Origin of the sequence: Polaromonas sp. YR568 (genome assembly GCF_943369415.1) — a bacterium.
Taxonomy (GTDB): domain Bacteria; phylum Pseudomonadota; class Gammaproteobacteria; order Burkholderiales; family Burkholderiaceae_C; genus Polaromonas.
On sequence record NZ_CALRNF020000005.1, the window covers coordinates 1 to 115,343 of the forward strand.

The 115,343-nt window shown below is 63.9% G+C and carries 85 protein-coding genes and 2 tRNA genes (1 of these 87 running past the window's edge); 56 read left to right on the forward strand and 31 right to left on the reverse strand.

Annotated features, from left to right (window positions below; all coding sequences use genetic code 11):
* Positions 1–668: 668 nt before the first annotated feature.
* Both ACLV74_RS04885 and ACLV74_RS04890 read right to left on the reverse strand, forming a co-directional pair.
* Complete coding sequence (locus tag ACLV74_RS04885) at positions 669–1,688, reverse strand: DUF58 domain-containing protein (RefSeq protein WP_411878257.1); 1,020 nt, start codon at positions 1,686–1,688, stop codon at positions 669–671.
* 33 nt (positions 1,689–1,721) lie between these two features.
* A complete protein-coding gene (locus ACLV74_RS04890; RefSeq protein WP_411878258.1) occupies positions 1,722–2,642 on the reverse strand; it encodes an AAA family ATPase in 921 nt (306 codons plus the stop codon).
* Positions 2,643–2,682: 40 nt separating this feature from the next.
* On the opposite strand from ACLV74_RS04890, the gene ACLV74_RS04895 reads away from it, so the two are divergent.
* The 7 genes from ACLV74_RS04895 (at position 2,683) to ACLV74_RS04925 (ending at position 11,093) form a co-directional block, all read left to right on the forward strand.
* On the forward strand, positions 2,683–3,636 hold the full coding sequence (locus ACLV74_RS04895; protein ID WP_411878259.1) for a histone deacetylase family protein: 954 nt from the start codon (positions 2,683–2,685) through the stop codon (positions 3,634–3,636).
* 88 nt (positions 3,637–3,724) lie between these two features.
* Positions 3,725–5,056 (forward strand): mechanosensitive ion channel family protein, encoded by a 1,332-nt coding sequence (locus ACLV74_RS04900; protein ID WP_411878260.1) that lies wholly within the window; start codon positions 3,725–3,727, stop codon positions 5,054–5,056.
* A 254-nt stretch (positions 5,057–5,310) separates the two neighbouring features.
* A complete protein-coding gene (locus ACLV74_RS04905; RefSeq protein WP_411878261.1) occupies positions 5,311–6,060 on the forward strand; it encodes an electron transfer flavoprotein subunit beta/FixA family protein in 750 nt (249 codons plus the stop codon).
* Between the two features lie 11 nt (positions 6,061–6,071).
* Positions 6,072–7,004, forward strand: a complete 933-nt coding sequence (locus ACLV74_RS04910) for an electron transfer flavoprotein subunit alpha/FixB family protein (protein ID WP_411878262.1) — start codon at positions 6,072–6,074, stop codon at positions 7,002–7,004.
* 141 nt (positions 7,005–7,145) lie between these two features.
* The gene (locus ACLV74_RS04915) at positions 7,146–8,936 is read left to right on the forward strand and encodes an acyl-CoA dehydrogenase (RefSeq protein WP_411878263.1); all 1,791 of its coding nucleotides are present in this window, start codon (positions 7,146–7,148) and stop codon (positions 8,934–8,936) included.
* Positions 8,937–9,028: 92 nt separating this feature from the next.
* The gene (locus tag ACLV74_RS04920; protein ID WP_411878264.1) at positions 9,029–9,991 is read left to right on the forward strand and encodes an NAD(P)H-dependent flavin oxidoreductase; all 963 of its coding nucleotides are present in this window, start codon (positions 9,029–9,031) and stop codon (positions 9,989–9,991) included.
* 16 nt (positions 9,992–10,007) lie between these two features.
* Entirely contained in the window at positions 10,008–11,093 is a 1,086-nt protein-coding gene (locus tag ACLV74_RS04925) for an acyltransferase family protein (protein WP_411878265.1), read from the forward strand.
* An 18-nt stretch (positions 11,094–11,111) separates the two neighbouring features.
* Here ACLV74_RS04925 and ACLV74_RS04930 read toward each other — a convergent pair whose 3' ends face one another.
* Positions 11,112–11,459 (reverse strand): DOPA 4,5-dioxygenase family protein, encoded by a 348-nt coding sequence (locus tag ACLV74_RS04930; protein ID WP_411878266.1) that lies wholly within the window; start codon positions 11,457–11,459, stop codon positions 11,112–11,114.
* A gap of 37 nt (positions 11,460–11,496) precedes the next feature.
* Positions 11,497–11,763, reverse strand: coding sequence for a hypothetical protein (locus tag ACLV74_RS04935; RefSeq protein ID WP_411878267.1), 267 nt, complete (start codon positions 11,761–11,763; stop codon positions 11,497–11,499).
* Positions 11,764–12,190: 427 nt separating this feature from the next.
* Here ACLV74_RS04935 and ACLV74_RS04940 point away from each other — a divergent pair, with 427 nt between their 5' ends.
* The 8 genes from ACLV74_RS04940 to ACLV74_RS04975 all read left to right on the forward strand — a co-directional run bounded on the left by ACLV74_RS04940 (position 12,191) and on the right by ACLV74_RS04975 (position 36,632).
* Positions 12,191–14,455, forward strand: coding sequence for a peptidase domain-containing ABC transporter (locus ACLV74_RS04940; RefSeq protein WP_411878268.1), 2,265 nt, complete (start codon positions 12,191–12,193; stop codon positions 14,453–14,455).
* A complete protein-coding gene (locus ACLV74_RS04945; protein WP_411878269.1) occupies positions 14,452–15,933 on the forward strand; it encodes an HlyD family type I secretion periplasmic adaptor subunit in 1,482 nt (493 codons plus the stop codon). Before ACLV74_RS04940 ends, ACLV74_RS04945 begins: the two co-directional genes overlap by 4 nt.
* Before the next feature lie 133 nt (positions 15,934–16,066).
* Positions 16,067–16,687 (forward strand): hypothetical protein, encoded by a 621-nt coding sequence (locus ACLV74_RS04950; protein WP_411878270.1) that lies wholly within the window; start codon positions 16,067–16,069, stop codon positions 16,685–16,687.
* Positions 16,684–23,745 (forward strand): calcium-binding protein, encoded by a 7,062-nt coding sequence (locus tag ACLV74_RS04955; RefSeq protein WP_411878271.1) that lies wholly within the window; start codon positions 16,684–16,686, stop codon positions 23,743–23,745. The genes ACLV74_RS04950 and ACLV74_RS04955 overlap by 4 nt, the downstream gene beginning before the upstream one ends.
* A gap of 207 nt (positions 23,746–23,952) precedes the next feature.
* A complete protein-coding gene (locus tag ACLV74_RS04960) occupies positions 23,953–24,810 on the forward strand; it encodes a hypothetical protein (protein WP_411878272.1) in 858 nt (285 codons plus the stop codon).
* Positions 24,807–34,679 (forward strand): calcium-binding protein, encoded by a 9,873-nt coding sequence (locus ACLV74_RS04965; RefSeq protein WP_411878273.1) that lies wholly within the window; start codon positions 24,807–24,809, stop codon positions 34,677–34,679. The genes ACLV74_RS04960 and ACLV74_RS04965 overlap by 4 nt, the downstream gene beginning before the upstream one ends.
* 127 nt (positions 34,680–34,806) lie before the next feature.
* Entirely contained in the window at positions 34,807–35,895 is a 1,089-nt protein-coding gene (locus tag ACLV74_RS04970) for a PA0069 family radical SAM protein (RefSeq protein WP_411878274.1), read from the forward strand.
* Positions 35,896–36,200: 305 nt separating this feature from the next.
* The gene (locus ACLV74_RS04975) at positions 36,201–36,632 is read left to right on the forward strand and encodes a GNAT family N-acetyltransferase (protein ID WP_411878275.1); all 432 of its coding nucleotides are present in this window, start codon (positions 36,201–36,203) and stop codon (positions 36,630–36,632) included.
* Positions 36,633–36,926: 294 nt separating this feature from the next.
* Here ACLV74_RS04975 and ACLV74_RS04980 read toward each other — a convergent pair whose 3' ends face one another.
* The 6 genes from ACLV74_RS04980 to ACLV74_RS05005 all read right to left on the reverse strand — a co-directional run bounded on the left by ACLV74_RS04980 (position 36,927) and on the right by ACLV74_RS05005 (position 43,774).
* Positions 36,927–37,595, reverse strand: coding sequence for an amino acid ABC transporter permease (locus ACLV74_RS04980; RefSeq protein WP_411878276.1), 669 nt, complete (start codon positions 37,593–37,595; stop codon positions 36,927–36,929).
* Positions 37,596–37,699: 104 nt separating this feature from the next.
* Positions 37,700–38,482: a transporter substrate-binding domain-containing protein gene (locus tag ACLV74_RS04985; protein ID WP_411878414.1), complete on the reverse strand. Its 783-nt coding sequence runs from the start codon at positions 38,480–38,482 to the stop codon at positions 37,700–37,702.
* A gap of 122 nt (positions 38,483–38,604) precedes the next feature.
* Entirely contained in the window at positions 38,605–40,302 is a 1,698-nt protein-coding gene (locus ACLV74_RS04990; RefSeq protein WP_411878277.1) for a phosphoethanolamine transferase, read from the reverse strand.
* Positions 40,303–40,369: 67 nt separating this feature from the next.
* Positions 40,370–41,236 carry an S-formylglutathione hydrolase gene (gene fghA / locus ACLV74_RS04995; protein WP_411878278.1) on the reverse strand — a complete coding sequence of 289 codons (867 nt, stop codon included), beginning with the start codon at positions 41,234–41,236 and terminating at the stop codon, positions 40,370–40,372.
* 5 nt (positions 41,237–41,241) lie between these two features.
* Positions 41,242–42,348: an S-(hydroxymethyl)glutathione dehydrogenase/class III alcohol dehydrogenase gene (locus tag ACLV74_RS05000; protein WP_411878279.1), complete on the reverse strand. Its 1,107-nt coding sequence runs from the start codon at positions 42,346–42,348 to the stop codon at positions 41,242–41,244.
* 208 nt (positions 42,349–42,556) lie between these two features.
* Positions 42,557–43,774, reverse strand: a complete 1,218-nt coding sequence (locus tag ACLV74_RS05005) for a glycerophosphodiester phosphodiesterase (protein WP_411878280.1) — start codon at positions 43,772–43,774, stop codon at positions 42,557–42,559.
* 224 nt (positions 43,775–43,998) lie between these two features.
* On the opposite strand from ACLV74_RS05005, the gene ACLV74_RS05010 reads away from it, so the two are divergent.
* Both ACLV74_RS05010 and ACLV74_RS05015 read left to right on the forward strand, forming a co-directional pair.
* Complete coding sequence (locus ACLV74_RS05010) at positions 43,999–45,225, forward strand: M48 family metalloprotease (RefSeq protein WP_411878281.1); 1,227 nt, start codon at positions 43,999–44,001, stop codon at positions 45,223–45,225.
* Complete coding sequence (locus tag ACLV74_RS05015; protein ID WP_411878282.1) at positions 45,215–50,749, forward strand: AAA domain-containing protein; 5,535 nt, start codon at positions 45,215–45,217, stop codon at positions 50,747–50,749. The genes ACLV74_RS05010 and ACLV74_RS05015 overlap by 11 nt, the downstream gene beginning before the upstream one ends.
* Before the next feature lie 130 nt (positions 50,750–50,879).
* Here the strand turns inward: ACLV74_RS05015 and dnaJ are convergent, their stop codons facing one another.
* The 4 genes from dnaJ to ACLV74_RS05035 form a co-directional block, all read right to left on the reverse strand.
* Positions 50,880–52,022 carry a molecular chaperone DnaJ gene (dnaJ, locus tag ACLV74_RS05020; RefSeq protein WP_411878283.1) on the reverse strand — a complete coding sequence of 381 codons (1,143 nt, stop codon included), beginning with the start codon at positions 52,020–52,022 and terminating at the stop codon, positions 50,880–50,882.
* Between the two features lie 198 nt (positions 52,023–52,220).
* Entirely contained in the window at positions 52,221–54,167 is a 1,947-nt protein-coding gene (gene dnaK / locus ACLV74_RS05025; RefSeq protein WP_411878284.1) for a molecular chaperone DnaK, read from the reverse strand.
* A 166-nt stretch (positions 54,168–54,333) separates the two neighbouring features.
* Positions 54,334–54,894, reverse strand: a complete 561-nt coding sequence (grpE, locus tag ACLV74_RS05030; protein ID WP_411878285.1) for a nucleotide exchange factor GrpE — start codon at positions 54,892–54,894, stop codon at positions 54,334–54,336.
* A gap of 250 nt (positions 54,895–55,144) precedes the next feature.
* Positions 55,145–55,846 (reverse strand): GntR family transcriptional regulator, encoded by a 702-nt coding sequence (locus ACLV74_RS05035; protein ID WP_411878286.1) that lies wholly within the window; start codon positions 55,844–55,846, stop codon positions 55,145–55,147.
* A gap of 153 nt (positions 55,847–55,999) precedes the next feature.
* Here ACLV74_RS05035 and ACLV74_RS05040 point away from each other — a divergent pair, with 153 nt between their 5' ends.
* Positions 56,000–57,013: a Bug family tripartite tricarboxylate transporter substrate binding protein gene (locus tag ACLV74_RS05040; RefSeq protein ID WP_411878287.1), complete on the forward strand. Its 1,014-nt coding sequence runs from the start codon at positions 56,000–56,002 to the stop codon at positions 57,011–57,013.
* A gap of 65 nt (positions 57,014–57,078) precedes the next feature.
* Here the strand turns inward: ACLV74_RS05040 and ACLV74_RS05045 are convergent, their stop codons facing one another.
* The 6 genes from ACLV74_RS05045 to ACLV74_RS05070 form a co-directional block, all read right to left on the reverse strand.
* Positions 57,079–57,393: a winged helix-turn-helix transcriptional regulator gene (locus ACLV74_RS05045; RefSeq protein ID WP_411878288.1), complete on the reverse strand. Its 315-nt coding sequence runs from the start codon at positions 57,391–57,393 to the stop codon at positions 57,079–57,081.
* Between the two features lie 162 nt (positions 57,394–57,555).
* Positions 57,556–58,617, reverse strand: a complete 1,062-nt coding sequence (locus ACLV74_RS05050; RefSeq protein WP_411878289.1) for a Gfo/Idh/MocA family protein — start codon at positions 58,615–58,617, stop codon at positions 57,556–57,558.
* Between the two features lie 68 nt (positions 58,618–58,685).
* A complete protein-coding gene (locus ACLV74_RS05055) occupies positions 58,686–59,678 on the reverse strand; it encodes a Bug family tripartite tricarboxylate transporter substrate binding protein (protein ID WP_411878290.1) in 993 nt (330 codons plus the stop codon).
* Positions 59,679–59,762: 84 nt separating this feature from the next.
* A complete protein-coding gene (locus ACLV74_RS05060; protein WP_411878291.1) occupies positions 59,763–60,752 on the reverse strand; it encodes a sialic acid TRAP transporter substrate-binding protein SiaP in 990 nt (329 codons plus the stop codon).
* 176 nt (positions 60,753–60,928) lie between these two features.
* The gene (gene gudD, locus ACLV74_RS05065; protein ID WP_411878292.1) at positions 60,929–62,296 is read right to left on the reverse strand and encodes a glucarate dehydratase; all 1,368 of its coding nucleotides are present in this window, start codon (positions 62,294–62,296) and stop codon (positions 60,929–60,931) included.
* Positions 62,297–62,358: 62 nt separating this feature from the next.
* On the reverse strand, positions 62,359–63,204 hold the full coding sequence (locus tag ACLV74_RS05070; protein ID WP_411878293.1) for a FadR/GntR family transcriptional regulator: 846 nt from the start codon (positions 63,202–63,204) through the stop codon (positions 62,359–62,361).
* A gap of 154 nt (positions 63,205–63,358) precedes the next feature.
* Here ACLV74_RS05070 and ACLV74_RS05075 point away from each other — a divergent pair, with 154 nt between their 5' ends.
* The 13 genes from ACLV74_RS05075 (at position 63,359) to ACLV74_RS05135 (ending at position 76,687) form a co-directional block, all read left to right on the forward strand.
* Positions 63,359–64,168: an NAD-dependent epimerase/dehydratase family protein gene (locus ACLV74_RS05075; RefSeq protein WP_411878294.1), complete on the forward strand. Its 810-nt coding sequence runs from the start codon at positions 63,359–63,361 to the stop codon at positions 64,166–64,168.
* 15 nt (positions 64,169–64,183) lie between these two features.
* Positions 64,184–65,074: an SMP-30/gluconolactonase/LRE family protein gene (locus ACLV74_RS05080; protein ID WP_411878295.1), complete on the forward strand. Its 891-nt coding sequence runs from the start codon at positions 64,184–64,186 to the stop codon at positions 65,072–65,074.
* 88 nt (positions 65,075–65,162) lie between these two features.
* Entirely contained in the window at positions 65,163–66,134 is a 972-nt protein-coding gene (locus ACLV74_RS05085) for a TRAP transporter substrate-binding protein (RefSeq protein ID WP_411878296.1), read from the forward strand.
* A 110-nt stretch (positions 66,135–66,244) separates the two neighbouring features.
* Complete coding sequence (locus tag ACLV74_RS05090; RefSeq protein ID WP_411878297.1) at positions 66,245–66,733, forward strand: TRAP transporter small permease; 489 nt, start codon at positions 66,245–66,247, stop codon at positions 66,731–66,733.
* Positions 66,734–66,740: 7 nt separating this feature from the next.
* Positions 66,741–68,039, forward strand: a complete 1,299-nt coding sequence (locus tag ACLV74_RS05095; RefSeq protein WP_411878298.1) for a TRAP transporter large permease — start codon at positions 66,741–66,743, stop codon at positions 68,037–68,039.
* A gap of 20 nt (positions 68,040–68,059) precedes the next feature.
* Complete coding sequence (gene garD / locus ACLV74_RS05100; RefSeq protein ID WP_411878299.1) at positions 68,060–69,634, forward strand: galactarate dehydratase; 1,575 nt, start codon at positions 68,060–68,062, stop codon at positions 69,632–69,634.
* Between the two features lie 29 nt (positions 69,635–69,663).
* Positions 69,664–70,656 carry a Bug family tripartite tricarboxylate transporter substrate binding protein gene (locus tag ACLV74_RS05105; protein ID WP_411878415.1) on the forward strand — a complete coding sequence of 331 codons (993 nt, stop codon included), beginning with the start codon at positions 69,664–69,666 and terminating at the stop codon, positions 70,654–70,656.
* Positions 70,657–70,723: 67 nt separating this feature from the next.
* Entirely contained in the window at positions 70,724–71,506 is a 783-nt protein-coding gene (gene garL, locus ACLV74_RS05110) for a 2-dehydro-3-deoxyglucarate aldolase (RefSeq protein ID WP_411878300.1), read from the forward strand.
* Positions 71,507–71,565: 59 nt separating this feature from the next.
* Positions 71,566–72,459, forward strand: a complete 894-nt coding sequence (glxR, locus tag ACLV74_RS05115) for a 2-hydroxy-3-oxopropionate reductase (protein WP_411878301.1) — start codon at positions 71,566–71,568, stop codon at positions 72,457–72,459.
* Positions 72,460–72,555: 96 nt separating this feature from the next.
* Positions 72,556–73,533, forward strand: a complete 978-nt coding sequence (locus ACLV74_RS05120) for a Bug family tripartite tricarboxylate transporter substrate binding protein (protein ID WP_411878302.1) — start codon at positions 72,556–72,558, stop codon at positions 73,531–73,533.
* A gap of 151 nt (positions 73,534–73,684) precedes the next feature.
* Positions 73,685–74,653, forward strand: coding sequence for a TRAP transporter substrate-binding protein (locus ACLV74_RS05125; RefSeq protein ID WP_411878303.1), 969 nt, complete (start codon positions 73,685–73,687; stop codon positions 74,651–74,653).
* On the forward strand, positions 74,650–75,744 hold the full coding sequence (locus ACLV74_RS05130; protein ID WP_411878304.1) for an aldose epimerase family protein: 1,095 nt from the start codon (positions 74,650–74,652) through the stop codon (positions 75,742–75,744). Before ACLV74_RS05125 ends, ACLV74_RS05130 begins: the two co-directional genes overlap by 4 nt.
* Before the next feature lie 46 nt (positions 75,745–75,790).
* A complete protein-coding gene (locus tag ACLV74_RS05135) occupies positions 75,791–76,687 on the forward strand; it encodes a dienelactone hydrolase family protein (protein ID WP_411878305.1) in 897 nt (298 codons plus the stop codon).
* Between the two features lie 65 nt (positions 76,688–76,752).
* On the opposite strand, the gene rpoD is transcribed toward ACLV74_RS05135, so the two are convergent.
* The gene (rpoD, locus tag ACLV74_RS05140; protein ID WP_411878306.1) at positions 76,753–79,233 is read right to left on the reverse strand and encodes an RNA polymerase sigma factor RpoD; all 2,481 of its coding nucleotides are present in this window, start codon (positions 79,231–79,233) and stop codon (positions 76,753–76,755) included.
* A 380-nt stretch (positions 79,234–79,613) separates the two neighbouring features.
* On the reverse strand, positions 79,614–81,614 hold the full coding sequence (dnaG, locus tag ACLV74_RS05145) for a DNA primase (RefSeq protein ID WP_411878307.1): 2,001 nt from the start codon (positions 81,612–81,614) through the stop codon (positions 79,614–79,616).
* Positions 81,615–81,791: 177 nt separating this feature from the next.
* Here dnaG and ACLV74_RS05150 point away from each other — a divergent pair, with 177 nt between their 5' ends.
* Positions 81,792–82,688, forward strand: coding sequence for a YihY/virulence factor BrkB family protein (locus tag ACLV74_RS05150; protein ID WP_411878308.1), 897 nt, complete (start codon positions 81,792–81,794; stop codon positions 82,686–82,688).
* A gap of 20 nt (positions 82,689–82,708) precedes the next feature.
* Here the strand turns inward: ACLV74_RS05150 and ggt are convergent, their stop codons facing one another.
* The 3 genes from ggt to ACLV74_RS05165 form a co-directional block, all read right to left on the reverse strand.
* A complete protein-coding gene (gene ggt, locus ACLV74_RS05155) occupies positions 82,709–84,586 on the reverse strand; it encodes a gamma-glutamyltransferase (RefSeq protein WP_411878309.1) in 1,878 nt (625 codons plus the stop codon).
* A gap of 86 nt (positions 84,587–84,672) precedes the next feature.
* Positions 84,673–85,440: a 3-hydroxyacyl-CoA dehydrogenase gene (locus ACLV74_RS05160; protein WP_411878310.1), complete on the reverse strand. Its 768-nt coding sequence runs from the start codon at positions 85,438–85,440 to the stop codon at positions 84,673–84,675.
* A gap of 167 nt (positions 85,441–85,607) precedes the next feature.
* Positions 85,608–86,642 carry an extracellular solute-binding protein gene (locus ACLV74_RS05165; RefSeq protein ID WP_411878311.1) on the reverse strand — a complete coding sequence of 345 codons (1,035 nt, stop codon included), beginning with the start codon at positions 86,640–86,642 and terminating at the stop codon, positions 85,608–85,610.
* A 38-nt stretch (positions 86,643–86,680) separates the two neighbouring features.
* On the opposite strand from ACLV74_RS05165, the gene ACLV74_RS05170 reads away from it, so the two are divergent.
* Positions 86,681–87,655: a patatin-like phospholipase family protein gene (locus tag ACLV74_RS05170; RefSeq protein ID WP_411878312.1), complete on the forward strand. Its 975-nt coding sequence runs from the start codon at positions 86,681–86,683 to the stop codon at positions 87,653–87,655.
* 177 nt (positions 87,656–87,832) lie between these two features.
* Here ACLV74_RS05170 and ACLV74_RS05175 read toward each other — a convergent pair whose 3' ends face one another.
* Positions 87,833–88,378 (reverse strand): phasin family protein, encoded by a 546-nt coding sequence (locus ACLV74_RS05175; protein WP_411878416.1) that lies wholly within the window; start codon positions 88,376–88,378, stop codon positions 87,833–87,835.
* A gap of 256 nt (positions 88,379–88,634) precedes the next feature.
* On the opposite strand from ACLV74_RS05175, the gene ACLV74_RS05180 reads away from it, so the two are divergent.
* The 13 genes from ACLV74_RS05180 to ACLV74_RS05240 all read left to right on the forward strand — a co-directional run bounded on the left by ACLV74_RS05180 (position 88,635) and on the right by ACLV74_RS05240 (position 101,965).
* Complete coding sequence (locus ACLV74_RS05180) at positions 88,635–89,567, forward strand: histone deacetylase (protein WP_411878313.1); 933 nt, start codon at positions 88,635–88,637, stop codon at positions 89,565–89,567.
* An 81-nt stretch (positions 89,568–89,648) separates the two neighbouring features.
* Entirely contained in the window at positions 89,649–90,653 is a 1,005-nt protein-coding gene (locus ACLV74_RS05185; protein ID WP_411878314.1) for an NAD(P)H-binding protein, read from the forward strand.
* Positions 90,616–91,059 carry an acyl-CoA thioesterase gene (locus tag ACLV74_RS05190; protein ID WP_411878315.1) on the forward strand — a complete coding sequence of 148 codons (444 nt, stop codon included), beginning with the start codon at positions 90,616–90,618 and terminating at the stop codon, positions 91,057–91,059. The genes ACLV74_RS05185 and ACLV74_RS05190 overlap by 38 nt, the downstream gene beginning before the upstream one ends.
* Positions 91,056–91,802 (forward strand): nitroreductase, encoded by a 747-nt coding sequence (locus ACLV74_RS05195; RefSeq protein ID WP_411878316.1) that lies wholly within the window; start codon positions 91,056–91,058, stop codon positions 91,800–91,802. Before ACLV74_RS05190 ends, ACLV74_RS05195 begins: the two co-directional genes overlap by 4 nt.
* A gap of 4 nt (positions 91,803–91,806) precedes the next feature.
* On the forward strand, positions 91,807–93,690 hold the full coding sequence (locus tag ACLV74_RS05200) for an ABC transporter permease (RefSeq protein ID WP_411878317.1): 1,884 nt from the start codon (positions 91,807–91,809) through the stop codon (positions 93,688–93,690).
* Positions 93,690–94,448, forward strand: coding sequence for an ABC transporter ATP-binding protein (locus tag ACLV74_RS05205; RefSeq protein ID WP_411878318.1), 759 nt, complete (start codon positions 93,690–93,692; stop codon positions 94,446–94,448). Before ACLV74_RS05200 ends, ACLV74_RS05205 begins: the two co-directional genes overlap by 1 nt.
* The gene (locus ACLV74_RS05210; RefSeq protein WP_411878319.1) at positions 94,441–95,097 is read left to right on the forward strand and encodes an ABC transporter ATP-binding protein; all 657 of its coding nucleotides are present in this window, start codon (positions 94,441–94,443) and stop codon (positions 95,095–95,097) included. The genes ACLV74_RS05205 and ACLV74_RS05210 overlap by 8 nt, the downstream gene beginning before the upstream one ends.
* Before the next feature lie 80 nt (positions 95,098–95,177).
* On the forward strand, positions 95,178–95,534 hold the full coding sequence (locus ACLV74_RS05215) for an FKBP-type peptidyl-prolyl cis-trans isomerase (RefSeq protein ID WP_411878320.1): 357 nt from the start codon (positions 95,178–95,180) through the stop codon (positions 95,532–95,534).
* 99 nt (positions 95,535–95,633) lie between these two features.
* On the forward strand, positions 95,634–96,821 hold the full coding sequence (pncB, locus tag ACLV74_RS05220; RefSeq protein WP_411878321.1) for a nicotinate phosphoribosyltransferase: 1,188 nt from the start codon (positions 95,634–95,636) through the stop codon (positions 96,819–96,821).
* 97 nt (positions 96,822–96,918) lie between these two features.
* Positions 96,919–98,325 carry a sodium:proton antiporter gene (locus ACLV74_RS05225; protein ID WP_411878322.1) on the forward strand — a complete coding sequence of 469 codons (1,407 nt, stop codon included), beginning with the start codon at positions 96,919–96,921 and terminating at the stop codon, positions 98,323–98,325.
* 31 nt (positions 98,326–98,356) lie between these two features.
* Positions 98,357–99,343, forward strand: coding sequence for a 2-hydroxyacid dehydrogenase (locus ACLV74_RS05230; protein WP_411878323.1), 987 nt, complete (start codon positions 98,357–98,359; stop codon positions 99,341–99,343).
* 36 nt (positions 99,344–99,379) lie between these two features.
* On the forward strand, positions 99,380–100,735 hold the full coding sequence (gene rmuC, locus ACLV74_RS05235) for a DNA recombination protein RmuC (protein WP_411878417.1): 1,356 nt from the start codon (positions 99,380–99,382) through the stop codon (positions 100,733–100,735).
* Positions 100,736–100,777: 42 nt separating this feature from the next.
* Positions 100,778–101,965, forward strand: coding sequence for an MFS transporter (locus ACLV74_RS05240; protein WP_411878324.1), 1,188 nt, complete (start codon positions 100,778–100,780; stop codon positions 101,963–101,965).
* 166 nt (positions 101,966–102,131) lie between these two features.
* Here ACLV74_RS05240 and ACLV74_RS05245 read toward each other — a convergent pair whose 3' ends face one another.
* From ACLV74_RS05245 to earP, 3 genes are all read right to left on the reverse strand, one after another.
* Complete coding sequence (locus ACLV74_RS05245; protein ID WP_411878325.1) at positions 102,132–102,995, reverse strand: TIGR00730 family Rossman fold protein; 864 nt, start codon at positions 102,993–102,995, stop codon at positions 102,132–102,134.
* A 107-nt stretch (positions 102,996–103,102) separates the two neighbouring features.
* Positions 103,103–103,657 (reverse strand): elongation factor P, encoded by a 555-nt coding sequence (gene efp, locus ACLV74_RS05250; RefSeq protein ID WP_411878326.1) that lies wholly within the window; start codon positions 103,655–103,657, stop codon positions 103,103–103,105.
* A 117-nt stretch (positions 103,658–103,774) separates the two neighbouring features.
* The gene (earP, locus tag ACLV74_RS05255) at positions 103,775–104,893 is read right to left on the reverse strand and encodes an elongation factor P maturation arginine rhamnosyltransferase EarP (protein WP_411878327.1); all 1,119 of its coding nucleotides are present in this window, start codon (positions 104,891–104,893) and stop codon (positions 103,775–103,777) included.
* A 43-nt stretch (positions 104,894–104,936) separates the two neighbouring features.
* Between earP and uvrC the strand changes: the two genes are divergently transcribed.
* The 3 genes from uvrC (at position 104,937) to ACLV74_RS05270 (ending at position 108,538) form a co-directional block, all read left to right on the forward strand.
* Positions 104,937–106,931: an excinuclease ABC subunit UvrC gene (gene uvrC, locus ACLV74_RS05260; protein ID WP_411878328.1), complete on the forward strand. Its 1,995-nt coding sequence runs from the start codon at positions 104,937–104,939 to the stop codon at positions 106,929–106,931.
* A 94-nt stretch (positions 106,932–107,025) separates the two neighbouring features.
* Positions 107,026–107,592 (forward strand): CDP-diacylglycerol--glycerol-3-phosphate 3-phosphatidyltransferase, encoded by a 567-nt coding sequence (gene pgsA, locus ACLV74_RS05265; RefSeq protein ID WP_411878329.1) that lies wholly within the window; start codon positions 107,026–107,028, stop codon positions 107,590–107,592.
* 67 nt (positions 107,593–107,659) lie between these two features.
* Positions 107,660–108,538 (forward strand): DMT family transporter, encoded by an 879-nt coding sequence (locus tag ACLV74_RS05270; protein ID WP_411878330.1) that lies wholly within the window; start codon positions 107,660–107,662, stop codon positions 108,536–108,538.
* On the opposite strand, the gene ACLV74_RS05275 is transcribed toward ACLV74_RS05270, so the two are convergent.
* Positions 108,480–109,460 (reverse strand): LysR family transcriptional regulator, encoded by a 981-nt coding sequence (locus ACLV74_RS05275; RefSeq protein WP_411878331.1) that lies wholly within the window; start codon positions 109,458–109,460, stop codon positions 108,480–108,482. The two genes, ACLV74_RS05270 and ACLV74_RS05275, sit on opposite strands and share 59 nt — an antisense overlap.
* 126 nt (positions 109,461–109,586) lie before the next feature.
* On the opposite strand from ACLV74_RS05275, the gene ACLV74_RS05280 reads away from it, so the two are divergent.
* The 7 genes from ACLV74_RS05280 to ACLV74_RS05310 all read left to right on the forward strand — a co-directional run bounded on the left by ACLV74_RS05280 (position 109,587) and on the right by ACLV74_RS05310 (position 115,086).
* Positions 109,587–110,465 carry an alpha/beta fold hydrolase gene (locus tag ACLV74_RS05280; RefSeq protein ID WP_411878332.1) on the forward strand — a complete coding sequence of 293 codons (879 nt, stop codon included), beginning with the start codon at positions 109,587–109,589 and terminating at the stop codon, positions 110,463–110,465.
* 31 nt (positions 110,466–110,496) lie between these two features.
* Positions 110,497–111,603, forward strand: coding sequence for a tartrate dehydrogenase (locus ACLV74_RS05285; RefSeq protein ID WP_411878333.1), 1,107 nt, complete (start codon positions 110,497–110,499; stop codon positions 111,601–111,603).
* 267 nt (positions 111,604–111,870) lie between these two features.
* The gene (locus ACLV74_RS05290; protein ID WP_007874140.1) at positions 111,871–112,143 is read left to right on the forward strand and encodes an HU family DNA-binding protein; all 273 of its coding nucleotides are present in this window, start codon (positions 111,871–111,873) and stop codon (positions 112,141–112,143) included.
* A 17-nt stretch (positions 112,144–112,160) separates the two neighbouring features.
* Positions 112,161–112,236 (forward strand) — tRNA-Val (locus tag ACLV74_RS05295).
* Positions 112,237–112,320: 84 nt separating this feature from the next.
* Positions 112,321–114,261, forward strand: a complete 1,941-nt coding sequence (locus ACLV74_RS05300) for a SurA N-terminal domain-containing protein (RefSeq protein WP_411878334.1) — start codon at positions 112,321–112,323, stop codon at positions 114,259–114,261.
* Between the two features lie 36 nt (positions 114,262–114,297).
* Positions 114,298–114,373: transfer RNA gene (locus ACLV74_RS05305), tRNA-His, on the forward strand.
* Between the two features lie 341 nt (positions 114,374–114,714).
* Positions 114,715–115,086: a surface-adhesin E family protein gene (locus ACLV74_RS05310; RefSeq protein WP_411878335.1), complete on the forward strand. Its 372-nt coding sequence runs from the start codon at positions 114,715–114,717 to the stop codon at positions 115,084–115,086.
* 32 nt (positions 115,087–115,118) lie between these two features.
* Here the strand turns inward: ACLV74_RS05310 and ACLV74_RS05315 are convergent, their stop codons facing one another.
* On the reverse strand, positions 115,119–115,343 hold the end of the coding sequence (locus ACLV74_RS05315) for an NADPH:quinone oxidoreductase family protein (protein WP_411878336.1). The gene runs 750 nt beyond the window's last position; the window shows 225 of its 975 coding nt (coding positions 751–975); the start codon falls outside the window, past its right edge; its stop codon occupies positions 115,119–115,121.

Here is a 115,343-nt window from a genome sequence, read left to right on the forward strand (position 1 = left end):
ACTTTTCTTTGCTTCGCCAAAGAAAAGTAAGCAAAAGAAAGGCGACCCTGGTTGCTGCGTCCCCTGCGCTTCGCTCCGGGGCAACCTGCGGTGCTCGGTCCAGCCGGGGTCAAAAACAACTCGCCTGCGGCTCAAACAAGTTTTTGCCCAGATCCGTCTGGCCCTGCGCTCCTCGGCGCATCCACAAGGGGCAATCGGGATCGGGAGCGGGGACAAAAAGACAAAGAAACCAATCCAATACAAACAAGGACACGCCACGGCGTGTCCTTGTTTCTTCAGGTACTCGGTATGGGTATTCGGCTGTTTGGTATTTCTTCTCCCCGCTCCCCCCCTTGTGGATGCGCCGAGGAGCGGAGGTTCAGGCGGATAAGGGATCGCGTTGTTTGAGCGAAGCGAGTTTAGCGAGACCCCGCCTGAACCGAGCACCGCAGGTTGCCCGTAGCGAAGCGGAGGGACGCAGCAACCAGGGTCGCCTTTTCTTTTGCTTACTTTTGGTGTTTGCGTAACTTCGCTTCGCGAAGTGAGCAAACCCCGCGCGCGTAGCGCGCCTTTTGGCGAACAAAAGAAAACCCGCTTTGCGGGTTTCGCTAAAAGTGAGTTGCCGCCGGGCAATCCCCGGCCAGCAGGACCAAGCAGAACCAACCCCCGTCGGGCAGGCAAAGAAACTCTCAACATACCGCCAGCGCCTCCAGGCACAAGCGCTTATGTGCCTCCCCACTACCAGGTTTGATCTCCAAAGAAGGCAACCTCAATCCGTAATCAAGAGAAAGCTTGTCAGCCATCAGTACCCAAGCGCAGAGCCGTGAAAGCTTCTGCTCGACGCCGGCGGAACCGGCCTGCATGAAGTCCAGCCAGAGCTCGTGCCGCTGCGCCTGCTGCGTATCGCGCACCACCAGCCCGCTGCCTTGCCCGTCGTCTTTCGCCGCCTTCTTCCAGACCACCAGCTTCATCGGGTCGCCACGCCGGTAGCCGCGCACGCCGTCGAATTCGCCGCTGTTTTGCGCGCGCAGGGCGGCCGCGGCGCCGCCGGAGCGGGGCTCGCCGGGCGGCAGGGGCGGCGGATGCGCTTCGGGGGCCGGGTAGACGAGGATTTGCGCCGCGGGCCGCCAGATGGTCCAGACGCGGAAGGTGCCCAGCGGGAAACGCGTTTCGGCGGTCAGCGTCGGCAGCCTGTGCAGGCCGCGCCTTGGCGGGGTGAAGGCCACCTGCACCACGCTGCTGCCCTGGGCGGGCACGTCGGTCCAGGCCCAGTGCCGTTCGTGGCCTTTTTGCGGGTCCACGTCGTGCGGGTCGAGCACGCTCAGGCCTATGCCGTGGCGCGTGCTGCGCCGGGCGTTCATGAGTTTGACTTCAAACGCGGCGGTCGCGCCAACGTAGTGGGCATGGGGCGCGACCAGGTTCATGGCCAGGCCGCGCAGCGTTCCGTGGCAGACGTGCATGCCGACCAGCGCGCTGCCGGCCAGCAAAAACGTCAGCAAATAACCCATGCTGAGCTGGTAGTTGATGGAGGCGACCAGCAGCACCAGCAGGGTCAGGCCCATCATCCAGCCCGGGCGGGTAGGCAGGATGTAGACATTGCGCTGGGTCAGCGTCACGCTGTCGGTGAAGGGCAGCCGGCTTTGCCACCATGCGTGGAAGCGCCTGCGGACGGGGGCCAGGGGGTTGGGCAGGGAGATCAACGCGGCCATACAAAAGAAACCGTTTTGGTGCGGGGCCCGCGATCAGGGAAGCGGCACGGCATCCAGCATGGCCCACACCTGTTCGACCGAGCCCCGCCCGGCGTCGCTGACCGGAATCAGCCGGTGCGCGGCGGTCTGCGGCAGCACGGCGGCGACGTCGTCGGGCGCCACGTAGTCGCGCTTGCTCAAAAAGGCCTGGGCCCTGGCCGCCCGCATGATGGCAATGCCGGCGCGCGGGCTCAGGCCCTGCAGAAACCAGCGGCCCGAACGGGTGGCGGCGACCAGGTCCTGCAGGTAGTTGAGCAGCGGCTCGGACGCGTGGACCTGCGACACCATCTGCTGCAGCTCCAGCAGGTCGTGCGGCAGGAGCAGGGCGGGCAGTTGCTCGACCATCTCGCGCCGGTCGGCGCCGCGCAGCAGTTCGCGTTCGGCCGCGCGGTCGGGGTAGCCCAGCGAAATCCGCATGTGGAAGCGGTCCAGCTGCGATTCGGGCAGGGCGTAGGTGCCCAGCTGGTCGTGCGGGTTCTGCGTGGCGATCACAAAAAAGGGCAGGGGCAGGGGGCGGGTTTCGCCCTCGACGGTGACCTGTTTTTCTTCCATGGCTTCGAGCAGCGCGCTCTGGGTTTTGGGGCTGGCGCGGTTGATCTCGTCGGCCAGCAGCACCTGGGCGAACACCGGCCCGGGGTGGAACACAAAACTTTCCTTCTGGCGCTCGTAAATCGACACGCCCGACAGGTCGCTGGGCATCAGGTCGGCGGTGAACTGCACGCGCGAGAACTGCAGGCCGAAGGAGCGCGACAGCGCATGGGCCAGCGTGGTCTTGCCGACGCCGGGCACGTCCTCGATCAGCAGGTGGCCGCCGGCCAGCAGGCAGGCCACGCAGTCCTGCACCTGGGCCGGCTTGCCGACGATGACCGTGTTAAGCTGATTCAGCAGCGCTTGAAGTTTTTCTGTGACATTCATGGCGTCAACCATACCGTAATTTTTCGTAAAAAATTTCCCGATGAACGCGACTGGTTATTTCAGCCATCCCGACTGCCGCAAGCACGAGATGGGAGCCGGACACCCGGAGTGCCCCGAGCGCCTCGACGCCATTGACGACTGGCTGCTGGCCATAGGCGTCAAGGACGCGCTGGACCTGCGCGAGGCGCCGCAGGCGGCGCTGGGCGACATCGAACTGGCGCACGACCGCATGATGGTCGCCGCGCTGCGCGGGCTGAGCGACCGCCTGGCTGACGACATCAAGGCGGGCGGGCCGGCCTATGCCCAGATAGACCCCGACACGGCCCTCAACGTGCACACCTGGAACGCCGCCCTGCGCGCCGCCGGCGCCACGCTGGCCGCCACCGACGCCGTGCTCTCGGGCGAGCTCGAAAACGCCTTTTGCGCCGTGCGCCCGCCCGGCCACCACGCCTGCCACGACAAGGCCATGGGTTTCTGCTTTTTCAACAACATCGCCATCGCCGCGCGTTATGCGCTGGAGCGCCACGGCCTCAAGCGCGTGGCCATCGTCGACTTCGACGTGCACCACGGCAACGGCACCGAAGACATCCTGGCCGGCGACGACCGGGTGCTGATGGTGAGCTTCTTCCAGCACCCGCTCTACCCCTACAGCGGCGCGGAAAGCCACGCCGCCAACATGCTCAACCTGCCGGTGCCGGCCTATACCAAGGGCATGGACGTGCGCGAACTCATCGAGATGATGTGGATACCGCGCCTGGAAGAATTCAGGCCCGAGATGATTTTCATCAGCGCCGGCTTCGACGCCCACCGTGAAGACGACCTGGGCCAGATGGGCCTGGTCGAGCAGGACTACGCCTGGATCACCCAGCGCATCAAGGACGTCGCCAAGCGCCATTCGCAGGGCCGCATCGTCTCGTCGCTCGAAGGCGGCTACAACCTCAATGCGCTGGCACGCAGCGTGGAAGCCCACATCCGCGTGCTGGCTGACCTGTAGAAGGTTTCTTCATGCGCGCCGCATACGCTGAACTCAAGGCCGCTGCACCGCAAGGCGTGCAAGCCCCCATCGACACAAGGAACCCCCCATGGCCAGCGCCGGCGCCCTGACGACCCGTCCCCCCGCCCGTATCGACACCCTGGATGGCTGGTTCGCCGCGCTGGCCCAGCCCAGTTCCCTGACGGAACTCGCCGCGCTGATCGCCTGCGCGCTGCTGGCCTGGCTGGTGGTGCGCGTGGCGGGCCGCGCGCGCATGGCGGTCGACGACACCTCCATCCTGTTCGGGCGGCGCGTCATCGACGGCGTGCTGTTTCCTTTGCTGCTGCTGTTCCTGGCCTACGCGGCGAAAGCCTTGCTGGAGCGCATGTTCCCGATGGCGGTCTTCAAGGTGGCGATTCCCGTGCTGGTGTCGCTGGCCGTGATACGCCTGGGCGTCAAGGTGCTGCAGGTCGCCTTCAAGAATGCGCCGCTGGTGCGGGCGCTGGAGCGCACCATCTCCTGGCTGGCCTGGATCGCCATGGTGCTGTGGGTCAGCGGCCTGCTGCCCGTGGTGCTGGACGAACTCGACGGCATCAAGTGGAAGATAGGCAACAGCACGCTGTCGGTGCGCACCATGCTCGAGGGCGCGGTGACGGCCGGCGTGGTGCTGCTGATCACGCTGTGGATTTCCTCGGCCATCGAGGCGCGCCTGCTGCGCTCGGCCACCGGCAACGAACTGTCGCTGCGCAAGGCGGTCAGCAATGCCGTGCGCGCGGTCCTGATGTTCGTCGGCCTGCTGCTGGCGCTGTCCTCGGTGGGCATAGACCTCACGGCGCTTTCGGTGCTGGGCGGCGCGGTCGGCGTGGGCGTGGGTTTCGGCCTGCAGAAGCTCGCCGCCAATTACGTCAGCGGCTTCGTCATGCTGGCCGAGCGCAGCGTGCGCATAGGCGACAACGTGCGGGTGGACACCTTTGAAGGCCGCATCACCGACATCAACGCGCGCTACACCGTGGTGCGCGCGCCCTCGGGGCGGGAATCCATCGTGCCCAACGAGATGTTCATCAGCAGCCGCGTCGAAAACCTGTCGCTCAGCGACCCCCAGGTGCTGCAGTCCACCGTGGTGTCGGTCGGTTATGACAGCGACGTGGAACTGGTGATGCGCCTGCTGATTGAAGCCGCGCTCACGCAGGACCGCGTGCTGCGCGACCCGGCCCCCGGCGCCAACCTGACCAACTTCGGCGCCGACGGGCTGGAGTTCACCCTCAATTACTGGATGGCCGACCCCGAGAACGGCCAGCAAAACCTGCGCTCGCGCGTCAACCTGCGCATCCTCGAATCGCTGAGGGCCAACAACATCGACATTCCCTACCCACAGCGCGTGGTGCACACCCGCGTCACGGTGGCCGGCGACGGTGGTGATGGGGACGCCAGGCCTTCCTGAGCGCCGGACGCAAGGGCCGGTGGAGGCCCGAAAGACACCTTCAGGACAGGGGTTGGGCAGGATGCTCTAATTCCCCTTGGTTCGCCCTCTATAATGAAAAATAGAACGACCGTTCTTTTTCTGCCCGGCACCCCTGGATACCCTCCGGCCGCCGGCGCGCAGCCCGCACCCGGCATGCCGCAGCATAGAATGCAAAGCTTACGTTTACGTCAACGTCAATCAATACGTCCCATCAACAACTCTGGAGTCCTCTCATGAAGGTCTTGGTTCCCGTCAAACGCGTTGTGGACTACAACGTCAAAGTCCGCGTCAAATCCGATGGCACCGGTGTCGACATCGCCAACGTCAAGATGAGCATGAACCCGTTTGACGAGATCGCCGTCGAAGAGGCGACCCGCCTGAAGGAAAAAGGCGTGGTGACCGAGGTCATCGCCGTCAGCTGCGGCGTGCTGCAGTGCCAGGAAACCCTGCGCACCGCCATGGCGATAGGCGCAGACCGCGCCATCCTGGTCGAAACCGCCGAAGAACTGCAGCCCCTGGCCGTGGCCAAGCTGCTCAAGGCACTGGTCGACAAAGAGCAGCCCCAGCTCGTCATCCTCGGTAAGCAGGCCATCGACGACGACTGCAACCAGACCGGCCAGATGCTGGCCGCGTTGCTGGGCTGGCCCCAGGCCACCTTCGCTTCCAAGGTGGAAGTGGCGGACGGCAAGGCCAAGGTCACGCGAGAAGTCGATGGCGGCCTGGAAACCCTGTCGCTCACGCTGCCGGCCATCATCACGACCGACCTGCGCCTCAACGAGCCGCGCTACGTCACCTTGCCCAACATCATGAAGGCCAAGAAAAAGCAGCTCGACAACATCAAGCCCGAAGAGCTCGGTGTCGACGTCAAGCCGCGCATCAAGACCCTGAAGGTCAGCGAGCCGCCCAAGCGCAGCGCCGGCATCAAGGTGGCCGACGTGGCCGCCCTGGTGGACAAGCTCAAGAACGAAGCCAAAGTAATTTAAGGACTGATGACATGACCGCACTTGTTATTGCAGAACACGACAACGCCAGCATCAAGCCCGCCACCCTCAACACCGTGACGGCTGCCGCCCAGTGCGGCGGCGACGTGCACGTGCTGGTGGCCGGCAAGGGCGCCGAAGCCGCCGCCAAGGCTGCCGCCGCCATTGCCGGCGTGGCCAAAGTCATCCACGTCGAAGGCGAGCATTTCGCCCACGGCCTGGCCGAGAACATGGCCGCGCAGGTGCTGGCCATCGCCTCCGCCTATTCGCACATCCTGTTTCCCGCCACCGCCTCGGGCAAGAACATCGCCCCCCGCGTGGCCGCGACGCTGGACGTCGGCCAGATCTCCGACATCACCAAGGTCGATGCGGCCGACACCTTTGAGCGCCCCATCTATGCCGGCAACGCGATCGCCATCGTGCAAAGCCTGGACGCGACCAAAGTCATCACCGTGCGCACCACCGGCTTTGACGCGGCGGCTGCCTCCGGCGGTTCCGCCACCATCGAAACGCCTGCGGGCGTGGCCGACAGCGGCAAGTCGACCTTCCTGGGCTCCGAAATCGCCAAGAGCGACCGCCCTGAACTGACCGCCGCCAAGATCATCGTCTCCGGCGGCCGCGCGATGGGCTCCAGCGAGAAGTTCAACGAAGTGCTGACGCCGCTGGCCGACAAGCTGGGCGCGGCACTGGGCGCTTCGCGCGCCGCCGTCGATGCGGGCTACGCCCCCAACGACTGGCAGGTGGGCCAGACCGGCAAGATCGTCGCGCCCCAGCTCTACATCGCCGCCGGCATTTCCGGCGCCATCCAGCACCTGGCCGGCATGAAGGACAGCAAGGTCATCGTGGCGATCAACAAGGACCCCGAAGCGCCCATCTTCAGCGTGGCCGACTACGGCCTGGAAGCCGACCTGTTCACGGCCGTGCCCGAGCTGGTTGCTGCACTGTAAATAGTTCAACTCCCTCCCTCGCTGGGGGAGGGCAGGGGTGGGGGCCGGCTGCGCTTGAGCAAGTGCTTTTGCCACGGCCGCATGCCCCCATCCCAAGCTTCCCCCGGTGGGGGAAGGAGCCAAGAATTCCGGAGACAAACAATGAGCTACACCGCCCCCCTCAAGGACATGCTGTTTGACATCAAACACCTGGCCAACATCGAACAAATCGCAAAAATCCCGGGCTTCGAGGAAGCCGGCTTCGACACCGCGCAGGCGGTGCTTGAAGAGTGCGCCAAGTTCAACGAGGGGGTGCTGGCACCGCTGAACCGCGAGGGCGACATCAATCCTTCCAGCTGGAAGAATGGCGAAGTCACCACCACGCCCGGCTTCAAGGAAGCCTTCAAACAATACGTCGAAGGCGGCTGGCAGGGCCTGCAGCACCCGGCCGATTTCGGCGGCCAGGGCCTGCCCAAAACCATAGGCGCGGCCTGCGGCGAAATGCTCAACTCCGCCAACATGAGTTTTGCGCTGTGCCCGCTGCTCAGTGACGGCGCGATCGAAGCGCTGCTGACGGCCGGCTCCGATGAGCTCAAGGCCGTCTACCTCGAAAAACTCGTAAGCGGCCAATGGACGGGCACCATGAACCTGACCGAGCCGCAGGCCGGCTCGGACCTGGCCATGGTGCGCAGCCGTGCCGAGCCGCAGCCCGACGGCAGCTACAAGGTCTTCGGCACCAAGATCTTCATCACCTACGGTGAGCACGACATGGCCGAGAACATCGTGCACCTGGTGCTGGCCCGTGTGACAGGCGCGCCCGAAGGCGTCAAGGGCATCAGCCTCTTCGTCGTGCCCAAGTTCATGGTCGGCAAGGACGGCGCGCTGGGCGCGCGCAACGACGTGCACTGCGTGAGCATCGAACACAAGATGGGCATCAAGGCCTCGCCCACCGCCGTGCTGCAGTATGGTGATAACGGCGGCGCCGTGGGCTACATCGTCGGCGAGGAAAACCGCGGCCTCGAATACATGTTCATCATGATGAACTCGGCGCGCTACGCCGTCGGCATGCAGGGCATCGCGATTGCCGAGCGCGCCTACCAGAAGGCCGTGGCCTTTTCCAAAGACCGCGTGCAGAGCCGCCCCGTCGACGGCTCCATCAAGGCCAGCGCGCCCATCATCCACCACCCCGACGTCAAGCGCATGCTGATGACCATGCGCGCCTACACCGAAGGCTGCCGCGCCATGGCCTCGGTCGCCGCCGCGGCTTACGACGCGACGCACCACCATCCCGATGCCGAGGTGCGCAAGCAGAACCAGGCTTTTTATGAATTCATGGTGCCGCTGGTCAAGGGCTACAGCACCGAGATGAGCCTCGAAGTCACCTCGCTGGGCGTGCAGGTGCATGGCGGCATGGGCTTTATCGAGGAAACCGGCGCGGCCCAGTACTACCGCGACGCGAAAATCCTGACCATCTACGAAGGCACGACCGCCATCCAGGCCAACGACCTGATAGGCCGCAAGACCTCGCGCGACGGCGGCCAGACGGCCAAGGCGATCGCCGGCCAGATTGAAGGAACCGAAAAAGAACTCGTGAAGCAGGGCAGCGCCGACGCCCTGGCCGTGGCCAAACGCCTGAAGGCCGCGCGCCTGGCGTTTATCGACGTGGTCGACTTTGTCGCCGGCAACACCAAGGCCAGCCCCAACGCCGTGTTCGCCGGCAGCGTGCCCTACCTCATGCTCGCGGGCAATGTGGTCGCCGGCTGGCAGATGGCGCGTTCGCTGCTGGTCGCGCAGGAGCAGATCGCGCAAGGCGTGGACACGGCTTTCATGCAGGCCAAGATCATCACCGCGCGTTTTTACGCCGACCACCTGCTGACCAAAGCTCCCGGCCTGCGCGACAGCATCGTTGAAGGCGCAGACAGCGTGACCGCGCTGGCACTCGACGCGTTCTGAAGCGGCATGGCCGCTCATCCATAGCATCCATAGCTGCCCCGCGCGGGCAGCGTGGTTTTATGAACCCTGAATCCCTGAACTTCGGAGCCACCATGTCCAGACTGCCCGGCGCATTGAGCAACTTGCCGCTGCCCATCATCGGCTCGCCGCTCTTCATCATCAGCAACCCCAAGCTGGTCATCGCGCAGTGCAAGGCCGGCGTGGTGGGCGCCATGCCCGCGCTCAATGCGCGCCCCGCGTCGCAGCTTGACGAATGGCTCGCCGAAATCACCGAGGCACTCGCGGCCTACAACAAGGCCAACCCCGATAAGCCGGCCGCCCCCTTTGCCATCAACCAGATCGTGCACAAGTCCAACGACAGGCTGGAGCACGACATGGAACTGTGCGTGAAGTACAAGGTGCCCATCTACATCACCAGCCTGGGCGCGCGCGAGGACATCAACGCGGCAGCGCACAGCTACGGCGGCGTGGTGCTGCACGACATCATCAACAACAAATTTGCGCGCAAGGCGATTGAAAAAGGCGCCGACGGCCTGGTGGCGGTAGCCGCCGGCGCGGGCGGCCATGCGGGCGTCAAAAGCCCCTTCGCCCTGATCCAGGAAATCCGCCAGTGGTTTGACGGCCCGCTGGCGCTGTCGGGCGCCATCTCCACCGGCGGTGCCGTGCTGGCCGCGCAGGCCATGGGCGCCGACTTCGCCTACATAGGCTCGGCCTTCATTGCTACCGATGAAGCCCGCGCGGCCGACGACTACAAGCAGGCCATCGTCGACGGCAACTCCGACGACATCGTCTACAGCAGCCTCTTCACCGGCGTGCACGGCAACTACCTCGCGCCTTCGATACGCGCGGCCGGCATGGACCCGGAGAACCTGCCCGAGGGCGACGTCAAGACCATGAACTTCGGCGGCGGCGAGGGCAGCAAGTCCAAGGCCTGGAAAGACATCTGGGGCTGCGGCCAGGGCATAGGCGCGGTCAGCAAGGTGCAGCCCGCCGCGGAGTTTATCGAGCAGCTCAAGCGCGAATACCACGAAGCGCGCCAGCGCCTCTGCGCCTGAACGCTTTCACGGCCGTATGACGACACCCCAGCGCCTTCCGGGCATCGACGCCCTCAAAGGCCTGGCCTGCGTGCTGATCGTCTGGCACCACCTGGCGTTTTACGGGCCCATGTCGGACGTGGTGTATCCCTTCGTGCCGGGCCTGATCGACTGGCTGTACGACTACGCCCGCATGGCGGTGCAGCTCTTCCTGGTCGTGGGCGGTTTCCTCGCCGCCGCTTCACTGGCGCCACAGGGCGTGGCCGTGTTCGAGGCGCCCGGCCACCTGATCTTGCGCCGTTATGCGCGGCTCGTGAAACCCTACCTGGTGGCGCTTGCCGTCAGCGTGCTGGTGGCCGCGCTGGTCAGGCCGTGGTTCGACCATCCCTCAGTGCCCGCGGCGCCTGGTGTGCTTCAGTTGCTGGCCCACGTGTTGTTGCTGCAGGATGTGCTGGGGCAAGAGGCCTTGTCGGCCGGCGTCTGGTATGTGGCCATCGACTTCCAGCTGTATGCATTGGCCGTGCTGGTGTTTGCCGCCACGCGCCGGCAACAGCCGCGTACGATGCAAGCGGTGTCCGCAGGCGCGGCGGCTGTGCTGCTGCTCGCGCTGCTGTCCTTGCTGGTGTTCAACCGGCGCCTGTCCTTTGACACCACCGCGCTGTATTTCTTCGGCTCCTACGCGCTCGGCATGCTGGCCTTCTGGGCATCACGGGCGGTGGGTGCACGCCGCGTGTTCTGGCTGGCGGTCATGGCGTTGCTGGGCGCGCTTGCCCTGGCACTCGACTTCAGGGGCCGGATCGTGGTGGCCCTGGTCACCGCCTTCGGATTGGTCTGGCTGGCGGGCCTTGGGCAGGGCGGCCGGCCGTTGCGCTGGCTGCAGCAGCGCCGGCTTGTGCAACTGGGCCGCATGTCCTACTCGGTGTTCCTGATCCACTTCCCCGTATGCCTGCTGGTCAGTGCGGTCATCAGCCACTTCTGGCCCACGCAGCTGGCCGCGAACGCCCTGGGCATGCTGCTCGCGTTTGTGCTGTCATTGCTCGCGGGCGGAGTGCTGTACCGCCGGGTGGAGTCGGCGCCCGCGCTGTTCGCGCCCGGGCGTTTTCGCCGGCCGTCCAGTCCCTGATGCGGCCAGGGCGCAAGCTCAGCGCCTGAACATTTCCAGTTTCAGCTCCGCGGGCTCGCCCAGCCATGAGGCATGCGTCGTGTGGTCCGCCAGGTCGTCGCCCGTGAGCCCGTGCACAAACACATCCAGGCCTTTGCGTTCGCTCTCCAGCCACGGAATCAGGCGGTCGAACTCCGCGCTGTCAAACGACAGCTGGCAACTCCACTGCGGGTGCGGCCCGACTTCGCGCTCATGCACGCGTCCCACGCCGACCTTGAACAACTCGCCGGCCCTGGTTGCCAGCGCGCGCGCCTGCCCGACCGTGTCGGGCCCGAAATAAATATGGGCGTGGTAGCGAGTGTGAATATTGACGGGGCGCTGGGTCATGTCAGGTAAAAGTGTTCAGGCGTAAAACGCAGGTTCTTTAGAAGCCATCGAGGAAAGTCAACTCGGGCAGCGGCATACCGGGGTTTTCGGCGCGGGCCTTCGCGTGCGTTTCGCGCATGCGTTGCCGGCAGTGCGCCAGGTCTTTCACCTGGAACAGGAAAAACACTTCTTCGGAATTTTCAGCGTTCTGCCACAGGTGCTCAAGGTACATGCCTTGTTCCGCATGTTCTGCCGCGTCATGCTCCAGTTGCTGTTTGACTGCGGCCAGTGGTGCGCCCATGAGTTTTGCCAGTACGTGTGCCATGTTGGGTGTCTCCGTGATGACACCATTATTGCGGCTTGATGACGCCGCTGTTGTGATCAGGGTTTTCCACCAATACCTTTTTATCCATTCAGATTTGTGTTTTCAGAAGCCGATTTTCTGCAGGCTTGATTCACATCATTTTTCATCTCCACTGTTTGGAGGAGGCAGTAAGGCAAATGGTTTCATGCGAAAAAACCAGGCCTAAAAACGCCATTTCTCCAATGGGAAAAATTGCTTCGCAAAAGCAACACCTCAAAAAAAATTGACTGCTCTTTCTTGTTTTTAAATCTAAACTGATTTGAACAAAGCGAGATGTTTGTCAGGTGTTTTGACATCACGCGGGGTTGGTCAGGCAGCGTATCGACAGGGGACGATGCGCAAAGATGATTCCAGAATAAACAAACGTCCCGCAGGGGGCGAAGTCGGGATGATGGACCAAAAAGAAATTTCGGGAGATGCCTTTTTCTGGGCATTGCAGGGGGTCTGCGCGCTGCATCGCAAGCCGTTTTCAGACGCGCTGGCGCGCCAGCAATTGGCGGCGCCCTATACAACGCAGTCCTTGCTGGGCGCGATGCAGGCTTATGGCTTTGATGCGCTCCACCGCAAGGCCAAAGCCGAGAAGCTGCACAAGGAAACCTTTCCGCTGATTGCCTGGCTTGCGCCAAAAGCCGGGGCGGCCGCAACGCCAGTCGACGGGCAGGAGCAGGGCCTGGATCAGGAGCGGAATGAAGAACAACCCGCCGCGCAAACGGCGCCGGCATTGGTCCTGCAGGCCGACACCGCCAACGTCTTGCTGGTAGAAGCCGGCGACGCCACACCCCGCACGCTGCCCCTGGCGGAGTTCAGCCTGCGCTACAGCGGCCACGTCACCCGCGTCACGCCGCAGGCAGACCCGGCCGTCGATCCCGACAGCGAAGCCCAGGCGCGCGAATCGCGCAAGTTCGGCTTCAGCTGGTTTGTGCCCGAGCTGCTCAAGCACAAAAAGCTCTGGCAGGAAGTGCTGCTCGCCTCCCTGGTCATCCAGCTCATCGCGCTGGCCACGCCGCTGTTCACCCAGGCCATCATCGACAAGGTGGTGGTGCACCGTACCGAGAGCACGCTCATTGTCATCGCCATCGGCATGCTGGTCTTCATGACCTTCTCGGCGGCGCTGTCGTGGCTGCGCCAGTACCTGGTGCTGCACACCGGCAACCGCGTTGATGCGGTACTGGGCTCATCGGTGTTCGAGCGTTTGTTCAAGCTGCCGCCGCTGTACTTCCAGCACCGGCCCACCGGCGTCATTGCCGCGCGCCTGCACGGCGTGGAAACCATTCGCGAGTTCATCGCGAGCGCCGCCGTCACGCTGATCCTGGACTTCCCCTTCCTGCTGATCTTCGTCGCCATCATGTTTTATTACAGCGTCACCTTGACGCTGATCGTGCTGGCCATCCTGGCCGTCATCGTCGGCCTCAGCCTGGTGGTCGCACCCCTGTTCCAGGCGCGGCTGCAAGAGCAATTCCAGATGGGCGCGCGCAACCAGGCCTTCCTGACCGAATACGTGGTCGGCCTGGAAACCGTCAAGTCCCTGCAGCTGGAACCCCAGCTCAACAGCAAATACAGCGGCTACCTCGCCAGCTACCTGCAGGCCGGCTTCGCCACCAAGCAGCTGGCCAACACCTACAACACCGCGTCCAACCTGCTGGAGCAATTGATGAGCCTGCTCATCCTGGGCATAGGCGCTTACACCGTCATGCACAGCAAGGAGTTCACCATCGGCATGCTGGTGGCCTTCCAGATGTTCTCGGGCCGGCTGTCGCAGCCCATGCTGCGCCTGGTCGGTTTGTGGCAGCAGTTCCAGCAGGCCAGCCTCTCGGTGGATCGCCTGGGCGATTTGATGAACGCGCCGGTCGAGCCCTACTCGGTGATTCCCGCGCGCGACACCGGGCGCAAGGGCGAGATCCAGATCCATGACATCGCCTTCAAATACGCCGAGCACCTGCCGCTGGTGTACGAGAAGCTGTCGCTCAACATCAAGCCCGGCCAGATGATAGGCATCATGGGCCCCTCGGGCTGCGGCAAAAGCACGCTGGCCAAACTGCTGCAGGGCTTTTACCAGCCCAGCGCCGGCCGCATCCTGATCGACGGCATCGACATACGCTACCTGTCGGCCAACGAGCTGCGCAGCCACTTCGGCGTGGTGCCGCAGGAGACCATGCTCTTCAGCGGCACCATCTATGACAACCTGCAGATGGCCAGCCCCAACGCCACCTTTGAGCAGATCACCGCCGCCTGCAAGATGGCCGAAATCCACAGCGTCATCGAAGCCCAGCCCCAGGGCTACCAGACGGAAATCGGCGAACGCGGCGCCGGCCTCTCGGGCGGGCAGAAGCAGCGTATCGCGATTGCGCGCGCGCTGCTCAAGCGCCCCAGCATCCTGGTGTTCGACGAAGCTACCAGCGCACTCGACGGCCCTACGGCCGAACACTTCGCGCAAACCATCAACGCCCTCAAAGGCAAGGTCACCATGCTCTTCATCACCCACGGCCTGCCCAAGGGCCTGAAGATAGACGCCGTCTTCCGCCTGACCGCCACCGGCGCGCAGCTGATGTCGCCCACGCAAGGCCCGGCAGGGCCCGGCAACAAGGTCACGCCCATGAACCACGCCGGCGGCGCCGCGCTGCGCACCGTGCCCAAGGCGGAGGGCGAAGAATGAGCGCCGTGCCACCGACCATGACGCAGGAAGAAGGCGCGACAGACGCGGCAGACGGGCAAGCAGCCGGCCCGCAAATGCCACAGCCCACCGCCAAAATCATCCCGCTACGCCCGCCCACCCGCTGGCACGACCCGCTCAAGCTGATCCAGAACGAAGCGCCCAGCGAGTTCGGCCGCATCGTGCTGTGGGCCGTGGCGGTGCTGGTCTTCATCCTGCTGGCCTGGGCGGCCGTCGGCAAGCTCGACATCATCGCCACCGCCGAAGGCAAGATCGTCCCGCAGACCCTGGTCAAGATCGTGCAGCCGGCCGAGCCCGGCGTCGTCAAGGAACTGCTGGTCAACGAAGGCGATACCGTCAGGCGCGGCCAGGTACTGGCCAGGCTGGACACCACATTGGCCAGCGCCGACAAGGCCGGCATCAGCAGCGACCTGGCAACACAGCAGTTGCAGATGCGCCGCCTGGAAGCCGAACTCAACGACCAGCCCATGCTGCCCAAGGCCGGCGACGACCCGCAAGCCTATGCCCATGTGCAAAGCCAGTACATCGCGCACCGCAAGGCCTTCCTCGACAGCCTGGACCAGGAAAAATCCATGCTCACCAAGGCCGAGCATGAAAGAAAAGGCGCGGCCGAAATGCTGTCCAAGCTGCAGCAGACCCTGCCCACTTACCAGCGCACGGCCGCCGCCTACGAAAAGCTCGAGAAAGAAGGTTTTATGGGCGGCCTGGCCTCAGCCGACAAGCAGCGCGAAGCGATAGAAAAAGCCAAGGACCTCGACGCCCAGCAATCCGCCGTGCTGGCCTTCAACGCCACCATCGCCGCACAGACCAAAAAAATCAGCCAGCTGCAAAGCGCCTACAAAAGCGAACTGCAAAAAGAACTCGCCGACGTGCGCGCCAAAACCGCGCAGCTGCAACCCACGCTCGACAAAAGCATTTACAAGGAAGGCCTGATGGAGCTGCGCGCCCCGCAAGACGGCGTCATCAAGGACCTGGCCACCACCACCGTCGGCGCCGTCGTGCAGCCCGGCACCGTGGTGCTCACTTTGGTGCCCCAGGGCGAACAACTGTTCGCCGACGTCTCCATCAAGAACGACGATGTGGGGTTTGTGCAGGTAGGCCAGTCCGCCCAGGTCAAGCTCGCCGCCTACCCCTTCCAGAAGTACGGCATGTTGATGGGCAAGGTCATCCACATCAGCGCCGACGCCACGCAGAACAACCAGGGCGGCAGCGGTTCTTCATCAAGCGCCAGCGGCACCAGCAACAGCGACGCCGCGGCAGCAGCAGCCGCTGCCATGGCCACTTACAAGGTCCGCGTCAAGCTCGATGAGCAGGTGCTCAAAGACCCGCAGGGTCGGGCGCTGGTCATCACCCCGGGCATGCAGGTCGTGGCCGAGATCAACCAGGGCAAGCGGACCGTGCTGGAGTATTTGCTGTCGCCTGTGCAGAAGGCGGTGCAGGAGTCGGGGAGGGAGAGGTGATGGGGCAGAGCCCGTTGCTATCGGAAGCCACGCTTCTTGATTGGTGACATCAGCTCAGCGGATGGCGATTTGCTTCAGTGCTTCTAACCACAAATCAATGCGGATCAAACCGTCAAGGATAGAAATCTAAAGCATGAAAAAACTACTGGTCCTTGTTGTCCTGTGTATTGCGGGTTACTGTCTTTATAACGCTGATGCCCTGTACGGTCAGTATCTGTTTTCGCAGATGTGCAAAAAAGAGAGCGGAGCGCGGTTTTACAAGAAAGTGGAGAAGGCGCAGGGGTGGCGTATGGACAAAATTTATTCAGCTTACGACAAAAAACATCTCGGATTGGCTTCGAATTTACATCGAGGATTCGTCAGATTTAAGGATGAATCAGGCAATCAGCTTGATGCACGGCTGAAGGCTATGCCGCCTTATGGGACATCAAGAGATGTAATCAATAGCCCTGAATACACATTGATTGAACCAGCAAATCTTTCAGTCCCGGTGCGATACACCGAAAAATATATCAACGAAGAATTTAATCCGGACCCCCGATGGTTAAAAAAGCAGTCATTTGGCAAGAATCAAGTTCAGATAATTGATCTTGATGCGAATGAAGTCGTTGCGAGCTATACCGGTTTTGGCTATCGATGGACAACCTCAGATCGAGTTATCTTGAACGCCCCAACGGCGGTGACCTGTCCAGAGAATACCGATGATCGAAAGACCTTTGGATCGAACATTTATACACATGGGGAGAAAAAATGACTATCACTTCAGTTGCTGAATTGGCTGCACTCTCATCTACCGCAGTTGCGACTTACGGAACAATTAATAGCGCAACTGGGTTGCTATCCGACTTGCAAAATCAGAGTTTAGGCGGTGGTTTTACCCTTGATCAAGCCCAAGCTTTCGCAGATCGTTATGTTTTTCTAGATCAGCAGCCCAACGTGGCTTTCAATGGCTTTAGTGCTGCAGTTTTTCAAGACAAGGTCACGGGCCGAAAGGTCTTTGCTATGCGCGGTACAGAAGTGCCTGTATTCCCAACCCAAACATGGCTTGACCTAGTCGTAACTGACGGCCTGAGCATCGGCGGTAATGGTTTTGCGAATAATCAGGCAGTAGAGATGGTGCGTTATTACAAACGCCTAATCACTGTGGGCGGCCAAGCAGTTGCCTACACTGACAACGAAAAATGGCAGCTTTTTGCAATGGCCAACTCTCTTATCGTGCCCGCATCGTCGGTCGTGCCTTTTTTGCCGCTGGCCGTGCAAGCCGCTTTCGAAATTTTCAAAGGGCAACTAGAGACAGATACTGGCGTGGTAGTGCCAGATGCGCCAGGCACATCGGTATTAAGTATTAGCGACAAACTTGATGTGACAGGCCATAGTTTGGGCGGTCACTTAGCCATCCTATTTGCTAGATTTTTTCCGCAGGCTATCAACGAGGTGGTCACGCTCAATGCGCCTGGGCTATTTCCGCAGGGCGATGCTTTTTTGACCGGCATCGGCTTTGTGCCACCGAGCAATAACAACATTACTCGTCTTGAAGCCGACGGCGATGGTGTTTCAGAAATTGGTGGCATTTGGCCGGGTCTGCGCATTCGCACAGCACAAGAGAATGCGCCTGGGCCCATAGCCGCTATTAGCAGCAACCACTCCAGCGTCAACGGAGTAGATGGCTTAAATCTCATGACGGCAATGGCGAAGTTGGATACGAGCAAAACCAACGACGCCGTCGCGCTTTCAAATCTTGTTCGTGCGGGTAGCAATTACTTTGGAAATAGCTACGAAAACGTTCTTGATGCACTTCGAAAACAACTGCTTGGCCCTGAAACAATCGCTACGCCCATTTCGATGGGGCCTGATGATAGCAAACGAACTGATTTCTACAAAAACATAGATGATTTGGTGAAATCCGCCGTTTTCAAATCTCTGGCTGGCAAGGTCACCCTGTTGCTAGCCACAAATGTGAATATCTCCACGCAAGCAAAAACTGACTTTTCTGCCTTTCTCGCACTAAGTTTTCTGAGCCCTATCCTCATCAATACGACTGACGCGGACGCTCTCGATCAGCTCAAGCAATCCAATACCACCTTAGCCGGGCGGTGGGCAACTGATATGCAATTAACGCCTGAGCAGCGTGCCCGAGGTCTAGCAAGTTTTTCGGATGTTTACCTACTTGATCGTCAGGCCATGCTGCAAGGTCTTATTGCGCAGAATTTGGTCGACAACAGTTATGACATCCCCATCCGAGGGGCGAAGGTTAACGCCAACTACACCTATACCGATTTCAGCAGTGGTCAGGTACTCAAATTCAGCGGAACGGCCGCTAACGCCAACACCCAAGAGGCCCAGCAGGTCATGTTTGGCAACGGCCAAGACAACGGCTTGGTTGGTTCGGATGCGGTGGCGTTCGGTCTGGGTGACCGCCTGTACGGGGGGGGAGGTAATGACTATATCAATGCCAATGCCGGTGACGACTATATTGAGGGCAATGAAGGCAATGACAATTTGAATGGTGGCGAGGGCCGCGACGTTCTTTTGGGCGGAGCAGGTGACGACACCCTCATAGGCGGTGAAGGCGACGATACCCTGCTGGGCGGCCAGGACTTTGACACCTACCGCATCACCGCAGGGCAAGGCTTCGACACCCTGACCGACAAGGACGGAAAGGTCGAACTGACGATTGACGGGGTCGTCGTGACGCTGGCCGGTGGCCATGCCGTGGCCGGCTCCGCCAACACCTGGGTCGGCCACGAGGGCCGGGTTTTTTACAGCCTGATCCCCTCGGCCGGCACCACAGGCGCGATGGATCTGATCGTCACGACCACGGCTGGCGCTTTCAGGGTGCGAAATTTTGAGAGTGGTGACCTTGGCATTGCGCTGGAGGGCACAATGCCCGACACCACGGTACGCACAACGCGTGGTCCAGGGAGTTACGATCACATCGGCGCTGAAAACTTCACGCTCACCGCGCCTTACAACTCCTTCGTACTCGAGCAGCGGGGCGACCACGACAAAATCGTTGTCGACAGCAACAACGATGCATGGGTATTGCCCGATTTTGGCGGCAGTGCCACGGACGCTGGCGATACGTTGATTGGGGGCGGTGGCAACGACCTGTTGGTCACCGGCATGGAAGATTCCAGAAGCCAGTATGAGTTGGTGAGCAATCCCGGCATCGGCCTCATCTCGCCCATCTACAACCCAGCGGGTATCACAGACGATGGCCATCAGTACCGCTACCTTTTCAGCTACGCGAATGGCGTTCAAGACGTTGGCACCGACCACATTGAGGGCAATGCCGGCGCCGACGTGCTCTCCGGCGGCAACCGACACGACGAGCTGCTGGGCGGCAGTGAAGGCGACCTGCTGTTCGGCGGCAGGGGTGCGGACTACCTTGACGGTGGCACAGGCAATGACCTGCTTTTTGCCAGCCACTCCATCGAACGCCAGCGGCTTACCGAGTTTGCGGCGCTGCTCCCAGGCCAGACGGTCGTAGCCAGTTCAACGGTGGACGGGACCCCTATGTGGCGCCTGCTGAGCACCCAGGTGAACGGCGTCCTGAGCTACAGCCTGCAAGGTCTGCGGATCGTCGATACGACCAACCAGATAGACCGGCCTTTGAGCCTGGACCTGAGTTACTACGTGGATGGCAGCAGTTCTCTCTACGGCAACGGCGGCGACATGCTTTTCGGCGGAACGGGAAATGACATGTTGGTAGGATCGCATGCCACCGATTACCTCTATGGGGAGCAGGACAACGACTCGCTTTACGGCCGGGGGGGCGCGGACAGGCTTTACGGCGGCGGTGGCAACGACTTCTTGTATGGCGATGGTGTGCCAGGCGACCTGACATCGTGGGCCGCGACGCCCACCGCGCTGGACGGTGGCGATTACCTGGACGGCGGGTCGGGTGACGATGTTTTGTACGGCGGTGGAGGCGATGACGAACTGGTCGGCGGCGAAGGGTTTGACAGCCTTTATGGCGGTGGCGACAACGACACCCTGACGGTGGACGCAGGCGACTATGCCGAGGGCGGCGCGGGCGAGGACATCTATAAAGTCAATGGCAATGCCGAGCTGAGTGATGACGCCGGCAAGAACCGCTACATCATCGACGCGGCTCAGGCGACATGGGTCAAACTCACCGACGCTTCACGCGCGGCCAGCACGCTGGAGATCGTTAATGCCGGCAGCGGCGGTAATGCGCCGGTGTTGACCTTCCTCCCGAACGGCACCCAGGTTTTAAGCATTGGGGGGCTGCGTGTTCAGGGCACAGGCTGGACCGATGGTTCGCTGGCGTCCGTCAGCGTCGACGGTAGAACCTACACCGCCAGGGAATTGCTGGCGCGCAGCCCCACTTCACGCAGCGTGGACGTAGTTGCCACCAACCAGGAAATCATCACCGGACTGGGAGACGACAGCATCACGGTGCATGGGGGTGGCAATACTATTTCCTCGGGAAAAGGTAATGACCTGATCGAGTTGGAGTCAGCCGGCAACACCGTGAAAGCTGAATCCGGCGACGGCCGGGACCTTGTGAGGCTGGGCACCGGCGTCCTGGCTGCTGCCTCCGCAGTAACCATCGCCCTCGGTGAACAAGTCGACCTGGCCAGCCTCCGCATCGGCCTGGTGCAGCGCAGTTCCAAGGCTGTGGTGCTTTATCTGGACTCAACCGGCACCGACAGCATCACGCTGGAGCCCGGCTCTGACGATGTGGCGCTGTTCCTGGCCAACATCGTGGTCACGGCCGGAGGCCAGACCACAACACTCGCGGGCCTGCTGGCGGCCGGCCAGGAAATCCAGGGGGATGAAGGCAATAACTACCTTATGGCGTTCAACAGGCCTACTGTTTTGTCGGGACTGGCTGGCAACGATGTGTTGGTGGGAAGCGCGTTCAACGACACGCTCGATGGAGGCAGCGGTAACGACATGCTGGTAGGTGGCGCGGGCAATGACCTGCTCGACGGCGGCACCGGTGACGACACGCTGGTAGGCGGCGCTGGTGACGAAACCTATGTTTGGGGAAGGGGTGGCGGCAACGACACGGTGACCGAAGAAGGTGGATTCGACACCTTGCTGCTGGGTAATTTGCTGGCCGCCGATATCCGGGTTCGCGGCGACGGCGGCGTGGGCTTTGTCATCGAGGTGATTGACACCGGTGAGCGGCTTCGGCTCACCAGCAGCTCCTTTGATTCACCCCAGCAGAGCGTGATCGAAAAGCTGGTCTTTGCGGATGGGGGGCAGTGGGACCTGACGGCCCTCAAGCTCAAATCAATGGAAGGCACACCCGACGGCGAAATCCTCTGGGGTTTTTATACCGACGACACGCTCGACGGCGGTGGAGGCAACGACAGCCTCAACGGCGGCGGAGGCAATGACCTGCTTTTGGGCGGCGGCGGCAACGACAACCTGAAGGGCGACGCAGGTGAGGATCGTCTTGTAGGTGGCGGCGGCAACGACTTCCTGGACGGGGGAACGGGGAGCGACACGTTTGTCTGGGGGCGCGGGGATGGCAATGACACTATTTATGACTGGGGCGGCAGCAACGACGCGCTGGAGCTCCGGGGTCTGAACGTTGGCGACCTGACCATGGTCCGCCACACCGGGGGCGAAGCGGTTTTGAGAATTAATGACACCGGTGAAGCGTTAAGGATCGTGCAGAATTTTCTCTCAAGGGATGAAGAGTTCTACACCGTTGAACGGCTGCTGTTCGCGGATGGGACCGTCTGGAATATCCAGGACCAGTCGCTCAATATGGCGCTGACCGAAGGCTACGCTTTCGAGTCGATGCTGCTGGGCTGGTCGCTGTCCGACCACATCGTTGGCGGCGCTTACGAAAACTACCTGTACGGTGTGGGCGGCGACGACACCCTCGACGGCGGGGGCGGCAACGACTATCTGTATGGCGGTGCGGGCAATGACACCTATGTTTGGTATTCGGGCTCGGGCGATGACTTCATCAGCGACCAGGAATGGCAATACGGTGAACACGGCCCCGATGGTACCTACCAAGGCGGCGGGGGCTTTGACATCGTCAGGCTGACGGGAATGGACCCGGCGGACATCGTGCTGACTTACGAGCCCGGCAACCTGGACCTGATCATCCAGATCATTTCCACCGGTGAGACCCTGACGGTGAACCAGGGGCTCAATGCCGAAGCTCCGGGGTACTTTCTGGAACGCATTGTTTTCGACAACGGTGTGGTCTGGAATGCGGGCGACATACTGGCGCTGGCCGACGCCAGCCGGCTCAACCACGCCCCCGAAGCGGCGTATGCCCTTGGCGACCAGGAGGTGGAGTCACGAGGGCAAGTCCGCCTGGGTATCCCCTCGGACATCTTTTATGACGAGGACGGCAACCCGTTGACCTACAGCTTCAGCTTGGCCAACGGCGACCCCTTGCCTGGCTGGTTGAGCTTCGACACCGACTCGTTCAGGCTTGTGGGCACCGCGCCGTCGGGCTTTGCCGGGGCGCTTTCCATCGTGGTCAAGGCAAGGGATGCTTTTGGGCTGAGCGCTTCGACGAGTTTCACGCTCACGGTTGCCGCATCCGATGTGACGGTTCAAGGCACGGGAGGCAATGACACGCTCTCGGGCACCTCAGGCGCCGACGTGATTTCTGGCGGCGCCGGCAACGATGTACTCGACGGTGGCGCCGGCGACGACGTCTACCGGTTCAAGCGCGGCGATGGCATCGACATCGTCAACGAGTACGGCGATGCGCAAGGCAATGTCGACACCATCCGTTTTGGCAGCGGTGTCTCGTCGTATGACGTCTATGTCACCCGTGACTCTTCCTTGAACCTGTTCCTGAGCATAGACGGCGGCGAGGACCGCATACAGCTCAGCAACTGGTTTGACAACGACGCCCACGAGGTAGAGCGGGTTCTGTTTGCCGATGGCACGGTATGGACCGCCGATGACCTTGCCGGCATGGCGGTATTTTCCTCCACCGAAGGCAGCGACTACTTGCGTGGAACTGAAGGCGATGACTTCCTGCAGGGCATGGGCGGAAGCGACCTCGTGGCCGGGGAGGGTGGTGGCGACATCCTGTATGGCGGCAGCGGCAACGATTACCTGGAAGGCGGCGCGGACAACGACAGCCTCCGGGATGCGGACGGCGGCAACTATTACAACGGCGGGGCCGGCGATGACGAACTGCAGGGCAGCGGCGGCGCCGACTTCCTCATGGGCGGCACCGGCAACGACTCCTTCACGAGCGGCGACGGCCCGGATGTGATCGCCTTCAATGTAGGCGATGGGCAGGACACGATGCATGTGAACGGTACGTCAGAGAGCCAGGACGACACCGTCAGCCTGGGTGGCGCCGGCCTGGACTACGCCAACCTGAGCCTGCAAAAAAACGGGGACGACCTGGTGCTGCAGGTCAGTGAAAGCGACTCGCTGACCTTCAGCAACTGGTATGGCGGCGCGGCCAGCCAGACCGTGCTGAACCTGCAACTGGTGGCAGAGGCCATGGCGGCCTTCGACGCCGGCTCCAGCGACCCGCTGCTCAACAAAAAGGTGCAGACCTTTGACTTCCAGGGCCTGGTCGGCGCCTTCGACGCGGCGCGTACGGCCACGCCGGGCCTGAGCAACTGGGCGCTGAGCAACGGCCTCACCCAGTTCCACCTGGCCGGCAGCGACAGCGAAGCGCTGGGTGGGGACCTGGCTTACCACTACGGCGCGGACGGCACGCTGGCCGGCATCGGGCTGGGCAAGGCGCAGGACGTGCTGACGAATGCGCAGTTTGGCCCGCAGGCTCAGGCCATCCATTCGACGGCCAGTTTGCAGGATGGGTTGATTCGGTTGGGGTGAGGGGCATCGGAACAAGCTCTTAACAACGTTCTTTTGATCCTTGACCACTATGGATGCAGTCGAGTCGTGACTCAAATCAACCAAAACAAGCGGACCGTGCTGGAGTATTTGCCGTCGCCTGTGCAGAAGGCGGTGCAGGAGTCGGGGGGGGGGGAGAGGTGATGCTAGCCGAGATGGTTTCCATGTGGGCATGCAGGACGGAAAGACATGCGTAATTACTGGTTAACCCAAGATCTGCTGCAAGCGGTGGGCGTCGGCTTTCTATTGCTCGCCTTGATAGGAATTGGACTCGCGCTGTGGCTCCCTAAGAAATGGTGGGGCAAGCTGCTGGCGGTGTTGGCGGTGGGGTTCTTGATCGCAATTCCGTTGTACAACGCGCAGCAGGAAAACCAGCAACAACAGGTGGAAGTTGATCTTGTCAAAGAGCGTTATGCCGAAGCCAAAGCTCTGTTTGAGGAACGCTGTCGGACGGCGGGAGAGAAAATCTTTAAAACAATTGAGAACGTAGATGGGGTGCTGCTGGCTAATCTGCGTCCGCTAAAAATTGATGATGCATCGCAGTTCGATGCTGATGATCAGTATGGCTACAACGTCGGCGGCGAGGAATATATCCGTTATTACCTAATCGGCAGCAGCGATTTGACAAGCCGGTATCAGTTTGTTGAAGCGACGCAAGAAGGAACGAAATACCGCTTCACAACAGCTCTTCCCGCCGCGATAAGCCGCGAGTATTGGACCAAGGGTGGCGAAAAGGTACCCGTTGAGGCCACACCAGTGGGCGATTTCTCGGCTCCTTACACCATTGAGTGGAAAGACATTTCCACCAAGAGCGATCGTGATGCCTGGATCGCAGGGGGTGCATTGAGAATCACTGACACGAGAACAGGCGAACTTCTTGGTGTGCGTATTGGATACCTGTTCGAAGCAGGGATGGGTAGCACTGCAGGACAACGATCGCCATGGCCTTGGGCGCGGTATTACGCCCCATCGTGCCCTTCGGTAAAAGAGCACAACCGAGTATTTGTTGAAAAAGTATTGAAGCCCTCAAAGGAGACTAACAGATGAGTACTGACGTCAATGCCATTCTTAAATATGCCAACCTACAAATGGCTGCCGAGGCTTTGTTGGACACTGTTTCGCAAGTGGGGATTGCCAAAGCGCTTTCCGATGGCAACAACCGGACAAGCAGGTTCACCACTACGCAAGCCGATCAATTCATTGCAGACGGCTGGACCGTTGTAGACCACAAACCCAATACCAGCACGGGATTCAGCGGAACGCTCTTTAAGAACGCGCTGACGGGTGAGTATGTAATGAGCTTTCGCTCCACAGAATTTATTGACGATTCGGCCAGAGACAGCGTGGCCACCAACACACTGGAGATCAAAGAGAAAGGTTGGGCTTTTGGGCAGATCGCCGACATGGAGGCTTGGTATGCCAGCCTGACTCAAAGTGGAAGTCTGGACCCGGGAGTTCCACTTACCGTGACCGGCTACAGCCTGGGTGGCCATCTGGCGACGGCCTTTAATCTATTGCATAAAAATGATCTGACCGCGTTCGGCGCGCCCTTGATCAAGAGCACTTATACATTCAATGGCGCGGGCGTAGGTTCGCTTAACATGCAGGGCCACTCAGGTGTGACGTTAAGTGGGGTGATACAAGACTTTGTTGCCCATCGCGGGGTTGGTGCTAACGCGAGCCGCTTTACTACCGAAGAAGGCCGCACGCGCTATGCCAGCTTGAGTCTGCTGTTCAGTCCTGGCTCAGTCGTTGTGCCGGAGGCTGTTGTGGCGGCCGTGCAAGAGTTGAGCGCCAGGCTGGAACAACCCATTGTTTTTCAGCCGACGTGGGTTGAACTGAACGCCCTGCGCGATGCCTTGCGGCTTATGTTGCGCGTGACCAACGAAGCCGTGCGCGTCACGGGTATAAGTAATAACGGTGGCTCGCCTCCTGTAGGTGTATCCACCGATCAAATAGAGGCTGCGACACTGGACTATCAACTGGCAGTGTTAGGCGTCTCTGACATGACGCGGCCGGCTATCGGGCTGACAGGAGGCGCTTATGAGGGTGTTGTGGGCCGCAACGAAGTCAGCCCTCCCATTCCCAACTTCTATGACGTCTACGGCTCTAATTTTTCCTGGGATAACTTCTCGGCGGTCTCCAATTCGCAGTGGCATCACGGCAAAGAAACGGCCATTTTCATCGAGGATCAACCCCTGTACCGTGGAAACATCATCCCGGATGTTGCCTCGGCGTCCTGGAAAGCGGGCGAAATCAAACTGCTTGTTCCTGAATTTAGTCAAAACGACTTTGGCGATACGCACAGCCTCTCACTGCTCATAGACAGTCTGTCGGTGCAGAACGCCTTGGCTCAGCTTGATCCTGCGGCAAACCAAGACACTTTGAACGCCATCTTGCGCGCGAGTGCCAACCATCGGGCAATCAGTGCGGCAGGGACCCAAGGCGTGGTCGATGGCGACACACTGGAGAATCTGGTCAATGCTTTAGGTGCGTACCTTGGGGTGGACAAAATTGGTGATGGCTGGATCAAACTTAAGGGCAATCTGGCCGGTGGTACTTGGGCGAATATTGATGACGCAAACGGCTATACCGGCCGAGACTCTTTGCATAAAAACTTGAACCTGATCGCGCAAGATCCAGACTACCAGGATCTGATGGGCAAGGTCACCATCGAAGCGGGGACTAGCGGTTTTGCGGACCGCGCAAAGAAGGATTTCGGGATACTGATCGCGTTGCAGACGCTGAGCCCTTTTTTATTAAAGGCGAAGGACGCGGCGGGACAAACCACGCTTAACGAGTTATGGGACGACGCCTGGGGCGACGAGTATGCGTTGTGGCAGACCGACAAGGCTGCATGGGACGTGAAATCCACCCTCGGCATCCGTACGTACACGGATACCTGGCTCGCCGACCGGGCAGAAATGCTCAAGTGGAGCATTTCTCGTAATAACGCCAATATCGAAGAGATACGTAGCCCGGGCTTTTTCGAACCGCTGATTTACAGCGATGTGAACAGCTCCATGCTATTCAGTGTCGCCAACACCAATGCGAACGCGCAAAGCCTGCTGCAAGCCAAGCGGGTGCTTTTTGGCGGGGATGGCGTCGACGAACTCTCTGGCGAAGGAAAAGATGACCATCTGTATGGCGGAGAAGGTGACGATATTCTGAACGGTAAAGCTGGAGTGGATTACCTTGAAGGCGGCACAGGCGATGACACCCTCATAGGCGGCGACGGCGACGATACCCTGCTTGGGGGCAAGGATTTTGACACCTACCAATTCACAGACACCTTCGGCCAGGACACCATCCTCGATTCAGACGGATCAGGCGTCGTCAAGATAGGCGCAGCAACCCTCAACGGCGGCAAGGAAACCCCTGCTGGCTCAGGCATCTGGCTGAGCGAGGACAAGAAGTGGCGCTATGTCCTGCAGCCCGGATCCGATGGCGGCCAGAACCTGATCATCTACGCCAACGGCGTCGGCGGCAACCGCATCACCGTCAAAAACTTCCAGAGCGGGCAACTGGGCATCATCCTGGACAACGCGCCAACGCCGACAGCACCGCCCAACCCCAACCGCATCATCGTGGGCGATTTGAAGCCGGTCGATACCGATCCGGTGGCCGACGGTGTGCAGACGGGCGTCGACGATCTGGGTAATATTTTGACCCTTGTTGGCCAGGCCGACGCGGACCGGGCCGACACGCTGTATGACTCCGCCGGCAATGACTGGTTGCAAGGCAAGGGCGGTGGGGACATTCTGTATGCCACCCGCGGCGGCGACGACCGCCTTGAAGGTGGCGCCGGCAATGACTATGCCGACGGCGGCGCGGGCAAGGACACAGTCGACGGTGGCGATGGCGACGATCGCCTGGACGGCGGCACCGGTAACGACATCCTGATCGGGGGCGCGGACAAGGACATCATTCAAGGTGGCGATGACGATGACCACCTGTATGGCAACCTGGAGGTTGCTACCGACGTCGCACTGGCCCAGGGCCACACGCAGACTGGAACGCAGCAAAAAGGTGATTGGCTCAATGGCGGAAACGGCGACGATATTTTGATTGCGGGCAGCGACAACGATGTGCTGTTCGGCGGCACGGGCGAGGACGTGTTGGTAGGCGGCGCAGGCGACGACGTGTTGAACGGCGATGACGATTACACGGCGGCGAATACGGACTGGAGCACCTCGGCCGCGTCGAACGGAAATTTCTTTGACACCCTCTGGGTCGGTATATACAACAACAACCCCACGCCGTTGACAGGGGGCGCCGATGTACTTTACGGCGGCGCCGGGAACGACCGCTTGCACGGCCTTTGGGGAAACGACTTGCTGTTCGGCGACGAGGGCGACGACGTGATGTCGGGTGATGAAGGAGGCGACTTGTTGTTTGGCGGCACCGGCAACGACAAGATCACCGGTGACAGCAACAGGATGACTTACTCGGATGGCACGCCGGTCCTCCAGGGCGACGACTACCTCGATGGCGGTGACGGGGATGACGAGTTGTACGGGGAAGGCGGCGACGACACGCTGATCGGCGGTGCGGGCGACGATAAGTTGACCGGCGACAACGGCACACACCTGACCATGCAAGGGGATGACACCCTGGACGGTGGCGATGGCAATGATGAGTTGAATGGCAGCGGCGGGTCCGATCACTTGATAGGCGGCGCGGGCGACGACCACCTGTCGGGTGACTGGGACAACCTGCCGGCCGAGTTGCAGGGCGACGACCTGCTCGACGGCGGCGACGGCGACGACGTGCTTTTAGGCGCGGGCGGCGACGACACCTTGTTCGGTGGCGAAGGCAAAGACGACCTGCAAGGCGGCAGCGGTGACGATTTCCTCGACGGTGGGGCAGGCGACGACAAGCTGATGGGCGGTGCCGGTGAGGACATGCTGGTCGGTGGCGAGGGAGCCGATGTTCTCCTGGGAGACGTTGATGACGACTTCCTGGAAGGCGGCGCGGGCAACGACATCATGCAAGGCGGTACTGGCGAGGACATGCTCGTCGGCGGTGAGGGTGATGACGGTTTGCAGGGCGGCGACAACGACGACATCCTGCAGGGCGGCGCGGGCACCGACACGCTGGAAGGCGGGAGCGGCGACGACACTTATATTTTTAACCTCGGCGATGGGCACGACACCCTTCGCGATACCGCAGGCACGGACACCCTGGTCTTCGGCGGTGGCATCACGCCGGCCGATATTGTTTTTTCGCGCAGCGCGTATGACCTGGTGCTGCGCCTGCAAGGCACTGAAGACCTGCTGGTCATTCCGGGTTGGGGCAGCGATGCCGCGGCGCGTATTGAGAAATTCGAATTCGCGGACGGTACGGTGTGGGACGCCGCTTTCATCAACGCACAGGTGGCCCTGGCGGCCAATCGGGGCACATCGGGCGACGACCTGATGAGTGCCTGGATCGATGAAGACGCAACCACCATGCAGGGCGGCGACGGCAACGACTTTTACCTTGTGCACAGCCGAACGCAGCTGGCGAGGGAGCGCGCCAACCAGGGTTACGACACCGTGCAAAGCACCGTCGACTACACTCTGGGCAGCAACCTGGAGCGCTTGCTCCTGACCGGCGATGCCGTCAAGGGCACCGGCAACCAGCTCGACAATGAACTGTTCGGCAATGAGGCCGGGAATGTGCTGACCGGTGGCGGCGGCAGCGATTATCTGGCTGGCGGCGACGGCGACGATTACCTGGACGGCGGCGCCGATTACGATGCCCTGGTGGGCGGTGCAGGCGCCAACATCTACAGCCTCAAGCTGGGTTCCGGGCACGACCACATCGACGTGTTGAGCACCCTGGACAGCATTGTGTTCGGGGCCGGCATCACGCTTTCGAGCCTGGTCATCAGCAACACGCCCGGCGGCATGCTGCTGCATTACGGCACGCAGGGCGATGACGCGCTGTTTATCAGCGGCACACCGCGCGACCTTCAGTTCGCCGACGGATCCCGCATCAGCATGGCCCAGTTGCTGGCGGCGCAGGGCGGCTACGAGGTGACCGGAAACGATGAGCCTTTGGCCTCGGTTGATACGTCGTATTGGGCACGAAAATTCACCGATAGCCATGGAAACGACGTCATTCTGGGCGGCGGAACCAACACGATTTACCACTTCAACATCGGCGGCGGCGTTGACAGCCTGATGGACCTGGGCGGGCAGGACGTTCTGTCTTTTGGCGGCGGTATCAGTGTTGATGACATAAGGCTTGAGTTCGATCGCAACAGCGTGAGCCCGTCGTTCAAGGTGCACTACGGCGAGGGCGACGTGGTGTCGATCGTGCTAGGCCAATACGGCAGCATTGAGCAGTTCCTTTTTGCCGACGGGACGGTGCTGAGTTTTTCCGAGCTTGCCTTGCTGAAGGGCTTTAGCGTAGACACCAGCATTCCAGACTTTGGCTGGACGTTCGTCGTCGACGGGATGACGGACAGGCCGCCCGTGTTCGTCGATGGAACGTCCGGGGACGACACGATCCGGTCCAACAATGACGGCGACGGCATCTATGTCGGCGGCAAGGGAAACGACACAATCAGCATTGGTGAAAATGACAAGGAAGGCCGCAGCACCCTGGTGTTCAACCTGGATGACGGGCAGGACACGGTGATTGCCACGTACCACACCTCGCTGGTCTTTGGGGCCGGCATTGACCCCGGGTCATTGCGGTTCCGCCAGGTCAACCGGGTGGTCTTCCGACCCGATGCCAGCGGGCACCCAGTTGCCCACAACGTGACAGACACGGTGATCGACTATGGAGATCGCCCGAACGACAGGGTGATTCTGGACGGCTTTTACAACGGCGGCTCCATCGACAAGATCGAGAGCTTTGAATTCGCGGATGGACGCCGCTTTTCCTATCAGCAACTGCAGTCCCTGGCCCCTTGGTACGCGCCGCCCAGTGGCGGTGGAGGAGAGGCCGATCCGTCGGTGCTGCGGTTTAACCTCGGTGACGGTGTGGTGCTGATGGGTGGCGCAGGCACTCGCCCGACCGTGCAGTTCGGCCTGGGCATAGACGCCTCCATGCTGCGTTTGAGCCGAGACCCGCTGGCGATTCGGGTGGGTGACAACGGCGATCAACTGCACCTGACGGACTTCAACCCGCAGAATGTATTCGCGCCCCACGGGGTTCAAATCTTCCTGTTTGCCGACGGAAGCAGCCTGAGCTATGCGCAATTGATTGCCCTGGGTTTTGACCTGAAGGGCACGGAGTTCGACGACGTCCTGGTGGGAACCAACACCACCGATCGCATCAATGGCGGCGACGGCAACGACACCCTGAGCGGCGGTGCGGGCAACGACATGCTGGCAGGCGGGCAGGGGGGGGACGTGTACCTGTTCGGGCGCGGGGACGGCATTGACCGCATTTACGACTTTGGGCCGACCGTGGACAGGGTTGTGTTTGCCGCCTCGATACAAACCGGCGACGTGGAGGTTTCGCGCAACGGCGATGACCTTGAGCTGCATGTGGCGGGTTCCCTGGACACCTTGGTCCTGAGCAACTGGTACGTCTCGGATGCCTACAAGATTGAGCTGGTGCAGTTCGCCGACGGCACGGTGTGGGATGTGGCGCAGCTGCAGGCCCTGGTTCCGGTTCCTGCCACCGTGGGCACGGAGGGCGACGACACCTTGTACAGCCCTGGCGGCCTGGACAACCCGATCGAGGGGCAGGGCGGGAATGACCTGCTGCTTGGCAGCGGCATTGCCGACCTGATGGATGGTGGTGATGGCGAGGACGAGCTTGTCGGCGATTCGGGCGACGACCTGCTGGCCGGTGGCGCGGGTGACGATGCCCTGGACGGAGGCAGCGGCAATGACACGCTGGACGGTGGCCTGGGGGACGACACGCTGGATGGTGGTGATGGAAACGACACCCTGGAAGCCGGTGCCGGGAACGACCATCTCAAGGGTGGTGGCGGCGACGACGTGCTCAAGGGCGGCCTTGGGAATGACACCTTGAATGGTGGCGCAGGAAATGACATCCTGAATGCCGGTGACGGGGACGATTCCCTTCACGGCGAAGGTGGCAACGACGCGCTGGACGGCGGCGTTGGCAATGACATGCTGTTCGGTGGCGATGGCGGCGACACCCTGGAGGCGGGTGACGGAAATGATGCTCTTTATGGCGACGGCGGAAACGACGTGCTGCACGGTGGCCTTGGGAATGACGTGCTGAGCGGCGACGATGGTGATGACACTCTGGAAGCCGGTGACGGCACTGACACTCTAGGCGGCGGCGGCGGCAACGACACGCTGGCGGGCGGGCTGGGGGATGACTTTCTGGGTGGCGGAGAGGGCGACGACACGCTGGACGGCGGCCTGGGCGACGACACCCTGGAAGGCGGCATCGGCAATGACACTTATGTTTTTGGCCGCGGTTCGGGCCGGGATGTGATCTATGACTACGAAGAGGGAGCCGGCAATACCAACACCCTCCGGTTCGACGCCACCGTGTCGGCGGCAGATATCAAGGTTACGCGCGACGATGGAAATCTGTACCTGAGCATTGATGGAACGGAAGACCGGGTCACGGTGTACGGCTGGTTTTATGACGACGAAAACAGGATCGAGCAGGTCGAATTCGCCGATGGCACGGTATGGCAGCAGACCGACCTGCTGGACAGGATGGTATTTGTTGTCAATGGCACGGAAGGCGGCGACTACCTCGTGGGGACGGCGCTTGCAGATGAGATCCAAGGGCTGGGTGGCAATGACACACTTTATGGAAACGACGGCAACGACGTGCTCGACGGCGGTGCCGGTGACGATAGCCTGCAGGGCGGCGATGGCGATGACGCCCTCGAAGGCGGCGCTGGCGCCGATCAACTGCAGGGCAACGCCGGCAGCGATGTTTACCTCTTCGGCCGCGGGGCGGGGCGGGACAGTATCTATGACTACGATCAGGCGGGCGGCGATGTAGACATCATTCGCTTCGACGCCACGGTCGCCGCCGCAGACATCAGGGTGACCCGCGATGACGGAAACCTGTATCTGAGCATTGATGGCACGGCAGACCGCATCACCCTGGAGAACTGGCTTTACGGTGATGAAAACAAGGCCAAGCAGGTTGAGTTTTCGGACGGCACGGTATGGGATGCGGCCATGCTGGAAAGCCTGATCACCGCGGCGCCCGGTACCGAGGACTCCGATGTCCTCTACGGTTCAGAAGGCGCCGACCTGCTCAGCGGGCTGGGCGGCGACGACAACCTGTATGCCAACGGCGGCAACGACACCCTCGATGGCGGCGCCGGCAACGACTACATGGACGGCGGCGCGGGCAGCGATGTGTACCTGTTCGGCCGCGGCTCCGGGCAGGACTGGATTGACGAGTACAACCATGAGGAAGGTGATGTCGACACCATTCTTCTCGACGCCAGCGTCTCCGTGGGGGATGTCAGAGTCATCCGCGATAGCGGCAGCCTCTACATCAGTATTGACGGCACGACCGACCGCATCAGCCTGAACAACTGGTTCAACGGAGATGACTACAAGGCCAAACAGCTTGAGTTCGCCGATGGCACGGTGTGGGACGCGGCCATGCTGGAAAGCCTGGTCGCCGTGGCGCCAGCCACCGAAGAGTCCGACATCATCTACGGCACGGAGGTTTCGGAGGTGTTCAATGCGCTGGGCGGCGACGACCAGGTGTATGGCAACGGCGGCGACGACACCCTCAATGGCGGGGCAGGCAACGATTACCTGGACGGCGGTTCGGGCAACGACGTCTTCCTCTTCAGCCGGGGTGACGGAAGCGACTATGTGGTTGATTACGACGAAACTTCCGGCAATATCGACACCCTTCGTTTCGACGCCACGGTTTCGGCCGGCGACATAACGGTCACACGTGACGTTTCCAGTCTCTACCTGGCGATAAACGGAACCAGCGACCAGATCACCCTGTCCAACTGGTTTGGCGGCGATGCCTACAAGGTCGAGCGCATCGAGTTCGACGACGGCACGGTCTGGGACCCTGCGATGCTCGAAAGCCTGCTCAACGTCGAACCGGGCACCGAAGACGGTGACGTTCGTTATGGGACGGAGGGTGCCGATGCAATCAACGGCCTGGGCGGCGACGACACGCTTTATGGCGGTGGCGGCGCTGACATCCTGAGCGGCGGTGAGGGCAACGACAACCTGGACGGTGCAAATGGCTCCGACGTACTGGAAGGCGGCGCGGGCAATGACTACATCACGGATTCCGGCGGCGGCAACTACTACAACGGCGGAGCCGGCAACGACTACCTGTCGGGCAGCGGCGCAACCGACTTCCTCATGGGCGGCATCGGCAACGACGCCATCCGGAGCGGGGACGGCCCGGATGTGATCGCCTTCAACGTGGGCGACGGCCAGGATACGGTGTATGCGGACGGCATGCCGAACAGCCAGGACGACACCCTCAGCCTGGGCGGCGCCGGCCTGGACTACGCCAACCTGGTCCTGCAAAAGAACGGCAACGACCTGGTGCTCCAGGTCAGCGAAAGCGACTCGCTGACCTTCAGCAACTGGTACGGCGACGCGGCCAACCAGAGCGTGCTGAACCTGCAACTGGTGGCAGAGGCCATGGCGGCCTTCGACGCCGGCTCCAGCGACCCGCTGCTTAACAAAAAGGTGCAAACCTTCGACTTCCAGGGCCTGGTCGGCGCCTTCGATGCGGCGCGCACCGCCACGCCGGGCCTGAGCAACTGGGCACTGAGCAACGGGCTGACCCAGTTCCACCTGGCCGGCAGCGACAGCGAAGCGCTGGGCGGGGACCTGGCTTACCACTACGGTGCGGACGGCACGCTGGCCGGCATCGGGCTGGGCAAGGCGCAGGACGTGCTGGCGAATGCGCAGTTTGGTGCGCAGGCGCAGGCGATCAACTCCACGGCCAGTTTGCAGGAAGGCTTGATCCGCCTGGGTTGATTCGCCATGGGGCCCTTTCGGTAAGGGGAGGGGATGCGGGGCGGTTTGCTTAAAGCGGCATGCTTCAATATACTGTACATAAATACAGTATTTTGGCTGTACCGCTTTTATCCAGGCCGCCCCATCCATGTCCGACGCCATCATCCCCATCCACGCCATCAAGGGCCGAGGCACCGCCACGCGCATCGCGCACCGGTTCGAGAAAGACGTGCGCGCGGCCTGGGACGATGGCTGGGGCACGCTGGAAGAAAGCGTGGCGGGCGAGGCGCCTCGGCTGGAAACCACGGTGACGATGGAGGATGCGCGCAGCGCCATCGTGCGCAACGACTCGCCGGACATCTTTTTTGACTACAGCATCAATCCCTACCGGGGCTGCGAGCATGGCTGCGTGTACTGCTATGCGCGGCCCACGCACAGCTATCTCAATCTTTCGCCGGGGCTGGACTTTGAAACGAAGATCATCGCCAAGCGCAACATTGCCGAGGTCTTGCGCGCCGACCTGCGCAAGCGAAGCTATGTGCCGCAACTGCTCAATATCGGCTCGGCGACGGATTGCTACCAGCCGGCCGAGCGCGAGCTGCGGCTGACGCGCGGCGTGATCGAGGTGATGCGGGAGGTCAGCCATCCGTTTTCGCTGATCACCAAATCGAGCGGCGTGGAGCGCGACCTGGACCTGATCGCGCCGCTGGCGGCCGACAAGCTGGCCGCTGTCTACGTGACCATCACCACGCTGAACGGCGAACTGGCGCGCAAGCTGGAGCCGCGCGCGGCCGCGCCGCACCGCCGCCTGCGCACCATACGGGCCATGGCCGAGCACGGCGTGCCGGTGGGCGTGAGCGTGGCACCGCAAATTCCCTTTGTGACCGAGGACATGGAGCAGGTGCTGGAGGCGGCCTGGGAGGCGGGTGCGCGCTCGGCGTTTTACACCGTGATCCGCTTGCCCTGGGAGGTGGCGCCCATCTTCAAGGAATGGCTGGAGCTGCACTACCCGCAGCGTGCCGCGCGCATCATGGCGCGCATCCACGAGATGCGCGGCGGCAAGGACTACGACAGCGATTTCGCCTCGCGCATGAAGGGCTACGGCTTGTGGGCCGACCTCATCAAGCAGCGCTTTGAGAAAGCCTGCAACCGGCTGGGCTTTAACCGCCAGCGTGTGGAGCTGGACCTGAGCCGCTTCAGGCCGCCGGGTGCAGCGGGGCAGGGAAGTTTGTTCTGAACGTATAGTGCAAGCCGGTTGCAAGAACCTGTTTACGGTCTAAACGGGGTCGCGTTGGGGTGCAATCGGGATGAGTGGGCCGACCGGGAACGCAGCATGGGCTAATGCCCATGCAAGGGCTCGGGTGGCTCAATCGCCCGATTTCACCCCAACCCGGAGGGCAAGCCCCTTTTCGGGCGGTCTGCAGCGTTGCGGCGCTAGCCCATAGCTGCACTATGGGCGTCGCACCGCGCCTTGCATCCCATCCCGAGAAGGGGCTTGCGCGGCCCCGTTTAGACCGTTAACAGGTTCTCAAGGAGTTCAGCGTGGCATTCGACTGGAAACATTCATCGGACGGCGTGGACTGGGACGCGCTCTCGCATCTTTACCGGATTGCCCCTTTGGGCGAGAAGAAACCGGCTGACCTGCAGGTCGTGTTCTCCAACAGCCTGTTCAAAAGTTTTGTGTATGAGGGCGGTAAGCTCATTGGCGCCGGGCGCGCGCTGGCCGACGGCATGGATTGTTCCTACATCTGCGACATCGCGGTGCACCCGGACTATCAGGGTGTCGGCCTGGGCAAGGACATCGTGTCTTCGCTGGTTGGTTTGTCGAAGGGACACAAGAAGATCATTCTTTACGCGGTGGCCGGCAAGGAGCCGTTTTACCGCAAGCTGGGTTTCAGGCGCATGCTGACGGCGATGGCGATTTTTGCGAACCAGGAGCAGGCGTTGCAGAATGGGTTGATCAGCAGCGACTGAATTGGTTTTGCTCCTTCTCCCTCCGGGAGAAGGCGGGGATGAGGGCTGGCAGCGCTGGATAGTTTGCTGGCTTGCCTGTGGCCGCTGGCCCTCACCCTAACCCTCTCCCAGGGGGAGAGGGGACCAATGCGGGTTCCCGACTTTCTCCCTCTCCCTTCGGGAGAGGGCAGGGGTGAGGGCTGGCGGCGCTGGATATTCGCTGGCTTGCTTGAGGCCGCCGGCCCTCACCCTAACACTCTCCCGGGGGGAGAGGGGACTCAACGGGGGAAGATAAACGGGGTGAGCGGGGGAAGGCTAACGCAAGTAGCTACGGTTCAGCCGCACTTCGAGCTTTCTCTGCAGCTTCTCGAAAAAAGCACTCATGGCCCAATAAATCCCCGCCGCCGCGAGGTACAGCGGAAAAGGCTGGAAGGTGGTGGCGATCACTTCCTTGGTCGCCAGCATCAGCTCGCCCACGGCGATTACCGAGACCAGCGAGGTGTCCTTGATCAGGCTGATCAGGCTGTTGGACAGGCTGGGCACGGCCAGCCTGAGGGCTTGCGGGCCGATGACGTAACGCAGGGTCTGCGCCTGCGTGAGGCCCAGGCTGCGGGCCGCGTTCCACTGCCCGTGCTCCACGCCGTTGATGGCGCCGCGTATCGTCTCCGACAGGTAGGCGCCCACGTTGAGGCTCAGGCCCAGGATGCCGGCGCTGATGGGGTCAAACTGTATGCCTATGCTGGGCAGGCCGAAGTAGATGACGAAGAGCTGCACCAGCAGCGGCGTGCCGCGCATGCAGCTGACGTACAGCGCCGCGAACTGCGACAGGCCCGGCACCTTGGCCAGCCGCGTGATGGCCACCATGGTGCCGATGATGGCGCCGAAGAACACCGATGCCACCGCGAGCAGCAGCGTCCATGCCGCGCCCTTGAGCATCAGCGGCAGGGCATCGCGCAGCAACTGGGTCAAGCCAGACAAGTCCATAAGGGGTCTCCACCAATAAAAACCCCGGCCAGGAGCCGGGGTGTGCTTCAGGCGCCAGCCGGAAGGCGGCGCGCGGCTGGACGAATGTTACTTCGTTCCCTGGTTTACTTCGCCACGGGCGGCTTGCTCACGTCGCGGTCAAACCATTTGGTGGAGATTTTCGCGAAGCTGCCGTCGGCCTGCAGGTCGGCGAGTGCCTTGTCGATGGCGGCCTTGAACTTGGGGTTGTTCTTGACGAAGGGGATGCCCGATTTTTCCAGGTCGCCGACAGGCGCGCCTGGCTTGAGCGGCAGCTTGGTCTGCTTGACGATGTAGGGGATCAGCAGGCTGTCGTTGAGCGCCGCGTCGATGCGGCCCAGGGCCAGGTCCTGCAGGTACTCTTGCGCGCCGGGGTAGGTCTTGACGTCGATGCCGCCGACCTTTTTCGCGATGTCGGCGTAGTTGGTGCCCTGGCCCAGGCCGAGCTTCTTGCCTTTGAGGTCGGCCAGCGTCTTGAACTCGCGCTTTTCATCCTTGCGGATGATCAGTTGCGGCGCGGAGATGGTGTAAGGCTCGGAGAAGTCAAAGGTCTCCTTGCGCTTGTCGGTGATGCCGACCTGGTTGATCACCACGTCGTACTTGCCGGCCTGCAGGCCGGCCAGGATGGCGCTCCACTCGCTGGTCGAGAACTCGGCCTTCACGCCCAGCTTTTGCGCCAGGGCGTTGGCCAGTTCCACTTCAAAGCCGGCGAGCTGGCCGCCTTCCTTGTAGTTGAACGGCGGGTAGGTGCCTTCGAGCGCCACTTTGAGCGTGCCGCGCTGCTTGACGGTGTCCAGCAGGTCGGCGGCGCTTGCACTGAAGGCGAGCGTGAGAAGGAGTGTGGAGGCCAGAGCCTTGCGGATATTCATATTCAGCCCTTGCATAAGAGAGTTGTTATTGAGATGCAGGCTGAATATTAAATCCGTTCGCCATCGTGGTGCATGGCGCCCCAAAAAGGCCCTACAGGAAATCCGGATGCTGGAGTGCCCCGTCAGGGTTTCGCGCAGTGGGCGTAGATGTCGAGCGCCGGTTTGTAGACGCTGGTCTGCACATTCATCAGGCCCAGCACCGAATGGAAGTAGTTGTCGTGGCTCACGGGCGCATCGAGCTGCTGCTTGAGGCAGGCGGTGGTGAGCTTGCTGCGCTGCTCGAAGCCGGGCGACAGCCAGGTGATCCAGGGCACGCGTTTTTGCACGTCGGGTGCGATGCCATAGGGCATGCCGTGCAGGTAGAGGTTGTTCTCGCCGAGCGATTCGCCGTGGTCGGCCAGGTAGAGCAGGGCGGGCGCGCTGCGCGCTTCCTGCGCCTTGAGCCACTGGATGGACGACGCCAGCAACTGGTCGGTGTAGACGATGCTGTTGTCATAGGCATTGAGCAGGCCTTCGCGGGTGCAGCTTTGCAGCGCGTTGTCGGTGCACTCGGGTAAAAACTTTTTGGAGGCCTGCGGCGAGCGCTTGTAATAGGCCGGGCCGTGGCCGCCCATCTGGTGCATCACCACCACCACGCCTTTGGCACGCCGTTCGGCCGGCAGCGCGGCGATGCGTTCATCAATGCCGTGCAGCATGACCTCGTCAAAACATTCACCGCTGTCGCACAGGCCCGGCACCTTGAGCGCCACCGTGTTGACGTTGGGGACGCGGTCGCAGGCGCCCTTGCAGCCCGACTGGTTGTCTATCCAGAGCACGGCCAGGCCCGCGCGCTGCAGCACGTCCAGCATGCCTTCGTAGTTGGCGGGCCGCGAGTCGTAAGCCTCGCGCCCGAAGTTGGAGAACATGCAGGGCAGCGAGGCGGCCGTGCTGGTGCCGCACGACCAGGCGTTGCGCTGGCTGGCGACGTCTTCCTTGGCCAGCAGCGGGTTGGTGGGCCGGCCGTAGCCGTTGAGAGAGAAGTTGCCGCTGCGCGCCGTTTCGCCCAGCACCAGCAGCAGCAGCGGCGGTTTGGTCTGGGCCGTGTAGCTGGCGCCCAGTTTGGCGTCTTCACCGAGCGGCAGCACAAGGGACTCGTCGCGCTGGAAAGGCTTGGCCGCGATGGTGCCCAGCGCGTAGAAGGAATTGAGCGGGTTGATCAGGTAGCGCACATGGGTGTAGTTGCGCATGACGGAGGCAATGCTCTGGAAAAAGAGGAAGACCACCAGCACCAGCAGCACGCAGGACGCCGTCAGCGTGGCGGCATTGGCCAGCACCTGGCGCCCGGCGCCGGCGCGCCTGACTTTTTGCCGCCAGACAAGAACCAGCGGCAGCACCGCCAGCACCAGCACCGTGGCCAGCAGGTGCCAGTTGAGCAGGTCGCGCGTTTCGCGCACGTCGGTCTGCAGGGTGTTGACCATCATGGTCTTGTCGATGACCACACCGTAGGCCATCATGAAATAGGCGCCGAAAGCCGCGGAGAGCAGGAAGAGCGTGATCGCGGGCTTGAGCGTCCAGCGCCAGGCCAGCAGGCTCAGCAAGGCGGTGGTGGCCAGCGCGATCACCAGCGCCAGCGCGATGCTGATGGTGAGGGCCTGGCCGCCGCTGAGGCCGGGCAGGCGCGACAGCTCGCGCCACAGCGCCACGTTGCACGCGGTTGCGATCCAGAGACTGGCCAGCACCACCAGCCACAGCGGCCGCATGCCGGCAGGCATGCGAACAGTAGGCAAAGGAGCGGGCCGCGTGGCGGAGGATGAAGCGGGAGTGGCGGGGCGCAGCGGCATAGCGCTGGATTGTAGGTTGGCCGTCTTAGCGCGGGCTTAAGGCGGATTGAGGCCCGGCGGGCGCTTTTCAGGCGCCCAGGCCCAGCTGCCGCGCATGGTGCCTCAGGTGCTCGTCCATGAAGGTGGTGATGAAGTAATAGCCGTGGTCATAACCCGCATGACGGTGCAGCGCCAGCGGCTGGCCGGCCTTGGCGCATGCGGCCTCAAAGAGCTCGGGGTGCAGCTGTTCGGCGAGGAATTTGTCGGCCAGGCCCTGGTCTATGCGTATGCCGCCAGGGTAGGGCGCAGCGGACATCAAATTCATCAAGGCGGTGGCGTCGTGTTCGCCCCAAGCCGATTCATCGCTGCCGAGGTAGCCGGTGAACGCCTTGCGTCCCCACGGGCATTGGCTGGGCGCGCAGATGGGCGCGAAGGCCGAGACCGATTGGAAAAGATCCGGGTGCCTGAGCGCAAGCGTCAGCGCGCCGTGGCCGCCCATCGAATGGCCGAAGATGCCGATGCGGTTTGCATCCAGCGGCAGCGTGCCGGCCAGCAAGGGCAGCAGTTCCGCCGTGAGGTAGCTTTCCATGCGGTAGTGCTGTGACCATGGGGCCTGCGTGGCATCGAGGTAGAAGCCGGCGCCCACGCCGAAGTCCCAGCTGTCGGTATCACCGGGAATTTTCGCGCCGCGCGGGCTGGTGTCGGGCGCGACCAGGGCCAGGCCCAGTTCGGCGGCCAGGCGCTGTGCGCCGGCCTTGGTCATGAAAGTCTCTTCGTTGCAGGTCAGGCCCGCGAGGTAGACCAGCGCGGGCACCTTGTTGCCGGCCGCAGCCTGCGGCGGCAGGTAGACCGAAAAGCGCATGGGCAGGCCGATCTCGCGCGAATCGTGCTGGTAAAAGCGCTGCAGGCCGCCGAAGCAGGCGTGTTCGCTGAGGAGTTCGGGAGTGCTCGCCATGTCGCTCAGTACAGCACTACGCCACGAATCGACTCGCCGCTTTTCATCAAATCAAAGCCCTTGTTGATATCTTCCAGCGGCATGGTGTGGGTGATCAGGTCGTCTATGTTGATCTTGCCTTCCATGTACCAGTCGACGATTTTCGGCACGTCGGTGCGGCCGCGCGCGCCGCCGAAGGCCGAGCCTTCCCACTTGCGGCCGGTGACCAGCTGGAAGGGCCGGGTGCTGATCTCGGCGCCGGCTTCGGCCACGCCGATGATGATGCTGCGGCCCCAGCCCTTGTGGGTGCATTCCAGCGCCTGGCGCATGACCTTGGTGTTGCCTATGCATTCAAAGCTGTAGTCGGCGCCGCCGTCGGTCAGCTGCACGATGGCGTCGACCACGTTCTCGGTGTCCTTGGGGTTGATGAAGTGCGTCATGCCGAATTTGCGCGCCATTTCCTGGCGCGCCGGGTTGATGTCGACGCCGATGATCTTGTCGGCGCCCACCATCTTGGCACCCTGGATCACATTGAGGCCTATGCCGCCCAGGCCGAACACCACGACGTTGGCGCCGGCTTCGACCTTGGCGGTGAACAGCACCGCGCCTATGCCGGTGGTCACGCCGCAGCCGATGTAGCAGACCTTGTCGAAGGGCGCATCTTCACGGATCCTGGCCAGCGAGATTTCGGGCGCGACCGTGTAGTTGCTGAAGGTCGAGGTGCCCATGTAGTGGAAGATGGGCTTGCCGTCCAGGCTGAAGCGGCTGGTGGCGTCCGGCATCAGGCCCTTGCCTTGCGTGCCGCGTATCAGCTGGCACAGATTGGTCTTGCGCGAGAGGCAGAACTTGCACTGCCGGCATTCGGGCGTGTAGAGCGGAATGACGTGGTCGCCTTTTTTGAGCGTGGTCACGCCGGGGCCGACGTCGACCACGATGCCCGCACCTTCATGGCCCAGGATGGCCGGGAAGATGCCTTCCGGGTCGGCGCCCGAGAGCGTGTAGTAGTCGGTGTGGCAGATGCCTGTGGCCTTGATCTCGACGAGGACCTCGCCGAATTTCGGGCCTTGCAGGTCCACGGTTTCAATGGTCAGGGGCTGGCCTGCTTTCCAGGCGACGGCGGCTTTGGTTTTCATGATGGGGGGCTTCAGTGAGAGGGTGGGCGGAAGGCGCGTTGCGCTGCGTAAGGCACTATAAGCCAGTCCCCCGGCGCGCCCGCTGAAAGATGTTTCATTTTGAGAAAACCCCGGCGGCGCGGGCCCTCAAGGAAAAAGCCGCCTGGCCCCCTAAAGGGTGCAAGCGGCTATCAATCAGAAAGAGGAGCCGGCCAGGCCGGCGCAAGCCTTAGCGCCCGGCTTCTTTCAGGTACTGCGTGCGCGCGACAACCGCGGTGTCGGTGAAGTCGGTGAACACGCCGTCCACACCTGCGCGGTAGAAGGCCAGGTACTCGGCCTTGGCGTCGCCCTGGTAGTCGGCGGCGAGGCGGCGCGACTCATTGCGGAAGGTGAAGGGGTGGACGAAGAGGCCTGCCTTGTGCGCGTCGGCCACGAAGCTGGTGGGCGCAGTCGAGGTCGAATCGGCGTCGTTGAGCTTGCCGTCGCGGTTGATGTCGACCTGTTTGCCGTCCGCGCCTATCGTGCCGTTGGTGCTGATGATGTAGCGCTTCCAGGGGCCTATGCCGTCGGCGTAGGTCCTGATTTCGGCCAGGCCTGCGGGCGTGGCCATCACGTCAAAGAAGCGCTTGTCGCCGGCCTTGGTCCAGTCATAGGGGCGGTCGGTCGGAACGGCATAGGTCACGCGGCCGGTTTTCGGGTCAATGCCGTCGCCGTCGACGAGCTGGATCAGGCGCGTGTTCAGTCCCTTGCTTTTCATGTACTTCAGGCTGCCGGGTTCAAACGACTGCACGTAGATGGGCGCGGTCTTGCTGTTCCAGCCTTCGGCAGTGATCATCGCGATCAGCTTGTCTTCCAGCGGCAGGCCGCGTTCGCGGAAGTAGGTCGGGTTCTTGGTTTCGGGGTAGATCGCAATCGTGCGGCCGGTCTTGATGGACTGGGCTTTGGCCAGGTCAATGACTTCCTGGAAGGTCGGCACCTTGAACTGGCCGTTGAACTGCTGGGGGCGTTCGGCATCGGTCGAGATGGCGCCCAGCGTGCGGATTTCGGCGAAGGTGAAGTCGTCGCTGAACCAGCCGGTCTGCGTTTCGCCGTCGACCTGGATGGTCTTCTTGCGCGAGGCGAACTCGGGGTGTTTGGCCACGTCGGTGCTGAAGGCCAGGTTGGGGTCGTGGCGCGTCATCAGCACGCCGTCCTTGGTGGAGATCAGGTCCATCTCGATCACGTCGGCGCCGAGTTCGATGGCGCGCGCATAGGCCTCCAGCGTTTCCTCAGGCAGGTAACCGGACGCGCCGCGGTGGGCGATGACCAGCGGCGCCTTGCCGTCGAGGGTGGAGAGGCCGGATTGCGACGGCGAGCCTGAAGACGAGCAGGCGGCCAGCAGCACGCTGCTGCAAACGAGGGCGAGCAAGCCGCTTTGTTTCAAGGCCTTGCGGGTCGATACGGTCATGGGTGTTTTTCCCTGAGTTAAAAGGGCGATCGTAGGCGTGGGATGACGACAGGCCTGTGACAGTGTGTGCGGCATTGCCGGCAAAACAACATGCGCGATTTTTCGGCCGGGTGGAAGAAAAGCCGGTCCGGCGGATCCGGCCGCGATCCGCGTCCGCTGGATGCTGCCAGTGCCGCTAACCTGCCGCACAACTTCTACTGCAATAATAGCCACGGAGGTCAGGGATGCAGCAAGAGAATTCAATCAACATCTCGCCGGGAGCCGGCGCACTTCTGCCTCTTCCCTATCATGAGGCGGTGGCCGGCTACCTCAAGGAGCGCGAGCCGGAAGTCTGGGCCTGGGCTCTTTCCGCCAGGTCGCGCGACGAGCATGCCCAGGCGGTCCGCGAAGAATTGCTCAAGCAGGCCTATCGCCTCGACGCCGCCACCTACCCCGACCTGCACCAGGCCGCCATCACGGCGGCGGCCCGGCTCGGGCTCGAGGTGCCGATCACGCTCTACCAGGGCAGTGACGGCCAGATCAATGCCAGCCTCTATTTTCTGGTCGGTGAGGCGCATGTGGTGTTCTCCGGACCGCTGCTGGACCGCCTCACCGGCCCCGAGATAGCGGCGGTGCTCGGCCACGAGCTGGCGCATTACAAGCTCTGGAGCGAGGACGGCGGCATCTACCACGCGGCGGACCGCATTCTCGAGGCCACTGCCGCCCACCCCGGCGCGACGCCCGCGCAACTGCAGACCAGCCGCCTGTTCCGGCTCTTCACCGAGGCCTATGCGGACCGCGGCTCGGTGGTCGCGAGCGGTTCGGTCGAAGCGGCCGTCGCCGCGCTCGTGAAGTCGGCGACGGGCCTGAGCAATGTGAGCGGCGCGAGCTATCTCGCGCAGGCGGCCGAGGTGGTCGCCAGGGAGCCGGCCGCATCGTCGCAGGCCAGCCACCCCGAATCCTTCCTGCGCGCCCACGCACTTGGTCTTTGGGCCGGCGGGAACGCGCAGGCCGAGTCCTGGCTCGACGCCGCGCTTCGCGGCCCGCTGAGCCTGGACCAGGCCGATTGGCTCGCCCAGGCGCGGCTCGAATCGCTCACGCGCCGGGCGCTCGCCGAGATGCTGCGGCCGGCCTGGATGCGCAGCGAGGCCACCCTGGCCCATGCGCGCAGGTTCTTTCCCGACTTCGGGGCCGGCGACAACGCGGACGACTCCCTGGCGCAGGACATGGCCGCGGCCCCGCGGTGCGCGGACTACGTCAGCGCCTTGCTGGTCGACATCGCCGCCAGCGACCGCGCGATGGAAGACGTCGCGTTCGCCCGGGTGCTCGAACTGGGCGACGCCTGGAACGTCGGCGACCAGTTGCAGGCGCGCATGCTGAAAGACCTCAAGATGACGAAGCGGCAGTTCAGCAAACTCAGGCAGGGCGCGCGTGCCCTGCTGGACAAGACCGAAAAAAACCATGTCGGATGACGTTCCATTTATCCGCTTGCTCGAGGCGGGCGTCTCGCGCGGCGGGCTCCAGACCGAGGATGTGCTCGCGCTCGTGCTGCCATTGTTCCGGGAAGTGGCCGGCCTTCATGCCGACGAAAAAACCGCGGATCTGGACGGCCCGCGCAGCGTGACGGTGCATGAAAGCGGCGCGCTTGCCCTGTGCGACCCGCAAGGCCATGCCGCACGCGAGCGCCGCGATGCCGTGGAGAAACTGCAGGCGCCGGTGTCGTCCGTGCTGCAAGTGGTCGGTGAAAGCCGCGTAACGCAGGATCCGGCCGATTACACCTCCGAGGACCTCTCGGTTGCCAGTGCGCCGGCGGCCGAAGGGCTGACGCGGCCGGTGTACCTGCCGGGCTACCGCTGCTGGGAGCAGGTGGTCGGCCACCACGATGCCGTCACCGACATCTTCTGCCTCGGGCAAATGCTCGCCAGCCTTTCCTGCGACCTCGACTTCAGCGGCGAGGACGACGTGCGTTCGTTCGCGCGCCACCGGAACAACCTGTTCGAGCTTCAGCCCCGGCTGCACCCCGTGGTCGCGAGCATCATCGTCGAGATGACCGAGCTTGACCGCCGGCGGCGCGCCAAGGACCTGGCCTCGCTGATCACCCGCCTGGAAACCTACCGCGAGCAACCGCAGGACCTGGCGATCGAGCGGGTGCTGGCGGGCCAGACCGGCGAGGCGCGCCAGCAGCGCGCCATCCAGGCGCACCTGCGCGACCGGCTGTTCGACCTCTCGCGGCGCAACCGCCTGCTGCATTTCCGGGCTACGCAGTCTTCGGTGAACCTCACAGTCGCGAGCGTGCCGCTCGTGGTCGACATGAAGAACATCCGGCTCGACCAGCTCTGCGTCTGGAGCGGAAAGTTCGCCGCGGCCGTCGGCGGCGGCGACAAGGTGTTGCTGGCCAACTGGCTACGCTTTGAGGACCAGCCTTACCTGCCGGGCGCGCTCGACCGCATCATGCAGGAGGACCGCAGGGACCGCGCCGAATTCGGCCTTTCGCAGCTTTCGCTCGTGCTCGCCTTTTTTCGCTGGCATAACCTCAAGGAGGCGAAGGACGAGCGCATCGTGTCGCCGCTCCTGCTGTTGCCGGTCGAGCTGACGCGCAAGAAGGGCGTGCGCGACCAATACGTGCTGCAGGCGCAGGCGCCGAGCGCGGAGGTCAACCCGGTGCTGCGCCACCAGCTGCGCACGGTCTATGGGATGGAGTTGCCCGAGACCGTGGACCTGACCGACGAGGCACTCGCGGCGTTTCACCGTTCGCTGCAGGCCAGCATCGTGGCCAGCGAGCCGGGCGTGCGGCTCAACCTGGTCGACAAGCCGGAGATCGAGCTGATCCACCAGCGCGCGCGCCAGCGGCTCGAGCAGTTCCGCCGCCGGCGCCGCAACACGCCCGCGCGCGCCGTGCCGCCGGCCGCGCTCGACACCGACTACAGCTATGCCGAGGACGATTTCCGCCCGCTCGGGCTCAAGCTCTTCCACGAGCGCGTGCGGCCTGCCGCGCTGCCGCTGCGCGATGCGCTCGGCGTCGCGCCGGCACCGCGCCACCCGAACGTGGCGCCGGCCGCCGCCGGGGAGGACGAACGGACGACCTTCTCGCTGCGCGAGCGCACCGGCAACCCCTATGAATGGGACCTCGACCTCACCTCGGTGACGCTCGGCAACTTCAACTACCGGAAGATGTCGCTGGTGCGCGACTACAACGCGCTGGTCGAAGGCGACATCGCCAACGAGGCGTTCAAGCGCGTGTTCTCCCTCAAGCCGCGCGCGCTGGACGAGCAGCCCGCCGAGCCGATTTCCCTTGCCGACCGCTGGACGGTGGTGCCCGCCGACGCGACGCAGATGGCCGCCGTCTCCCTGGCCCGCTCGGGCGAGAGCTACATCATCCAGGGCCCGCCCGGCACCGGCAAGTCGCAGACCATCACCAACCTCATCGCCGACCAGGTGGGGCGCGGCAAGCGCGTGCTGTTCGTCTGCGAGAAGCGCGCCGCCATCGACGTGGTGTTCCACCGGCTGCGGCAGCAGCGGCTCGACGAGCTGTGCTGCATGATCCACGACTCGCAGACGGACAAAAAAGGCTTTGTACTCGACCTCAAGCAGACCTACGAGCAGTGGCTCGCGAATGCCGATGTGTCGGAGGAACTGGTGCGGCAGCGCGCGCGGGTCGCGGAACTGGTGCAGGAGGATATAGCGGCGCTCGAACGTTTCGACGCCGCGATGCGCTCGGGCGACGCGCCGGCGAGCCTCTCTGCGCATGCGCTGCTGCGGCGCCTGGTGGCGCTCGCGCCGCACGCGGCCGAACTGCCGGCCGCGGCCGCCGAGGCCTTGCCGCCGTACGCGGCGTGGCAGGCCCGCGGCGGGCTGGCGCTGCGCATCGGGCAGGTGTTGCAGGAGGTTTTTGGCGTGTCCGCGCTGGCAGACCATGTGTTCGCGCGCCTGAGCGACGAGCTGGTGCGCGCGGAGCAGCCTTTGGGCACGGTGCTGCGGCTCGTCGACACGGCCGAGCCGATGCTGGACGCGGCCGCGGATGCGCTGGCATCGCTATGGCCCGAGGCAGCAGGCCTGGAGTGGGCGGAGCTGAAGCGGCTGGCGGAATTTTCGCGCCGGCTGACGGCGCTCGGCGACAGCGCGTTTCACGGCTTGCTGGATGCGCGAAGCGATGCATCCAAGGCCTTCGACAACGAGCGCGCCGGCATCGACGCGCTTGCCCGGCAGCTCGCCCAGGCACAGGCGCTCACGGTCCATTGGCGGCGCAAGCTCGCGCCGGCCGATACGGCGCAGGCCCTGGCCCAGGCGCGCGCGCAGGAAGACTCCGCGCTGCGCTGGTTCTCGCCGTCGTGGTGGCGCCTGCGCGGTGTGCTGAACGCGCACTACGGCTTCAGCGCGCATGCGGTGAAGCCGACGTTCGCGCGGCTGTTGACGGAGCTCTCGCAGGAGCACGAGGCGGCGGAGCAGCTGGGCACCGCGCGCGCGCGCTTCGCCGGGAGCTACGGCACGCCCGAGGTCGACATCTACGCCAATGAGCTGCAGGCGCTGCGCGCGGACGTCCAGGCGCATGCGTCGCTGCGCGGTTTCTCGCAAGCCCTGGAGGCTGCGGGCGCGCGGATTTCGCCCGAAGGCCTCACCGGCCTGGCCGCGCAAATAGACCGGCTCGCCCCTGTACTGGCGTCATTCCTGCGCGACATCGACGCCCTTTCGCTTGACGGGCTCGGCGAGCTGGTGCGCGACCTGCGCGAGTGCGCCGACAGCCTGCCAGAAGTCCTGCCGCTGCTGCGCGAGTTGACCGATGCCGACCCCGCATTCGCCGCCGCGTTGCACCTCGTCGCGTTGCCGCCCGAGGGAATCGAGTACGTCATCGCGCGCGAAAACCTGGAGCGGATTTACCGCAAGGAGCGCTGGCTGCCGCGCTTTGACGCCGCTGCGCTCGCGCGCCACGCCGAACGCATCGGCCTGGGCGAGAAGCAGTTGCTGGAACTCAACGCCGACGTGGCCCGGGCGCTTGTGCGCCAGCGTTTTCGCGAGAACGTGCGGCGCTCGATGCTCGCCACCTCGCAGCTCGATGAGGGCGGCAAGCAGTTCAAAAAGTCTTATTCGGCGGGCCGGCGCGAGCTGGAGCACGAGTTCGGCAAGACCATGCGCTACAAGTCCATTCGCGAGCTGGCCAGCGGCGACACCGGCCGCGTCGTGCGCGACATGAAGCCGATCTGGCTCATGAGCCCGCTTTCGGTGTCAGACACGCTGCCCATGTCGGGCAAGGATTTTGACGTCGTGATCTTCGACGAGGCCAGCCAGATCCCGGTCGAGGAGGCGGTGCCGGCGCTCTACCGCGCGCCGCAGGTGATCATCGTCGGCGACGAGATGCAATTGCCGCCCACAAGCTTCTTCTCATCGGGCCGGGACGAGGAGGGCGAGAGCGTGGCGGTGGACGGGGACGAAGGCGAGCGGCTCTCGGTCGTGCTCGACGCGGACAGCCTGCTCAATCAGGGCGCGCGCAACCTGCCCGCGACGCTGCTGGCCTGGCACTACCGCAGCCGTTCGGAGTCGCTGATCGGATTTTCGAACGCGGCGTTTTACGGCGGCAACCTGTACACGATCCCCGACCGGGCCTATGCCGCCGCGGAGCAGCCGGAGGTGGTCGTGCGCGACGCCGCGTCGGCGGACGCAGCGCAGGCCGGCGCTGCCGCGCTGCTTTCGCGGCCGGTCAGCTTTCACCATCTGCCCGATGCCGTGTACGCGGAGCGCTCCAATCTCGACGAGGCCGGCTACATCGCGCGCATGACGCGCGAACTGCTCGCGCGCGAGGGGCACCCGAGCATCGGGATCGTTGCGTTCTCGGAGGCGCAGCAAAGCGAGATCGAAGCCGCGCTGGAGGCCTTGTCCGCGGCCGACGCCGAGTTCGCCGCGCGGCTCGAAGCCGAGTACGTCCGCGAGGAGGACGACCAGTTCTGCGGCCTCTTCGTGAAGAACCTCGAGAATGTGCAGGGCGACGAGCGCGACATCATCATCCTGAGCATCTGCTACGGGCCGGGCCCTGCGCCCGCGCGCAAGATGCTGATGAACTTCGGCCCGATCAACCAGCGCGGCGGCGAGAAGCGGCTGAACGTGATCTTCAGCCGCGCGCGGCATCACATGGCGGTCGTCACGTCGATCCGGCATGAGTCGATCACCAACGATTACAACGACGGGGCCGCCGCGCTCAAGCGGTTTCTCCAATATGCGGAACATTTGTCGCATGGACGGGCGCAGCTCGCCCAGAGCGTGCTCGAGGCGATGAACCCGGCGGCGCGTGGCGCGCTAGGCGGACGGCACAAGCCGGAGGATGTCATCGAGCAGCTCGCGCAGGCCTTGCGCGAGCGCGGGCATGTTGTGGATGCGTATGTGGGGCAGTCGCGGTTTCGCTGCGAACTCGCGCTGCGCGATGGAGAGAGCGGGCTGTATCGCCTTGGCGTGCTCGTCGACACCGAGGCGCAGTACGGCAGCGGCGACGTGCATGAGCGGTATGTCTCGCGGCCGCGGATCCTCCGGTCGTTCAACTGGCACACCGTGCAGATCCTCTCGAAGGACTGGTTCCATCAACCCGAAGCCGTGATCGAGCAGATTCAGCGTGCGCTGCGCGACGGGCCGCCCAGCGCGCATCCGGAGCCGGACCTGCAGCCATTCGTGATGCCGCCGGCGGGCGCAGCCGCGGCGCAGGCTTTCCCGGCCGTGGCGCCGGCGTTTGCCGGCGAACCGGCGCCGGTTGCCTCGCCGCTTCCTTCGGTTCCTTCCGGTGGGCCGGTGATGCGGCGCTTCGAGCACACGGAGGGCGGCTCGCGCAAGTTCTGGTCGATAGGCCGGAAGGAAATGGAAGTGGTGGTCTGCTATGGCCGCATCGATACCCGGGGCCAGACGCAGATCAAATGTTTCGACAGCGAGGCGCGCGCGCAGCGCGAGATAGAGAAGCTGGTGGCGGAGAAACTGCGCAAGGGCTATGCGGAAGTAGCGGACGCGGCGGGTGCAGCGTAAGGCGCCCCGGCCGGGCGCCCTGCGGGTTTGTGTATCAGGGCAGGCGGCGACCGCCGCCGTGTCTCCGCAAGCCTGAACCGCCGGCCCCGCAGCCCGTATCGCAGGGCGCAGGGCGCAGGGGCGCGCACGCTCAGGCGCTGAAGAAACTCTTCAGTTTGTCGGCCCAGCCTTCTTCGCTCGGCGAATGCTTGGCGCCGCCTTTTTTCAGCGACTCGTCGAGCTCCTTGAGCAGCTTGCGCTGGTGCTCGGTGAGCTTGACCGGCGTTTCCACCGTGATGTGGCAGTACAGGTCGCCGGGGTAGCTGGAGCGCACGCCCTTGATGCCTTTGCCGCGCAGGCGGAACTGCTTGGCGGCCTGCGTGCCTTCGGGGATGTCGATGGCGGCCTTGCCGGCAAGGGTCGGCACCTCGATCTCGCCGCCCAGCGCGGCGGTGGTGAAGCTGATGGGCACGGCGCAATGCAGGTCGTCGCCGTCGCGCTCGAAGATGTCGTGCTTCTTCAGGCGGATCTCGATGTAGAGATCGCCGGGCGGGCCGCCATTGGTGCCGGGCTCGCCGTTGCCGGTAGAGCGTATGCGCATGCCGTCGTCGATGCCCGCGGGAATCTTGACTTCCAGCGTCTTGTTGTTCTTGGTCTTGCCCACGCCGTGGCAGGTCACGCAGGGTTCAGGGATCAGCTTGCCCGTGCCTTTGCACTGCGGGCAGGTCTGCTGCACGCTGAAAAAGCCCTGGCGCATCTGCACCACGCCGTGGCCGTGGCAGGTGGTGCAGGTGACCACCTTGGTGCCGGGCTTGGCGCCGGTGCCGTGGCAGGTGTTGCAGTCGTCCCAGCTCGGGATGCGGATCTGCGCTTCCTTGCCGTGCGCCGCTTCTTCGAGGGTGATCTCCATGGCGTAGCTGAGGTCGCCGCCGCGGTAGACCTGGCGGCCGCCGCGCTGCTGGCCGCCGCGCTGGCCGCCGAACACGTCGCCGAAGATGTCGCCGAACGCCTCGGCAAAGCCGCCGAAGCCTTCGGCCCCGGGGCCGCCGCGCATGTTGGGGTCCACGCCCGCGTGGCCGTACTGGTCGTAGGCCGCGCGTTTGTTCGCGTCGGACAGCATCTCGTAGGCCTCTTTGGCCTCCTTGAATTTTTCCTCGGAAACCTTGGATGACTCCCCCTGGTTGCGGTCAGGGTGGTGCTTCATCGCGAGCTTGCGGTACGCCTTCTTGATGTCCTCGTCACTGGCGTTCTTGGGCACGCCCAGTGTGTCGTAATAGTCTTTTTTGGTTGCCATGGCAGCTCAGGGTCTTCGTTGATCGGGCCGGCGGGTCAGCCGGCGGGCAGGGCGGTCGGCACCTGCATTTGCGATATCGGCAGATGTACAAAAGCGGAAAGCCGGGATGGCTCCCGGTTTCCGCCTTGTGCACCTGATTGTGCCGTCTGCGTTTGCATGCAGTTATCGCGCCAATGCAGGCTGGTTGCCAACAGGTGCTTAGCCCTTTTTGACTTCCTTGACTTCAGCGTCCACGACATTGTCGTCGGCCGGCTTGGCCTGCGCCTGTTCGGCGCCCGCCGCGCCTTGCGCGTCACCGCCGGCTGCCGCCTGCGATGCCTGCATGTCGGCGTACATTTTTTCGCCGAGCTTCTGGCTGGCTTCCATCAGGGCGGTGTTCTTGGCGTCGATGGCGGCCTTGTCGTCGCCCTTGAGCGCCTCTTCCATGTCCTTGATGGCGGTCTCGATCTTTTCCTTCTCGCCGGCTTCGAGCTTGTCGCCGTATTCGCCCAGCGACTTCTTCACGCTGTGCACCATGGCTTCGGCGTTGTTCTTGGCGGTCACGAACTCGACCTTTTTCTTGTCTTCCTCGGCGTTCAGCTCGGCGTCTTTCACCATCTGCTGGATTTCAGCTTCGGACAAGCCGGAGTTGGCCTTGATGGTGATCTTGTTTTCCTTGCCGGTTCCCTTGTCCTTGGCGCCCACGTGCAGGATGCCGTTGGCGTCGATGTCGAAGGACACTTCGATCTGCGGCGTGCCGCGCGATGCGGGCGGAATGCCCTCGAGGTTGAACTCGCCCAGCGCCTTGTTGCCCGAGGCAATTTCGCGTTCGCCCTGGAACACCTTGATCGTCACGGCCGGCTGGTTGTCTTCGGCGGTCGAGAAGGTCTGCGCGAACTTGGTCGGGATGGTCGTGTTCTTCTTGATCATCTTGGTCATCACGCCGCCCATGGTTTCAATACCCAGGGACAGCGGAGTCACGTCGAGCAGCAGCACGTCGGTGCGGTCGCCGGACAGGACCTGGCCTTGAATCGCGGCGCCCACAGCCACGGCTTCGTCGGGGTTCACGTCCTTGCGTGCTTCCTTGCCGAAGAATTCCTTGACCTTCTCCTGCACCTTGGGCATGCGGGTCTGGCCGCCCACCAGGATCACGTCATGGATGTCGCCCACGCTGATGCCGGCGTCCTTCATGGCCACGCGGCAAGGCGCGATGGTGCGCTCAATCAGTTCGTCGACCAGGCTTTCGAGCTTGGCGCGGCTCAGCTTGACCAGCAAGTGCTTGGGGCCGGTCGCGGGGTCGTGCGCGATGTAGGGAATGTTGACTTCGGTCTGCGGGCTGTTGGACAGCTCGATCTTGGCCTTCTCGGCGGAGTCCTTCAGGCGCTGCAGGGCGACCACGTCCTTGGACAGGTCGATGCCGCTGTCTTTCTTGAACTCGGCCACGATGTAGTCGATAACGCGCTGGTCGAAGTCTTCGCCGCCCAGGAAGGTGTCGCCGTTGGTGGACAGCACTTCGAACTGTTTCTCGCCGTCGACGTCGGCGATCTCGATGATGGAGATGTCGAAGGTGCCGCCGCCCAGGTCATACACGGCGATCTTGCGGTCGCCCTTTTCCTGCTTGTCCAGGCCGAAGGCCAGGGCCGCAGCGGTGGGTTCGTTGATGATGCGCTTGACGTCCAGGCCTGCGATGCGGCCGGCGTCCTTGGTGGCCTGGCGCTGCGCGTCATTGAAGTACGCAGGCACGGTGATCACGGCTTCGGTGACAGGTTCGCCGAGGTAGTCTTCGGCGGTCTTTTTCATCTTGCGCAGGATGTCGGCGCTGACCTGCTGGGCCGAAATTTTCTTGCCGCGCACTTCCACCCAGGCGTCGCCGTTGTCGGCGGGCACGATGGCGTAGGGCATGAGGGCAATGTCCTTCTGGACTTCTTTTTCGGTGAACTTGCGGCCGATCAGGCGCTTGACGGCGTAGAGCGTGTTCTTGGGGTTGGTCACGGCCTGGCGTTTGGCGGCCGCGCCAACCAGCACTTCGCCGTCTTCCTGGTAAGCGACGATGGACGGCGTGGTGCGCGCGCCTTCCGAGTTCTCAATGACGCGGGGCGTGTTGCCTTCCATGATGGATACGCAGCTGTTGGTGGTGCCCAGGTCGATGCCGATGATTCTTCCCATGATGATTTCTCCTGCTTTTTGATTCGTGAAAGATTGAAAGTGGGGTGGCCGGGGTTTGAGGCCCCTGGCCGCTGTGAATGACTATGTTGATAACTTGTGGGTAAGTTGATGGGCTTCAAGGGCCTCAACATGTTTTTGCATTCTGTTTATGGCTTGTTTTGCGGGTTTATTTGGGGGCTGCCACCGTCACCAGGGCCGGGCGCAATACGCGCTCGGCGATCAGGTAGCCTTTTTGCAGCACGTTGACCACGGTGTTGGCGTCCTGGTCGGCGGGCACCATGCTGACGGCCTGGTGCTGGGCCGGGTCGAATTTGGTGCCGGCGGGCGGGTCGATGGCCACCACCTTGTTGCGCTCAAGCGCGCTCTTGAGCTGCTTGAGCGTGGCTTCGGCGCCTTCGCGAATCTGCGCGGCCGTGGCTTCCTTGACCGCAAGGCCGGCTTCCAGGCTGTCGGCCACCGGCAGCAGGCTTTCGGCGAAGCTTTCCACCGCAAACTTGCGGGCCTTGGCGACATCGTCGTCGGCGCGGCGGCGGGCGTTTTCGGTCTCGGCCTTGGCGCGCAGGTAGCTGTCGGCCAACTCGGTGTTCTTGGCCTGCAGGGTGGCGACTTCGGCCTGCGCCACGGTCAGCGCGTCAAACTCGTTGGCGGCTTGCGCCGCTTCCAGTTCCTCGGGGCTTGGCTCGCCGCTAAGTGGTTGATTTTGTTCGGGTTGTGTATTTTCAGGCATGCGGTGCAACAGGGTTGGTGTTGGTAAGGTTTCCAACTGGGGATGGCAAAGCCCTTTTCAAGACAAGGACTTCGCTTTGGATTAAGAAATTTTTAACGGCCCGTGGGGTGGAAGCGGATTGGCTGATACGCCGTGGGGCGGCCCGTTCTTCCGCGCACTGGTGGAGCGGAGTCATGCCCGGGATTGTAGGGGGAGCCCCGTGAGGCCGGCGTGCCGGCGGCACAGCCTCGATCTATTTATATAGAAGGGCTCAGGCCGACGCGAGTTTTTGCATGCGCGACATCAGCTCGCGCTTGTTGTCGCGGCTGCGGTGGGCGTGCTCGCGCATCAGCGCCTCGGCGCGTGCGCCTTCGCCGGCCAGCAGCGCGGCCAGCACGTCTTCGTGGTCACTCTGCGCGCGCTGGATGTAGCCGAATTCCAGCAGCGGCAGCGCGCCGTTCAGGCTCAGCGCGCCGGCGCCGGCCATGGGGGTTTTGCTCACATGCGCGAGCGCCGAGACCAGCGTGCTGTTGCCGGCGGCTTCGACCAGCGCGCCGTGAAAGCGCGCGTTCATGGGCACCCAGCGCGCCGCGTCGATCACATGGCCCGCGGCCTCGGCGTTCTCCAGCAGCAGACGGCCTTCGGTGATGCAGGCCCGCAGTTCGGCCTGGGTCGCGGCCGTGAGGCCCCGCTCGGCCGCCTGCCGGGCCGCCATGCCTTCGAGCGCGCCGCGCACGTCGACGGCATTGGTGATCTCGGTGACGCTGAATTGGCGCACGCGGAAGCCGCGGGTCGGCAGCCGTTCCAGCAAACCCTCTTTTTCGAGTTCGCCCAGCGCGATGCGTATGGGTGTGCGCGACACGGCCAACTGGGCGGAGAGCTCCAGTTCCACCATGCGCTCGCCGGGGGCGGCCTGGCCGCTGAGGATTCTTCGCCTCAGTTCATTGGTGGTGTAGTCGATCTGGGAAGACATGGGCTCTGGAGGTAAAGTCGATGAATTATTGCATGCAATAGTTATAAGACTAAGGGTTAACTAGGTAATTACTCCCCATATTGCGTGCAATAAAATAAGATGACTAAGTATTTTAAGTGCCGTCGAGCACCTACACCTTCCCCAGGAGACATGATGAAATCGCCCTTTTCCCACCGCATGCCGCCGGCTGCCTCCGCCCGCCGCGCGCTGCTGGCCGCCGTTGCCGTATTGGCCCTGGTCGCACCTGCCGCCCAGGCCCAGCCGGCCGTTTACCCCAACAAACCGATCAAGCTGATCGTTCCGTTCCCGGCCGGCGGTGGCGGCGACACGCTGGCGCGCCTGGTGATGCTGCGCGCGGCCAGGGAATTGGGCCAGCCCATCGTGGTGGAAAACCTGGGCGGCGCCGGCGGCAACGTGGGCAGCGCCACCGCGGCCAAGGCGCCGGCCGACGGCTACACGCTGCTCTACGGCACCAACGGCACGCACTCCATCAACCAGGCGATCTACAAGTCGACCGGCTTTAACGCCCAGCGCGACTTCGAGCCGGTCAGCCAGCTCACGCGCATCGCTGCCATGGTGGTGGTGCGGCCCACGTTGCCGGTGAACTCCATGGCCGAACTCACCAAACTGCTCAAGGCCAACCCGGGCAAGTACACCTTCGGCTCGGCCGGCAACGGCACGACCTCGCACCTGGCCGGTGAAATCTACAAATCACGCGCGGGCCTGGCGGTGGTGCACATCCCTTATCGCGGCGGCGCCCAGGCGATGACGGACCTCATGGGCGGCCAGGTCGACATGATGATTGAGGTGATGCCCAACGCCGCGCCGCAAGCCAAAAGCGGGCGTGTCAAGCCGCTCGCGGTGACGACGGCCACGCGGGTCGCGGGCTGGCCCGACGTGCCCACGGTCGCGGAGTCGGGCCTGGCCGGCTTTGACGTCAGCGCCTGGGACGCGATATTTGTGCCCGCCGGAACGCCGCGGCCCATCGTCAACCGCCTGAACGACGCGATCCACAAGGCGCTGGCCGACCCCGAGCTGCGCGCGCAGCTGCAGTCGCGCGGCGCCGAGGTCGCGCCCGGCACGCCGGAAGAACTCGCCAAACACATTGCCGCCAGCATGACGCTGTGGGGCGATGCGGTGAAGCGTTCGGGTGCGTCGGTGGATTGAGGCTGCGGCCGGCCACAAAAAAAGCGACCGCTCCGGTCGTTTTTTTTCAAGCCTAAGGGCGCAGGTCAGGGCTTGCTTTTCTTCGTCTGGCTCAGCACCCATTTGCCGGCGAAGGCCTGCAGGTCGTTCAGGCGCTTGAGCAGGTCGGCGCCCAGGGTGGTGACGATGTAGCCGTCGCTGCCGTGGCCGAGCAGGCCGGCGGCGCGCAGTTCCTTGATGCGGGTGTTCAGGGTGTTGGGCGTGATGTTGCCGATGCTGTCCTGCAAAAGCCGAAAGGTTTGCGGATGGCCGTCCTTCAGGGCCCACAGCACGCGCAATGCGTAGCGTGCTTCCAGGAGCTCCAGCAATTGGCCTACCGCCGCATTTTCTTTGGCACTCATCAGCACATCTCCTCGGTCACAATTCGGTCACAGGTGGCGGTTAAGCAAAAAGCTTTTATCGTTGGGGACCCAATATAACGCAAATTCCCGGCTGCTACGAGTTTTATAGCTGCACATGCCCGCCATGTCTGGACCGGAGCGTTGTTGGCCGTGAACAGCTTCTTACATCACGGGGATCAACGCCGCCGGATGCAGCGGCACCGTGCTGCCGGCCTGTGACGATGCCATGACGGCTTCTATGACCTGCTGCACGCCCAGCGCGGAGCGCCCGGTGACCGCCGGTGCTGCGCCGTTTTGCACCGCGTGGATGAAGTCCTGCAGCACCGTGCGGTGCGCGGCATGGTCGAAAGCCATGGGGTCGGCGCCGCCGCCCGAGCCTTGTTGCGCGCCCGCGCTCACGGTCCTGCCGTCCTGGAAAGCTGCCCGCATTTCGCCGCCTTCCAGCGTGGCCGTGCCGCGCGTGAAGTTCAGCTCGATGCGCTCGGGAAAGCCCGGGTAGGCTGCCGTCGTGGCCTGCACCACGGCCACCGCGCCGTTGTCGTAGTGCAGCAGGGCGGCGGCGGTGTCTTCCCCTTCCATGCGGTGCACCGCGCTGGTGCCGGCGATGCCCGTCACGCGCGCCGGCATGCCGGTGAAACTCAGCAGCAGGTCCAGCGTGTGGATGGCCTGTGTGATCAGCACGCCGCCGCCATCGCGCGCCAGGGTGCCGCGCCCGGGCTCGTCGTAATAAGTTTGCGGCCGCCACCAGCGCACGGCGGCGCTGGCGCTCACCAGCTCCCCCAGCTCGCCAGCGGTGACCAATGCGCGCAAGGCCACTGCCGCTTCGCGCAGGCGATGCTGCAGCATGACGGCCAGCGTAATGCCTGCGTCCTCGCAGGCCTCGACCAGCGCGTTGGCGCGGTTCAGGTCGATCTCCAGCGGCTTTTCCACCAGCACGTGTTTGCCCGCGCGCGCCACGCGCTGCACGAGTTCGAGATGCGTATTGGGCGGCGTGAGCACCAGCACGGCCTGGATGCTTGCGTCTTCGAGGATGTCCTCCAGCCGCGTGGTCTTCTTCGCGCCGGCCGGCGCCTTCACGCCCGCCAGCCGTTCGGCGCTGCGGCCATACACATACACGAGCTCGGCCTCGTCGGCCAGGTCCTGCAGGCTTTGAAAGTGGGGCGCGGAGCCCAGGCCCGCGCCTATGACGGCGATACGCAGCCGTGGGGGATGAAGTGGGGGCATGTCTTGTTCGAGCGCGGCGCTTGCCGTCTTGCTTGCTGGTGTTTTTGCGAATGGATTCGGGAGGGGGGTCAATCGGCTGTGATGCGGCGCGTGTCTATCAAAGTCTTCCAGCGCGCCCACTCGCGCAACTGGAAGGCGGTGAATTCCTCGGGCGTGCTGGCGACGATCTCCAGCCCCTGGTCCAGCATGCGCTTTTTCATGTCGGGGTCTTGCATGGCGGCGATCACCGCGTCGCTCAGCGCCTTCTTCGTGGCGGCCGGCAAGCCTTTGGGCGCGGCCATGCCTTGCCAGGAGTAGACCTCCGCGCCCTTGACACCGGCTTCGGCCAGCGTGGGCACCTCGGGCAGCACGGGTGAACGCTTGTCGCCGGTGACGGCGATGGCGCGCAGCTTGCCCGCGCGTATGTGCGGCAGCACGGCATTCACGTTCTGGAAAGAGAAATCCACCTGGTTGCCCAGCAGGTCGTTGATCGCCGGGGCGCCGCCCTTGTAGGGCACGTGCACGCCTTCGGTTTTGGACTGCTGCCAGAACAGTTCGGCCGAGAGATGGTCCGACGAGCCGTTGCCTGAACTGGCAAACGACACCTTCCCCGGCGTTTTGCGCAGCAGCGCCAGCACGTCGTCCAGCGTGCGCTCGGGCCGGGCGACGTTGGCGACCAGCACGTTGGGCGCCTGCACCGGCACGCTGATGTAGTCGAAGTCTTTGGTGGCGTCGTAAGGCACGCCTTTGAGCAGATGCGGCGTGACGACAAAAGCGCCCAGCGAGGACACCAGCAGCGTATAGCCGTCGGCGGGCGCGCGCTTGACCTGGGCGCTGCCTATGGTGCCGGTGGCGCCCGGCCGGTTCTCGACGACGAAGCTGCCGCCCAGTTTGGTCTGCAGCTGCAGTGCCAGCGCGCGCGCCACCATGTCGGTGGAGCCGCCCGGGGGGAAGGGCACAACGATGACCACGGGTCTGGCGGAGGGCCAGGCGGCTTGCGCCCAGGCGGGAAGTGCCTGCAGCGCCAGCACCGGCACGACGGCGCCGGCAATGGCCGACTGGATGAGGGAACGGCGTTTCATGGTGTCTCCTGTGCGTGTGCGGATATGAGGATATGAAGCAGGGCGAAGCAGCCTGCGCCGCTCCCACCCCTTTTTTAACGTGACTTACTTGATGGCCTGGATGCGGTCGTACAGGCTCTTGGGCCAGGGCGCATCGGCAGCGATCAGCGAGGGCAGCACGGCCGCGGCGAAAGGCGCGCGGTCGACCTTGTTGACGGTCTTGCCTTTTTTCTCGAACTCGGCGACCAGCCGGTTTTCCGCGTCGACGATGTCCTGGCTGGAGCGGCTGGAGGCTTCCCAGAGTACCTGGTCGAAAATCTTTTTGTCGGCGTCGCTGAGCTTGGACCAGACCGAGCCCGAAACGGCGGTGATCAGCGACTCGGTGATGTGGCCCGTCAGCGTGATGTACTTCTGCACCTCATAGAACTTCTTGGCCTCGATGGTGGGCAGCGGGTTTTCCTGTGCATCGACCGTGCCGTTCTGCAGCGCCAGGTAGACCTCGGCAAACGCGATGGGCGTGGGGTTGGCGCCGACGGCCTTGGGGAACATCACGAACAGCGGCGCATCGGGTACGCGCAGCTTCAGCCCCTTCATGTCCTCGGGCCTCAGGATGACCTTGTTGGAGGTCATGTGGCGCAGGCCGTAGTAGGTGTAGCCCGCGATGTGCTGGCCGCCGGTCTTGCTCGCGTAGCCTTGCGCCAGTTCCTGGAAGATCGGGCCGTTGCGGAAGGCCTGGAAGTGGTTGTAGTCGCGGAACACAAAAGGCGCGGCGGCGATCGACAGCGGCGGGTAGGCGCGGCCGGCAAAGGCGGCGCCGGTGTAGATGATGTCCACGGTGCCCAGGGTCAGGCCCTGGTTGATTTCGGTTTCCTTGCCCAGGGACGAGGCCGGGAAGACTTCGACCACATAGCGGCCGTTGGTCTTCTTTTTGATTTCGTCGGCGGCCCAGACGGCCTGCTTGTGGAAGGACTCGGACGTCTCGTAGACGTGGGCCCATTTGAGTCTGGTTTGCGCGGCGGCGGTGCCTGCGCCCAGGGTGGCGGCCAGGGTCAGCAAGGCTGCGCCCGCAATGCCGCAAAGGTGTCTGCGTTTCATGTCTTGTCTCCTGAGGTTTGTAGTAATGGGTGGGTATCGCTGGCAAAAAAGGCGCCGGGGTATACCGCCCCCGGCGCCCGACTGGGCTGCACACACGCCCAATGACAGAAATCAAAAAAGACAGAAAGGCCTGCGGGAGCCTCTAACTTCCCGCAAACCCGCGCTGCCGGCTGTAGTTACCGCACCATGCAGGGCATCTTGTTGTTGAAGCTCCAGCCTGGAATCAGGTACTGCATGGCCACGGCGTCGTCGCGCGCGCCCAGGCCGTGCTTGAGGTAAAGCTGGTGGGCTTTTTCCACCTCCACCATGTCCAGCTCCACGCCCAGGCCGGGCTGTTTGGGCACGGCGACTTCGCCGCCCACGATTTGCAGCGGCGCCTTGGTCAGGCGCTGGCCGTCCTGCCAGATCCAGTGCGTGTCGATCGCGGTGACCTTGCCCGGCGCCGCGGCCGCCACGTGCGTGAACATGGCCAGGGATATGTCGAAGTGGTTGTTGGAGTGCGAGCCCCAGGTCAGGCCCCAGGTCTGGCAGATCTGCGCCACGCGCACCGAGCCCTGCATGGTCCAGAAGTGCGGGTCGGCCAGCGGGATGTCGACCGACTGCAGGTGGATGGTGTGCGACAGCTCGCGCCAGTCGGTGGCGATCATGTTGGTGGCCGTCGGCAGGCCGGTGGCGCGGCGGAACTCGGCCATCACCTCGCGGCCCGAGAACACGCCCTCGGCGCCGCAAGGGTCTTCGGCGTAGGCCAGGACGTCGCCGCGGCCCTGGCAGATGCGGATGGCGTCTTTCAGCAGCCAGCCGCCGTTCGGGTCCAGCGTGATGCGCGCATCGGGAAAGCGCTCCGACAGCGCGACGATGGCTTCCATCTCTTCCTCGCCGCGCAGCACGCCGCCCTTGAGCTTGAAGTCCTTGAAGCCGTAGCGCGTGTAGGCCGCTTCGGCCAGCGCGACGATGCCGTCGGCGTCCATGGCGGGCTCGTGCCGCAGGCGCAGCCAGTCGTCTTTCTCGTCGGGCGCCGAAGCGTAGGCCAGGTTGGTCTGCTTGCGGTCCGCCACATAGAAGAGGTAGCCCAGCATGGCCACCGAATCGCGCTGCTGGCCATCGCCCAGCAAAGCCGCCACCGGCACGCCCAGGAATTGCCCCAGCAGGTCAAGCAGGGCGCTTTCCACGGCGGTCACGGCGTGGATGGCCACCCGCAGGTCAAAGGTCTGGTTGCCGCGGCCGCCGCTGTCACGGTCGGCGAAGGCGGTGCGCAGGGTGTTGAGGATCTGGTTCCACGCGCCTATCGACTGGCCTTCGATCAGCGGGGCCGCATCCTGCAGGGTGTTGCGGATTTTCTCGCCGCCCGGGACTTCGCCCACGCCGGTGCGGCCGGAGCTGTCGGTCAGGATCAGGAGGTTGCGGGTGAAGAAGGGGCCGTGCGCGCCGCTCAGGTTCAGCAGCATGCTGTCCTGACCGGCGACGGGAATCACCTGGACGCGGGTGATGCGCGGGGTTTGGGAGGCTGCGGGCGGGGAAACAGGGGAAGCTTGGGAAGCGGGCATACCGGGCGTGTTGTAGAAGGTTGATAAGGGATTTATCAGTTATCGTACAACTCGCCGATTCTTTATGCAACCAGATTTGTCCCTAAGGCTGAGGCCGGCTGGGGCTCGGCGGCGTCCCCCGGCGGCTGCATGGTGTGCGCGTTATTGCCCCGGCGCAGGCGCTCGCGGCTGTTGGACAGGTGCGTGCGCATCGCAGCGCGCGCGGCCTCGGCATCCTGGCTGCGGATGGCGTTGTAAATGCTTTCGTGCTCGCTGTTGACGCGCTGCAGGTAGTTGAAGCGGCCCTCGGGCGCGCTGTGCGCCGTGTTCACGCGCGTGCGCGGGATGATCATGGTGCCCAGGTAGGTCATCAGGTCGGCGAAGTGCCGGTTGCCGGTGGAGCGCGCCACTTCCATGTGGAACTGGAAGTCGGGCGGCACGGCGTCGGAGTCCAGGCTGATGGAGTCGTGGAAGGCGCGCAGGGCCTTTTCCATGGCGATGAGGTTTTCCGGCGTCCGCCTCTGGGCGGCCAGGCCGGCGGCCTCGGTTTCCAGGCTGATGCGCAGCTCCAGCACCGAGATCACGTCAGCCACGGTGGCGAAGTCCCCGGCCGTGATCTTGAAGTTGCCGGCGTCCTGCGGCTGCAGCACAAAAGTGCCTATGCCGTGCCGGGTTTCCACCAGGCCCGAGGCCTGCAGCTTGGACAGGGACTCGCGCACCACCGTGCGGCTGACGTCGAAGCGGGCCATGATTTCGGCCTCGGTGGGAAGTTTTTCGCCCGGTTGCAAGCGGCCTTCGCGGATGCTGCCGGCCAGGCTTTCGACGATCTCGCCCACCAGTCCGCGAGGCCGGCGCACGCGCAGCGGTTCCTCGTGAAAGGCAGGCGTAAGGCCTGCTTCCGGGCGACTAGGGGTTTTCCTTGATTCCATTAAAAAACCATTGACAAGCTAGGGGGCGAAACCGAGAATTCCGAGTCATCAGACAACCTATGACTGATGCATTTGTAGGTTGACTTTAACAAACTCCAAAAAAAAGTCCAGTGTTTGTCGGCGTTTATGACGGCACTGGACGCAGATCCAAAAAATGACGATCAAAGTACATGAAAAGCTGTTGTTGACCGGTGCGGCCGGCGGTTTGGGCAAGGCCTTGCGCGAGCGCCTGAAGGCCAATTGCTCAGTGCTCCGCCTGTCGGACGTGCAGCCCTTCGGCGATGCCGCGGCCGGCGAAGAAGTGGTGCTGGCCGACCTGGCGGATTCCGCCGCGGTGCACACCATGGTCGCGGGCGTGGACGCCATCGTCCACCTGGGCGGCGTCTCGGTGGAAGGGCCTTTCGGCCCCATCCTGCAGGCCAACATCCTGGGCGCTTACAACTTGTATGAAGCGGCGCGCAAGCACGGCGTCAAGCGCATCGTCTTCGCCAGCTCCAACCACGTCACCGGCTTTTACCGCCAGGACCAGACCATCAACGCCGACCATCCGCCTCGCCCCGACGGCATGTACGGCCTGTCCAAGGCTTTCGGTGAAGACCTGTCGCGCCTGTACTTCGACCGCTACGGCATCGAGACCGCCTGCGTGCGCATCGGCTCCTCCTTCGCCGAACCCAAGGACCGCCGCATGCTGGCCACCTGGCTGAGCTTTGACGACCTGCACCGCCTGATCACCGCCTGCCTCACGACGCCGGTGCTGGGCCACAGCATCGTCTTCGGCATGTCCGACAACGCCGTGACCTGGTGGGACAACAGCCGCGCGCGCCATATCGGCTACGTGCCCAAGGACAGCTCCGACATCTTCCGCGAGGCGGTCTACGCCCGCACGCCGGCGCCCGACCTCAAGGACCCGGTTGCCCAGTACCAGGGCGGCGGTTTTGTCGTGGCCGGCCCCTTCGGCGACTGAGCGGCATCCATATATATGAGTGACGTTCAAGCCGAACTGGTTCTCGATGCGCGCAACGGCGTGGGTGAAAGCCCCGTCTGGGACGCCGCCGAGCAGGCGCTGTACTGGGTGGACATTCCCGCGCGCAGGCTGTGCCGCTGGAGCGTGGCCGACGCCGCATTGACCGAATGGCTGGCGCCCGAAATGCTCGCCTGCATAGGCCGCCTGGGTGCGAAGGACTGGATTGCAGGCGCCGAGAGCGGCGTGTTCCGCGTGGGCCCACAGGCCGGCGGCGAACTTGGCTTTCACCGGCTTGCAAGCGTGACCCATGCGCAGGCGGGCATGCGTTTTAACGACGGCCGCTGCGACCGGCAAGGTCGCTTCCTGGCCGGCACGATGCAGATGAACATGGCGGCAGGCGCGCGCGTCGGCAGCATCTACAGCTACCAGGGCAACGGCCTCAAGGTGCTGCTCGAAGGTTTCATCACGCCCAACGGCATGGCCTTCAGCCCGGACGGCCGCACCATGTACCTGTCCGACTCCCACCCTTCGGTGCAGTCGGTCTGGGCCTTTGACTACGACACCCAAACCGGCATCCCGTCGAACCGCCGCCTCTTCGTCGACATGAACCCGTTGCCCGGGCGGCCCGACGGCGCGGCCGTCGATGCCGACGGCTGCTACTGGATCTGCGGCAACGACGCCGGCCTCATTCACCGCTTCACGCCCGCCGGCAAGCTGGACCGCTCGCTGGCCGTGCCCGTGAAGAAGCCCGCCATGTGCGCCTTCGGCGGCGCCGGGCTGGACACCCTGTTCGTGACATCGATACGCCCCGAGGGTGTCGACCTGTTCGACCAGCCGCTGGCCGGCGGCGTGTTCGCGCTGCGCCCCGGCGTGCGCGGGCTGCCCGAAGCCGCATGCCTGTATTAGAAGCCAGAAGTTTCCGCTACCTGTTTCCGTTACCCCGTTTCCAGTTTCCCGCTACCCGCTTTCCACCACCAACCTTAGAGGATGAGACATGAAGATCAAAAAAACACTGTTCGCCGTCACCGCCGCCCTGGCCATGACGCCGCTGGCAAGTTTTGCCACGGAATTCCGTTCCGCCGACATCCACCCTGACGACTACCCCACCGTGACGGCCGTCAAGTTCATGGGCGAGCGCCTCAAGGCCTTGTCCGGCGGCAAGCACAGCATCAAGGTGTTCAACAACAGCTCGCTGGGCCAGGAAAAAGACACCATCGAGCAGACCAAGATCGGCGCCTTGTCCATGGTGCGCGTCAACATCGCGCCGATGAACAACATCTGCGCTGAAACGCAAGTGCCGACCATGCCTTTCCTGTTCAACTCGGTGGACCACCTGCACAAGGTGCTGGACGGCCCGATCGGCGAGGAAATCCTGAAGTCCTGCGAAAAGCAGGGCTTCGTGGGCCTGGCTTACTACGACAGCGGCGCGCGTTCCATGTTCACCGGCAAGAAGGCGATCCGCAGCTTCGCCGACATGAAGGGCGTGAAAGTTCGCGTTCAGCAGTCCGACCTGTGGGTTTCCATGCTGGAAGCCATGGGTGCCAACGCCACCCCTATGCCCATGGGCGAGGTCTACACGGGCCTGAAGACCGGCGTGATCGACGCGGCTGAAAACAACTACCCCACGTATGAGAGCGCTCGCCTCTTCGAAGTCGCCAAGTTCTACACCAAGACCGAGCACTCGATGGCGCCTGAAATGCTGCTGTTCTCCAAGAAAGTCTGGGACACCCTGTCTGCACAAGAGCAGGGCTGGATCCGCCAGGCCGCCAAGGAGTCCGTGCCTTACATGCGCAAGCAGTGGGCCGAGCGCGAAATCAAGTCGCTGGCGACCGTGAAAGCCGGCGGCGCCGAGATCATCGACGTCGACAAAAAGCCTTTCCAGGCCGCGATGAAACCCGTCTATGACAAGTTCATCACCGACGCCAACCTGAAGCGCCTCGTCAAGGCCGTTCAGGACACCAAGTAAGCTGAAACCCGGCGCCGGCCCGCTGCAGCAGCGGGGCCGGCGTTCCCCACGGCAACCTCTGCCACTCATTCGTTTTTTCAAGGCCGGGCCCCGCGCATCCGGACCCTCATATGTACACAAAAATTTGCCGCACGCTCGCCCGGGCCTGCATGTGGCTGGGCATCCTCGGACTGGTCGCGGTGATCTGCGCCGTGAGCTGGCAGGTGTTCGGCCGCTATGTCTTGAACAACACACCGACCTGGGCTGAAAGCCTGGCGCTGTTGCTGGTGCTTTACGTCACCATGTTCGGCGTGGCCGTGGGTGTGCGTGATGCCGGCCACATCGGCCTCGAATCCATGCTGGTGCTGGCCCCCGACTGGCTGCGCCTGAAGATGGAATACCTGATTCATGCCCTGGTGATGCTCTTCGGCGCCGCCATGGCCTACAACTGCGCGCTGCTGGCCAACTCGGTCTGGAGCTACCGCCTGCCCACCCTCTGGATTTCCGAGGGCTGGCGTTATGTGCCCGCGACCATCGCCGGCGTCCTCATTGTGATGTTCTGCATCGAACACATCATCGCGCTCGCCAAGGGCCAAGAAGTCGAACCGGCCTGGGGTTGAACAAATTATGACTATTCCACTTCTTATTCTCTGCATCTCCTTCACGCTGTTCCTGCTGCTCGGCGTGCCGGTGGCGTTTTCGATCGGCCTGTCCGCACTGGCCACGCTGCTGTATGAAGGCCTGCCGCTGGCGGTCGGCTTCCAGCAGATGACCTCCGGCATGGGGATTTTTTCCTTCCTCGCCATTCCGTTTTTCATCTTCGCCGGTGAGCTGATGCTCTACGGCGGTATAGCCGACCGCATCGTGAACCTGGCCCGCAACCTGGTCGGCCACGTGCGCGGCGGCCTGGGCATGTCCAACGTGGTGGCCTGCACCCTGTTCGGCGGCGTGTCCGGCTCCCCGGTGGCCGACGTGTCCGCCATGGGCGCCGTGATGATCCCGATGATGAAGAAAGAGGGCTACCACGCCGACTACGCCGTCAACGTGACGACGCACGCGGCCCTGGTGGGCGCACTGATGCCGACCAGCCACAACCTGATCATCTATTCGCTGGCAGCCGGCGGCAAGGTGTCTATCGCGGCGCTGATTCTCGCGGCCCTCGTGCCCGCGGCCATCCTGACCATCTGCAACCTGGCAGCGGCCTACCTGGTCGCCGTCAAGCGCGGCTATCCCGCCGGTACATTCCCCGGTTGGTCCATCGTGGCGCGCTCCTTCGCCGCCGCCTTGCCGGGCCTCTTCATCGTGGTGCTGATCCTGGGCGGCATTTTGTCCGGCGTGTTCACCGCGACCGAGTCGGCCGCCGTGGCCGTGCTGTATGCGCTGGCGCTGACGATCTTCCTGTACCGCACGCTCAAGTGGGAACACTTCATCAAGGCCGCCTCCAAGGCGGTCAAGACCACCGGCGTGATCCTGCTGCTGATCGGCATCTCCAGCACCTTCGGTTACCTGATCAGCCTGTACGGCGTGGCGGAACTGACCGGCCAGATGCTGTCGCAGATCAGCAGCACACCGTGGGTGATCTTCCTGCTGATCAACATCATCCTGTTCGTGCTGGGCACCTTCCTGGACATGGCCGCGACGATTCTGCTGTGCACGCCGATTTTCCTGCCGATCGCCCAGCACTACGGCATGAGCTCCGTGCAGTTCGGCATCGTGCTGCTGATCAACTGCGCGCTGGGCCTGAACACGCCGCCCGTGGGCACCACCCAGTTCGTGGGATGCGCCATCGGCGGGGTTTCCGTGGGCACCGTGATGCGCACCATCTGGCCCTTCTACGGCGCGCTGATTTTCGCGCTGGCACTGGTCACCTTCATCCCCGCGTTCTCCATGTGGCTGCCTAGCCTGTACATGGTGGTCGGTAAATAAAGCCAAGGACGCACACCAGCATGGCCGCACCGCTTCACATCCGCATGCACCCTCGCGACAACGTCGCGATCGTCGCCAACGACGGGGGCTTGCCCGAAGGCGCCACCTTCGAGGGCGGCCTGCGGCTGGTGGAGCGTGTGCCCCAGGGGCACAAGGTCGCGCTGGTGGACTTGCCCAAGGGCAGTGCGGTGCTGCGCTACAACGTGCCCATCGGCTATGCGCTGAAAGACATTCCCGCCGGCAGCTGGGTGCATGAGCGCCTGCTGGAAATGCCCGACGCGCGCACCCTGGACAACCTGCCCAAGGCAACGGTGCGGCCCGAGCCGTTGCCGGCGCTCGAAGGCTATACCTTCGAGGGCTTCCGCAACCCGGACGGTTCCGTGGGCAGCCGCAACATCCTGGCCATCACCACCACGGTGCAGTGCGTGGCCGGCGTGGTGGACTTCGCCGTGCAGCGCATCAAGGCCGAGCTGCTGCCGCGCTTCCCCAACGTGGACGACGTGGTGGGGCTGGAACACACCTACGGCTGCGGCGTGGCGATCGACGCGCCCGACGCGATCATCCCGATACGCACCCTGCGCAACATCAGCCTGAACCCCAACTTCGGCGGTGAAGTCATGGTGGTGAGCCTGGGCTGCGAAAAGCTTCAGCCTGAGCGCCTGTTGCCGCCGGGCACCATACAGATCATCGACGAGCGCAACGTGGCCGACGTGGGCACCAGCGCCGAAGCCGTGCTGGACGTGGTCTGCCTGCAGTCCGAGAACCACGTCGGTTTCATGTCCATGATCGATTCCATCATGGACACCGCCTTGCTGCACCTGGAGCGGCTCAACGCGCGCAAGCGCGAGACCGTGCCCGCCAGCGAACTGGTGGTGGGCGTGCAGTGCGGCGGCAGCGACGCGTTTTCCGGCGTCACGGCGAACCCGGCGGTGGGCTTTGCCACCGACCTGCTGGTGCGCGCCGGCGCGACGGTGATGTTCTCTGAAACCACCGAAGTACGCGACGGAATCGACCAGCTGACCTCGCGGGCCAGTACGCCGGAAGTGGCCGACGCCATGATCCGCGAAATGGCCTGGTACGACGCCTACCTCAAAAAGGGGCAAGTGGACCGCAGCGCCAACACCACGCCGGGCAACAAAAAGGGCGGCTTGTCCAACATCGTCGAAAAGGCCATGGGCTCCATCGTCAAGTCCGGCAGCGCGCCCATCAGCGGTGTGCTGTCGCCCGGCGAGAAGGTCAAGCAAAAGGGCCTGATCTACGCTGCGACGCCGGCCAGCGACTTTATCTGCGGCACGCTGCAACTGGCCGCTGGCATCAACATCCACGTGTTCACCACCGGCCGCGGCACGCCTTACGGCCTGGCCGAAGTGCCGGTGATCAAGGTGGCCACGCGCAGCGACCTGGCGCGGCGCTGGCACGACCTGATGGACATCAACGCCGGCCGCATCGCCGACGGCGATGCCAGCATTGAAGACGTCGGCTGGGAGCTGTTCCAGTTCATGCTGGAAGTTGCCAGCGGACGCAAGAAGACCTGGGCCGAACACTGGAAGCTGCACAACGCGCTGGTGCTGTTCAACCCGGCGCCCATCACCTGATCCACTTATAGGCACAAGGAGACATCATGATGCAACGCCGCACCCTGCTCACTACCGCGCTGGCCGCCATGGCCGGCGGCCTGTCAACGCTTCCCGCCTTCGCGCAGGGGACCTGGCCCACCGGCAAGCCGATCACCTACCTGGTGCCCTTTCCCGCGGGCGGCACCACCGACGTGCTGGGCCGGCTGATCGGGCAAAAGCTCGGCACGGTGCTGGGCACCAACATCATCGTCGACAACAAGCCCGGGGCGGGCGGCAGTGTCGGCTCGGAAGTCGGTTCTCGCGCCGCGCCTGACGGCTTCACACTGGTGGGCGGCACGGTCAGCTCGCATGCGATCAACGTCAGCCTCTATCCGAAAATCGGCTACGACCCCGTCAAGTCCTTTGCGCCCATCACGCTGATCGGCACCAACCCGCTGGTGCTGGTGGTCAACCAAGCCAGCCCCTACAAGACGCTGAAGGACGTGATCGAAGCCAGCAAGAGCAAGGCCGGCGGCCTGTCCTCAGCCTCGGCGGGCACGGGCACCTCGCAACACCTCTCGCTCGAATTGCTGGCTTTCCGGTCCGGCGTAAAGTTCACGCACATCCCCTACAAAGGCAGCGGCCCCGCCATCCAGGACGTGATAGGCGGGCAGGTGGACATGATGTTCGACACCACCGTGGTGGCGGCGCCGCACATCCAGAGCGGCAAGCTGCGCGCCATCGCGGTGACCTCCGCCAGCCGGCTGGCCTCCTTGCCCGACGTGCCGACGGTGGCCGAATCCGGCTTGCCGGGCCTGGCCAATTTTGAAGTGCTCTCGTGGCAGGCGATTTTTGTGCCGGCCGGCACACCCGCTCCCGTCATCGACCGCCTGCACACCGAGATAGGCCGCATCCTGGCCGAGCCCGAGATGCAGGGAAAACTCAAGGGCTTCGGCATGGAGCCGGCCAACATGACGACGGCCCAGATCGCCGCCTTCCAGCGCGCCGAAGTCGCCAAGTGGGCGCAGGTCATCAAGGCGGCGAACATCAAGGCCGATTGACGCATCCGGCCGGCCCTTGCGCCGGCCCGCAAACCGAATTCAAACAGAGACTGCAAAAGCAAACACCATGACACAAGCCACTCCCTACCAATCATTTCCCAACAGCTTCAAGCGCGACCTGCTCGCCGGAAAAAAGCTGATCGGCTGCTGGTCGTCGCTGGCCAACGCCATCACCACCGAAGTGCTGGGCGTTGCCGGCTTCGACTGGATACTGCTGGACGGCGAGCATTCGCCCAACGACGTGGGCACCTTCATTCCCCAGCTGATGGCGCTGAAAGACAGTCCGAGCGCGCCCTTCGTGCGGCCCACCAGCAACAACGAGGTCGAGATCAAGCGCCTGCTTGACGCCGGCTTCTACAACTTCCTCGTGCCTTTCGTGGAAAGCGCCGACGAAGCGCGCCGCGCCGTTGCCGCCACGCGCTACCCGCCGCAGGGCGTTCGCGGCGTGTCGGTGTCGCAGCGCAGCAACCGCTACGGCACGGTGCCCGAGTACTTCAAGGGCATCAACGACCAGATCTGCGTCGCGGTGCAGATCGAAAGCAGCGCCGGCGTCGCGGCCGCGCGCGCGATTGCCGAAATCGACGGCGTGGACTGCATTTTTGTGGGCCCCTCGGACCTGGCGGCGGGCCTTGGCCACCTGGGCAACGCGGGCCATCCCGACGTGCAGAAAGCCATTGCCGGCGTGTTCGCCGATGCAAAAGCCTGCGGCAAGCCCACGGGCATCCTGGCGCCGGTGGAAGCCGACGCGCGGCGCTACATGGAAATGGGCGCCACCTTTGTGGCGGTGGGAAGCGACCTCGGCGTGTTCCGCTCCGCCACCCAAGCCCTGCACGACCGTTACCGCGCCTGATGCGCCTGATACGCGAATTCTGAATTCTTTTTCACCGAAATTTTGACTGGAGTATTTCAATGAGCAAGCTTGGATTTATCGGCCTCGGGATCATGGGCAACCCCATGGCGGCGCACCTGATCGCGGCGGGGCACGAAGTTTTCATGACTACCCTGGGCAAGGTGCCCGCGGAGCTGTTGACCGGCAAGGGCAAGGCCTGCGATTCCATCACCGACGTGGTCAAGCAGGCGGACATCATTTTCCTGATGCTGCCCGACACGCCCGACGTGGCCAAGGTGCTGTTCGGCGAAGGCGGCGTTTCCTTCGCGCTGACCAAGGGCAAGACCGTGGTCGACATGAGCTCCATCTCTCCGATGGACACGAAAGAATTCGCCAAGAAGATCAACGCCCTGGGCTGCGACTACCTCGACGCCCCGGTGTCGGGCGGCGAAGTCGGCGCCAAGGCGGCCAGCCTCACCATCATGGTGGGCGGCCCGCAAGCAGCCTTCGACCTCGTCAAGCCGCTGTTCGAGCTGATGGGCAAGAACATCACGCTGGTGGGCGGCAACGGCGACGGCCAGACCTGCAAGGTGGCCAACCAGATCATCGTGGCGCTGAACATCGCGGCCGTGGGTGAAGCCCTGCTGTTCGCCAGCAAGGCCGGCGCCGACCCGGCCAAGGTGCGCCAGGCGCTGATGGGCGGCTTTGCGTCCTCGCGCATCCTGGAAGTGCACGGCGAGCGCATGATCAAGCGCACCTTCGCGCCGGGTTTCCGCATCGGCCTGCACCAGAAGGATTTGAACCTGGCGCTCAGCGGCGCGCGCACCCTGGGCCTGGCCCTGCCGCAAACGGCGGGCGCCGCCCAGCTGATGCAGGCCTGCGCCGCCAACGGCATGCAGGACCTGGACCACTCCGCGCTGGTGCGGGCACTGGAGCTGCTGGGCAACCACGAAGTGGCGAAGTCGCCGGCATAAACGGTATACCCAACCAGGCGTGCACGAGGAGCCCGCAGAGGCTCCCGGCGCAGCGGTCAATGTGGCCGGGTTTTTAAGAACGTTCAGGAGACAGACATGGCTATCAATCGACGGGAACTTATCGCGGCTTCTTTGGCCCTGGGTGCTGGCGCCGCAAGCGGCACCGCGAACGCCCAGGCCGCATGGCCATCCAAACCGATACGCCTGGTGGTGCCTTACCCGCCGGGCGGTTCCTCGGACATCATCGCGCGCGCCATTGCGCAGCCTTTGTCCGAAGCGCTCAAGCAGTCGGTCATCGTTGACAACAAGGCCGGCGCCAACGGCAACCTGGGCGCCGACATCGTCGCCAAGTCCGCGCCCGACGGCTACACGCTGCTGCTGTGCGACACCGGCGCGCTGGCGATCAGTCCTTCGGTCTACACCAAGCTGGCCTTTGACCCCTCGAAAGACCTGCGCGGCGTCACCATGCTGGCGTATTCGCCGCACCTGCTGGTGGTGCATCCTTCGGTGCCCGTGAGCAACCTCAAGGAGCTCGTGGCCTTGTCGCAGAAGTCCAACCTGAACTTCGCGGTGACGGCCATGGGCAGCGCGCCGCACCTGGCCGGCGTGGCCGTGGAGCGCGCCAGCAAGGCCAGGTGGCAGTACATCCCCTACAAGGGCGGCTCACAGGCGGTCACCGACACGATCGCCGGGCAGACCCAGGTGCTGATGAACGGCATGCTGGCCACGCTGCCGTTTGTGCAGAGCGGCAAGCTCAAGATCCTGGGCGTGTCCAAGCGCACGCGCATGCCGCTGATCGGCGACGTGCCGACGCTGGCCGAGCAGGGCATCACCGATTTCGAGTCCGGCACCTGGCAGGGCCTGCTGGTCGCCAACGGCACGCCGGCGGCCGTCATCAACCGCCTGAACACCGAACTGATCAAGATCATCCGCAGCCCGGACATACGCGCCAAGCTGTCGGGGCAGGGCGCCGAAGTGGTGACCATGGCGCCGGCGCAGCAGGACGCATTCTTCAACCAGGAACGCAACCGCTGGGCCAAGGTTGTTGCAGATGCGAACATCAAGCTCGACTGAATAAGCCTTGCGTGAATTAATGGTGATATCGCCGGATATTTTTTGATCCCGGCGAATCATCCGTGTGAATATCCGTGCGGGGATTTAACACTGATCAACCCGAGCCGGTCCGTCAGAGGCGGCCGTTTCGCGCCTATCCAGGAGACAAGAAATGCGTACATCCATCAAGGGGCTCTTATGCCTCTCCTTCGCGCTATGCGCGGGCACCGCGATGGCCCAGGCCAAGCTGCGGGCCTGGAACATCCACCCCGACGGCTACCCGGTGTCCGAAGCCATGAAGAGCTTCGCCGAGCAGGTCGCCAAGAGCACCGGCGGCCGCTACAACATCGAGATATTCAACAACGCCTCGCTGGGCGACCAGCCCAAGGCTGTGCAGATGCTCAAGAGCGGCGAGGTCGACGTGGCCGAGTTCAGCTCGGGCCCGCTGTCCGACGCCGTGCCCGGCATCAAGGTGCTGAACCTGCCCTTCCTGTTCACCGATTCCGCCCACATGTTCCGCCACTTGGACGGCAAGCTGGGCGAGCGCTTCGCGGCCAACCTGAAGGCCGCGGGCTTTGTCGTGCTGGGCTGGTATGACGGCGGCGGCCGCTCGTTTTACTGCGTCAAGCCTGTAAACAACCTGCGCGACCTGGCGGGCACCAATATCCGCGTGCAGCAGTCCGAAATCTATATCGAGATGGTCAAGCTGCTGGAAGCCAAGCCGGTGGCCTTGCCCTTCAAGGACGTGCTGGACGCGCTGCAGCAAGGCAAGGTCGACTGCGCCGAGAACAACTTGCCGTCGTATGAATCCACCGGCCACTACAAGGTGGCCAAGAACGTGTACGTGACCAACCATGTGATCTCGCCCGAAGCGCTGGTCGTCTCGACCAAGCTCTGGGACAGGCTCAGCAAGGAAGACAAGGCCGCATTCACCGAGGCCGGCGCCAAGTCCGCCATCCTGATGCGTGAGCTGTGGAACAAGCGCGTGGCCGCGGCCCTGGAAACCACCACCAAACAGGGCTCGCAGTTCGTCAAGGTCAAGGACGTATCGCCCATGGTCAGGCGCATGGGGCCGCTGTACGGCAAGTACATGGCCGACCCCACCACGCGTGAAGAACTGTTGACGATTATTTCCCAGTGAGCATCCCGGACGCTTCCCTGCTGCTGGACCCGGCGCGCTTTGCGCGCGAGATCGACGGCAAGCCCGTGAGGCTGTTCATGCTGCGCAACCGCCGGGGCATGGCGGTGTGCGTGACCAACTACGGCGCCAAGATCGAGCAGGTGCTGGTGCCTGATCGCAAGGGAAATTTCGACGATGTGGTGCTCGGCTACGAGAGCATCGAAGGCGTGGTCGGCGGCGCGCCTTCCGTCGGCGCGTTTATCGGGCGTTATGCCGGGCGCATAGAGAACGCGCGCTTCATGCTGGGCGGAATCGAACACCAGCTGGCCGCCAACAACGGCCCGCACTGCCTGCACGGCGGCTTGAGGGGTTCGCGCTTCCAGGTATTTGACGCGGTGCAAAACAACCCCTCCAGCGTGGAGATGCGCTACGTGTTTGCCGACGGGGAAGAAGGTTTCCCCGGAACGCTGGCCTTGCGCCTGATGTACAGCGTGACGGAGGACAACGAGCTGGTGCTCGATTACGAAGCCGTGGCATTGGACACGCCTACCGTGGCCAATTTCACCACGCATGCTTTCTTCAATCTTGAAGGATTGAAGAGCATGCAAAGCGGCAACGCGCTGGGGCATGAAGTCATGATCCGCGCGAACCGCTACTTCGAGATGACGGCTGAGCTGACCGCCACGGGAAAATTGCTGCCGGTGGAAGGAACGCCCTTTGATTTCCGGCAACCGGTTGTGCTGGATACGCGCGTGCGCAATCCGCTCGCCGCGGGCGATGTCGCCGGCTACGACGACTGCTTTGCGATAGACCATCCTGCAGCCGGTGAGCTGGCGCTGTGTGCGCGCGTGAGCGCGCCGGCCAGCGGACGCGTGATGGAAGTCTGGTCGACCGAACCGACCATGCAGTTTTACACCGGCATGCTGGCCGGTGAGCCCCTGGCCGGCGGGCCGGGCAAGGGCGGCAGGCGCTATGTGCAGCAGCAAAGCCTGTGCTTTGAGCCGCAAGGCTATCCGAACGCGCCCAATGTGCCGGCCTTTCCTTCGGCTGTTTATGAACCTGGCCAGGGCCGCCAGGGCCGCACGCTGTACCGCTTCAGCATTTCCCCATAAACAAGTTCGCGTGTCAGAATGCTCCGGCAACAAGCAGGAGCCAAGCATGCGAAGCTGGAAATGGGTAGGGATGGTGGGGCTGGTCTGGGCGGCACAACTGGCCGGCGTGTCCGCATGGGCGCAGCAGCCCGAGCGCGTGCCGCCGCAAATCATCAAGCTGCCCCTGCTGATCGACGGCAAACAATTCGAAGTCGTCACGCATCTCTACAAGCCCGAGGGCCCAGGCCCGTTTCCACTGGTGATTTTTTCCCATGGGCGGGCCCCGTCGCGGGTCGACAGGGCCAGGCTTGAATACCCGGTGCTGGTGGGCCACGCGAACTACTGGCTGCGCAAAGGCGTGGCCGTGATCGCCGCGGTGCGGCCGGGCTACGGGGAGACCGGCGGCGCCGACAGGGAGGATTCCGGCACCCGCTGGAGCGGCAAGGTCTGCACCGGCGACCCCGACTTCGCGCGCGTGGCCAGCCATGCCGGCCAGACGGTGGTTGCGCTGCACCAATGGGCGCTGCAGCAGCCCTGGGTGCGCAGGGACAGGGTGCTGCTGGAAGGGCAGTCGGTGGGCGGCATGACCACGGTGTCGGTCGCCGCGCTCAACCTGCCGGGCGTCGTCGGCGCCGTCAATTTCGCGGGCGGCTCCGGCGGCAACCCCGAGGCTTCACCGACCAAAAGCTGCGGGCCCGAGAACCTGCGCAAGACCTATGGTGAACTCGGCAGGCTGGTCAAGGTTCCCAACCTGTGGCTGTATGCCGAGAACGACCAGTTCTGGGGCGACGAGGCGCCGCGTGGATGGCACGAGGCCTTCCGGGCCGGCGGCAGCGACACGCAGTTCGTCCAGACCGGCCCCGTGCCGGGGCATGACGGGCATTCGCTGCTGACCTACGGCGGCAAGATGTGGTCGGTGCCGCTGGATGCTTTTGTGCGCAAGGTGGGGCTGACGGCCCCCTGAGCTTGCTTCGGACGTAAAAAAGCCCGGCGCCTTGCGGGGCCGGGCTTTTGAGGAGCAAGCGCTTTTTACAGCGTGTCGATAAAGCTGCGCAGCTTGTCCGAACGCGAAGGGTGCTTGAGCTTGCGCAGCGCCTTGGCTTCGATCTGGCGGATGCGCTCGCGCGTCACGTCGAACTGCTTGCCGACTTCTTCCAGCGTGTGGTCGGTGGACATTTCGATACCGAAACGCATGCGCAGCACCTTGGCTTCGCGCGGCGTCAGGCTGTCGAGGATGTCCTTGACCACGTCGCGCAGGCCGGCCTGCATCGCGGCTTCCAGCGGCGCGGTGTTGGCGCTGTCTTCGATGAAGTCGCCCAGGTGCGAGTCGTCGTCGTCGCCGATGGGCGTTTCCATGGAGATCGGCTCTTTGGCGATCTTCATGATCTTGCGGATCTTGTCTTCCGGAATCTCCATCTTGGCGGCCAGGATGCTGGCGTCCGGCTCGAAGCCGAATTCCTGCAAGTGCTGGCGCGACAGGCGGTTCATCTTGTTGATGGTTTCGATCATGTGCACCGGGATGCGGATGGTCCGCGCCTGGTCGGCGATGGAGCGCGTGATCGCCTGGCGAATCCACCAGGTGGCATAGGTCGAGAACTTGTAGCCGCGGCGGTATTCGAACTTGTCGACCGCTTTCATCAGGCCGATGTTGCCTTCCTGGATCAAGTCGAGGAACTGCAGGCCGCGGTTGGTGTACTTTTTCGCGATGGAGATCACCAGGCGCAAATTGGCCTCGATCATCTCTTTCTTGGCGTCGCGCGAGTTGGACTCGCCCTCGTTCATGCGCTTGTTGATGTCCTTGAGCTGGGCCAGCGGTACCACCACGCGGGCCTGCAGTTCGCCCAGCTTGGTCTGCAGTTCCTGGATGGGCGGCACGTTGCGGGCCATGACGACGGACCAGGGCTTGCCGGCGGCGACCTGTTTTTCAACCCATTTCAGGTTCAGCAGGTTGGGCGGGAAGTCCTTGATGAAGACTTCCTGCGGCATGCCGCATTTCTCGACGATGATGCGGCGCAGTTCGCGCTCTTTCTTGCGCACGTCCAGCACCTGGCCGCGCAGCATGTCGCAGAGCTTTTCGATGGTCTTGGCGGTGAAGCGCACGGTCATCAGCTCGTCGCTCAGGGCTTTTTGCGACTTCACGTAAGTGGGCGTGCCGTAGCCTTCCTTGTCGTAGGTCTTGTGCACCTTCTCGAACAGGGTGGCGATCTTGTCGAAGCGGCTGAGCGCTTCCTTCTTGAGTTCTTCGAGCTTTTTGGTCAGGGCCTTGGAGCCGCCCTTGCCGTCGTCGTCGTCTTCCTCATCGAATTCGTCGAAGTCTTCCTCGGCTACATAGTCGTCGGCCTCGTTGGGGTTGGAAAAACCGTCGACCACGGTGGAAATGACGATCTTGCCTTCGCGGATTTCTTCGCCCAGGCGCATGATTTCAGCGATGGTGGCGGGGCTTTCCGAGATGGCTTCCATCATCTTCATGAGGCCGCCCTCGATGCGCTTGGCGATTTCGATTTCACCTTCGCGCGTGAGCAGTTCGACCGTGCCCATTTCACGCATGTACATGCGGACGGGGTCGGTGGTGCGGCCGAATTCGCTGTCGACGGTGGAGAGCGCCGCTTCGGCTTCTTCTTCGGCTTCCTCTTCGGTCGCGACCGTGGGGCCGGTGTTGTTCAGCAGCAGGGTTTCGGCGTCGGGGGCCTGCTCGTACACGGCCACGCCCATGTCGTTGAGCATGTTGACCACGACTTCCAGCGTTTCAGCGTCGACCAGCTTGTCGGGAAGGTGGTCGGAGATTTCGCCGTGCGTGAGGTAGCCGCGGGTTTTGCCGAGCTTGATCAGGGTCTTCAGGCGCAGGCGGCGCTTGAGCATGTCTTCTTCGGAGAGGACGGTTTCGTCCAGGCCGAATTCCTTCATCAGCGCGCGTTCCTTCGCCTTGCTGATCTTCATGCGCAGCGGCTTGACCTTCTCGGTCGTTTCCGCAACGGGCTCGCCGACCAGGTCGTCCTCAATGTCGGACATGTCGAGGTCTTCGCCGTCCTTGGGGGCTGCGCTGGCGCTCTTGGGCTTGCGGCCGCGCTTGGCGCCGGTGGTGGCGGCAGGCGTGCTGCCGTCGGCCGCCGGGTTCTTGGGCGGGCGGCCGGGTTTCTTTTTCACGGGCACGTCGGTGACGGCGGCGGCAAGGGGCTTGGCTTCGGGGGTGGACTTGGTCGGCACGGCGGGGGCTTTCTTCAGGGGCAAATCGGAAATCGCGGATTTCGCGGTTTTCAGGGTGGCTTTGCTCACCAGGGCATTGGGTTTGCTGGGTTTAACAGATATGGCGTGTTTTCCCGGCTTTTCAACCTTGCCGCCCTTGGCGGCAGGCTTTGCGGCGGCTTTGGCCGCTGCTTTGACTGGAGGCTTGCCCACGGGCCGCGCGGCGGCTTTGGGCGCTGCCTTGGCTTTGGGCTTTGCGGCGGCTTTGGGCTGCGCGCTTTGCGGTTTCTTGGACGTGCTCGGCTTCGTTGGCTTGGCAGTAGGCATGGAACCTCCAGTTGTCGGGAATTGTTTTAAATATCTATCAGCTACCAGTAAACAAAAATGCGCCTTGGCGCCTGTACAAAGCACAGGCACGGTGACAAGGATTCAGAGTCAGGAACGAGAGGGCGGAAAAACAGGCCGGGCAATGCCGGAGGCATCGTCGGTTTATTTTTCCGGGCAAGCTGTTTGGGCGAACATTTGGTGTGCAGTCCTTGCGGAATTCCCTGGGGAAAGTGGCCGTCTCATCTGTTGAGTCCCTGACGTTTCAGGGTGGCCGGGCCGGAGGTGCTGCTGTCGCGCTTGCCGTCGAAAATCGGATTATACCCTGTTGCCTGTTTTTTGGGCGGTTTTTCGCCTCCCAAAAACGGGTATTTTTGCTGGCTTTACAGGGCTTGGCGGGGTGTCTCGGCCGCGGCTTTAAGGCTGGCGGCCAGCTCCATGTAGCGTTGGCGGGCGGCCGGGTCTGTCGCGGCCCGGGTGGCCAGCTCGCTCATCTCGCGCTGGCGGTGCAGGCGCAGCAGCTGGTCCAGGATGCTGCGCACTTCCGTCCAGTCGCTTTCGATGCCTTCGGGAATCTGCGCGATCTGCGTCGTGGCGTGCCTTTCGTAGGCATGGCCGCGCAGCCCTTCGCGCAAGGCGGCCCAGGGCTGGGGTCCGTGTTCGTGCAACTGGCTCTCCAGCCAGACGAAAAGCGGGCCGTGGGGCTCGGGCAACTCGACCAGCAAATGGTGTTCTTCGGCGCTGAGCCGGTCCCAGGTCTGGGCCTCGGTCAGCAGCAACCTGAGCACGCGGTCTTCGCGGCTGGCGGGCAGCATGCGGCCGGCGACGCGGCGCGGCGTGCGGGTGTTGCTGCGCTCGCCAAAACTGCGCCCCGAGGCCGATGAGGGCGGGAAATACCCGGACGGCTCGGAAGCGCTGTAGTCGCGCTCCTCGTAATCCGGCGGGTAGCCACCGGTATCGGGCATGTCCGCGTGGTGCACGGGGGCCGGCGCGGATTCGGGCCTGTGGCCCTTGCCTGCGCCGCGCGGGCCGCCGCTGTTCTTGCCGCCGGACTTGTAGCCGGTGGAAGCCGGCTGCCACAGCTGCAGCAACTCGCGGCTGTCGATCAGCACCTTGTCGGCGATCTCGGCCAGCAGCTGGCGCTTGAGGGCGCCGTCGGGCATCAGGTTCCACAAGGGGCGGGCATTGCTGGCCATGTGGGCGCGGCCCTCGGCCGTGTCCAGGTCACAGGCGTCGGCGGCGGCTTCAAGCAGGAAGCGGCTCAGCGGCACGGCCTTGCTGACGTAGGCGGCAAAACCTTCCTTGCCGTGTTCGCGGATGTAGCTGTCGGGGTCGTGCTCGGCCGGCAGGAACAGGAACTTGACGGTGCGCACGTCGGTGGCGAAGGGCAGGGCGGCGTCCAGCGCCTTGCGTGCGGCGCGGCGGCCGGCGCCGTCGCCGTCGAAGCTGAAGACCACCGAATCGGTGAAGCGGAACAGCTTTTGCACGTGGTCGGCGGTGCAGGCGGTGCCCAGCGTGGCCACGGCATTGGCAAAGCCCAGCTGGGCCAGCGCCACCACGTCCATATAGCCTTCGGTGACCAAGGCGTAGCCGTGCTCGCGCAGGGCGGTGCGGGCCTCGAACAGGCCGTAGAGCTCGCGCCCCTTGCTGAAGACCGGGGTTTCGGGCGAATTGAGGTATTTGGGCTTGTCGTCGCCCAGCACGCGGCCGCCAAAGCCTATGCACTCGCCCTTGACGTTGCGGATGGGGAACATGACCCGGTCGCGAAAGCGGTCGTAGCGCTTGGCTTCGCCGGCCTGGTTTTCCTCGCCGGGCTCGCCGGTGATGACCAGGCCGCTCTCGACCAGCAGCGGGTCGTTGTAGTCGGGGAAGACGCTGGCCAGGCTGCGCCAGCCTTCGGGCGCATAGCCGAGGCCGAATGTCTTGGCGACTTCGCCCGAGACGCCGCGGCCCTTGAAGTAGTCGATGGCGCGCTCGGAGTTGCGCAGGGCCTTGATGTAGGCCATGCCGGCTTTTTCGAGCACGCTGGTGAGCGTCGCCTGCTGCTCGCGCATCTGCGCGGCGCGGGCGCGGTCCTGCGGTGAGACGTCGTCTTCGGGCACCTGCAGGCCGTATTGCTGGGCCAGGTCCTTCACGGCCTCGATGAAGGTCATGCCGCCGTGCTCCATCAAAAAGCTGATGGCGTTGCCGTTCTTGCCGCAGCCGAAGCAGTGGTAGAACTGCTTGGAGGGGCTGACGCTGAAGGAGGGGGATTTTTCGCCGTGGAAGGGGCACAGGCCCATGAAATTGGCGCCGCCCTTTTTGAGCTGCACGTAGCGGCCCACGATGTCCACCACGTCGGCGCGCGCGAGCAATTCCTGGATGAATGTTTGTGGGATGGCCATGGGGGGAGGGGGGTCAATTTAGCACACGCGCCTGCGGCTAGGGGCGCCGGCGCCTATAGCCCTGAAGGGGAATGGGCGCTGGGCTGACACGCATTGGCGGCATCCGGCGGCAGCGCGGGGGCCTTGGCGCTTCCCATAATGGGTTTTTCCTTTCCGCCCCGGGAGCGGGGCCTACCCATGACGCTTGCCCCCAATCTTGCCTATGTCCTGGCCCATCCCGGCGCCTTCGCGCTCCGGGTGCTCAAGGGCTTTCGCGCCAACCAGGGCCTGCTGCTGGCCGGCGCCGTGGCGTACTACGCGCTGCTGTCCATCGTGCCGCTGCTGATCCTCGTCGCGATCGCGCTGTCGCATGTGATAGCCCAGGATGCGCTGCTGCAGGCGCTGGGGCGCTACATCGGCTGGCTGGCGCCGGGCCAGGGCGGTTTCATCACGTCGGAGCTGGCCAACTTCCTGGCGCACCGCGAGCTGATGGGCTGGGTCTTGCTGGCCACCATGCTGTTTTTCAGTTCGCTGGCATTCACGGTGCTGGAAAACGCGATGTCGGTGATCTTTTTGCACCGCGTGGCGATACGGCGCCGCCACCTGCTGGTGTCCGCCGTTTTGCCCTATTGCTACATCGTGTCCGTGGGCCTGGGTTTGCTGCTGGTGACGCTGGTGTCCGGCAGCCTGCAGGCGCTCGGTGAAAAAAGCGTGGATTTCCTGGGGCTGGAATGGTCGCTCAGCGGTTTTTCCGGCGCGCTGCTCTACCTGCTGGGCCTGGCGGGCGAGGTGCTGCTGCTGACCTCGCTGTACATGGTGATGCCGGTGGGCCGCCTGCAATGGCGGCACGCGTTGCTGGGCGGCGTGACCGCCGCGCTGCTGTGGGAGCTCACGCGCCACCTGCTGGTATGGTACTTCTCCACGCTGTCGCAGGTGGGCCTGGTCTACGGCTCCCTCACCACCTCCATCCTGGTACTGCTAAGCCTGGAAGTCGCCGCCACCTTGCTGCTGCTGGGCGCGCAGGTGATTTCGGAATACGAGCGCCTGGGCACTGCGCGGCAGGACCAGCCGGCCAAGCCCATGCGGCTCGGTTAGCCGCGCATGGCCGCGGCTGGCTAGTCGCCCAGTACCAGGCCTTCACGCCGCGGGTCGGCGCCGCCGAAGAAGCCCTCTGGCGTTTTCTGGATGGCCTGCAGGCCGCTGGTCATGGCCTGCTCGCGCACTTCGGCTCCGCGGCTTCTCAGCGCTTCGACCGTGGCCGGCGAAAAGCGCTTTTCCTCCAGGATGGAGGGGCCGTTGAGCGAGGCGAAGTTGGGCAGGTCGATTGCTTGCTGGGCGTTCAGGCCCCAGTTCAGCGTGCCGTAGAGCGTCTTGGCCGTGAAGTGGATGATGAGCGCGCCGCCGGGGCTGCCGCCGCTCATGACGAGCTGGCCCGAGTTTTTGTCGAACACCAGCGTGGGCGCCATCGACGAGCGCGGGCGCTTGCCGGGCTGCACGCGGTTGGCCACGGGCTTGCCTTCGGCGTCCGCCGGCGCGAAGCTGAAGTCGGTGAGTTCGTTGTTGAGCAAAAAGCCGCCGGCCTTGCCGGTGCCGCCGTCGGTCATCAGGCGTGAGCCGAACTGGTCCTCAATCGTCGTGGTCATGGCAATCGCGTCGCCGTAGCCGTCGACGATGCTGATGTGCGAGGTGCCGTGCTCGACCTGCTCGGGCATAGGCGCATAGGCGGTTTTGACGGCACCGGGCACGCCGGGGCTCGCGGTCTTCATGCTGGGGCCGGTGGGCTGTATCAGCCTGGCGCGCTCGCTGAGGTAGGCCGGATCCAGCAAGCTCATCCAGCTGCCGCCCGGGGGCTGCACAAAGTCCGGGTCGCCCAGGTACTGGCCGCGGTCGGCAAAGGCCAGGCGCGAAGCCTCGGTGTAAAGATGCAGCCAGTCGGCCGAAGGCGTGGGCGCGACCGTTCCGGGAACGCCGCCGCTGCCGGTGACCAGGCCCAGCGTGGCGGCGGGTGTGTTGTTCAGGATGCCGAGGATCTGTCCGACGGCAATCGCACCCGAGCTGGGCGGCGGCATGCCGCACAGGCGGTAGGCCTTGCCGCCGGCGTTGTAGTCGGAGCAGATCGGATCGCGCTTTTTGGCCTGGTAGCCGGCGAGGTCGCTCATCGCGAGCTTGCCTGGGTTGCCGGCATGGCCGTGCACCTTGCCGACGATGGCTTCGGCCACCTTGCCTTCGAGCAGCGCTTTGGAGCCGCCCGCCGCGATCTGGCGCAGCACGTCGGCCAGGGCCGGGTTGCGCAACACGCTGCCGGTGTCGACCGGCGTGCCGTCGGGCTTGTAGAAATAGGCCGCGGCGACCGCGTCGTTTTTGGCCAGGTACTTCTCGTCCTTGAGCAGGGTGTTGAGGCGGGGGCTGACCCTGAAGCCTTGCTCAGCCAGCTGGATGGCCGGCGCGAACAGCTGCGCCCAGGGCAGCTTGCCGTATTGCCGATGCGCCATCTCCAGCATGCGCACCGTGCCGGGCGTACCGACCGAGCGGCCCCCGACCACGCCGTCGTAGAAGGCCATGGGTTTGCCGTCGGCGCCGAGGAAGAGTTTTTCATCGGCTGCGGCCGGCGCGGTCTCGCGGCCGTCAAAGGCTTCGACGGTTTTGCCGTTGTAGTGCAGCAGGAAGGCGCCGCCGCCTATGCCGCTGGATTGCGGCTCGACCAGCGTGAGCACCATCTGCACGGCAATCGCCGCATCCACCGCCGAGCCGCCGGCCTTGAGGATCTGGTAGCCCGCATCGGTGGCCAGCGGGTTGGCCGCGGCCACGGCGAATTTTTTCGTGGCCCAGCCCGGCTTGGGCGTGAAGCCTGACGCGCCTTCGGGCTGCATGGCGCTGACGCTGGTGCCGCGCGCGGCTTCGCCGGCGGGCACCTGGTAGGTGAAAGAGGCGGGGTTGCTGGCGCAGGCGGCCAGCAGCGCGGTGGCTGCCAGTGCCGGGAAGGCGTGTCTCATGGGAGTCTCCTTGGACGTCGTTATAGGGGTTTGGGTCGAAACCCACTATACCGAGCGGCCTCCCGCTTCACAACGCCATTGGAAACTCAGCGCGGAGCCAGGCGGATCGCGCCGTCCAGGCGGATCACTTCACCGTTGAGCATGTCGTTTTCGATGATGTGTTTGGCCAGGCGCGCATAGTCCTGCGGCGTGCCCAGGCGCGACGGAAACGGCACGCCGGCGGCCAGCGAGTCCTGCACCTCCTGCGGCATGCCGAAGAGCATGGGCGTGCCGAAGATGCCGGGGGCGATGGTCATGTTGCGGATGCCGTTGCGGGCCAGGTCGCGGGCGATGGGCAGCGTCATGCCGACGATGCCGCCCTTGGAGGCGCTGTAGGCCGCCTGGCCGATCTGGCCGTCATAGGCCGCTACCGAGGCGGTGGAAATCAGCACGCCGCGCTCGCCGGTGGCTTCGGGTTCGTTCTTGCACATGGCGTCGGCCGCCAGGCGGATCATGTTGAAGCTGCCGACCAGGTTGACGGTGATCGTCTTGCTGAACACCGCCAGGCTGTGGGCGCCGTTTTTGCCCACGGTTTTTTCGGCGGGCGCAATGCCGGCGCAGTTCACCAGGCCCATGAGCTTGCCCATGGCGACCGCCTTGGACACCACGGCCTGGCCGTCGGCTTCCTGGCTCACGTCGCATTTGACGAAGGCGGCTTTGTCCGCGCCCAGCTCTTTGGCGATGGCTTCGCCCTTGTCGGCCTGCATGTCGGCGATGACGACCTTGGCGCCATTGGCCACCAGCATGCGCGCCGTGCCTTCACCCAGGCCCGATGCGCCGCCGGTGACGATAAATACTTTGCCTGCGATATCCATGGTGTTCCTTGATGAAGAGTGAGGGAGTTTTGAAAGGGCTTGCGTGAAGGCACGGCGCGCATGCTTGAAGGCACGCGACATGACGTTAACGTAAACGTCAATTATGGCGCATGAAAAAAGCCCGGCGCCTTTCGGCCGCCGGGCTTTCGCAAAAGAAGGCGCCGGCTTTATTTGTAGCCGACGCGGTCCAGCATTTGTTGTACCTTGAGCTGGTTGTTGCCTACGGCGCTGATCGGGATGGTTTCGGACTTGAAGCTGCCGTTGCTCATGGCTTTGAGGGCCGGGTTGCTGACGCCCAGGCCCGGCACGGCCGGCCATTCGTTGTTGCCGTTGGCGAAATATTCCTGCGCGCTCGGGCTGGCCAGGTATTCCATGAACTTGATGGCGTTGGCCGTGTTCTTGGCGTTTTTGGCGACCGCCGCGCCGGCGATGTTCACATGCGTGCCCCAGCTGGCCTGATTGGGGAAGACCACGCCGACGCGGTCGGCCACGGCGATGTCTTCCGGTGCCTTGGAACGCATGATGCGCGCCAGGTAGTAGGTATTGGTCAGCGCAATGCCGCATTCGCCGCTGGCCACGGCCTTGATCTGGTCGCTGTCGCCGCCCTTGGGGTCACGCGCCATGTTGGCCACCAGGCCCTTGAGCCATTCCTCGGCCTTGGCCTCGCCCATGTGTTCGGTCACCGCGCCGAAGAGTGAGAGGTTGTAGGGGTGGGCGCCGGAGCGCGTGCACAGCAGGCCCTTGTTCTTCGGGTCGGCGAGTTTTTCATAGGTGTCCACGTCGGCCTTCTTGACCTTGAGCTTGTCGTAGACCACCACGCGGGCGCGTGTCGAAAAACCGAACCAGGTCGTGCCTTCGGCGGTTTCCCTGGCGCGCAGCTTGGCGGGAATGGCGGCTTCGAGGGCCGGCGACTTGATGGGTTTGAACAGGCCGTCCATGTCGCCCTTCCAGAGGCGGGCCGCGTCGACCAGCAGGATCACGTCGGCCGGGGAGGCCGCGCCTTCGGCCTTCAGGCGGGCCAGGATGCCTGCGTCGTCGGCGTCCACGCGATTGACCTTGATGCCGGTGGCTTTGGTGAAGTCGCTGTAGAGCTTTTCGTCGGTCTGGTAATGGCGGGCAGAATACAAGTTGACCACCTGCTCCTGCGCGGATGCAAAGCCTGCCAGCAACAGCAGCGACGAGAGAACCACTTTCTTGAACATAACTTTCACTTCCTAACTGGTATTTTTAAAGCCCGGCCATGATAGAGCAAATAAGAATCATTCCTGATAGAGCCCCTACGTCGCGCAAGCCTTCGAAGGCGCGCGGGTGGCGGGCCGGCGCCTGCCTGGCGCTTGTCCTGTCGGTGCTGGCCGGTTGTGCCACGACGCCGCCCGGCCCGGCCACGCCCCTTGTGACGCCGCCGGTGGAGGCTGCGAGGAAGCCGGTGCGCATCGGCCTTGCGCTGGGCGGCGGCGCGGCGCGCGGCTTTGCGCATGTGGGCGTGATCGCCGTGCTGGAGGAAGCCGGCCTCAAGCCGCAACTGGTGGTCGGCACCTCGGCCGGCAGCCTGGTGGCGGCGCTGTATGCCAGCGGCAAGACCAGTGCGCAGCTGCAGCAGACCGCGCTCAACATGGAGGAGGTCGCCATCACCGACTGGATGCTGCCCATCTTCGGGCGCGGCATGTTCCGCGGCGACGCGCTGGCCCGCTACGTCAACGACCTGGTGGCCAACCGGACCATGGAGAACATGGCGATCCCGCTGGGCATCGTCGCCACCGACCTCAACAGCGGGCAGGCCGTGCTGTTCCAGCGCGGCGACACCGGAACGGCGGTGCGCGCGTCGAGCGCGGTGCCGGCGGTGTTCCTGCCGGTCAAGATCAACGGGCGCGAGTATGTGGACGGTGGCCTGGTGTCGCCGGTGCCGGTGCGTTTTGCGCGGCAGATGGGCGCCGACGTGGTGATCGCGGTCGACATCTCCAGCCCGCCGGAAAACAACCCCGCCGGCGACACCCTGCAAATCCTGTTGCAGACCTTTGCCATCATGGGCAAAAGCATCAACCAGTACGAGCTCAAGGATGCCGACGTCGTCGTGCGGCCTTCGCTGACGGGCCTGAAAAGCGCCGACTTCTCGGCGCGGCAGCGCGCCATTGATGCGGGCCGGGCGGCGATGCTGGCGGCGCTGCCGCAGCTCAGGGCCAGGCTGGCGGCCGGGGCGGTTTCGGCGCAGAAGTAGCGGCCCCCGCCTTCCGCGCAGGCAAAAAAAAGCCCAATCTCGCGATCGGGCTTTAAGGGGTCCGTGAAAATGAATTTCGGAAAGGACCCGAGGAGACAACTGGCTTGAAACCCTGTTCAGTCAAACAGGATCTGCGAAACAGGCTCCATGAACGTGAGCGCCCGGGGGGCGCCGCGATCAACGCTTTTTGGCGGTGGTCTTGGTGGCGCTCACGGCGGAGGCGGCGACGGTGTTGAAGTTGGCTTCAGCGATGTCGCTGGCTTGCTTCACGGCTTTCTGGACCGACTCGAATGCGTTGTTCGCTGCGGCGACGGCGCTCTTCAGGACAGCCACGGCGGTTTCAGAACCGGCGGGAGCGTTCTTGGCGGCGTTGTCGACCAGGCCGACGAATTTCTTCTGCGCATCAGCGGTCTGGGCTTCAAAGGTCTTGCCCAGGTCTGCACCAGCAGCCGAAGCGATGTCATACAGGTGGCGGCTATAGGCGGCGGTTTTTTCAGCCAGGGGCTGAACCAGGCCGGCTTGCAGGGCCATGAGTTCCTGCGCGTCTTTGACGCCCATGACGGCTTGCGTGTGGTTGGCGGTTTCAGCCAGGGCGGCCTTGGTGGCTTGCACGTTCAGCTCGACCAGCTTTTCAACGCCTTCGAAGGCTTTGTGGGTCAGGCCAAACAGGGTTTCGATGTTGGCTTTGTGGGAAGCGAGGACTTGTTCAGCGGTCAGCATAATGATCTCCAGATAGTTTAGGTAAGGGGGCGATAGTTGCTTTGCGCTGAATTGCTGCACTGCAACATAAGCCCAAGTATAGGGAATGCGCGCACCATTGCAAGCCTTTTATGTTGCACTGCACCATTTTAGAGGTCGACCTCTAGCGAATGCCCTGAAACGGCGTTTGAAAGTACCGAAAAAGGCCTACTCCGGCCGGTGGAATGCCGCAGAGCGCTTGAGGCCACAATGGCCCATATCTCTTTCAAAACCACGCACCTTGCAAGCCTTCTACGCCGACAACTTTGTTTTGCCGTTGCCGCCCGGCCACCGCTTCCCGATGGCGAAATACCGCCTGTTGCGCGACCGCCTCGTGAACGAGCGACCGCAGGTGCGCATGGCGCAAGCCCCCGCCGCGACGGATGGCGAACTCGCGCTGGTCCACACGCCGGCCTACATCGATGCGATCACCCACGGCACCTTGCCGGCCGCCGCCCAGCGCGAGATCGGCTTTCCCTGGAGCCCGGGCATGGCAGAACGCGCGCGCCGCTCGGCGGGCGCTACCGTGGCGGCGGCGCGTGTGGCCATGGCGGGTGAGGGCGTCGCGGCCAACCTTGCCGGGGGCACGCACCATTCCTATGCGGACAAGGGCGGCGGGTTTTGTGTGTTCAACGACGCGGCGGTGGCCGCCAGGCTGATGCAGGCGGAGTGGGCGCGGCAGCATCGCCATGGGCGAAAGCCATTGCAGGTCGCCATCATTGACCTGGACGTGCACCAGGGCAACGGCACGGCCAGCATCTTCGCCGGCGATGCCAGCGTCTTCACGCTGTCGCTGCACGGCCAGAAGAATTTCCCGTTTCGCAAGGAAGCCAGCGACCTCGACGTGGACCTGCCGGACGGCTGCGGCGACGCTGCCTACCTGCAGGCGCTCGAGCATGCGCTCGACGAACTGGAGCGGCGCTTCGAGCCCGGCATGATCTTCTTCCTGGCCGGCGCCGACCCGTATGTGGGCGACCGGCTGGGCCGCCTGGCGCTGAGCTTCGACGGCCTGGAGGCCCGCGACCGGCGCGTGTTCGACTGGGCCTGGCAGCGCCGCATCCCGCTGGCGTTTTCCATGGCGGGCGGCTACGGCGTCAACATCGACGAGACCGTGCAGGTGCAGATGAACACCTACACGCTGGCGCTTGAATACTGGGCGCGCTGGAATCCGTAGCCCGTCAGGGCGCGCCATGGATTGCTGCTACATTGCGTGGGATTCGCTCCGGCGACCCCTGGACATAGAAGAAGCAAAAACATGCCGCTGCCCACTCCCCGTGTTTCCGGCGATGCCGAAAAAACTTCCCCCTTGCGCGTGCTGGTCCTGGGCGGCACCGGCTTTATCGGCCGCCATGCGGTGGCCGCGCTGCATGCCGCCGGCGCGCAGCTCGCGATAGGCAGCCGCCATCCCGAGCGCCACGAAGCCGCTTATCCCTTTGCGGCCCTGCGCCCGGCGCGGTTCGAGCAGTTGCTGCATCCCGACGCCTGGGCGACCCTGCTCAAAGACGTGAATGTGGTCGTCAACTGCGTGGGCATCCTGCGCCAGCGGCCGAATGAATCCTACGAGCACGTGCACCACCGCGCGCCTGCCGCGCTGGCCCTGGCCTGCGCCAAGGCGGGCATACGCTTCATCCACACCTCGGCCCTGGGTTTGCACGAGGGCGCGAAAAGCCGCTTCCTGTCCAGCAAGCTGCTCGGCGAGCGCGCCATCGCGGCCTCGGGAAGCGACTACGCCATCGTGCGCCCCTCGCTGCTCGACGGAGAGGGCGGTTTCGGCGCGCGCTGGCTGCGCGGCCTGTCGCGCTCTCCCGTGCATGGCATTCCGCGCGGCGCGCGCGGCGGCATCGCGGCGATGACGGCAGCCGATCTCGGGCTGGCCTTTGCCGCGTTGGCGGCTTTTCCTTCGCTGTCCGCTCACCGCGAGGTCGAGCTGGGCGGCACGCGCCGTTATGGCTATGCGGAATATTTGCGCGAACTGCGCGCCGACTGCACCGGCACCCGGGCGCTGCAGCTGCCCCTGCCCAACTGGATGGCTCGCCTGGGCGCGCACGCTTGCGACCTCACGCATTTTTCGCCCTTTTCGTACGGGCACTGGATTTTGCTGCAGCGGGACAACATTCCCTCGCCCAACCGCTTGCCTGAATTGCTGGGGCGGGAGCCTCACGCCGTCGGGTCAAAAGCGCCCCGCGAACCCGGCCCGGCCCGCGCTGGCAAAATAGGGCCTCATGACCTCCCCGACACGACCGCAAGCCGAAGCCCGTAGCGCCTACAAAGCTTTCCGCGACATCGGCACGCGCTGGTCCGACAACGACGTCTATGGCCACGTCAACAACGTCGTCTACTACAGCTGGTTCGACACCGCCGTCAACGGCCTGTTGATTGAGCGCGGCGCCATCGACATCCACACCGGCAGCGTGATCGGCCTCGTGATCGAGACCCAATGCAACTACTTTGCGCCGCTGGCCTTCCCCGAGCCGGTGGTCGCGGGGATCCGTGTGGCGCACATCGGCGCCTCCAGTGTGCGCTACGAAGTCGCGCTGTTCCCCGGTGATGAAAACCAGCTGTGTGCTGCCCGGGGCCACTTCATCCATGTCTATGTCGACCGCGCCACGCGCCGGCCGGCGCCGCTTCCACCCGAACTGCTATCCGTACTGGAGACCCTCCGATGACCCAGGCACCCCCCGTGCTTTCTTACATTGCACTGCGCCAGGCGGGCGATGCGCGCAACGCGGTGGACGAAGCCATCCTGAGCCGCCAGTCGATACGCCAGTTCCTGCCCAAGCCGGTGCTGCGTGAAAGCATCGCGCACCTGCTGGAACTCGCCAGCCGTGCGCCTTCGGGCACCAACACCCAGCCCTGGAAGGCCTATGTGCTGCAGGGCGCGAGCCGCGATGCGCTCGTCAGCAAGGTCTGCGATGCCCACGACGCGCTGCACGCCAACCCCGCGCTGGCGGCTGAATACAAAGAGGAATACGACTACTACCCCGAGAAGTGGGTCTCGCCTTATATAGACCGGCGCCGCGCAAACGGCTGGGCACTTTACGGCTTGCTGGGCATCGTCAAAGGCGACAACGACAGGATGCATGCGCAGCACCACCGCAACTTCACATTTTTCGACGCGCCCGTGGGCCTGATGTTCACGCTGGACCGCGTCATGGGCCGGGGCTCGCTGGTGGACTACGGCATGTTCATGCAGACCCTCATGCTGGCCGCGCGCGGCCTGGGCCTGCACACCTGCCCCCAGGCCGCGTGGAACGGCTACGCCAAAATCATCCTGCCGCACATAGGTGCGGGTGAGGGTGAAATGCTGGTGTGCGGCATGGCGCTGGGCTATGCCGATGAAACGGCGCCGGTGAACACCTTCCGCACACCGCGCGTGCCTGCCGCTGAGTTCACGACCTGGCTGGACTGAGCGGATGACGTTTTCCCTGGTCCAGCTGCTGGGTGGACTGTCTTACGCCACCACGCTGTTCCTGATGGCGGCGGGCCTCACGCTGATCTTCGGCGTGACGCGCATCGTCAACTTCGCGCACGGCAGTTTTTTCATGCTGGGCGCGCTGTTCACGGCGCACTGGGTCACACGCTGGTTTCCGGCCTGGGGCGAGAGCGCGCCGCTCTACCTTCTCGCGATCCTGATGGGCGCCGCCTGCGCCGGGCTGGCGGGGGCCGTGGCTGAGTTTTTGCTGCTGAGGCGCATGAGCGGCGCGCCCGAGCTTTACCAGCTGGTAGCCACCTTCGGCCTCACGCTGGCGATGCATGACGCGATGCAGTGGGGCTTCGGTCCCGACGAGGTGTTCGCGCCGCGCTTTCCGGGCCTCAAGGGCTCGGTGCAGATAGGCGACGAGTTCTTCCCGGTCTACCAGCTGGCGATGATCGCGCTGGGCCCGCTGGTCTGGCTGGGCCTGCACCTGCTACTGCGGCGCTCGCGTTTCGGCCAGCGCCTGCGCGCCGCCACGCAGGACCGCTCCATGCTCGCGGCACTCGGCGTCAACCCGCGTCCGCTGATGCTGGGCGCCGTGGTACTGGGCTGCGCGTTGGCGGGCCTGGCCGGCGCGCTGCAATTGCCGCGCGAGCCCGCGCACCTGCAGATGGACATGAACGTGATCGTGGAAACCTTTGTGGTGGTGGTCACAGGCGGTCTGGGCAGCATAGGCGGCGCTTTTGTGGCGGCGCTGCTGATCGGGCTGGTCCATGCCTTCGGCATCAGCGTGTTTCCGCAGGCCACGCTGGTCGTCGTGTTCCTGACCATGGCCGTGGTGCTGGTGTTCCGGCCGCAGGGGCTCAACGGCAAGGCGGTCTCCGCGCAGGAGGCCGGCAGCGGCGTGCGCGAGGCGGCCCAGAAATTTCGCGGGCTGGGCGTGGGCGCGGCCGGGTCTTCAGTGATCACCGCCGCCTTTGTGCTGCTGGCCGGCCTGGCCTGGGCGGGCGGGCCTTACTGGCAGGCGCTGGCGGCCGATGCCTTGATCCTCATGATCTTCGGCATCAGCCTGCAGTCCATGATGGCGCTGGGCGGCCTGGTCAGCTTTGGCCATGCCGCCTTCTTTGCGCTGGGCGCTTACGGCGCGGCCTTGTCGCACAGCCTTTGGGGCGCCTCACTTCCGCTGGCATTGGCGGCAGGCTGCGGTGCGGCCATGGTGGTGGCCGCGGTGTTTGGCGCGGCCGTGGTGCGCAGCAGCGGCGTTTACCTGGCCATGCTGTCGCTCGCGCTCGCGCAGGTGATCTGGGCGGGCGCCACGCAGTGGGTGGATTTCACGGGCGGCGACAACGGCCTGATCGGGCTCACGCTGGTCGGCGACGAAGGCCGGCCGGTGTTTTACGCCTTGCTGGTGGTGCTGGCACTGGTGGCCGTGGCGGCGCTGCGCTTCCTGGGCCGCTCGGTGATGGGCGCCGCGCTGCAGGCCTTGCGCGATGCGCCGCTGCGCGCCTCGGCCTCCGGGCTGGCGGTGGGCTGGCTCAAGTACCGCATCTTTGTGGAAAGCGCGGTGCTCGCGGGCCTGGCCGGCGGCCTGTTCGCCGCGCACAAGGGCGCGGTGTTCCCGTCGCTCGCGTCGGTGTCCACCTCGGTCGATGCCTTGCTGGTGGTGTTGCTGGGTGGTGTGCACCAGCTCTGGGGCGCGGTCGCGGGCAGCATCGTGCTGAGTTACGCGGGGGCCGAGCTGGGCCGGGAAGTGACTTATTGGCGCGGACTGCTGGGCGTTTTCATCATGGTGATCATGGTGGCCTCGCCCTCCGGCCTGCTGGCTTTGTTGCCGCGCCTGCTTGGTGCCCTGCGGCGGCGCAGGCCTGAAAGGGCCATCTGATGTTGCAGGTCAAGCAACTGGTCAAACATTTCGGTGGACTGCGCGCGGTGGACGGCGTGAGCTTTGACGTGCTGCCCGGCCAGTGCGTGGCCTTGATAGGCCCCAACGGCGCCGGCAAGTCCACCACCTTCGCCTGCATCGCCGGCCAGTACCCGCTCACGGGCGGCGAGATTGCCTGGGACGGCCAGGCGCTGCAGGGGCTCAGCCCGCAGGCGCGGTTGCGGCTGGGCGTGGCGCGTACCTTTCAGGTGGCCCAGGTGTTTGAAGCGCTGACCGTGCTGCAGAACGTGCAGCTGGCGATACAGGCGCGCCTGGGCCTTCGGGCTGTCTCCGCCTTCAAACGCCTGGACAGCCAGGCGCGCGAGCCGGCCATGGCGCTGCTGGAACAAACAGGCCTGCAGCTGCTTGCCGCGCAGGACGCCTTGAGCCTTCCCTATGGCGCGAAGAAACGGCTGGAACTGGCCGTGGCCTTGGCGGCCAAGCCGCGGTTGCTGCTGCTCGACGAACCCGCAGCCGGCCTGGCCGGGCCTGAGCGTGCCGACCTCATGCAACTCGTGAAGCGCCTGGCGGGGCAGGGCATGGCCGTGCTTTATACCGAACACAACATGGACGCGGTGGCTGGCGTCGCTGACCGCGTGCTGGTGTTGATCGAAGGCCGGCTGGCCGCGCAGGGTTCGTTCGACGAGATTTCACGCGACGCCGTGGTGCGCAGCCGTTACCTGGGCCAAGCGGGCGGCGAGGGGGCAAGCCATGCTTGAAGTCGACCAGCTCAATGCCTTTTATGGCCCGGCCCAGGCGCTGTTCGGGGTGTCGCTGCAGGTGGCGCCCGGTGAGCTCGTCGTGCTGCAAGGCCTGAACGGCGCCGGCAAGTCCACGCTGCTCAAATCCGTGATGGGCCTGGAAGTGCGCACCGAAGGCCGCATCCGCTACCGGGATCCGGCAGGCCCGCGGGGCGCAGGCCTGGCCGCGATTGAACGCTGGGACACCCACCGCCGCGCGCAGGCGGGCCTGGGCTATGTCGCCGAAGACCGCCGGCTGTTCACCGAACTCACCGTGCGCGAGAACCTGCGCATCGCGGCCGGCCGGGATATGGCGGCGCAGGAAGCCAGGGCGCTGGATTTGTTCCCCGCGCTCAAGGCCATGCTGGGCCGCCGCGCCGCGCAGATGAGCGGTGGCGAGCAGCAGATGCTGGCAATTGCCCGCACGCTGATGACGGGCCCGCGCATCCTGCTGCTCGACGAACCTTGCGAGGGTATTGCACCCGTGCTGGTGGAATCCATCCGCGATGCGTTGCTGGCGCTGCGGCAGCAAGGCCTGGGCCTGCTGGTCGCCGAGCAAAACGAGTTGCTGGCTGCCCGTGCTGACAGGCTGGTTTTGCTGGTTGCGGGTAAAGTCAGGGGTTCGTGACGAAAGACCTGCTTCTTTCCCCCGTTTTCCCCTCTCATTCTCTTTTCTCAATCCTCCATTTCCTTCAGAAGGACCTCCCCATGAGCGATACCACAACCACCCCCTCCGGCCTGCAATACGAAGACACGGTGCTCGGCACCGGCGCCATCGCCAAGGCGGGCCAGCATGTCAAGGTTCACTACACCGGCTGGCTTTATAACGACGGCGTGCAAGGCGCCAAGTTCGACTCCAGCAAGGACCGCGGCCAGCCTTTTGAGTTCTCGCTCGGCGCCGGCCAGGTCATACGCGGCTGGGACGAAGGCGTGCAGGGCATGTCTGTCGGCGGCACGCGCCGCCTGATCATCCCGGCCGAACTGGGTTACGGCGCGCGTGGTGCCGGCGGCGTGATTCCGCCCAACGCCACCTTGCTGTTTGAAGTGGATTTTCTCGGTACCTGAGTCAGCGCGCGTTGAAAGCCCGTCCGCAAGATTTGCAGCGGGCTTGTTCACCTGATTAACCACCAAGGCGCCCCGGCGCCGCGGCCTCAAGCGTTCTCCATGATCATCACCAGCCTGATAGACACTGACTTGTACAAGTTCACCATGATGCAGGTGGTCTTGCACCAGTTTCCGGGCGCCGAGGTGGAGTACCGCTTTAAATGCCGCAACGCCGGCGCACCGGGCATAGGCGACCTCGCGCCCTATGTGACCGAGATACGCGAAGAAATCCGCGGCCTGTGCAGCCTGCGTTTCCAGGATGCGGAGCTGGCCTACCTCAAGGCCATGCGCTTCATCAAAAGCGACTTTGTCGACTTCCTTGGCATCTTCCGGCTCAACGAAAAGTATGTGAGCGTCACGGCACTGCCTTCCGGGGAGATCGAGGTATCGATCAAGGGCCCCTGGCTGCACACCATCCTGTTCGAGATCCCGGTGCTGGCCATCATCAACGAGGTCTACTTTCGCAACACGCAGAAGAATGCGGACTTCAGCGAAGGCCGCAGGCGGCTGGACACCAAGATCGGGCAGCTGCAGGCGGAGGGCCTGGGCGCGCTCAAGATCGCCGATTACGGCACACGCCGCCGCTTCGGCAAGGCTTGGCACGAGGAAGTGTTGCGCACCCTGGTGACCCGGCTCGGCACGGGCGTGCAGGGCCAGTTCGCCGGCACCAGCAATGTGCTGTTCGCGATGAAGCTGGGCCTGACGCCTCTGGGCACCATGGCGCACGAGTACCTGCAGGCCTGCCAGGCGCTGGGGCCGCGCCTGCGCGACAGCCAGGTCTTCGGTTTTGAGTCCTGGGCCAGGGAGTACCGCGGTGACCTGGGCATCGCGCTGTCGGACGTCTACGGCATGAGCGCTTTCCTGCGCGACTTCGACATGTATTTCTGCAAGCTGTTCGACGGCGCGCGCCACGACAGCGGGGACCCCTTCCAGTGGGGCGAGCGCATGCTGGCGCACTACGTCAAAAACCGCGTCGACCCCAAGACCAAGACGCTGATCTTCAGCGACGGCCTTACGGTGCCGCGCACCATTGAGCTGTACCAGCAGTTCAAGGGACGCTGCCAGCTGGCCTTCGGCATAGGCACCAACCTGACCAACGACCTCGGCTACGAGCCGCTGCAGATCGTCATCAAGATGATCCGCTGCAACGGCCAGCCGGTGGCCAAGCTGTCCGACACCCCTTCCAAGAACATGTGCGACGACGAAAAATACCTGGCTTATCTGCGCCAGGTGTTTGAGATCGCGTGAGTGCCTTGTAGGTGTGACGGGAAAATAACGATAACGAACAGGGGAAAAGGCGCCGTACCCGAAGTGGACCGCCTTTTTCTTCAATGAAGGAGATGAAATGAGGTTTTCGCGCTGCCTTGCCGTGACGGCTTTGATGTGTTTGCCGGGACTTTCGATGGCGGCGGATATCGACGGCAGCAGCCTTTCATGGGCCTGGGGAATTCCCTTTGCTGGGATTCTCCTGTCGATCGCGCTGATGCCTCTGCTCGCGGCCTCGTTCTGGCACCACCACTTCGGCAAGGTCGCCGCCGCGTGGACGCTGGCCTTCTTTCTGCCGTTTGCCGCCGTGTTCGGCCCCGCGGTAGCCGGCGGCAGCCTGGTGCATGCGCTGCTGGCCGAATACATTCCCTTCATCATCCTGCTGGTGGCGCTTTACACCGTGGCGGGCGGCATCTTCATTCGAGGCAACTTTCATGGCAGCCCGGCCGTGAACGTCGCCATCCTGGCCATAGGCACCGTGCTGGCCAGTTTCATGGGCACCACCGGCGCTTCCATGTTGATGATCCGGCCGCTGATACGCGCCAACGACAACCGGGTGCACAAGGCGCATGTCGTGGTGTTTTTCATCTTCCTTGTCTCCAATGCGGGCGGCTCGCTCACGCCCCTGGGCGATCCCCCCTTGTTCCTCGGGTTTTTAAAGGGCGTCGACTTCTTCTGGACGGTCAGCCACATCTTCCCGGAAACCCTCTTCCTGGCAGGCAGCCTGCTCGCGATCTTTTACCTGCTGGACCGCTGGTACTACGCCAGGGAGGGCGTGCTTGCGGTGGATCCAACGCCCGACACCCGCGGCGTCGGCTTCGACGGCGCCGTCAACTTCTGGCTTCTGGCGGCGGTGGTGGGCCTGGTGCTGCTCAGCGGTTTCTGGAAGACGCCGCTGGGCATCACGGTGTTCGGCACCGAAGTCGGCCTGCCCGGGCTGGTGCGCGATGCCGGCTTGCTGGCGGTCACCTTCATCTCGCTGCGCCTGACACCGGCGCGCGTGCATGCGGACAACCAGTTTTCCTGGGGCCCGATGCAGGAAGTCGCCAAGCTGTTCGCCGGCATTTTCCTGACCATCATTCCCGTGATCGCCATGCTCAAGGCGGGTGCGCAGGGCCCTTTCGGCGCCATCGTCTCGGCGGTGACGCGGCCCGATGGCCAGCCCGACCCGGCCATGTATTTCTGGGCCACCGGCGCGCTGAGTTCCTTTCTCGACAACGCGCCCACCTACCTCGTGTTCTTCAATACGGCGGGCGGCGATCCGGCCGCGCTGATGACGACACTGGCGCCGACGCTGGCCGCCATTTCGGCCGGTGCCGTGTTCATGGGCGCCAACTCCTACATCGGCAATGCGCCCAACATGATGGTCAAGGCCGTGGCGGAAGAACGGGGCGTCGCGATGCCCAGCTTTTTCGGCTACATGGCCTGGTCGGGCGCCGTGCTGGTTCCCCTGTTCATCATCATGACCTTCATCTGGTTCAAATAAGCTGTTCATTACAAGAAAGCGGACAACACCCATGAGCAAACCCAAAATCCTCGTTGCGCGCGCCGTATTCCCCGAAGTCATCGCCCGCCTGGAGCAGCACTTCGAGGTCGAATCCAACCAGGCCGACGATACCTGGTCCAAGGCCCAGCTGACGGAACGCCTCAAAGGCAAGGACGGCGCCTTCACCACCGGCGGCGACAGGATTGACGCGGAGGTCCTGGCCGCCTGCCCGGGCCTGAAGATCTGCGCCAACATGGCCGTGGGCTACAACAACTTCGACATCGACGCGATGACGGCGGCCGGCGTGCTGGCCACCAATGCGCCCGACGTGCTGACCGAAACCACGGCCGACTTCGGCTTTGCGCTGCTGATGGCCACGGCCCGCCGCGTCACCGAGAGCGAACACTATTTGCGCGCCGGCAAGTGGACCAAATGGAGCTACGACATGTTCGCCGGCTCCGACATCCACGGCGCGACCTTGGGCATTCTGGGCATGGGCCGCATCGGGCAGGGCATTGCCAGACGCGGCGCCCACGGTTTCGGCATGAAGGTGATTTACCACAACCGATCGCGCCTGGACGCGGCGCTGGAAGCCGAATGCAAGGCCAGCTACGTCGGCAAGGAAGAGCTGCTCAAGACGGCCGACCACCTGGTGCTGGTGCTGCCGTATTCGCCGGCGTCCCACCACAGCATCGGTGCAGCCGAGCTGGCGCTGATGAAGCCCACCGCCACACTGGTCAACATCGCGCGCGGCGGTATCGTGGACGATGCGGCGCTGGCTGCGGCCCTGCGTGACAAGCGCATCGCGGCCGCCGGGCTGGACGTGTTCGAGGGCGAGCCCAAGGTGCACCCCGACCTGCTGACCGTGCCCAATGTGGTCTTGACCCCGCACATTGCCAGCGCCACCATTCCCACGCGCCTGGCCATGGCCGGCCTGGCCGCCGACAACCTCATCGCGTTTTTCAGCGGCAAGAAGCCGCCGACCCCGCTTAACGCTACGGTACTGGCCGGTCAATAAGCAGGAAAAAGGCGGCAAGCGGACAATGAATACATGATGGAAACCTGGCTGATGATCGCCCTGGGGGTGGTCAACCTGCTCTTGCTGATGTGGCTGCTGCTGCGCAAGCCCGCCGAACCTTCGGACTCGGGCCGCACCGAGTTGCTCGCGGCCATCGCCGCCGGCCACGACAAACTCGAGCGCGAACTGCGGCGTGAAATCGGCGACAACTCGCGCAGCAGCCGCCAGGAACTGGCGACCACTTTCGCCACCTTCCAGCAGACGCTGGTGCAGCAAAGCGCAGAAGCGATCCGCACGCAGAACGCGCAGATCGACGCGTTCGCGCAGCAACTCACGCTGCTGCAAAAAACGCTGTCGGACACGCTGACCACGCAGCTGCAGTCCGTCAGCGAATCGAATGCCCGGCGCATGGGCGAAGTGCGCGAAACCCTGGAAAAGCAGCTCGCGCAACTGCAGCAGACCAACTCGGCCAAGCTCGACGAGATGCGCAAGACGGTCGACGAAAAACTGCAGACCACACTGGAAACACGCCTGGGCGAAAGTTTCAAGCAGGTGGCCGACCGGCTCGAACAGGTGCACAAAGGCCTGGGCGAGATGCAGACGCTGGCGCAAGGCGTGGGCGACCTCAAGCACCTGTTGACCAATGTGAAAACGCGCGGCATCTTCGGCGAGGCGCAACTCTCGGCCTTGCTGGAACAGGTGTTTACCGTCGACCAGTACGCGGCCCAGGTCGTCACGCGCCGCGGCGGCAAGAACCCGGTCGACTTCGCGATCAAGCTGCCGGGCCGGTCTGATTCCGGCGAGCCGCTCTGGCTGCCGATAGACGCGAAATTCCCGAACGAAGACTACGAGCGCCTGCTGGACGCGCAGCAGCGCGCCGACGTGCTGGGCGCCGAGATCGCCGGAAAGGCGCTGGAAACGCGCATACGCCTGGAGGCGAAATCGATCTCCGAGAAATACATAGACCCGCCGTACACGACCGATTTCGCCATCCTGTTTTTGCCGACTGAGGGCTTGTATGCCGAAGTGCTGCGCCGCCCCGGCCTGATGGAATTTTTGCAGCGCGATCACCGCATCACGCTGGCCGGCCCGACCACGCTGCTGGCCATGCTCAACTCGCTGCAAATGGGCTTTCGCACGCTGGCGCTCGAAAAGCGCTCCAGCGAGGTGTGGCAGGTGCTGGGCGCGGTCAAGACCGAGTTCGGCAAGTTCGGCGACGTGCTGGCCAAGGTCAAGTCGCAAACCGAAACCGTGCTCAACACGCTGAGCAGCGCCGAGCAGCGCAGCCGCGTCATGGGCAAAGCCCTGCGCAACGTCGAAGCCTTGCCTGAAATCGATTCCGCCCGACTGCTTCCACTGGACCCGCTTGACAAAGACCTGGACAACCTCTGATGCTTTTAATGGCTCTGATGCACATCGCATGAGCTGTGCCGCATGACGCCTGAACTCGCACGCCTGATCCTGGCGCAGATCTGTTTGCATGCCTGCATGGCCGGCACCCGCATGGCGGCGCCCCTGCTGGCGCTGCGTGAAGGCTACAGCCCGGCGGCGGTTGGTGTGCTGCTTGCGCTGTTCGCCCTGACGCAGGTCTTCCTGGCATTGCCGGCCGGCCGGTTTGCCGACAGGCACGGCCTCAAACGCCCCATCAGCTACAGCGTGTTCGCCGCCGTGCTGGGGGCGGGGGCGGCGGTGGCTTTTCCGGTGTTCCCGGTGCTGTGCTTCGCGGCACTGCTCACGGGCGGCGCCACCGGCGCGGCGGTGATTTCGCTGCAGCGCCACGTAGGCCGCGCGGCGGTCGGCGCGCTGGAGCTGCGCCAGGTGTTCAGCTGGCTTTCCATCGGCCCGGCAGTGTCCAATTTCATCGGGCCGTTTTCGGCCGGCTTGTTGATCGATCATGTGGGCGCCATGCCCGGCAGCACCTCAGGTTACCGCGCGGCATTCTTGTTGATGGCGATACTGCCGATGGCCAGCTGGTTCCTGGTGCGCAAGACGCGGGAGTTGCCGCCGGTGATCGCCGCCAGCGGTGGCCCGCAGCCCAAGGCCTGGGATCTGCTGCGCCAGGCCACTTTCCGCCGCCTGTTGCTGGTGAACTGGTTTTTGTCGTCCTGCTGGGACGTTCATACCTTTGTGGTGCCGGTGCTGGGTTTCGAGCGCGGAATCAGCGCCTCGGTGATCGGCACCATCCTGGGCGCTTTCGCGGTGGCCGCCGCGCTGATCCGCATGGCGATGCCGCTGGTGGCGGCCCATTTGCGCGAGTGGAAGGTGCTCGCGGTGTCCATGCTGGTGACGGCGGTGTTGTTCGGCGTCTACCCGCTCATGCATTCGGCGATCGGCATGGGCCTGTGTTCCATCCTGCTGGGCTTCTCGCTGGGCATGGTGCAGCCCATGGTCATGAGCATGCTGCACCAGATCACGCCTGAGGCGCGCCATGGCGAGGCGCTGGGCTTGCGGCTGATGGCGATCAACGCCTCCAGTGTGCTTATGCCCATGCTGTTCGGCTCGGCCGGTGCGCTGATCGGGATTGCCGGGGTCTTCTGGGCCACCGGCGCGATGGTGGGCGCCGGCTCGCGCGCGGCTTGGCTGCTCAAGGACAGCATGCCGGCCCATGGCGGGCACGGCTAGGAGCTTGGGCGGCAGAAGGCATCGAAGCGAAAAGCGGGCCCAGCGAGGACAGTTTTTGCCGGGTTTGCAGACCCATAGCCGTAGCTATGGGACAAAAAACCGGTGAAAAATGGACCGCTGCGCTCGCTTTGCAGCCGATGCTCCTTCTGCCGCCCAGGCTCCTGGCTCAAAGACGGTAAAAGCCCTTGATCAGGTCCCAGGCGACCTGCGGGTCGTCCACGTACTGAAGCAGCTTGAGGTCGTTTGGCGAGATCACGCCTTCTTCGACCAGCATCTCGGTGTTGAGCAGGCGCTTCCAGTAGTTGCTGCCGAAAAGAATGATGGGCACCGGCTTGGCCTTGCGGGTCTGCACCAGCGTGATCACTTCAAACAGCTCGTCCAGCGTGCCGAAGCCGCCCGGAAACACCACCAGCGCCTTGGCGCGCATCATGAAATGCATTTTGCGCAGCGCGAAGTAGTGGAACTTGAAGGAGAGTTCGGGCGGCACGTAGGGGTTGGGCGCCTCTTCCATGGGCAGCACGATGGCCAGGCCCACGCTGAGGCCGCCGGCCTCGTGCGCGCCGCGGTTGGCCGCCTGCATGATGCCGGGGCCGCCGCCGGTGCAGATAAAGAGCTTGGTCTCCGGCGGTTTGGCTTCGCTGTATTGCGCCACCAGCTTGCCGAAGGCGCGGGCGCTTTCGTAGTAGTGGGCATTGCGCGCGAGCTTCTTCGCGCGGTCTATCACCTCAGGATCGCCGCCGGCTTCGGCCTCCGCCACCATGAGGACGGAGTCTTCTTCGCTGCGGAAGCGCGCGCTGCCGAACACCACCACGGTGTTCTCGATGCCGTGGGCCTGTTGCTCCAGGTCGGGCTTGAGCAACTCAAGCTGAAAGCGTATGCCGCGCGTTTCGCGCCGCAGCAAAAACTCCGGGTCGGCAAAGGCCAGGCGGGAGGCATCCGCCTCGAGCGGGTTGCCTTCCCTGGCGTGGGCCTGCAATTCGGCCCAGGCGTTGGCGAGGCGGCTGACGGATAAATCCTGTTTTTGTTCCATGCGCCATTGTCAACGATCAGGAAGACGGTTTCTTTTTCCGGGGGGCATGGGGCCGGCCCAACGCAAAAAGGCTCCGTGAGGAGCCTTTTGCAGGGTGCCGAAGCGGTTTACACGCGTTTGCGGTATTCGCCGGTACGCGTGTCGATTTCGACCACGTCGCCTTGCGCCACGAAGATGGGCACGCCGATTTCAAAGCCGGTGGCGATCTTGGCGGGCTTCAGGACCTTGCCGGAGGTGTCGCCCTTGACGGCGGGTTCGGTCCAGGTGATTTCGCGCTGCACGCTGGTGGGCAGTTCCACCGAGATGGCTTTGCCGTCGTAAAACACGACTTCCAGTTCCATGCCGTCCTGCAGGTAGTTCAGCGAGTCGCCCATGTTTTCGGCTTCGACTTCGTACTGGTTGAACTCGGAGTCCATGCAGACGTACAGGGGGTCGGCGAAGTAGGAATAGGTGCAATCCTTCTTGTCGAGGACGATCTGGTCGATCTTGTCGTCGGCCTTGAACACCACTTCGGTGTTGAAGTTGGCGACCAGGCTTTTGAGCTTCATGCGCACGGTGGCGGAATTGCGCCCACCGCGGCTGTATTCGGTCTTGAGCACCACCATCGGGTCTTTGCCGTTCATGATGACGTTGCCAGCGCGTATTTCTTGAGCGATTTTCATAGCAGTTTCACTGAGGTAGGCCGCTAAACGCTTGCACCGGTGTGCAGGTTACGCGGCGGGTTGTGCGGGCGGCCCAGGTTGGGTCGATCTTTGGATTGATCCGCAAAGCCTACGATTTTAACGTTTTTTTGCCACAAAACCGAGCAAGCGGGTCGCCAGGTCGTCCTGGACCTCCAGACGGGCCCGGGCCGCCAGCGCCGTGGCCTGCCAGCCGGACAGGTCGGCGGGCGGCGTAGACTGGCCGGCCGCCGCGGTTTGCGGCGCCGCCTGGCCGTTCCAGGCAGCATGAAAAGCACGCAGGGAAGGCGGCGCCTGCAGCATGTCCAGGAAGGCTTGCAGCTTGACCTGGTGGGCGTCGTCCTGCTGCGGGTAAATTTGCCAGATGAAGGGCTTGCCGGCCCAGAGTGCACGCACCAGCGAATCCTCGCCGCGCACAAAATTCAGGTCGCAAGCCCAGAGCAGGTGGTCGTACTCCACCTGCGCCAGCAGCGGGAGGTATGAAATGGAGGGATGCCCGTTCCCGGCTTCGACAAGGGCCCGCACCGCGTTGGCGGCGCGCCCTGCGGCGACCAGCAGGCGCACGGGCCGGCCTTGCAGGCCCTCCTTGGCCAGTTGTGCCAGCAGGCCTTGCAGCGCTGGCGGCTCGTAGCAAAACAGGGAGACCAAGGCTTCGCCGTTCCAGGCGATCCCCTGGGCCTGGAGCCAGCCGGCGCGTTCAAAACCGGCTTGCCGCTCCAGCAGGCCGGGCTCGCGCAGCAGGCCTCCTGTGTTTTCGGTGAAGCCGGGGTAGAAAAACCATTTGGTCCAGCCGGCCGCCGGGCCGCTTTGCACGGGCGAGGGCAGGGCGTGGTAGCGTTCAGCATAGTCTTCGGCGGACAGGTATTCGAGGTTGATCCACACTGGTTCGAGCCCGGTCGCTTGCGCAACATGGGCGCAGGCCGCCACGAAGTCCGGTGCGATCTCGCAGCCGAAAGCTTCGACCAGGACGTCGGATGGGTGCTGCGCAAACCCTGCAGCGTCCAGGTCCAGCGGACCGCCATCCTGCGGCCAGGGCATCACGCCTACCCCTTCGGACCGGGCCGGCGCCATCCAGCGCAGGGCCGAGGCGTCGTCCACCCACAAGCGCACCGCGTGGCCGCGCGAGGCCAGGTCGGCGGCCAGGCGCCAGCACACGCCAATGTCCCCGAAGTTGTCGATGACTTTGCAAAAAATGTCCCACTGCAGGCGGCGATTCATGAAAGGATTGTCCACAATACGGCCAGTTGCCCCATTTCAGCCCATGACCAAAGCCCACGAATTCGACCCCCAACTGCTCAGCGAAGTCGCCGCGCTGCCGGCCTTGCCCGGTGTCTACCGCTACTTCGATGCCGAAGGCGGCGTGCTTTACGTCGGCAAGGCGCGCAACCTCAAGAAGCGGGTCGCCAACTACTTCCAGAAGAACCACGGCGGCACGCGCATAGGCCACATGGTGACCAAGATCGTCCGCATGGAGACCACCGTGGTGCGCTCCGAGGCGGAGGCGCTGCTGCTGGAAAACAACCTGATCAAGACGCTGAACCCGAAGTTCAACATCCTGTTCCGGGATGACAAAAGCTATCCCTACCTCAAGCTCACGGGCGCCCGCCCGCCCGCGGAGGGCGAGGCGCCCACCGCCGCGGTGTTTCCGCGCATTGCCTATTACCGCGGCGCCGTCGAGAAAAAACACCGCTACTTCGGGCCTTATCCCAGTGCCTGGGCGGTCAAGGACACCATCCTCCTGCTCCAAAAGGTGTTCCGGCTGCGCACCTGCGAAGACACGGTGTTCAACAACCGCACCCGGCCATGCCTGCTGTACCAGATCAAGCGCTGCTCGGCGCCCTGCGTGGGCCATGTGTCGCCCGAACAGTACGCGGTGGACACGGCCAATGCCGAGCGGTTTTTGCAGGGCCAGGCGCAGGACATCCTGACCGAGCTGGAGAAGCAGATGCTGGGGCATGCCGACAGGCTGGAGTTCGAGCAGGCCGCAGAGTTGCGCAACCAGATGTCGGCGCTGTCCAAGGTGCTGCACCAGCAGTCCATGGAAATCGGCGGCGACAAGGACGTCGACATCCTGGCCGTGAAGGTGCAAGGCGGCAAGGCCTGCGTCAACCTGGCCATGGTGCGCGGCGGCCGCCACCTGGGTGACAGGGCCTACTTCCCCAGCCATGTGGAGAACGCGACCGACGTCGCGGCGCTGGATGCCGAGATCGATGCGGACGCCCGACAGGCCGTGCAGGCCGAGGCGGCGGGTGAAAACGCCGGGACGGCCGCGGCCCCCGCGCCCGCGGGCAAGTCGCTGGAGGCGCTGGTGCTGGAAGCCTTTGTTGCGCAGCACTATATAGACGTGCCCGTGCCGCCCACCCTGGTCTGCAGTGAGCCGGTGGACAAGGATCTGATGGAAGCGCTGAGCATGCAGACCGGCACCAAGGTCACCGCTATCCACCAGCCGCGCGAGCAGCGCCGCATCTGGCTCGAGATGGCGCAGAAGAATGCCGGCCTCCAGCTGGCGCGCCTGCTGGCGGAGCAAGGCTCGCAGCAGGCGCGCACGCGCGCGCTGGCCGAGGCGCTCGACTTGCCGCTCGACAACCTCGATACCTTGCGCATCGAATGCTTCGACATCTCGCACACGGCCGGCGAATCGACGCAGGCCTCGTGCGTGGTGTTCCAGGAGCACAAGATGGTCAACAGCGAATACCGCCGTTACAACATCGAAGGCATCACGCCCGGCGACGACTACGCCGCCATGCGGCAGGTGCTGATGCGCCGCTACACCCGCGTGGCCGAAGCCGCGCGCAACGGCGAGGCCAAGCTGCCCGACCTGGTGCTGGTCGACGGCGGCAAGGGTCAGGTGTCGATGGCACGCGAGGTGTTCGAGGAACTGGGCCTGGACCTGGGGCTGATCGCCGGCGTCGAAAAAGGCGAGGGCCGCAAGGTCGGCCTGGAAGAGCTGGTGTTCGCCGACGGGCGCGACAAGGTCTATTTGGGGCGGGATTCGGCCGCGCTGATGCTGATCGCGCAGATTCGCGATGAGGCCCATCGCTTCGCCATCACCGGCATGCGCGCCAAGCGCGCCAAGGTGAGGGTGGGCGGCAGCAAGCTGGAAGACATCGCGGGCATAGGCCCCAAACGGCGCGCCAGCCTGCTGCAGCGTTTCGGCGGCATACGCGGCATCGCCTCGGCCAGCGCCGAGGACATCGCCACGGTGGATGGCATTTCGAAGGACCTGGCCGAGGAAATCTACCGCGCCCTGCATTGAGCGCAAGACGTATTTGAACAACGGAAACCACCGTTTTGGTGCGCATTAACCCGGCACCCGGCAGGCTTGGTGCGGCTCATGCCAAAATCGGGTCATGTTTCTGACCATCCCCACGCTGATGACCTGGACCCGCATTGTTGCGATTCCGCTGATCGTGGGGGTGTTCTACCTGAACATCGCACCCGCCGAACGCAACCTGATCGCCACCGTGATGTTCGTGGTCTTCGCCGCCACCGACTGGCTGGACGGCTTCCTGGCACGCAAGCTGAACCAGACTTCCTCTTTCGGCGCCTTCCTTGATCCGGTGGCCGACAAGTTCCTGGTCTGCGCCTCTTTGCTGGTGCTGGTGCAGCTGCAGCGCGCCGACGTGTTCGTGGCCCTCATCATCATCGGCCGCGAGATCGCCATCTCGGCGTTGCGCGAATGGATGGCCCTGATAGGCGCGACCAAAAGCGTGGCGGTGCACATGCTCGGCAAGGTCAAGACCACGGTGCAGATGATCGCCATCCCGTTCCTGCTGTTCGACGGCCTGCTGTTCGGCATGATCAACACCCATGTGTGGGGCACCTGGCTGATCTGGATTTCCGCGATTCTCACGGTCTGGTCCATGATTTATTACCTCAAGAAGGCCATCCCAGAAATCCGCGCGCGCGCGAAGTGATCCTGCCGCCCTTGAAGTCGCCGTTTTGAGTTCTTCCCCTTCTTCTCCTGGTGCGCTGATCCGGGCCATGCCCGCCGTCTTTGTCGTGATCTGGAGCACCGGCTTCATCGTCGCCAAGTACGGCATGCCTTATGCGCCGCCGCTGACCTTCCTGGCCATCCGTTATTTCCTGTCCATCGTCTGCTTCCTGGTGTGGATCATCCTGGCCCGCGCCGCCTGGCCCACAAGCCGCGCGCAATGGGGCCACCTGGCCGTGACCGGCGTGCTGATGCATGCGGCTTACCTGGGCGGCGTCTGGGTTGCCGTCAAGGCCGGCATGGGCTCGGGGCTGACGGCGCTCATCGTCGGGCTGCAGCCCGTGCTCACGGCGTTGTGGGTGTCGTGGGTGTCATCCGGTGGCGATCAGGCGGCAAACAAGGTCACGGGGCGGCAATGGGCGGGCCTTGCGCTCGGCCTGGGCGGCCTGCTGCTGGTGGTGTCGCGCAAGTTCGGCACGGGCCAGGAGGTCACGGCGCTGACACTGGCCTGCACGGTGTTTGCGCTTTGCAGCATTACCGCCGGAACCCTCTACCAGAAACGCTTCATGAAACCCACCGACGTGCGCACCGCCAACGTCATCCAGCTGGCGGCGGCCTTTGTGGTGACGCTGCCCTTGGCCCTGTTCGAAACCGAGGCGATCAATTGGCACCCCCACATGCTCGGCGCCATGGCCTGGTCGGTGCTGGTGCTCACGCTGGGCGGAAGTTCGCTGCTCTACCTGCTGATCCAGCGCGGCGCGGCGACGGCCGTCACCAGCCTGCTTTACCTGGTGCCGCCGACCACGGCCCTGATGGCATGGGCGCTGTTTGGCGAATCCATCACCATGACGACCATCATCGGCACGGCCGTCACGGCGCTGGGCGTGAGCCTCGTGGTACGGGCCGCGAAGCCGCCGCCGGCCGCGTAATTTTCCAGGGCGTGTCCTGGAATTGCGCGACGAGGTGGTCTATCAGCAGGCGGATGCGCCGGGGCTGGTCGGCGCGGTAGGGCGCCAGCCAGTGGATGTCGGCGTCGGGCATCGACCAGGCCGGCAGCACGCGCACCAACTCCCCTGAGGCCAGCTGCGGCGCGATGTCCCACAGGCTGCGCAACATGATGCCGCGGCCATCCAGGCACCAGTCGCGCACCAGTTCGCCCGAATTGCTGGCCAGTGGGCCGTGGACGCGCACGCGCGCCGGCGTCCTGTCGCGCTCGCGGTGCAATTGCCAGACATCAAAGCGCTGGCCGGCGGCATTGCCGTTCTCGCGCACGATCAGGCAGGCGTGGTCTTGCAGCGCTTCGAAGCTGGTGGGCGCGCCATGCCGCTTGATGTAGCGGGGCGAGGCCACCAGCACGCGCTGGTTGCGCGCCAGCCGGCGCGACACCCACTGCGCGGCTTGCCGGCCCTGCACCGACCACAGCCAGATGGCACCGTCAAAGCCCTCAAGAGCCAGGTCGGGCAGGTGCTCGGTCAGCTGCAGCTGGATTTCGATGCGCGGATAGCGTTCCTGGAATGCGGCAAGCGCCGGCCCCAGCCACAGGCGCCCGAAGCCGAAGGTGGCGGCCAGGCGAACCAGGCCCGTCGGTTCGGCCTTGCGTTCCTGCAGTTCAGACTCCAGCGCCGTGAAACCCTGCAGCAAAACCTGCGCGCGTTCGCACACGGTTTCTCCCTCGGCGGTAGGGCTCACGCGACGAGTGGTACGCTGGAACAGGCGCTGCCCCAGTTTGGCTTCCAGCGCGGCAAGTCGCTTGGTCACCACCGGCGGCGCCACGTCCAGGGCCAGCGCGGCGGCGGTCAGGCTGCCGCCGTCGCGCACCGCCAGCACCAGCTCAAGGTCGCTGCGATCCATTCATGCCTTAATGGAAATAATTGATTGCCTGATTATTGCTTGAATCGCGATGGCATCTTCTGGAGAATCAGCACCATGGTTAGCGGGCAGGCAGCAGCTGCGCTTAAAAAGGAATAAGGCCGATTGATGTTCGAAGGATTTTCAGCACGTGATGTCGAAGGCCCCGCCGGCAAGCTGCATACCTTGCGGGGCGGCAGCGGCGCGCCCTTGCTGCTGCTGCACGGGCATCCGCAGACCCATGCGATGTGGCATGCGGTCGCCGGCGAGCTGGCCAGGGCGTTTACCGTGGTCATGGTGGATTTGCGCGGCTACGGGGATTCCGCCCGGGTCGCGAGCGACGTGGAACACCGCGCGTATTCGAAACGCGAGATGGCGCAAGACGCCATGGCTGTGATGAAAGCTTATGGCTTTGAGCGCTTCCAGGTGTTGGCCCATGACCGCGGCGCGCGGGTCGCGCACCGCCTGGCGGCCGACCATCCGGATGCGGTGAAGCGCCTGATGCTGCTGGACATCGCGCCCACGCTCGCCATGTACGACACCACCACCGACGCCTTTGCGCGCGCCTACTGGCACTGGTTCTTCCTGATCCAGCCGCCGCCCTTGCCCGAAGCCCTGATCGAGTCCGACCCGGTTCGTTACGTGCGCAGCGTGATGGGCAAGCGCCACGCCGGCCTGGCCGCGTTCGCGCCCGCGGCGCTCGCCGAGTACGAGCGCTGCGCGCAGATACCGGGAACCGCCGCCAGCATCTGCGAAGACTATCGGGCCTCCGCGACCATCGACCTCGTTCACGACCGCGCCGACGTCGCGGCCGGCCTGCGCCTGGCGCAGCCGCTGCGCGTGTTATGGGGAGAGCACGGCGCGGTGGGCCAATGCTTTCTGGTGCTCGATCTCTGGCGCGAGCGCGCGCAGGAAGTGTCGGGCATGAGCCTGCCTTGCGGCCACTACATTGCGGAAGAAGCGCCGGCGCTGCTGCTGACACAAGCATTTGATTTTTTCAAACCCTGATCAACGTACCCCAAGGACCTGAAGGACCATCATGAGCAAGACCACCGGAAAAAAGAGAATCGCCGTCATCGCCGGCGACGGCATCGGCAAGGAAGTCATGCCCGAGGGCCTGCGCGTCCTGGAGGCGGCAGCCGTCAAATACGGCATCGACCTGCAGTTCGATCACTTCGATTTTTCGAGCTGGGACTATTTCGAGAAGCACGGCAAGATGCTTCCCGACAACTGGAAGGACCAGATCGGCGGGCACGATGCGATCTACTTCGGCGCGGTGGGTTGGCCCGACAAAATTGCCGACCATGTATCCCTGTGGGGTTCGCTGCTGCTGTTCAGGCGCGAGTTCGACCAGTACATCAACCTGCGTCCGGCGCGGTTGATGCCGGGCATCATCGCGCCGGTGGTGCGGCGCGACGGCAGCCCGCGGCAGCCCGGCGAAATTGATTTCTACATCGTCCGCGAAAACACCGAAGGCGAATACTCCAGCATAGGCGGCAAGGCTTTTCCCGGGACCGACCGGGAGTTCGTGCTGCAGGAATCGGTCTTCACCCGTATTGGCGTTGATCGTGTGCTGAAGTTCGCGTTCGAGCTGGCGCAATCCCGGCCCAAGAAACATTTGACGAGCGCCACCAAATCCAACGGCATCTCGATTTCCATGCCGTACTGGGACGAGCGCGTGGTCGAGATGGCGAAAAACTATCCGGGTATCCAACTGGATAAATTCCACATCGACATCCTGACCGCGCATTTCGTGCAGCGCCCCGATTTCTTCGACGTGGTGGTCGCCAGCAACCTGTTCGGCGACATCTTGAGCGACCTGGGCCCGGCCTGCACCGGCACCATAGGCATCGCGCCGAGCGCGAACCTCAACCCCGAACGCAAGTTCCCGTCGCTGTTCGAACCGGTGCATGGTTCGGCTCCCGACATTGCCGGCCGCGGCATCGCCAATCCCATCGGCCAGATTTGGTGCGGTGCAATGATGATGGAGTTCCTGGGACACAAGGACGCGCACGATGGCATCCTCGCCGCGATCGAAAAGGTATTGAGTCCCGGAAGTGGTGCGCCGCGCACGCCAGACCTGGGCGGCAAGGCCGCAACGGCCGATCTCGGCAAGGCCGTTGCAGCCGCGCTGGCCGGGGTGTAAAGCCGCTGGAAAGGGGCTTTTTGTCAAGCATGAAAATTACACATCATGCTTACGATTAAGTCGTGAAAGCGTTGAAAAAGCGTCTAGAATCCGCCTCCGCACGTTGTAAAAACTTGCTGCTGTATTGACAGGTTAGTAGTCCGTGGCTCTAATTGGAATCAGCAGAAAACCTGCACATGCCGCTCCCGCTGACACGTTCACCACAGTGTCCCGGGAGATATTTTTTAGAGACAACCAGATTAACTTTTTATCAACGAGGGGCTCCTTGTGAACAAGACTGAACTGATCGAGCACATTGCCAAGCATGCAGATATTTCCAAAGCTGCCGCCACGCGCGCACTGGAATCCACGATTGGCGCTGTGAAAACAACCCTGAAAAAAGGAGGCTCCGTGTCTCTGGTGGGTTTTGGTACTTTCGCGGTGGGCAAACGCGCTGCGCGCACCGGCCGTAATCCACGGACCGGCGATGCGATTAAAATCAAGGCAGCCAAGGTTCCAAAGTTCCGTCCGGGCAAAGCGCTCAAGGATGCTTTGAACTGACAGGAACGTTTGACGTGGGGTGCTTAGCTCAGTTGGTAGAGCAGCGCCCTTACACGGCGTAGGTCGGCGGTTCGAGCCCGTCAGCACCCACCACCCACGAAGAAAAGGCGAACGAGGTTCGCCTTTTTTGTTGTTGGCCCGGGTTTTGTCCGTTAGCAGTCGTACAGGGAATTCGAGATGTTTGATTTCGTTCGCAAGCACACCAAAATCGTCATGGTGCTGCTGTTTTTGCTGATTCTTCCGTCTTTTGTGCTGTTGGGCCTCGATGGCTACAACAAATCCCAGGACCAGAGCGCGAAGGTGGCCAAGGTGGACGGCAGGGACATCACACAGTCCGATTGGGACCGCGCGCACCAGCGCGAAGTGGACCAGCTGCGCAACTCCATGCCCAACCTGGACCCGAAGCTGATGGATTCGCCCGAAGCCCGCTATGCCTCGCTTGAGCGCCTGGTGCGTGAGCGCGTCATCGCCGCCGCCGCCGACAAGTTCAAGCTGACCACGAGCGACCAGCGCCTGGCGCGCGAGTTGCAGCAAAGCCCCGAGATCGCCTCCTTGCGGCGCCCCGACGGCTCCCTCGACATGGAACGCTATCGCCAGTTGCTGAGCGCGCAGGGCATGAGCCCCGAGATGTTCGAAGCCAACGTGCGCACCGACCTGTCGAACCGGCAGGTGCTGGTGGGTATCGGCGCCAGCGGCTTTTCCTCCAATTCGGCCGCGGACACCGTGCTCAACGCCTACTTCGAAAAGCGTGAAATCCAGTTGGCCCGCTTTAACACCGCCGATTACGCAGCGAAGCTGAACCCGACCGACGCCGACCTGGAGCAGTTTTACAAAGCCAACGAAAAACTCTTCCAGGCGCCAGAGCAAGCCAGCATCGAATACCTGGTGCTCGACGTCGACGCCGTCAAGAAAGACCTCACGGTCAACGAGTCCGATCTCAAGACTTACTACGAACAGAATGCCCAGCGGCTCAGCGGCGCCGAAGAGCGGCGCGCCAGCCACATCCTGATCGCCTCGCCCAAGTCGGCGCCCGCGGCCGACCGCGAAAAAGCCAAGGCCAAAGCGCAGGAACTGCTGGCGCTGGTTAAAAAATCCCCCGACACCTTCGCCGACGTGGCGCGCAAAAATTCGCAGGACCCCGGCTCCGCGCCCAACGGCGGCGACCTGGATTTCTTCGCGCGCGGTTCCATGGTCAAGCCGTTTGAAGACGCTGCTTTCGCCATGAAAAAGGGCGACATCAGCGACGTGGTCGAGTCCGAGTTCGGCTACCACATCATCAAGCTCACCGACGTCAAGGCGCCGAAGCAGCGCACCTTTGAGGAAATGAAACCCGAGCTGGAAGCCGAACTCAAGAAGCAGCAGGCCCAGAAGAAATTTACCGACTCCGCGGACATCTTCACCAATGCGGTGTACGAGCAGGCCGAAAGCCTCAAGCCGGCGGCGGACAAGCTGAAGCTGGAGATCAAGTCGGCCGCCAATGTGACGCGCCAGCCCCAGCCCGGTGCGACCGGCGTGCTCGCCAATCCGAAATTCCTCAATGCCCTCTTTGCGCCTGATGCGATCGAGAAAAAACGCAACACGGAGGCCGTCGAGGTGGCGCCCAGCCAGTTGGCCTCGGGCCGCATCGTGCAGTACACCGCCGCGCACACCCGTCCCCTTGCCGAGGTCAAAGACCTCGTTCGCCAGCGCTGGCTGGCCCAGCGTGGCGCGCAGGAAGCCCGCAAGGATGGGATGGCCAAGCTGGCTGCCTGGAAGGCCGCACCCGCGTCGGCGACGGGCTTGCTCGCTCCGGTTGTCGTGTCGCGGGAACAGACGCAGAAGTTGCCCGTCCCCATCATCGCGGCTGCGCTGCGCGCGGATGCCAGCGCCTTGCCGGCCTTTGCCGGTGTGGACCTCGGCAGCGAAGGCTACGCGATTGTCAAGGTCGAGAAAGTGATGCCTCGCGATGTGCCGGTCGAAGCCGCCGCCAAACAGCAGCGCGACCAGTATGCCCAATGGTGGACGTCGGCGGAAAACCTGGCGTATTACAACGGCCTGAAAGAGCGTTTCAAGGCGGAAATCCTGGTTCCCAAGCCTGCCCCGGCCAAGGAAAACGCGGAAGAAACGGTCACCCAATAAGCAGCCGCGGCTTTGCCGCTATAATGCATGGCTCCGGTGGCTGTAGCTCAGTTGGTAGAGTCCAGGATTGTGATTCCTGTTGTCGTGGGTTCGAGCCCCATCAGCCACCCCAGTATTTGAAATCCCGCGTGCCTTCCGGCACGCGGGATTTTTTCTTTGGCGGCCCATGTAGCGGTTGGCCAACCTGGCGAACCGCCCAGCGTCACAATTCGACACGTGCCCCCCGGCGATCTGCGGCAAGATACCGCTACACACGCCGGCATCCGTTTCCATCTGTTTACGGGCAACCGTGGCGCGGTCCTCGCTGCCTTTGGGAATGGGCTTCTTCGCAACAGGAGCACCTTGTTTCAGTCCTTGAATTTTTTCATTCCGCGAAGGGCGCTCACCCAATTGGCGTGTGCGGGCTTGGCCGCGCTACTGATGTCGGCGGGAGCGCGCGCGGCGGACACATGGTTGACCATCACGGGTGATCCCGCGAATTCCGCGAACCATTACATCCAGGTCAATGTGGCCGCCATCGACATCAAGGATGAACTGCGCGTCATTCCGGTCCGCATCAATCGGGCGACCTTGTGGACCACCGCCGGCGACGGCATACAGTTCCGGTCGGTGGTGACCGAGGTGCAGATCGATTGCACCCAGCAAACCGCCCGTTATGTGACGGCCGCTTTTTATGCCCAGCCTGATTTTCGCGGCCAGCCTTTCAAGGTCACAAGCTACGCCGGGGACGATATACGGCCGGTGATCTTCAAGGACATCAGCGATGACCCGAACGCGCGCATCATCAAGGCCGCTTGCAGCGCCAAGAGCGTGACCAGCAACTAGGGGCCTGCCAGGCCCGCGCGCGAGGCGTGCCCTTAGTTGACCATGACCAGCTTGCCCTTGACGCCGCGCGAACCCATGTGGGCATAGGCGGCCTTGAGTTCCGCCATGGGCATGGTGCGGTCTATCACGGGCTTGATCTTGCCCTGTGCATACCAGCCTGCCAGTTCGGCCATCATCGCGGCGTTGGCCTTGGGCTCGCGCCTGGCAAAGTCGCCCCAGAACACGCCCACGATGGAAGCGCCCTTGAGCAGCGTGAG

Coding starts and splice junctions, on each gene's coding strand:
- ACLV74_RS05070 (WP_411878293.1), bottom strand. CDS start 63,204: ATGGAATCAAGGAAAACCCCTAGTCGCCCGGAAGCAGGCCTTACGCCT.
- ACLV74_RS05005 (WP_411878280.1), bottom strand. CDS start 43,774: ATGACCGTATCGACCCGCAAGGCCTTGAAACAAAGCGGCTTGCTCGCC.
- ACLV74_RS05230 (WP_411878323.1), top strand. CDS start 98,357: ATGAGCAAACCCAAAATCCTCGTTGCGCGCGCCGTATTCCCCGAAGTC.
- earP (WP_411878327.1), bottom strand. CDS start 104,893: ATGAATCGCCGCCTGCAGTGGGACATTTTTTGCAAAGTCATCGACAAC.
- fghA (WP_411878278.1), bottom strand. CDS start 41,236: ATGGCGAGCACTCCCGAACTCCTCAGCGAACACGCCTGCTTCGGCGGC.
- ACLV74_RS05045 (WP_411878288.1), bottom strand. CDS start 57,393: ATGAGTGCCAAAGAAAATGCGGCGGTAGGCCAATTGCTGGAGCTCCTG.
- pgsA (WP_411878329.1), top strand. CDS start 107,026: ATGTTTCTGACCATCCCCACGCTGATGACCTGGACCCGCATTGTTGCG.
- ACLV74_RS04955 (WP_411878271.1), top strand. CDS start 16,684: ATGACTATCACTTCAGTTGCTGAATTGGCTGCACTCTCATCTACCGCA.
- ACLV74_RS05035 (WP_411878286.1), bottom strand. CDS start 55,846: ATGTCTTCCCAGATCGACTACACCACCAATGAACTGAGGCGAAGAATC.
- ACLV74_RS04945 (WP_411878269.1), top strand. CDS start 14,452: ATGAGCGCCGTGCCACCGACCATGACGCAGGAAGAAGGCGCGACAGAC.
- dnaG (WP_411878307.1), bottom strand. CDS start 81,614: ATGGCCATCCCACAAACATTCATCCAGGAATTGCTCGCGCGCGCCGAC.
- ACLV74_RS04885 (WP_411878257.1), bottom strand. CDS start 1,688: ATGGCCGCGTTGATCTCCCTGCCCAACCCCCTGGCCCCCGTCCGCAGG.
- ACLV74_RS05210 (WP_411878319.1), top strand. CDS start 94,441: ATGCTTGAAGTCGACCAGCTCAATGCCTTTTATGGCCCGGCCCAGGCG.
- gudD (WP_411878292.1), bottom strand. CDS start 62,296: ATGCCCGCTTCCCAAGCTTCCCCTGTTTCCCCGCCCGCAGCCTCCCAA.
- efp (WP_411878326.1), bottom strand. CDS start 103,657: ATGAAAATCGCTCAAGAAATACGCGCTGGCAACGTCATCATGAACGGC.
- rmuC (WP_411878417.1), top strand. CDS start 99,380: ATGGAAACCTGGCTGATGATCGCCCTGGGGGTGGTCAACCTGCTCTTG.
- ACLV74_RS05060 (WP_411878291.1), bottom strand. CDS start 60,752: ATGAAACGCAGACACCTTTGCGGCATTGCGGGCGCAGCCTTGCTGACC.
- pncB (WP_411878321.1), top strand. CDS start 95,634: ATGATCATCACCAGCCTGATAGACACTGACTTGTACAAGTTCACCATG.
- ACLV74_RS04920 (WP_411878264.1), top strand. CDS start 9,029: ATGTCCAGACTGCCCGGCGCATTGAGCAACTTGCCGCTGCCCATCATC.
- ACLV74_RS05090 (WP_411878297.1), top strand. CDS start 66,245: ATGTACACAAAAATTTGCCGCACGCTCGCCCGGGCCTGCATGTGGCTG.
- uvrC (WP_411878328.1), top strand. CDS start 104,937: ATGACCAAAGCCCACGAATTCGACCCCCAACTGCTCAGCGAAGTCGCC.
- ACLV74_RS05050 (WP_411878289.1), bottom strand. CDS start 58,617: ATGCCCCCACTTCATCCCCCACGGCTGCGTATCGCCGTCATAGGCGCG.
- grpE (WP_411878285.1), bottom strand. CDS start 54,894: ATGCCTGAAAATACACAACCCGAACAAAATCAACCACTTAGCGGCGAG.
- ACLV74_RS04890 (WP_411878258.1), bottom strand. CDS start 2,642: ATGAATGTCACAGAAAAACTTCAAGCGCTGCTGAATCAGCTTAACACG.
- ACLV74_RS05010 (WP_411878281.1), top strand. CDS start 43,999: ATGCAGCAAGAGAATTCAATCAACATCTCGCCGGGAGCCGGCGCACTT.
- ACLV74_RS04925 (WP_411878265.1), top strand. CDS start 10,008: ATGACGACACCCCAGCGCCTTCCGGGCATCGACGCCCTCAAAGGCCTG.
- ACLV74_RS05185 (WP_411878314.1), top strand. CDS start 89,649: ATGCCGCTGCCCACTCCCCGTGTTTCCGGCGATGCCGAAAAAACTTCC.
- ACLV74_RS05015 (WP_411878282.1), top strand. CDS start 45,215: ATGTCGGATGACGTTCCATTTATCCGCTTGCTCGAGGCGGGCGTCTCG.
- garD (WP_411878299.1), top strand. CDS start 68,060: ATGGCCGCACCGCTTCACATCCGCATGCACCCTCGCGACAACGTCGCG.
- garL (WP_411878300.1), top strand. CDS start 70,724: ATGACACAAGCCACTCCCTACCAATCATTTCCCAACAGCTTCAAGCGC.
- ACLV74_RS05245 (WP_411878325.1), bottom strand. CDS start 102,995: ATGGAACAAAAACAGGATTTATCCGTCAGCCGCCTCGCCAACGCCTGG.
- ACLV74_RS05190 (WP_411878315.1), top strand. CDS start 90,616: ATGACCTCCCCGACACGACCGCAAGCCGAAGCCCGTAGCGCCTACAAA.
- ACLV74_RS04950 (WP_411878270.1), top strand. CDS start 16,067: ATGAAAAAACTACTGGTCCTTGTTGTCCTGTGTATTGCGGGTTACTGT.
- ACLV74_RS05125 (WP_411878303.1), top strand. CDS start 73,685: ATGCGTACATCCATCAAGGGGCTCTTATGCCTCTCCTTCGCGCTATGC.
- ACLV74_RS04940 (WP_411878268.1), top strand. CDS start 12,191: ATGATGGACCAAAAAGAAATTTCGGGAGATGCCTTTTTCTGGGCATTG.
- ACLV74_RS05195 (WP_411878316.1), top strand. CDS start 91,056: ATGACCCAGGCACCCCCCGTGCTTTCTTACATTGCACTGCGCCAGGCG.
- ACLV74_RS05225 (WP_411878322.1), top strand. CDS start 96,919: ATGAGGTTTTCGCGCTGCCTTGCCGTGACGGCTTTGATGTGTTTGCCG.
- ACLV74_RS05170 (WP_411878312.1), top strand. CDS start 86,681: ATGATAGAGCAAATAAGAATCATTCCTGATAGAGCCCCTACGTCGCGC.
- ACLV74_RS04990 (WP_411878277.1), bottom strand. CDS start 40,302: ATGCCGCTGCGCCCCGCCACTCCCGCTTCATCCTCCGCCACGCGGCCC.
- ggt (WP_411878309.1), bottom strand. CDS start 84,586: ATGAGACACGCCTTCCCGGCACTGGCAGCCACCGCGCTGCTGGCCGCC.
- ACLV74_RS05270 (WP_411878330.1), top strand. CDS start 107,660: ATGCCCGCCGTCTTTGTCGTGATCTGGAGCACCGGCTTCATCGTCGCC.
- ACLV74_RS04980 (WP_411878276.1), bottom strand. CDS start 37,595: ATGGACTTGTCTGGCTTGACCCAGTTGCTGCGCGATGCCCTGCCGCTG.
- dnaK (WP_411878284.1), bottom strand. CDS start 54,167: ATGGGAAGAATCATCGGCATCGACCTGGGCACCACCAACAGCTGCGTA.
- ACLV74_RS05095 (WP_411878298.1), top strand. CDS start 66,741: ATGACTATTCCACTTCTTATTCTCTGCATCTCCTTCACGCTGTTCCTG.
- ACLV74_RS05055 (WP_411878290.1), bottom strand. CDS start 59,678: ATGAAACGCCGTTCCCTCATCCAGTCGGCCATTGCCGGCGCCGTCGTG.
- ACLV74_RS04935 (WP_411878267.1), bottom strand. CDS start 11,763: ATGGCACACGTACTGGCAAAACTCATGGGCGCACCACTGGCCGCAGTC.
- ACLV74_RS05135 (WP_411878305.1), top strand. CDS start 75,791: ATGCGAAGCTGGAAATGGGTAGGGATGGTGGGGCTGGTCTGGGCGGCA.
- ACLV74_RS05275 (WP_411878331.1), bottom strand. CDS start 109,460: ATGGATCGCAGCGACCTTGAGCTGGTGCTGGCGGTGCGCGACGGCGGC.
- ACLV74_RS04965 (WP_411878273.1), top strand. CDS start 24,807: ATGAGTACTGACGTCAATGCCATTCTTAAATATGCCAACCTACAAATG.
- ACLV74_RS05205 (WP_411878318.1), top strand. CDS start 93,690: ATGTTGCAGGTCAAGCAACTGGTCAAACATTTCGGTGGACTGCGCGCG.
- glxR (WP_411878301.1), top strand. CDS start 71,566: ATGAGCAAGCTTGGATTTATCGGCCTCGGGATCATGGGCAACCCCATG.
- ACLV74_RS05000 (WP_411878279.1), bottom strand. CDS start 42,348: ATGAAAACCAAAGCCGCCGTCGCCTGGAAAGCAGGCCAGCCCCTGACC.
- ACLV74_RS05105 (WP_411878415.1), top strand. CDS start 69,664: ATGCAACGCCGCACCCTGCTCACTACCGCGCTGGCCGCCATGGCCGGC.
- ACLV74_RS05165 (WP_411878311.1), bottom strand. CDS start 86,642: ATGTTCAAGAAAGTGGTTCTCTCGTCGCTGCTGTTGCTGGCAGGCTTT.
- ACLV74_RS05075 (WP_411878294.1), top strand. CDS start 63,359: ATGACGATCAAAGTACATGAAAAGCTGTTGTTGACCGGTGCGGCCGGC.
- ACLV74_RS05080 (WP_411878295.1), top strand. CDS start 64,184: ATGAGTGACGTTCAAGCCGAACTGGTTCTCGATGCGCGCAACGGCGTG.
- dnaJ (WP_411878283.1), bottom strand. CDS start 52,022: ATGGCAACCAAAAAAGACTATTACGACACACTGGGCGTGCCCAAGAAC.
- ACLV74_RS04910 (WP_411878262.1), top strand. CDS start 6,072: ATGACCGCACTTGTTATTGCAGAACACGACAACGCCAGCATCAAGCCC.
- ACLV74_RS05085 (WP_411878296.1), top strand. CDS start 65,163: ATGAAGATCAAAAAAACACTGTTCGCCGTCACCGCCGCCCTGGCCATG.
- ACLV74_RS04970 (WP_411878274.1), top strand. CDS start 34,807: ATGTCCGACGCCATCATCCCCATCCACGCCATCAAGGGCCGAGGCACC.
- ACLV74_RS05300 (WP_411878334.1), top strand. CDS start 112,321: ATGTTTGATTTCGTTCGCAAGCACACCAAAATCGTCATGGTGCTGCTG.
- ACLV74_RS04895 (WP_411878259.1), top strand. CDS start 2,683: ATGAACGCGACTGGTTATTTCAGCCATCCCGACTGCCGCAAGCACGAG.
- ACLV74_RS05150 (WP_411878308.1), top strand. CDS start 81,792: ATGACGCTTGCCCCCAATCTTGCCTATGTCCTGGCCCATCCCGGCGCC.
- ACLV74_RS05120 (WP_411878302.1), top strand. CDS start 72,556: ATGGCTATCAATCGACGGGAACTTATCGCGGCTTCTTTGGCCCTGGGT.
- ACLV74_RS05285 (WP_411878333.1), top strand. CDS start 110,497: ATGAGCAAGACCACCGGAAAAAAGAGAATCGCCGTCATCGCCGGCGAC.
- ACLV74_RS04985 (WP_411878414.1), bottom strand. CDS start 38,482: ATGAATATCCGCAAGGCTCTGGCCTCCACACTCCTTCTCACGCTCGCC.
- ACLV74_RS05160 (WP_411878310.1), bottom strand. CDS start 85,440: ATGGATATCGCAGGCAAAGTATTTATCGTCACCGGCGGCGCATCGGGC.
- ACLV74_RS05240 (WP_411878324.1), top strand. CDS start 100,778: ATGACGCCTGAACTCGCACGCCTGATCCTGGCGCAGATCTGTTTGCAT.
- ACLV74_RS04915 (WP_411878263.1), top strand. CDS start 7,146: ATGAGCTACACCGCCCCCCTCAAGGACATGCTGTTTGACATCAAACAC.
- ACLV74_RS04930 (WP_411878266.1), bottom strand. CDS start 11,459: ATGACCCAGCGCCCCGTCAATATTCACACTCGCTACCACGCCCATATT.
- ACLV74_RS04905 (WP_411878261.1), top strand. CDS start 5,311: ATGAAGGTCTTGGTTCCCGTCAAACGCGTTGTGGACTACAACGTCAAA.
- ACLV74_RS05200 (WP_411878317.1), top strand. CDS start 91,807: ATGACGTTTTCCCTGGTCCAGCTGCTGGGTGGACTGTCTTACGCCACC.
- ACLV74_RS04960 (WP_411878272.1), top strand. CDS start 23,953: ATGCGTAATTACTGGTTAACCCAAGATCTGCTGCAAGCGGTGGGCGTC.
- ACLV74_RS05215 (WP_411878320.1), top strand. CDS start 95,178: ATGAGCGATACCACAACCACCCCCTCCGGCCTGCAATACGAAGACACG.
- ACLV74_RS05040 (WP_411878287.1), top strand. CDS start 56,000: ATGAAATCGCCCTTTTCCCACCGCATGCCGCCGGCTGCCTCCGCCCGC.
- rpoD (WP_411878306.1), bottom strand. CDS start 79,233: ATGCCTACTGCCAAGCCAACGAAGCCGAGCACGTCCAAGAAACCGCAA.
- ACLV74_RS05280 (WP_411878332.1), top strand. CDS start 109,587: ATGTTCGAAGGATTTTCAGCACGTGATGTCGAAGGCCCCGCCGGCAAG.
- ACLV74_RS04900 (WP_411878260.1), top strand. CDS start 3,725: ATGGCCAGCGCCGGCGCCCTGACGACCCGTCCCCCCGCCCGTATCGAC.